We start from the raw sequence: 110890 nt of genomic DNA on the forward strand, positions 1-110890 counted from the left end.
ACTGGCCCCGCCGGCCTCACTCCTCGACGGGGAACGCGTCGTGAAGGTCGTGGTGGGTCTCTCCCAGCCCGTCGAGCAGGCCGTTGCCGAGAGTTGCGAGCCGGGCGAGGCTCCGCTCGGCGTCGCGGACGGCGACGAGCCGGCCGCGGACGTAGTCGGATTCGGGGTCGTCCGCGTCGAGCGCCGCCACCTCCTCCTCCAAGTCGACGAGCGCGGCGTCCAGGTGCCGGCGCAGTTCGTCGAGCGTTTCGGCGGTCGCGAGCCCCTCGATGGGGCCCTCGAGCTCGCCGTCCAGTTCCTTCTCGGCGTGTTCGCGCGCGGCGCGGTCGTCGGTGCCGAGGACGTTCATCAGGCCGAGTCGTAGGGCTTCGAGTTCGAGGCAGCTCATGTTATTGTAGCGTGTCGTGGACCAGATCGGAGACGATGCGCTCGCGGTCGAGATGCGAGGAGACGATGCGGTCCGCGTCGGCCTCGCCGACGCCGCCGTACCAGACGCCGTCGGGGTAGACGGCCACCATCGGGCCGTCGCCGCACTGGTCGAGACAGGAGGTCCGGGTGACGCGCGCGTCGCAGGCGTCGGAGTCCCGGACGGCCTGCCGGAGGCGCTCCAGTACCGCGGGCGACCCCGCGGCCGCGCAGGTCTGGTTCGTGCAGACCGCGACGTGGTGCGCGGGGGCGTCGTGGGCGTGCGGGTCGTCGTCGACGTTCTCGCGGTCGGCGTGGGCCGCGTCGTGGGTCAGCGCGCGGAGCATCGCCCGCGCGCCGCCCTCGTCGGCCTCGTAGCCGTCGAGCTCCACCTTGTACTTGCAGGTGTCACACGACATCTCGACGCTCCCGGTCCGGGCCTCCTGCCAGCGGTCCGAGAGCACGTCGAGCAGGCGCGGGTCGGTGCCGAGGGGCTCGCCCGGCGCCGCGGCGACGTAGGGGTACTCCTCGTCGAACGCCTCGGCGCCCTCCTTGATCCGGCCGGTGAGCACGCCGTCGCCGAGCATGTACGGGAGGACGACGACCGTGTCCGGCCGCTGCCGGGCGACCCGGTGGAGCGTCTCGTCCAGCGTCGGTTCGGTGACGCCGATGAACGTCGCGCGCACGTCCGCGAACTCTCGACCTTCGTACAGCAGCCGGGCGAGCTTGTGCACGTCCGCGTTGGCGTCCGGGTCCGAGGAGCCCCGGGCGCAGATCACGACCGCGACCTCGTCGTCCGCGCGGTCGACGCCCAGCTCGCGCTCGACGGCCGCGGCGCGGTCGTCGAGCAGGTCGAGCAGCGCCGGGTGAACCCCGAGGTGCGAGCCGTTCCGGATCTCCAGATCGGGGTGTTCGGCCCGGGCGCGCTTCACCGCGAGCGGCACGTCGTTTTTGACGTGACTCGCCGCGAACAGCGAGAGGTGGACGATCGACACGCGGGAGACGGTGCCCGCGAGGCCCGCGACCGCCTCGTCGATGGCCGGCGACGCGAGTTCGAGGAACGCGGCGTCGACGGGGACGCCAAGCCGCGACTCCAGGTCGGCCGCGAGCGACCGCACCTGCTCGTTCGACTTCTCGCGCCGGGAGCCGTGGCCGACGAGCAGCACCGCCTCGTCCGACAGCGACGAGGGGGTCGGGGCGGCGTCGCTGCTCACGACGGATCCCCCTCCTCGCGGTGTTCGACTTCGGTTCTGGTTCCGACTTCCTCGCGGACGCGCTCGATGCTCCGGAGGGTCTTCCGGCGTCGGAGAGGAGCGAACAGACCGGATTCCGCGCTCCCCTCGTACAGCCACTCGCCGAGCGCGGGGCCGGCGTCGTCGGCGACGCCGAACCAGTACCCGCCCGACGAGGACTCGTTCAGGTCCCCGTAGGGCGCGTCGACGGGCGCCGCGTCGAGGAACCCCCGAACCGTCGCGAGCAGCGCCTCGTCGTCGTGGACGATCGAGATACCCACCGCGTTCGGGTCCGACTTGTAACAGACCGTTCCGCAACCCTCGACGATCCCGCGGAGGAGCTGGCGGCGGTGGCCGGCGAGCGCCGAGAAGCGGTAGCCGCCGGAGGGATCACGGTCGGAATCGTCCCCGGCGGACTCGCCTCCGCCGGTCGGGAGCCCGAACGCGGCGGCCGCCCGACGGGCCGCGGGCGTCTCGGCCGCGACGACGAACTCGTCGCTCGTGCGAGTCACGTCTGTGTCGTGGGCGTAGGCCCGCTCCGTCACCTCGCGCTCGCGGTCGGCGTCGCGCGCGCCGAACAGCGCCGCGACCCGCTCGGCGGCCGGCGCGCCGCCGACCCGGACCCTGACCGCGTCGCCGTCGACCGCGCCGTCCGCGGCCACCCGTCCCCACAGGTACGCCGCCCCCGGCGACGCCGCGAGGAGGTCGTCCGGCGGCTCCGGCAGCGGGTCGTCCGTCCAGTCGTCGTCGGTCATTCGGTCTTCACCTCCCCTTCCTCTTCCCCGTCCCCCTCCGACAGTGCGACCGCGATCGCGTCGAGCGGGCACGCCGCGGCCGCCTGTCGAGCCTCCTCGATCCGGTCGTCCGCGAACGTCGCGGTCACACTTTCGTCGGTTCGCTCGACCGTCTCGGCGGCGTCGGGGTCGAACCCCGCGAGCCCGTCGTCGTCCTCCACGAACCGCGGGTCGCGGACGAGACACGCGAACACGCCGTCGCAGGCGTCGCGGTCGACCGTCACCGCGTAGCCGACCGGGTCGCTCGTCGCTGTGGTTGCGTCGCTCATCTCAGTAGTCGTACTTCGTCTCGTAGCCGCGCGGCGTGACCATCCGGTCGTCCCACACGTACGTCTCCTCGTTGCCGACGACGACGGTGGTCGTCATGTCCACGAGGTCGGTCTCGCCGTACGACTCCAGCTCGCCGAGCGTGGTGATCTCGACCTCCTCGTCGTCGCGGCCGGCGCCGTGGACGATGCCGACCGGGGTGTCGTCCGCGCGGTGCTCGCGGAGGATCTCGCAGGCCGTCTCCCAGTTCTCCCGGCGCTTGCGGCTCCACGGGTTGTAGATCGCGATCGTGAACCCCTCGCCGGCGACTGCGTGAAGGCGGGACTCGATCTCGTCCATGGGCGTCAGGTGATCGGAGAGCGACACCGACACGGAGTCGTTCACCAGCGGCGCGCCCAGCCGCGCGCCGCACGACTGCGCCGCGGGGACGCCGGGGACGACCTCGAAGTCGACCATCGAGGCGGTTCCGCCCTTCGACTCTAAGATCTCCAGTGCCAGTCCCGCCAGCGCGTACACGTTCGGGTCGCCGGAGCCGACGATCGCCACGTCGTTGCCGGCGAGCGCGCGGTCGATCGCCTCCTCCGTGCGGGACACCTCCCCGCACATCGGCGTGTCGTACAGCTCGTCCGCTGACTCGGTGATCTCGTCGGGGATGAGGTCGATGTAGGTGGTGTAGCCGACGATGTGCTCGGCGTCCGCCAGCGACGACTTCGCCCGCGCGGTCATGCCCTCCGCGTGGCCGGGGCCGAGCCCGACGGCGACCAGCCGGCCGGGGTCCGCGTCGAAGTCGTCGACGGTCGCCTCCACCTTCTCCTTCGTGTCGTCGGAGGCGCCGCCGCAGGCGCTCGAGGAGTCGCCGTCGGAGCCCCCCGACGCGGAGGCGCCGCACGCCGACGAGCCCGTGGAGCCCGCGTCGGCCTCAGCGGCCTCGGCGGCCGTTCCGCCGTCAGTCGTCGCCTCGTCGGCCGTCGCACCGCAGGCCGTCGTCCCCGTCTCAGTCTCCGAACTGTCCGTCTCGTCTGCCGTGCCGCCGCATGCGTCGCTCATTGGTGTGATATGTCTCAGAAGTCCTCCACGTCACGCCCGCCGCGCGGGGTGACGAGGTACGGTCGGTAGTCGTTGCGCCAGACCTCGGTCTCGTGGGTGCCGACGAGGATCGACGTGCCCATGCCGCCGACCTCCTCGTCGTGCTCGGTTGCCTCGCCGAGCGTCGTCAGGGTGTACGTCTCGCCGTCGACGTTGCGGCCGGCGTCGCCCCGGCCGGCGTCGTTGACGATGGCGACTGGCACGTCGTCGTGGCGCGCCTCGCGGATCGCGTCGATCGCGCGCTCGTAGTCGCGCCAGCAGTTGTACAGGACGATCACGAAGTCGGCGGCCGCCGCGGCGTGAAGCTTCTCCTCGATCTCCTCCCAGCCGCGCCACTTGTCCGACAGCGATATCGTACAGAAGTCGTTCGACAGCGGCGCGCCGAGCGTCGCCGCGAGGCTCAGCCCCGCCGTGACGCCGGGAACGATCTCGATCGGTACGTCCGTCGCTTCCTCCGCCTCGGCCATCGTGAACAGTAGGTCCGATTTGCCGTACACGTTCGGGTCGCCGCCCGAGACGTGGGCCACGTCCTGGCCGTCTCGGACGCGCTCGAACGCCTCGCGGGCCAGTTCGACCTGCTTACCCATCGACGACCGGACCAGCTCCTGGTCGGCCGCCTCCTGATCCGCCTCGGGCGGGAGCGTCCCGTTCTCGCGGAGGAACGCCTGATACAGGTTCGAGGCGATCACGCAGTCGGCCTCCTTGACGACGCGGCGGGCGCGCTCCGTCAACTCGTCCGGGAGCCCTGGACCGATGCCGACGACGTACAGCGTGCCGTACCCCTCGGGCGCCTCGCCGTCGGGGTCGCCGCCGGCGGCCGCGCGGGAGTCGGGGAGCGGCGCCCGGCCGGAGGTCGTCCCGTCGCCCGCCTCGCCGCTCATCGCCCCACCGCCACGGTGACGCTGTCCTCGTACCCGAGCTTCTCGACGACGAGTTCGTGGTCGCGGCCGCCGGCGATCGCCGACGCCTCGGAGACGCCGGGCCAGCCGATCAGCTCCTTCGAGCGCGACGGGGTCGGCCCCTCGTGCTCCTCCAGCGTCTCCTTCTCGAAGCTCACGACCCCGAGGCCCCGCTCCTCGGCCGCCGCCAGCAGGCCCGGCTCCTCCTCCTTGCGGGTGCCGGTGGCGACGAACTCCACGTCCTCCCAGTCGGCGTCGGCCTCGTCAAGCGCGCGCTCCCACGCGGCCTCGAACTGCTCGGCGTCGGCGCCCGAGACGCTGCCGGTTCCGAGCACGACGCCCTCGTCGGGCTCGCTGTTCCGTTTTAGTACCGTTACGTCGTCGCCGACGAGGACCGCCCGCGGGCCGTCGAGGCGCGCGACGGGGCCGAGCTCGTCGTCGAGGACGGCGAGGTTCGTCGCGACCGTCGAGTCGCCGTTGACGACGTGGGCGTCGAGCGCCTTCGCGCGCTCCTCGACGCCCTGCTTGCCCGCCGCCTCGCTGGCGGTCGTCATCGCCGGCACCGCGCCCAGCGAGGCGAGGTCCTCGGCCACCTGGTTCGCGCCGTGGTGGCCGCCCGTGAGCGGGATGGCCCACGTCAGCTCCTCGTCGACGACGACCACCGCCGGGTCGTCCCACTTGTCGTCGAGCAGCGGCGCGGTCTTGCGCATCGCGATGCCGCTGGCCATCAGCCCGCAGAACACGTCGTACTCACCCCAGTGCTCCGCGAACACGTCGCCGTGGTACTCCAGAAGGTCGATCCGGTCGTACCGGTCGGCGAGCCCCGCCTTGATCTCCTCGGCGGTCTCGCGCTTGCGCTCGAACGTGACGATCCCGAGCGTCTCGGCCACCTCGCCGTCGGAGTCGGCGGTGGAACAGTGTCCGCCGCCGGAGTCGGCGTCTCCGTCCGAGCCCGCGTCGCCGCTGGCGTCCGCGGCGTCGTCCCGTTGGTTCGCGTCGCTCGATGCTTCCGTTGCGTCGTCGTCCGTGCTCATTTCGTGGATCCCTCCGTGATCGCGTCGGTGTCGTCCGCGTCTGGCTCCTGCTCTCCTCCGCCCCCACTGCTAGCCCAGTCGCCGTAGAGGTAGGAGCGCTCGTAGCCGCCGCCGGTGACCGCCTCGCCGATGACGACGAGCGCGGAGGCGCGGTAGCCGGCCTCCTCGACCGCGTCGGCGATGTCGGCGACCGTCCCGCGTATCACGTCCTCGTCGGGCCACGAGGCGTGATACACCACCGCGACGGGGGTGTCGGGGTCGACGCCGTCGTCGAGCAGGCGGTCCATCGTCTCGCGGACCGCGTGGGTGCCGAGGTAGATGCAGGTCGTCACGTCGCCCATCCGCACGAACTCGGAGATGTGGTCCTCCTCCGGACTCAGAGTCTTCCCCTGCGGCCGGGTGAACGCGACGTGGTTCGCCACCTCGTTGAGCGTGAGCTGGGTGTCCAGCGTCGCGCTCGCGGCGAACGCCGAGGTGACGCCCGGGACGAAGTACGTCGGGACCCCCTCGGACTCCAGCGCGTCCATCTGCTCCAGCGCCGCGCCGTAGATCGAGGGGTCGCCCGAGTGGAGCCGAACGACGGTCCGGCCCGCCTCGTGGGCGTCCCGCATCAGCGGGACCAGTTCCTCGAGGTCCTTTCCGACGGAGTTCACCTGCTCGGCGTGATCGCAGAAGGCGTCGAGGAGTTCGCTGTTCACCAGCGACCCCGCGTGGACGACGAGGTCGGCGTCGGCCAGAAGCGCCCGCGCCCGCACCGTGAGCAGTCCGGGATCTCCGGGCCCGGCGCCGACGAACGGGACTCCCTCGCGGTCGTCGAGCACCTCGGTCGCGGGCTCCGGGAGCGCGTCGCTCACGCGCCGCCCACCTCGGACCCGTCGGCGCCCCGGTCGTCGGCAGCCGTCTCCGCCGCCTCCCCCGCCTCCGCGAACGCCGCGGTCGCCGGCTCCGCGCCGGCGTCGGGGCGCCGAGCGTACGCCAGCGTGTAGTAGTCGCGCTCGGCGATCGCCTCGGGGTCGTCGGTGACGACGGTCTCGCCCTGCTCCATGAACAGGCGGCGGCCGTACGTCACCTCGTAGCCGGCCTCGACGAGCCCCTCGTGGGTCGCCGGCGCGTCGGTCACCTTGAACAGGACCATCCGGTCCGGCCCGGTCGGCGACTTCCCGGCGTCGGCCTCCCGGAGCGCGAGTCCCGCGCCGGCCTCAACCTCGACGCCGAGGGCGGTCGCGAACGCCGTCGTCGCCGAGACGCCCGGCACCGTCTCGACGGTCACGTCCGGGTGGAACGCGTCGAGCGTCCGCCGGAGGTGCCCGAACGTCGAGTAGACGTTCGGGTCGCCGAGGGTGACGAACGCCGCGTCGCCGTCGCGGGCGACGGGCGCGACCGCGTCGGCGGCCTCCCGCCACGCGCGGCGGAGCTCGTCCGGGTCGCGCGTCATCGGGAAGTCGAGGTCACCCAGCCGGGACTCGGGGACGTGCTCGACCGCGACCGAGCGCGAGAGCCGCCCCGGCGTGTAGACGGTGTCGGCCGACTCCAGGACCCGCTTCCCGCGGAGCGTGATCAGGTCGGTCGCTCCGGGACCGAGGCCGACGCCGTACAGGGTCACGCGTCACCTCCCGCGGTCGCCGCGTCGGCCGCGTCCGTCTCCTCCGCGTTCTCTCCGGCTCCCCCGGTGATCACGTACACCGGGTTCTCGGAGTCGAAGCTCGTGGCACCGGCGAGCTCGTACCCGTGGCTCGCCTGGAACTGGACGACCTCGTCGAGGATGCCTCGGTCTCGGAACGCCTCGACGGCCCGCCCGGCGACCTCCAGCCGCGAGACGTTCATCACGACGCGGTCGGTATCCGTCTCGACCGCGTGGTCGAGCACCGCCTCGAAGTTGCGCGACCCGCCGAGAAACAGCGCGTCAGCGTCGTCCGGGAGCCCCTCGGGGGCCTCGGCCTCGACGAGTTCCACGGTCGCGTCGTCGACGTCGTTCGCCGCGAGGTTCTTCCGCGTCACCGCCAGCCGATCGGCCTTGCGTTCGAGCGCGGTGACGCGGCCCGCCCGCCGCGCCGCTTCGATCGTCACCGCGCCGGTACACGAGCCGACCTCTACGAAGTGGTCTTCGGGGGTGAGACCCAACTTAGAGACGGTCACGGCCCGTATTTCGGGCTTCGTCGGTCCCGCCTTCGCGTCGTGGGGGAGCCGTATCGACGGTGTTCGAGGCATCGGTTTCACGAGAGGAAGCCCGCGTAATAACAATTGGGATTGTTCTAAGCAAAGTTTTGTTGTGTTCGATCGACGGACTCGCCCGTATGCGCGGGTCGCGGAGTTGCGCGGGGGCACCGAACGCCGCGTTCGAACCCCGGCGTCGCTCAGTCCGCCTCCGACGCGGCCGCGTCCGGTCCGCGGCCGAGATCCGTCGCCTCGGGGCCGAACACGTCCGCCATGAGACCCGGCACGTCCGCGGGCGCCACGTCGGCGAACCACCGGCCGCGCGGGTGGACCGCAATCGCGGCGCCGTCGGCGCCACAGAGCCCGAGACAGCCGGTCTCGGCGACGTGAACGTGCGACCAGAACACGTCGCGCTCGCGGAGCCACGCCCGCACCGCGTCGAGGGTCTCGGAGGCGTCCCCCTCCGCGCAGGCGGCGTGCTCCGAGTCGCGGGCGTTCGTGCAGACCAGCACGTGGTCGGTGAAGCCGGCGTCCCAGATCGCCTCGCTCCGCTCGTTCACGGGCTCCCCGCGGGCGTCTCCTCCGCGAGACGGGAGTCGGTCGGTCCCGCGTTCCGGTTCGGACCGCTGCGCGCGTGGAACCGCGCGTGGGCGCCGGCCATGACCAGCCACGTGAGCGCCTGTCCGAAGACGACGAGCCCGGCCAGTCCGTGCGCCAGATCCGCCGGGAGCCCGGCCGGCACCGCGACGCTCGGAACGCCGACGAGGGCGACCGCGACCGCGACGAGCAGGGCCCACGGGAGGGCGCCAGCCGCCGCGGCGACCGGTCGGCCGTACCTCTCGCGGATCCGGTCGTACGCGTACATCCCGCTCACGGACGCGAGCGCGCCCGCCGCCACGAGCCCGACGTAGAGCAGCGCCGCCGCGTTCGGATCCAGCGCCCGCTCGACGCCGGGCGGCGCGGGCGGGAACGCGAGCCACGGCGCGACCGAGGCCGTCAGAAAGCCCGCGGCGCCGAACGCGTAGCTCCGGACGGCTCCGGATCCCGGGACGATCGGTTCGAGGACGTAGAAGGCGAGTCCGAACGCGACGACGCCGAGGAACACGCCCCAGAGGACGCCGGAGAGCACGCTCACGCCGTCGGTCAGGGAGGCCGGAAGCGCGCCCTCCGCGTGGGAGTGACCGGCGTGTTGGTGGTCGCCCGCGTGTTGGTGGTCGCCCGCCTCGCCGGCGTGTTCCACCTGCGCGCCTCCCTCGGCGAACGCCACGAGCGGGTTTGCCACGAGCGCCACGAGCAGCCCGAAGACGAGCCCGGCGACGAGCCCGGACTTGACGCCGTTCGCCACGTAGGCGGCGATCATCTCAGTGGCAGACGACGCCGGCCGCGTGCCGGAAGTTGTGCATCGCCTCGTGCGCCGTCGGGTCCTGAAACAGCACGAGCACGAAGCCGAGCGCCGCCACCGCGAGGAGGACGGACAGGACCTGCGTCGGAGTGAGCGTCGCCCGTGCGAGTCGCAGTCGATCGTGAACCGTGTTCGCCGTCATTGGCAATCTGATTTGTACGAATAAAACTACACTTGTAAATCTTTCCGAGTCGGCCGCGGGCGAGAGCGGGGCGCACATCCGATGTGCCTTTCCGCGTCGGCGGCGTAGCGGCTCCCATGAACGCAGTTTCGCCCGCGGTTTCCGCGGACGGCGCATCACGAGACGCGAGGAGAGACAGATGAGCGGCAAAGACGAGTACTACAACAAGTCGAAACAACAGGGGTACCGGAGCCGCGCCTCCTACAAGCTGAAACAGATCGACGAGGAGGCGAACCTGTTCGAGCGCGGCGACACCGTCGTCGACCTCGGCGCCGCGCCGGGCGGCTGGCTGCAGGTCGCCGCCGAGGAAGTGGGAGAGTCGGGGACCGTCGTCGGCGTCGACCTCCAGCGCATCGACGACCTCGAGGAGCACGACGTGGAGACGATCCGCGGGGACATGACCGAGGAGCGCACCCGCCACTACCTGCGGGAGGCGGTCGGCGGGCGCGGCGCGGACGCGGTGATCTCGGACATGGCGCCGAACATGACCGGCGAGTACGCCCTCGATCACGCTCGGTCGATCCACCTCGCGCGGCAGGCGTTCGACGTGGCCGAGGAGCTGCTCGCGCCCGGCGGCGACTTCGTGGTGAAGGCCTTCCAAGGCGAGGACCTCGACGCCTTCCGCGAGGACGTTCGCGAGGAGTTCCAGTACCTCCGGACCGTCTCGCCGCCGGCCTCGCGCGACTCCTCCTCGGAGGTGTACCTCGTCGCCAAGGGGCTGAACACGGCCCCCGTCGAAGCAGGCGACCGGATCGAGGTGACGGTCGAGGAACGCGGCGACGAGGGCGACGGGATCGCGTACGTCGAGGGGTACTCGATCTTCGTCTCCGACGCCGACGTGGGCGACACGGTGACCGTCGAGGTCGACGACGCCAAGCCGCGGTTCGGGTTCGCGACGCGCGTCGGCGGCAGCGAAGAGAGCCGCGGGGAGGAGTAGCCGGCGCGGGTCGACGCCTCGGTGACGGCGGCCGCGACCGCGGCGAGCGAACGCGGATCGATGTCCCCGGCCGCGCTCGACTAGTTTTATTAAACGAGATAATTCGCGTCGAGCCGTTATATGCCCTCGCTCGAAACGGGCGGCAAATGGATCGTAACGGCACGGGAGACCGAACGAATGAGGCGGGAGCGGACCGGGAAGCGGAAGCGCGGTCGAACGGCCACGGGTCGGACGAGAGGGCGACGCGGGCTGCGGACGAGGGGGCGACGCAGACCGCAGGCGACGACGCCCCGATCGGGGCGTTCCGCGAGGTCGCGGCGCGGCTCGCCGACGGCGACCTCGGTGCCCGCTTCCCGGAGGCGGAGGCGAGCGGGGAGGCGGCCGCGCTCGCGAGCGACCTCAACGCGTTCGTCGAGGGGGTCGCCGAGAGCCTGTCCGCGGCGGAGGGATTCGGCGACGAGGTCGCGGGCGCCTCCGAACACGTGCGGTCGAACGTGGCGCGAGCGAAGGCCCAGAGCGACGACGTGTACGAGGCGGTCGACGGGATCGAGACGGCGGCAACCCGCCAGCGCGACGACATCGCGGAGGCGACCCGAGAGCTGCAGAGCGTCTCGGCGGCGACGGAGGAGGTCGCGGCGTCGGCAGAGGAAGTGGCGACCACGGCCGCGAACGTCGCCGAGCGCGCCGACGAGGGGAACGACGCCGCGGCGGCGGCGATCGAGGAGCTACAGGTGGTCGACGAGCGGACCGAGACGGCGCTCGACCGGGTCGAAGAGCTTGAAACGGAGGTCGCGGCGATCGAAGACGTCACCGACCTCATTCGCGACATCGCCGACGAGACGAACATCCTCGCACTGAACGCCTCCATCGAGGCCGCCCGCGCCGGCGAGGCCGGCGCCGGGTTCGAAGTCGTCGCCGAGGAGGTCAAGAGCCTCGCCGAGGAGTCCCGCGACGCGACCGCCGAGATCGAGGCATCGATCGGCTCGGTGCGCGACGAGACCGACGCGACCGTCGCCGAGATCACGGAGATGCGCGAGCGCGTCGGCGAGGGAATCGACACCGCCGAGAGCGCGCTCGAAGCGTTCACGGACCTCACCGACGACATCGAGGAGACCACGAGCGGCGTCGAGGAGATCAGCGCCGCGAGCGACGACCAGGCGGCCGCGATCGAGGAGGCCGTCGACATGGTCGAATCGGTCGGCGGACTCGCGGACGACACCGCCGAGGACGCCGCCGAGGTGACGACGATCGCCCACACACAGAAGACGTCGCTGACGGAGGTGGCCGCCGGCGCGTCGACGCTGAACGACCGAACCGGGGCGCTCGACGACCGGCTCGACGCCTACGACCTCGTCGGGGGGGCCGCGGACGACGACGACACCGTCGTCGAGTTCTGGCACGCGCTCGGGGGGCGCAAGGCTCGACTGCTCGACGAGTTCGTCGACGAGTTCGAGGCGGCGACCGAGGGCGTCTCGATTCGGCTCTCCTCGAAGGGGAGCTACCGGGGCGTGTTCGACGCCACCCTCGCGGCGGCCGAGCGAGGCGATCCGCCGGCGATAGCGCACCTCTACGAGATCGGGACCAAACGCGCGCTCGATAGCGGAGCGTTCGCCCCGGTGGAGGACCTGCTCGCGGAGACGCAACTCTCTCCCGACGACCTCCTCGACCCCGTCGCGAACTACTACCGGACCGACGGTCGGCTCCACTCGCTGCCCTTCAACGCCTCGATGCCCGTGCTCTACTACGACCGGGCGGCGTTCGAGCGCGCCGGACTGAACCCGGACGACCCGCCGGCGACGTTCGCCGAGGTGCGGCACTGCGCCGAGCGCCTGGTCGAGCGCGGCGGCGTCGAGACCGGGATCACGTTCGCGAACTACTCGTGGTTCGTCGAGCAGTGGTTCGCCGAGGCCGGCCAGCCGCTCGTCGACGCCGAGAACGGGCGGGCGGGGACGCCGACCGAGGCGTACTTCGACGCCGAGGCGGGCGAACGGGTGTACGAGTGGATCGCCGACATGGCGGCCGACGACCTCTACCACGACCCCGGGATCGAGGCCCGCGGACAGGCGCGGGAGGCGTTCCACGCGGGGCGCGCCGGGATACTGATCGGGTCGACCTCGGCGATGGCAGACGTTCACGAAAACGCGTCGTTCCCGGTCGGAACGGGGTACTTTCCGGTGGCCGACGAGCGCCACGGGGTCGTCGTGGGCGGCGGCTCACTGTGGGTCGCCGATCGGGCGACCGCCGAGCAGCAGCGGGCGGCCGCCGCGTTCCTCGGCTGGCTCGCCGCGCCGGAACAGCAGGCGCGGTGGCACCGAGAGACGGGATACTTCCCGGTCCACGAGGGAGCCGTCGACCGACTCACCCGAGACGGCTGGTTCGACGAGAACCCCGGCTACCGCACGGCGATGGACCAGTTGCTGGACGCCGAGGAGTCGGTGGCCACGACCGGCGCCCGAATGGGACCGTTCGACACCGTCCGAACGCTGGTCGCCGAGGCCTCCGTCGATGCTCGGGAGTACGAGGTCGCGGAGGCCCTCGACAGGCTCACAGAGAGCGCGGAGCTACAGCTTCAGTCGTACGCCCAGGGGACCGACGACCGGTAGGCGGCGAAGGTCAGACGGAGCCTTCGCGCCGGACCCACTCTCGGAGCGTGAACCGGTCGAACTTGCTCTCGTCGGCGACGGTCCACTCCGCTTCGTCCCACTCCGGGTAGAACGTGTCCCCGTCGTAGCTCCCCGCGACGTGGCTGAGCACCATCCGACCGAGGTGTGGCTGGAACAGCTCGTAGATCGCCCCGCCGCCGAGGACGTAGACGGGGGCGTCGCCGTCGGTCCCGTCGGTGCGGGCGCCGCCACCGTGACCGCCCGCGATCTCTTCGGCCCGTTCAATCGCCGAATCGACCCCGTCGGCGACGACCGCGGTCGGAACGTCGACCGAGTCGACGCTCCGGCTCACGACGATCTGGCGGGCGCCGGGAAGGTCGTCGCGCATCGAGTCGAAGGTGCGGCGGCCCAAGATCACGAGCGAGCCCGCGACGCGCTCCCGGTACTGTCGGACGTCGGCCTCGATGTGGGGCCACGGAACTTCCCCGTCCCTGCCGATCGCGCGGTTCTCCGCGAGCGCCGCGACGCTGGCGAGTTGCACGGGCGTCATACGAGGGCAGGCGACAAAAAGCGGTCGGCGGGGCGCAACAAAAACGGAAGCGACCTACTCGGCGAGCCCGAGGAGGTCGAACGGGTAGCCGTTGTCGTTGTCGTCGGCCTGCTCGTAGACGACGCGGGCGGCCGCCACGTCCTGGATCGCGAGGCCGGTGGAGTCGAAGACGGTGACGCCGTCGACGCCGGCGTCCTCGCCGTCACCCGCACCGCCGCCGCTCCCGAATCCGGCCCCAGTCCGCCCCGGACGGTTGCCGACGACGATCTCGCCGATCTCGCCGTAGATGTCGGCGTCGGTCAGGATCCCCGCGGCGTAGGGGACGTTGATCTCGCCCGAGTGGGTGCACTGCTCGTGGTCGTCGATCACGATCGTCGCGTTCAACAGGAGGTCGTCGGCGAGCTCGTGTTTGCCGGCCGCGTCCGCGCCCATCGCGTTGACGTGCGTGTGCTCGCCCACGTCGTCGGGGCCGACGATGGGGTCCTCGACCGGGGTCACCGTCGAGAGCACGTCGCAGTGACCGGCCTCGGAGACCGAGCCCGCCCGCACGTCGAACCGGTCGTCGAAGGCGTCGATGAAGTCCGCGACGCGCTCCTCGTCGAGGTCGCTCACGACAACCTCCTCGATGTCGCGCACCTCAGCGATCGCCTCCAGCTGGGTGTACGACTGGACGCCGGCGCCGACGATCCCGAGCGAGGTCGCGTCCGGGACCGCCAGCTCGTGGGTGGCGACCGCGGCCGCCGCGCCCGTGCGCTTCATCGTGAGCGTCGTGCCGTCGAGGACCGCCAGCGGGAACGCCGTCTCGGGGTCGGAGTAGATCATCGTCCCCATCACGGTCGGGAGGTCGTGGTCGGCGGGGTTGTCGGTGTGAACGTTCACCCACTTGATCCCGGCGGCGTCCCAGCCCGCGTCCTCGTCGGTGTCCTCCGTGCGCACGTCGAGGTAGGCGGGCATCGAGCGGAAGTCGCCGTTGTACTCCGGGAGGTCGATGTACGACTTCGCGGGCATCTTGGCGTTCCCGCGCTCGTAGGCCGTGAACGCGCCCCGAACCGCGTCGATGACGCGGTCCATGCGGGCGTTCTCGTCGACGTCGTCGTCGTTCAAAAGCAGCGTCTGCATGTCGCAAAGTTTGCCTGAGGGGTACTTGAAGCCTATTGAATCGACGGCGGGCGGGAGGGCAGCCGTGAGGTAGGATCGGGAGCAGCGGCAACGATCGCTTATAAACAAACGGTGTGCAGTGGCGCGCGCCTCCGAGCGGCCGCCCTCGGCGGCCGCGAAGGAGCGTCGCGCCAGGGAGTCAGTCGCCCGGAGCAACGCGGAGGGCGACTGACGAGGCTGGGGAGGCGTGAGGTGCGGTTGCAGTGCGGGGCGGGTGGGACTCAAAGGGGCAGCCGTGAGAACGGCGCAGGCGACGTAAGCACCGCAGGAACGAGCGAAGCGAGTGACGAGGAGCGCAACGAGCGTGCGCCGTTCTCGCGGCTGGGGCTTTGGAGGAGTTCGCCGTCGATCCGGTGTCTCCTACTTATAAGCGAGCGGCTGGGGCTTTGGAGGTATTCACCGCCGATCCACGAACAGCCGCTTATAAGCGATCGACTGCGCCTTTGCAGGTGTTCGTCGCTGGATCGAGGTCAACCACTTATAAACGACCGACCAAGGCGCCGAACCCGTAACACTCCGAAACGCCGTACAGTCGGGAACACGATTATACCGACTCACACCTCACGTTCACCCATGAGTCTCTCGCTCGACGCCGACCAGCTCGACCGGTACTCCAGACACGTGATCATGGACGAGGTCGGCCCGGAGGGGCAAAAGCGCCTCCTCGACGCACGCGCGCTCGTGGTCGGGGCTGGCGGGCTCGGCGCACCCGTCATCCAGTACCTCGCGGCCGCCGGCGTCGGCACCCTCGGAATCGTCGACGACGACGTCGTCGAGCGCTCGAACCTCCAGCGACAGGTGATCCACGGCGACGCCGACGTGGGCGAGCCGAAAGTCGAGTCGGCGGCCCGGTACGTCGACCGGCTCAACCCCGACATCGACGTGGAGACCCACGAGACCCGGCTCGACGAGGGAAACGTCCGCGACCTGCTCGCCGGCTACGACCTCGTCGTCGACTGCGCGGACAACTTCCGCACCCGATACGTCGTCAACGACGCGGCCCGGATCGAGGGGCTTCCCGTGGTCCACGGCGCCATCTACAAGTTCGAGGGGCAGGCGACGACGCTCGTTCCCGACGGCCCCTGCTACCGGTGCCTGTTCCCGGAGGCGCCCGAGCCGGGGACGGTGCCCGACTGCGCGGCGACGGGCGTGCTCGGCGTCCTCCCCGGCACGGTCGGGTGCATTCAGGCGACCGAGGCGATCAAGCTCCTGCTCGACGCGGGCGAGACGCTCGAGGGGCGCGTGCTCTTCTACGACGCGATGGACATGACGTTCGAGTCCGTTCCGTACCGGCGCAATCCCGACTGCCCGGTCTGTGGCGACGACGGTATCGAGACGATCGAGGGGATCGACTACACGGGCGGGTGCCGCGTCGACGCGGACTGAGCGCGTCGCGGTGGAACCGCGACGGAACGACGACCCGCCGCGATAGCGGCGGACTCACAGCGACCGGTTCGGCATCGCCGCCCCCGCAGTCCCACCGGCCCCGTCGTCGACGAACCCGGAGCGGACGCACCACCGACAGAACTGGTAGCCGGTCCGGTTCTCCGCGCCGCAGTGCCGGCAGACGACGGTCTCCCCGTCGGCGTCGAGCGGCGGCGGATCGCCCGTTGGTCCCGATTCCCCCGATTCCCCCGCGTTCGCCGTGAATCCCGCCACCCCGTCGCCGGAGGGCTCTGAGTCGGCCTTCGCCTCCTCGGGAACCTCCCGCGCCGACCCGAGGAAGTCGGCCGGATCGCGGTCCCCGCGCGTGAACAGCCACGCGAACGCGAGGTTGATCAGGGCCACCGCGCCGAGGATCGCGACGAGCGGGGCGATTTCTGCTCCCGTCATATGTCGTATGTTAGCACGCGAGGGATATAGGCGCAACGGTGATTCCGGGCGCGCGGAGCCGCGGAGGAGCCTCGGGGGAGCGGCGTCACGGAAGGACGACGACACGGGGAAGGCCCGTTCCCCGGTCACTTTATGGACGCCCGTCGAAAGCCGACGCGTATGAAGGAGACAGTCCACACCGACGCGGCCCCCGCGGCGGTCGGCGCGTACAGTCAGGCGACGACGAACGGCGACCTCGTGTTCACGGCCGGGCAGATCGCGCTGACGCCGGACGGGGACCTCCTCGACGACGCCTCGATCGCCGAACAGACCGAGCAGGTCCTCGACAACCTCGTGGCCGTGCTCGACGAGGCGGGCGCTGAGCCGGGAGACGTGCTCAAAACGACGGTCTTCCTCGCCGACATCGACGACTTCGACGAGATGAACGAGACGTACGCGGGCTACTTCGAAGAGTCGCCGCCCGCCCGGTCGGCCGTGCAGGCCGGCGCGCTCCCGAAGGGCGCCGGCGTTGAGATCGAGGCCGTCGCCGTCGTCGAGTAGATGGCCGACGACTCCGTCGGGAGGGTCGGAAGCGGAGAAGACGGGAGCGAGGAGACCGCGAACCCGCCGGGCGCCCCGATGACCGCCCGGACGAGGGCGCGGTCCGCGGCCCTGTGGGGGCTCGTCGGCGGGTTCGCGTTTCTCGTGCTCGCGCAGGGGTACCTGCTCCTCGACGGCGACCTCCCCTTCGGGTACGTCGGACTGTTCGCGCTCGCGGGCGCGATCGCCGTCGCGTCCGGCGGGATCGCGTACGCAGTCGAGCACCGACTCCACGCGAAAAGAAGGACTTAACAGTCCCACCGGATTATCTCAGACCGAGCCAGGATGGCCGAGTGGTAAGGCGCACGCCTGGAAAGCGTGTTCCCTTCTGGGATCGGGGGTTCAAATCCCTCTCCTGGCGTTTTTGTCGACGCCGCCGCGAGTGAGGAGCGGAGCGACGAGCGAACCCGGCGTCGACGAACACAGACGAGAATTTGAACTAGAGAGTGAAGCGAGTGGAGCGGGCGGAACGACTGAGGTTCAAATCCCTCTCCTGGCGTTTTTGTCGACGATTTCGAACGCGTAGCCTCGCGTAGCGACGCTTTCTGTAGTCACGGACGTTCCCACACACCGACACAAGACTCATATGTATGGGTAATGTTGACACAGGTGACGATGCCAGACACGAAATCAGGTCGCGAGCGGAAAGGGAGGAACAAGCGCCGGCAGTTGGAGAGCCACCTCAACCGACGCGAGCTCGACGCCGCCGACGAACCGCCGGAACCGACGATCGACGAAGTCGACTCGGAGTACCTCACCGAGACCGACGAGCTCGATCGGTGACCGTTCGCGGCCGACCCCGCTTCTCCGTTCTCGTTCCGTAGCTCGTACGGCAGCCCCGAAGCGACGCCCACGGCAGCCCTCGATAGCGACACTTCAACGGTGGCTCTCGGCGGCAACAGCCTCGCGATCTCACACCCCGTGCGGGGACACCGTCGGAATAGACGATCGACGCAAAATTACATATAAACACAGCAGATGAGGGGCTTCGATCGCGACAGAGTCCCGTGCTAACTATACACACAAGAATCGCTCGATCGACGTGGAGTCCTGCGATTTTCGCGACGAACCCGTGGGGATCGACGATCGCGATCGAACGCCGTTCAACAACACATTTATATAGAATCACAAACAATCAAGCAGTGTATGAGCCAGCGAATGCAGCAGGGTCAGCCGATGATCATCATGGGCGACGACGCCCAGCGCGTCAAGGACAAAGACGCACAGGAGTACAACATCTCCGCGGCGCGCGGCGTCGCCGAGTCCGTACGCTCGACGCTCGGGCCGAAAGGGATGGACAAGATGCTCGTCGACTCGACGGGCGACGTGACCATCACGAACGACGGCGTCACCATCCTGCAGACGATGGACATCGACAACCCGACCGCCGAGATGATCGTCGAGGTCGCCGAGACGCAGGAGGACGAGGCCGGCGACGGCACGACGAGCGCGGTCGCGATCGCGGGCGAGCTCCTCAAGAACGCCGAGGATCTCCTCGAACAGGACATCCACCCGACGGCCGTCATCAAGGGCTTCAACCTCGCGAGCGAGTACGCCCGCGAGCAGGTCGACGAGGTCGCCACCGCGGTCGACCCCGACGACACCGAGACTCTGAAGAGCGTCGCCGAGACGTCGATGACCGGCAAGGGCGCGGAGCTCGACAAGGACACGCTCGCTGACCTCGTCGTCCGCGCGATCCAGGGCGTCACCGTCGAGGCCGACGACGGCTCACACGTCGTCGATCTGGCGAACCTCAACATCGAGACGCGCACCGGGCGCGCGGCCGGCGAGTCCCGCCTGCTCTCGGGCGCCGTCGTCGACAAGGACCCGGTCCACGAGGACATGCCGAGCGACTTCGACGCGGCCGACGTGCTCCTGCTCAACGACCCGATCGAGGTCGAGGAGGCCGACGTTGACACCGCCGTCAACGTCGAGTCCCCCGACCAGCTCCAGCGCTTCCTCGATCAGGAGGAAGAGCAGCTCCGCGACAAGGTCGACAAGATCGTCGAATCGGGCGCCGACGTGGTCTTCTGTCAGAAGGGGATCGACGACCTCGCCCAGCACTACCTCGCGAAGGAGGGCATCCTCGCGGTCCGCCGGACGAAGAAGTCCGACCTGAGCTTCCTCAAGAACGTGCTCGGCGCGCCCATTGTCAGCGACCTCGACTCGCTCACGGCCGACGACCTCGCGGTCGGCTCGGTCACCCGCGACGCCGAGGAGGAACTGTTCTACGTCGAGGGCGAGGACGCCCACGGCGTCACGCTCCTGCTGTACGGCACCACCGAGCACGTCGTCGACGAGCTCGAACGCGGCATTCAGGACGCGATCGACGTGGTCTCGACGACCGTCTCCGACGGGCGCACGCTCCCCGGCGGCGGCGCCATCGAGGTCGAGCTCGCTCGCCGGCTGCGCGACTACGCCGACTCCGTCGAAGGGCGCGAGCAGCTCGCCGTCGAGGCGTTCGCCGACTCGCTCGAACTGATCCCCCGTGTGCTCGCCGAGAACGCCGGGCTCGACGCCATCGACCTGCTCGTCGACCTCCGCGCGGCTCACGAGGCCGGCGACACCGAGGCCGGACTCAACGTCTTCTCCGGCGAGGTCGAGAACACCACCGAGGCCGGCGTCGTCGAGACGGCCCACGCGAAGGAGCAGGCGATCTCCTCCGCCGCCGAGGCCGCGAACCTCGTGCTGAAAATCGACGACATCATCTCCGCGGGCGACCTCTCGACCGGCGGCGACGGCGACGAGGGCGGCGCCCCCGCCGGCGGCATGGGTGGGATGGGCGGCATGGGCGGTGCGATGTAACCACTCGGTAGGTTACTCACACTCCCGAGACGCCTCTCCGGCCGCGTACCGCACCTCGAACATGCACGCTCGCGTTCCCCCGTTTTCGTTTTTTGCTCTGTAGAACTCCGTCGCAGTTGAGACAGCGATCCCGGCGGCCACGCTACGATTATTTAAAAGCCCGTGAGCGACAGTGACGATCACTTATAAAGAGCAATGCGGTGGCGCGTGCCGACGAGCGGCCATCGGCCGCGAAGTCGCACGCGCGAGGGACGCGGTGAGCGCTCGAAGAGCGCGAACCGCGAGGCTGGGGAGGCGTGAGGTGCGGTACGGTGCGGTTGTGGGTGGATGGGACTCAAAGGGGCAGCCGGCGAGGCGGCTGGGGCTTTGGCGGTGTTCACCGCAGCACCATCGATCGCTCTCACTTATTAGTACTATCCGGCCGAACCACCACGTAATGAGCCGCAACGACGAGGTCGCCGCTCTCTTAGAGGAGTTCGCCGACCGGCTCGAAGCGACCGGCGTCGAGTACAAGCCGACCGCCTACCGCCGCGCCGCGGAGAACGTCCGCGAGCACACCGCGCCCATCGAGAACCTCGCGGGGGAGGGTGAGGACGCGGTCGCCGAGATCGACCGCGTCGGCGACGCGATCGCGTCGAAGATCGTCGAATACTTCGAGACGGGATCGATCGAGGAGCTGGACGCGCTCCGCTCGGAGCTGCCCGCCGATATCGAGGCGCTGACCGCGGTCGAGGGCGTCGGGCCGAAGACGGTCGGGAGCCTCTACGAGGCGCTGGAGATTACCACGCTCGATGAACTGGAAGAGGCGGCCGAGGCTGGCGAGATACAGGAAGTCTCCGGCTTCGGCCCCACAACCGAACAGAACATCCTCGACAACATCCCGTTCGCGCGCGAGGCCCGGAAGCGAACCCGCCTCGGCGACGCTCGCCCGGTCGCGGACGCGGCGCTCGCCTATCTCGACGACCTCGACGCGGTCGCGTCGGTCGAGGTGTGCGGCTCGATCCGGCGCTGGAAGGACACGATCGGCGACGTCGATCTGCTCGTCGCCAGCGACGTACGCGAGCCGATCGTCGAGGCGTTCACCGACTGGCCCGAGGCTGACGCGACGATCGAGGCCGGAACCGGGAAGGCGAGCGTCCGCGCGAGCGGCACCCGGGTGGACCTCCGGATCGTCGACGGCGAGGAGTTCGGCGCCGCGCTTCAGTACTTCACCGGCTCGCGCGCGCACAACGTCGCGGTGCGCAACCGCGCGATCGACCGCGGCCTGAAGCTCAACGAGTACGGCCTGTTCGACATCTCCGACGTCGACGACCCGGACGCGGGCCAGCGCGTGGGCGAGCGCGTCGCGGGCGCGACCGAGGACGGCGTCTACGAGGCGCTCGACATGGAGCCCGTGCCGCCCGAACTCCGCGAGGACAACGGCGAGGTCGCGGCGGCCGCGGCGGGCGCGCTTCCCGACCTCGTGGAGACCGAGGAGCTCCGCGGCGACATCCACACCCACACCGACTGGTCGGACGGCGGGTTCTCGATCGCCGAGATGATCGAGGCGGCCGCGGAGCGCGGCTACGACGCCCACGCGGTCACCGACCACGCCGCCGGGCCGGGGATCTTCGGTAACACCGGCCTCGACGAGGCCGAGATCGCGGCACAGGCCGACGCGGTCGCGGAGGCGGCTGAGGAGGCGTCGGCCGACATCGAAGTGTTCCACGGCATCGAGGCCAACATCGACGCTGAGGGCGCGATCACCACCGACGACGAGACGCTCGCCGACCTCGATATCGTCGTCGCCTCGCCGCACTCCGCGCTGGGACAGGACTCAGACGCCGCCACGGACCGGCTGATCCGGGCGGTCGAACATCCGCACGTCGATATCCTCGGCCACCCAACCGGTCGGATCATCAACAGCCGCCCCGGAATCGCGCCCGACGTGGAGGCCGTGGTCGAGGCCGCCGCGGCCGCCGGCACCGCGATCGAGGTGAACGCGAACCCCGCCCGGCTCGACGCCGACGGCGACACCGTGCGGGCCGCGATCGACGCGGGCGCGACGATCGCCGTCGACACCGACGCGCACGCGCCCCGCGAACTCGACAACGCCCGGTACGGGGTCCACACCGCCCGGCGCGGCTGGGCCGAGACGGCGGACGTACTCAACGCGCGCTCGCCCGACGAGATCCGGGCGTTCCTCGACGGCTGACCCCTCTCCGGTCGCCTCCCTCCCTCCGCGACGCCCGCCCCTGAGCGAAACCGGTTTGCCCGCGACCCGCCTACGGGCTCGCAATGGACCGCGAGCAGGCCGTCGCCCGGCTGGAGACCCTCGTCGACCGCGTCGAACGCGAGACCATGCCGGTCCCCGTCCGTGAGGTGTGGGCCTTCGGCGACGTGGCGCTCGGGCTCGACCCGGTCGAGCGGCTCGACGTCTACATCACCAAGGACGTGATCATGGGCGGCGACACCGAGGCGGCCGCCGACTTCGCGGCCGAGTACGGCGTCAAGGGCGTCGGCACCTCCGTGCGCGCCGAGTGGGCGGAGGCGCACCCCGACCGCGTGCGCGCGAGCGACAACGGGTACGCCGCGCCCGAGAAATGCCTCGCGGCCGAACTCGTCGCAGACGACGAGCCGATCCACCTCGAAGTGTGTAACGCGAGCTTCGAGGATAACGTGCGGCAGCGCCTGAAGGGCGCCCTCGCCCGCGACGCCTACGAGGAGGTGCTCGACCCGCGCGGCGTCTGCCTGTGGGTCGACGGCACCCGCGACGAGGAGGCGTTCGACCGGCTGCGCGAGGCCTCGCTCGCGATGCCGACGCTCCCGGCCGCGCTCGGTATGCTCGGCGCCGACGAGGACGTGGCCAACGAGGCCGCGGACGTGCTCAAGCGACAGCGGGCCGAGCAGGAGGGGGCGTCGGTGCGCGGCGATATGGTCTGATTCGGATCGGGTGTGGCTAAATCAGATCGCTCTCGATGATCGCTTATAAACAAACGGTGCGGTGGCGTGCGCCTCCGAGCGGGCCATCGGCCCGCGAGGAGCACGCGCGAGGGAGTCGCTGGCGCCGGCGGCGCCAGCGACGAGGCTGGGGAGGCGTGAGGTGCGGTTGTAGGGCGGTTGCGGCTGGGACTCAAAGGGGCAGTCGCCGAGGGCGGCGGAGGCGACGTAAGCACTGCAGGGAGCGAGTGAAACGAGCGACCGAAGCGCGCAGCGAGCGTGCGCCGCCCTCGGCGACTGGGGCTTTGGAGGTGTTCACCGTCGATCTGCCGTGAGCAACCACCTATAAGCAAGCGGCTGAGGATTTGGAGGTGTTCGTCGCCGATCCACAGTCACCGATCACGTATTACCGGCCAACAGCGACACCCCAACTCGACTTATAAACGACCACTCAGCCAACCCGATACAGGTACTCCCGCCACCGATCACGCCATGCGTCCCACGGTCACGTCGAACGGGACGCGCTCGACGCGCTCGTACTCGCCCGCCTCGATCTCGCCGACCACTTCCCGCCCCATTTCCCGCCAGCGCCGCCGCAGATCGTCGTACTCCCGCTCCGAGGTCGCCGCGATCAGCTCCTCGCGGTGATCGGCCAGCCCCGCGCCCGAGGCCTTCCGCGCCGCGGCGGTCAGCGCCGGCTCCGCGTACGGCGCCGCGATCCGCTTCTCGTGGACGTACCGCCGGGTCCGGACTTCCTCCAATCCCGCCGCTGAGAACGCTTCCCGGACACGATCGCCGAGCGCCACGTCGGTGTCGACCCCCCGCAGGTACGCCTCCCGCGCCTCCCGCTCCAAGCGCTCCTCGCTCGCGACGCTCGACGAGACCGTCACGTCGGCGTTGTCGGGCTCGATCGCGGCCACCAACTCCGAGGAGACCCGTGCGAACTCCCGGACTGCGGCGGTCGGATCGGGGAGGTTGATGAGGAGCGCCTGACAGACTGCGAGGTCGACCGCGTCGTCCGGGAGGGGGAGCCGCGTCGCGTCGCCGGCGACGTACGGAAGGCCGGTCTCCTCGCGGGCGACGCGCAGGAGCTCCGGGTCGGCGTCGACGCCGATCACCGTCGCGTCGGGTGGCGTCTCCGCGTCGAGGACGCGAGTCAGCTCGCCGGTGCCGCAGCCGGCGTCGAGGACGCGGCGTCGACCCGGCAGATCGAGGTCCGCGAGGGCGTCCCGGCCGTCGGCCCACATCCCGCGGCGAGTGTGTTCGAGGTACTCTGCGGAGAAGCGTCGCACGTCCCCGCGTTGGACGCAGGGCGAATTAAACGTGAGGAAGACGGGCGGCGGCGATTCGATTCCTACTCTTCGTCGCCGTCGTCACCGCCACCGATCCCCGCCAGATCCGCGAGGAGCGCGGCGGTGACCCCGGCGCAGTAGCCGACGAACGCCCCGCTCAGCCCGACGAGCGCGAACGACCAGGTCACCCCGCCCAGCGGCGCGTCGCCGGCGCCCACGCCGGGAACGCCGAACACGGTGCCGACGACCACGAGCGCGGCGAACACGAGGGCGGGCACGACGCCCACCGTCAGGCACGCCGGCCCGCCGCAGCGCGCGTACGCGCCGGCCGCCGCGATCGGCGCGGGTGCGTAAAACACCAACAGCGGGACGAGCCGGTCCGTCACCGCCGCCACGGTCCGGATGTCTGCGAGGTCGGCGACGACCGCGATCACCAGCGCCAGCGCCACGAGCCCGGCGAACCCCCCGACCATCGTGAGGGCTAACCGACGCCGCTGCCCGATAAGCAGCGCTTTCGTGGTGGTCATGTCCGTGGATCGCGGCCCCGGATACATAAAGGCGCGTCGGACAGTTTTAAACGATTCAACGAATCCCTGCGGGTTCGCCCCCGTGACGCCCCAATCAGCGAGGTTCGTTCCGCCCGGGACTCACTCCGCCCGTAGCTCGCGGACGCGATCGATGTTCCACGCGAAGCTCTTCCCGTCCTCGGTCGGCGTCTCCAACGCGAGCGGTACGTCTGCCAGATCCGGGTGGTTGAGGAACCGCTCCATCCCGTCCTCGCCGATGAGCCCCTCGCCGATGTGCGCGTGCTCGTCCTTGTGGGTCCCGCAGGCGTGCTTCGAGTCGTTGAGGTGGACGTATTCGAGGTGCTCTAACCCCACCACGTCGTCGAACTCCGCGACCGTCTGGTCGACCGCCTCGGGCGTCGAGAGGTCGTACCCCGCCGCGAACGCGTGGGCGGTGTCGACGCAGACGTCGATCTCCGTCTCCGTGCGGTCGATGACCCCCGCCAGGTGCTCGAACTCGCCGCCGAGCTTCGTGCCCGCGCCCGCGTCGCTCTCGATCAGGATCGTGACGCCGTCAGGCACGTCGAGGTCGTCGATCACCGAGGCGGCGTTGTCGAGCCCGCCCTCGACGCCCGCCCCCGTGTGCGCGCCGAGATGAACGTTAACGTACGGGATCCCGAGCTTATCGGCCGCGTCGACCTCCTTCTGCATCGAGTCGAGCGACTTCTCGCGGAGCCCCTCCTTGGGCGTACAGAGGTTGACGAGGTAGGAGGTGTGGATCACCCACGGCCCCTCCATGTCGCGTTCGGTTCCCTCCCGGAACTGTTCGGCCTCCTCGTCGCCGATGTCCGGATCCTGCCACACCTGCGGGGAGTGCGTGAATATCTGTCCGCAGTTGCCGCCGAACTGCGTCTGCCTGAACACCGCGTTCGCGATGTTTCCGTACGGCGGCGTTTCGGGATCGTTGGACGCTCTCGAACTAGAGATCGAGACGTGTGCGCCGACCTTGAGACTCATACCGTCTCCAGGTAAGCACCGGAAAAAGCCCCTTCGAAAACCGCCCGACTTTTCACGTCCGGCGGTATCTCACCGTCTATGACCGACGATCCCGGCCTCGCCGTCGGGGAGCGCGCTCCGAACGTCTCCGGGGACCTCGTCACTCCCGACGGCGACGTCGAGTCCGTCGCTCTCGACGACCTGCTCGCAGACGGTCCCGTGCTGCTGTGTTTCTACACCGCCGACTTCAGTCCGGACTGCGTCGAGCAGTGGTGCGCGTTCCGCGACTTCGACTGGTTCGCCTCCGGCGACGCGGTGCAGGTCGTCGGCGTCAGCAAGTCGGGTGTCGGGCTCCACCGGAAGTTCATCGACCGGCTCAACCTCACCTTCCCGATGTTCTCGGACTCCGACCTCGAGATCGCCGCGGCCTTCGACGTGGTCTACCGCGCGCTCGGAGTCACGAAGCGATCGCGTCGGTCCTGTTTCCTCCTCGATCGGGATCGGGTCGTCCGGTACCGATGGCTCAGCCACCACTGGCTCGATCCGACGCGCGACGTGCCTCCCGTTAGCGAGATCTACGAAGCGGTCCGGGAGCGCCTCGACATCGAGGACCCAGACACGTTCGGGTTCTGAAGATCGGACCCCGAGCGACTACGACGAGTCGCGCCCGGGCCGCGTCCGGACCCACTCCTCGTCGCGGTACTTCGTCTCGACGAGTTCCTCCGCGCGCCGGAGCTCCGCGTCGGTCCACGAGCCGTCGCGATCGAGGTCGACGCCCTCGCGGTCGAGGGCGACACCGGCACGGTCGCCGCCCTCCCCCGCCACCCACGCGACGAGCGCTCCTTCAACCGCCGCGACTGCGTCCTCCCGATCGATGTCGGCCAGCTCGTCCATCCCGACGACCCGGTCGCCGAACTCGGCCGGTGTCACGGGCGGATCCGCGAACGTCCCCAAGTGGCGCTCCGCCTCGACCGAGAACGTCAGCGAACCGTGCTGGATCACGGCCTCTCGCTTCCGATACTGAGCGTTTCCGGCGATCTTCCGCCGGCGATCGTCGCCGCCGGAGTCCTCGTTGCCGGCGTCGCCCGCCACCACGTCGTGCGCCGGGTGCAGTTCTCGCAGGTAGCAGGCCGGGTGGTAGATCTCCGGCATCGACTCCTCGACGTAGTCCGCGTCGATCCCGAGCCGGTCGAACGCGTCGAGGACGGGCTCACACAGCAGGTGGTAGCAGTCGAGCAGTTCGCCGGGCACGTCGGCGGCGGGGACGGCGATCGAGTAGGCCACGTCGCCGCGCGCGTCGTGGTAGATCCCGCCGCCGCCGGTCTGCCGCCGAGTCACGTCGATCCCCTCGCGTTCGCAGAACGCCCAGTCGACGGTTTCTGGGGCCTGCCGGTAGCCGAGCGTGAGACAGCTCGGGTCCCACCGGTACGTCCGCACGGTGGCCGGCCCGCCGGCGGCCGCCGTCTCGGCCGCGACCTCGTCGAGCGCCATCTGCATCGGTCCCGGCCGCGACTCCTCTCGGATCAGCCGCCAGTCGCCCGCCGGCGCGGTCACCGTCTGCCACCTCCGCTTCGCGATCGGTTCCCGTCCGCGTGCATACGTCTCACGTCGGCGTCCCGTCCGAAAGCGGTTGCGTTCGACGATCCCACACGAACCGCGGTCGGCGCAAATTCTTTGCACTCGCCCGTGGAACGGCCACGTATGAGGTCCCCCCTCACAGAGTCCTTCCATCGTACGTGTACGCTACGGCCCGGACGACTGCCCGGCACGGATCGGTCAGATGTCGGCGCCGGCTCTGCGGCAGCAAGCGCGGTGCTCGCGGTCGGCGTCGGCGCCGATGAGCTCGACGGTCCGTCCCTCTCCGACTGATGCTGTACACCGTCGCCGGAACTGGTTTCGTCGCTCTCGGTCTCGCGATCGGCTGGTACGGGCTCCGCCCGCTCGCGGTCGTTCCCAGCCTCCTCCGTGCCACCGTACGGGACCCGAGCGAGGTGACGGAGGCTGGGTCCTTCGTCGCCTGCCGCGGCGTTGCAAACGAATCGAGTGAGACCCTTTCGGCTCCGTTCACGGGATCGCGGTGCCTCGGTTTCGAGTTCGAAGTTACCGAACGACAACCGTTCGGGGTCGGGATTCCGTGGTTTCAGGCTCATCTCGACGACGGCGTGGCGACGCGCCCGTTCACTCTCGACAGTCCGGATGGCACCCTCACCGCCGTCCCGTCCGCCAAACGATTCGCGCTCGACACGGAATCGACGACCATCACGGTCGGTGCCGGTGAAACGCCGCCAGAGCGTATTCAACGATTCGTCGACGTGCGAGACGAACTCGAACCGGTCGCGAGATGGGTACGGATGATTCCGGGGCTCGGCACGCGGCGCTACGTCGAACGCCGGATCGATCCCGGCGAGGAGTACCTCGTCGCGGGAGCCACGGAACGGCGGCAGAACGAGGTCGTCCTCGCGGGCGATCTCGTCGTCACCGATCGCTCGCCGAGGGGGTTCGCGATCGCGCGTTTCCGGAAGGCGCTGTTTCCGACGGTGATCGCGTTGGTTTTCGTCGGAGTCGGCGTCGGAGGTATCGTCCTATGACCGACCGCAGTACGAGACCGGCCATTCACTCCGTTCACCCCTTCCGATGACACGAGACACGCACGCCATCGAGACGCGAGAGCTGACGAAACGATTCGGAACCGAGACCGCCGTCGACGGGCTCGACCTCACCGTCGACCGCGGCACGGTGTACGGCTTTCTCGGACCGAACGGCGCCGGAAAGACGACGACGATGCGGATGCTGACGTCGCTGACGCGGCCGACGGACGGCGCGGCGTGGATCGACGGGAACCCCGTCTCGGACCGCGACGCGATCAGGGCGTCGATCGGTTACCTCCCCGAGGAACCGCCGGTCTTCGACGAGCTCACGGGACGCGAACAGCTCGAGTACTTCGGTCGGCTTCGCGACCTTCCCGCCGCCGAGACCGAGTCTCGGATCGCGGACTGGTTGGATCGATTCGATCTCACCGACGACGCCGACAAGCGGATCGACGATTACTCCAAGGGGATGCGCCAGAAGGTCGGGCTGATTCAAGCCTTATTACACGAGCCCGACGTGGTGTTCCTCGACGAGCCGACGAGCGGGCTGGACCCCCGGGCGGCTCGGACCGTCCTCGACGTCATCGCCGAACTGACCGACGACGGCCACACGGTGTTCCTCTCGACGCACATCCTCTCGGTCGTCGAGGAGCTCGCGGACGCCGTCGGCGTCCTCTACGAGGGCGACCTCGTCGCCGAGGGCTCGCCCGCGGAGCTGACCGCGCGGATGGAGGCCGAGGAGGGGACGACGCTGGAGGACGTGTTCCTCTCGGTCACCGCCGAACGCGGACCGGCCGCTCCCGAATCGGCTTCCGGGAACGCCGGCGGTGCCGATTCGACGACCTCGAACACACGGGCCGAGGACAGTACGCGGGCCGAGGACCGATGACGCGGGCGAAACGTCCGCGGCTCGTCGCCCGGACCGAACTCCGGCGTCGCTGGCGGACGATGAAGGGGAACACGACGCAGCTGTTGGCGCTGGGGTTCGCGTCCCTCATGCTGCTTCCGTTCTCGCTCGGCGGCGTGTTCGGGGCGTACCTCGCCGGGGGGTTCGTCGCCGGAAGCGAGACCGAACCGCTCATCGAATGGGCGCGGATGGCGTTCGTCTACGGGTGGATATTCGTGGTCGGGTTCGGCGGATATCGCGCGTACGCCGTCGCGCTCCGCCCCGACAACCTCGACGGCTTGCTGACGACGGTCTCACACCGGGACGTGATCGGCGGCCTCCTTCTCACCGAACTCGCGCTCTGGTCCGCGTTCTTCGTCACGGTCGGAAGCGCCGCCGCGGTCGCGTTCGCCGTCGGCGCCGGCTCGCCGCTCACGATCCCCGCCCTGTTGCTCACGTTGTGTCTCCTCCTCGCGACCGGGATCCCGGCCGGCTTCATCATCGCGCTGGGCGTGCGGAACGCCGGCGTTCGATCGCGGCTCCTCAGTCGCCTCCGAACGCTGTTTCTCGCGCTGCTCGGGATCGGATACGTCGCGCTGATCTTCACGAACGCGTTCGCGTCGGTCTTAGAGCCGCTCTATCGAGCCCTCGCGCCGACGCCGATCGACTGGTTCGGCGATCTCGCCGCGATGGGGCTCGGCATCGGGGCGTCGCCGCTCAGAGCGATCGGTGCGGTGGGGTTCGCGGGCGCCTTCGTCGTCGCAGCGATCGTGTCCCTGTCCCGACTCGCGGAGTGGCTCTGGTACGCCGACGGCGTTCACGTCACCCATGAGATCGAGCGGTCGGACGACGGATCTCCGTGGTTCGGCGGGCTCTCACGGGTCCTCCCTCAGCCGGTCTTCGGCGTCGTCGCGGTCGACTGGAAGCGCGCTCGCCGGTCCCCGGTGTCCCTCTCGTTCGCGTTGTACCCGCTGATCGTCCTCGCCAGTCCGGTCGTCACCGCTGTCCAGACGGGCGAGATCGGAACGAGTCTTCCGCTGTGGATCGTGATAAGCGGCACGTGGGTCGCCGGGTCGCTGTTCGCGCTCAACGTGGTGGGACAGGAGGGCGCGGCGCTCCCCGTCACGTTGCTCTCGGAGGCGCCCGAGCGCTCGTTGGTCGTCGGACACGTCGTTAGCGGTGCCCTCCTGATAGCGCCGGTGACCGTCGCGGCGACCGCTATCGCGGGGATCCTGAGCCCGCATTCGGTGCCGCTTGTCGCGAGCCTCTGCGTGTCGGCGCTCGTCCTGTCGATCGCGTCGGGTGCGATCGCGACCGGGATCGGCGTCGGGTTCCCGCGCTTCGAGGCGGTCAACGTCTCTCGAAGCACGAAAGCGATCGTTCCGAGCGTCTTCGCGTTCGCCGTCTACTCGGTCGCGGTGCTCGTCGTGGCGCTCCCGACCGCCATCGCTCACTCCGGCATCGCCGGCCACGCGCTCGCCTCGTTCGTCGGCATCGACCGTCTCGCGGTCGGTCTCGGCGGGACGGTCGTTTCGACCGTCCTCGCGTGTCTCGTCGGTGTCGGTTCGATGTACGTCGCACGGAACCGCGTTCGCGGCTACCGCCTCGGATGACTCGGCGTCACAGCGACCACGACACGTCCCGCATCACCGTCTCGTACCCGAGCGCGGCGAGCGCCTCCGGGTAGTACCGGCGGGCGACGAGTCCCTGAACGAGTTGGCGCACGTCGACTCGATGGTCGGTCGTCCACGCCACGTCGACGACTGTTCGTTCTTCACGTTCCCGAATCCGGACCGTGTAGGCCGCCCAGCGGTTCCCATCGACCGTGACGACGAGTTCCAGTTCGTCGACAGCACTCGATCTGTCGGAGCCCGATTCGTCCGGCAAGCGGTCGGTAGGTTCCACCCGCATCGTCACCGATCGAAGCCCGAACAGGTACGAGATATCGTACTCCACGGCCTCGTCGTCGACGGTCACGTCGTCGGTCTCGACGAGCCCCCACTGGAAGATGAGCACCGGCGGCCGTTTGCTCCCGAACTCGGCGCGAACCGTGTCGGGGTCGGCGTCGGTTTCGAGCCTCGCGTCCCCCCGTCGGCGAACGAGCGGCACTCGGACGAGCGCGAGGACGCCGAGTGCAGCGATGACGCCGACGTAGAACGGTAACGAGCGGATCGCGATCAGGGCGACGGCGACGACCGACAGCGCGAGCACCCAACTGACCGTGCGTTCGACGCGATGATACCGGCGAACGATCGGACGGACGGCCCACGGCGGATCCAGCCGGTCTACCGAAGCGCTCATGGAGGGCATACGCCTGCCGTGAGTTCGGTACGGGTTTAATTCCTTTCAAAGAACGCACAAATCCGTTGGGGCCTCCGTCTCCGAGCGTGAGGGAAGTCAATTCGACGCCGTCGTCTGCCACCGGATCACGTACACGACGGACGACACCCAGAACGCGGCGAGAAACGCGTACATCGCGTCACCCGGGGGATACACCGACTCGGTAAAGACCCGCGAGATCGCGTACCCGACAGTAGCGACGAGGACCGGGACGCCGACGTACGCGATCACGTGCGGCCGCCAGTCGGCGTCCGGCGATCGATCTCGCTCGCCGTGAATATACATCGCGACCGCCGTCAACGGGGTCAGGAACATGACCAGACCGAGCAGTCCGAATGCGAACAGGAAGAACGCGGCACCGTCTGTCGGGCCGACGAACACGCCCCAGAGGACGAACGGCAGCAGAACGACGTACGCGAGGACGACGAGGGGGCACCGATCGCGGAAGTCGACCCGGGGCCCGTACCGGTTGACGAGCGCCGGGGTCAACGGATAGCGCCACGCCGTACCGAAGATCGCTTTCCCCATCGCGACGAACCCGACGACGAACGTCCACAACCCGACGGCGAACCAGAGCGAGAGCAGCGCGGGAATCGCGAGGCCGGCGACCGCCGAAACGCCCGACGAGACAGACGAGGGAAGCGAGACGAGAGACGAGAGGGCGGCGACGTCGGTGGCGCCCTGTCCGGTGAGCTCCGCGTAGGTGAACAGCGAGCCGAAGGTGACGACCGTCAGTGCCAGCACGGTGAGATGCCAGTCGAGGGCGTTGCGAGCGTTTCGCTTCGTGAACTCGTTCGTGGCGAGGAGGTACACGATCCCCGCTCCGGCGACGCCGGTCGGAATCGCGAGGAAGTGGACGAGGATTCCGCCGAGCGAGCGTTCGTCGAGCAGTTCGGGTCCGGATGCAGCGGGTGTGGAGGTCATGAATGGGTGGGGATATGGTCCGCAGTTTCGGTCACGCCGACGGCAGGAGGTTCAGCGGGCCGTATCTGTCGCGAGCCCAGCGAACCGTTCGTTCGGCGGCGAGCAGCAGTACGCTCACGAACAGCAGGTCGAACGCGGTGTCCCAGAGCACGATGTCGCTCTGGGTGCCGCTTACGTCGGCACCGACTACCGTGAGGACGCCGCCGAGCGCGAGCAGCACGAGGCTCAACTGGAAGCCAGCGAGTACGAGGGTGCGGATTCCTGCCGTGTCCGAGAGCGTGAGGAATCCGCGGGTGGAGAGCCGATCCAGCGGGGTATCCGCATTGAGCGCGCGTTTGCCTTCGGGCGACAGCGGCCAGTCCGACTCCGGGTGGTTGAGGTAGTACAGGGTGATCGAGTCGGGATACGTCTCCGTCGCGACGACGTCGATCTCCTGTAGCTCCCGGAGCCGGTTCCGAACCGTGGCCCGACTGACGTCGGGCTTGATGCGCGCGTGGAGCTGGCGGATCGAGAAGAACGGCCGATCGGAGTCGACCATCGTCTCGACGACGTGCTCCTGCGTGAGCGTGTTGTCGAGGTTCCGATCGATCCGTTCGTCGATCCAAGGCGGAATCGGGGACACGGTATCGCTCCATAGTCGACGGGGGTGATTAAAACGAGGTGCGAATTTCGTCCCCGCCAACCGTCGTTTGACGGCCGTGAAACGAGTCTGTTCCGTGTTCACGATCTGGGAATCGTCGTACCGCGCCGGTTTGAAACACATTGACGGAGCGAGCCGATCGACTGCGGTTCGCGCCCGCGATCCGGTGGGTGGCGGCGATGGATCCCCTCTCGGCGGACGCTCGCGTCGAGACCGACTCGTCTTGGTTTCACGTCGACGGTCTCGCCGCTGTGTTCGCGGCGGTGTGCGCGGATGCCGTCGTACGTGTTCGCGGCGACAAGCACTACGAGAAGACTGACGTGGACGCCAACCGATCAATTTCCTATCGCGTTATCCGATTTATACCTCCGTTCGTCGAACGCGCGTCCCTTTTACGAATCCCCGGAGTAGGGGCACGCATGGTTCGAAACGTCGCCGGCGACATGGCCGAGCTCGATCCCGAGGACTTCTATCTCCTCTCGGGCGTCGAGCAGGGGATGCGCTTCTCCGAGTGGGTCCGCCGGGACAAGATCCCCGACTACGCCGACCTGACGCGCGAGGAAGTCGACTACCGGATCGACCGGTGTCTCGACCGCGAGCTGATCGAACGGAAGACGATCCAGTACGAGGGGTACCAGCTCACCTTCGAGGGGTACGACGCCCTGGCGCTCCGTACCTTCTCCGAGCGCGAGACCATCGACGGCGTGGGCTCACCCCTGGGGTTCGGCAAGGAGGGAGACGTTTATGAGGCGCAGTCGTTCAAGCCGCTCGCCTTGAAGTACCACCGCGAGGGGTACACCAATTTCCGCGAGGTGAACCGCGAGCGCGAGTACACCGCCGATCGGGACCACGTCTCGTGGCTGTACACCGCGCGCAAGGCGGCCGAACGGGAGTTCGAGGCGATGGAGGCGCTGTACCCCGACGTGTCGGTGCCGCGCCCGGTCGATCACAACCGCCACGCCATCGTGATGGACAAGTTCGAGGGCGTCGAACTCGCGCGCGCGAAACTCGAGCCCGAGCAGGCGATCGGCGTCCTCGACCTGGTCCTCCGTGAGCTGGTGACCGCCTACGATCTCGGGTGGATCCACGCGGACATGTCCGAGCACAACGTCGCGGTCGCGGAAAGCGGGATCACGATCTTCGACTGGCCGCAGGCAGTCCCCGTCGACCACGAGAACGCCCGGGAATTCCTCGAACGCGACGTGGAGAATCTCCTGCGGTACTTCGGGCGGAAGTACCCCCACGAGGTGCCGCGCGACGCCGATATCGAGGGAATTGCCGCCGCGATCGTCGACGACTCGTTTACCACGATCCGGGCGTTCGGAGTAGAATAAACCACACTCGGCTATATCGAATCGCACAGAATCATCGACACCGGGTGTGCTCCCGCCCGTTCTGCGACCTGTCGCGGCAGCGCTGCTCCGGATTCGTAACCATTTTATATTTTTAGGGCAGCCTAAAAATATGGCGCACGTCGGCGAACCGGGGCCCACGCGGACGGCCCGGTACCTCCTCGCGCTGTACATCGCGGAACACCGAGCGTCGCCGCCGGTCTCGCCCGGCCGGATCGCCGAGATGCTCGACCGCTCCCCGGCGGCGACGACGGAGATGCTCAAGCGCCTCGCGACCGACGGACTCGTGGCTCGCGAGCCGTACGAGGGGGCGACGCTCACCGACGCCGGCCGGGAGCGTGCGGCCGATCTCCACGAGACGTACGTCGCGCTCTCGTGGTTCTTCCGCGACGTGCTCGACCTCGACGCGTACGAGTGCGAGGCGATGGAGATGGCCGGACTGGTCAGCCCCGCGGTCGCTGAGCGGCTTACTCACCTGTTGTTCGAAGACGCTGAGATAGATACCGAGGCGCACCTCGACGACCTCGGCGCCTCACCGACGCGCGCGGAGTGACTCGCGGCGCCGACCGCATCCTTTTTACTTTAGGTTTGCCTAAAGGCTCTCAATGTCAGCAGGCGCCCGGTCCCGCACCGACTCCCGTCGCGAATCGGAATCCGAACAGACCCCGTCTGTCACCGTCTGTGAGGGATGTCCCGGACGATCCGTGTTCATGGAGTCCGAGAACACGGACGGGTGGATCGCGAGCGACCACGTCGTCGACGTGACTCGGTGAGATGACGGACGGATCCGCTCCGGGCGAGTCGGCGTCGTCGACCGGCGACGACCGGACGGTGATCGCCGGTCGGAACTTCGAACGGGAGTACCGCGTCGACGCGAGCGAGGCCGGCGAGTTCCTGATCGCGCTCGGGAAGCAACTCCGCGACGGCGACGACCTTCGGATCGAGACGGACGAGTGGGAGCTTCCCTTCGCGTTCGGCGAGCCGGTGGAACTCGAAGTCGACTACGAGGGCGTCGGCGAACCGGAGTTAGAGATCGAAGTGGCGCTGCCGGGTCGGACCGACCAGACGGCGCCGGACGTTCGCTGAGCTGTCCGCCGTTTCTGCTTCAGTTCGTCGCGGACTCGACGACGAGCGTGTCGTCTTCGAGGTAGTGCTCGATGTGGTGCGTGTGCTCTTCGATGCCCTCCAACTGCTCGCGGAGCATCTCCGCGGTCGCGTAGTCGCCGAGCCCCTCCGCGAGTTCGATGTGCTGCCGGTAGCTCTCGATGATGTCGCCCATCATCTCTAGGTCGTTCTCCAGCGACGTGCGGATGTCGTACACGTCCTCGTCTTCCGACTCGACGGTGGCGTTCTCCGCGAGCGTCGTCATGCTGGCGTGCGGGACGCCGCCGAGCGCCTGCAGTCGTTCGGCGAGTTCGTCGGCGGCCGCCTCGACGTCCTCGTACACCTCCTGGAGGAACACGTGCACGTCGCGGAACTCCGCGCCCTCGACGTTCCAGTGGTGTTTGTGAAGCTGGTGGTAGAGGACGTACGCGTCCGCGAGGTCGACGTTCAGCGCCTCGATGATCTGCTCCGCCTTCTCCGGTTCGAGCCTGAGTGCGTTCTCTTCGACGGTGCCGGCGCGCTGTCGGGTCTCCTTCTGCGTGCTCATAACACTACTTCGTACGCTCCCTACCCACTTATAACCCATCAATACGAAAACACTTTTTCGTATGGCCTAAAACTCCACTAAACCGGTGTTTAATGCCTTATAAGGGCGATATTCGGAGTTTATATCTAATATATTGAATTTAATCGACTGCTTGATAATTCGCCACACAGAAGGCATACCACTTTCCGATCCGCCGATTTAGGTCTGCCTAAGATTCGAAAGCAATTTAATGCTTTAGGGTGGCCTAAACCGTATGGGAACGCACGCGAACCGAAATGCGTCGACGCGCCGTGATCTAATCAGGTACGGCGGCGCGGTTGCGGGGGCGGGACTGCTCGCGGGATGTCTCGGAGCCGGATCGGGCGATCCCGGCTCGGACGGCGGCTCCGACGACGAAGAGTCGGGTGGCGACGACGGACCTGCGGGCTCGTACTCCGTCGAGATGGCGCCGGTCGGCGAACTGACGCTCGATTCGGTTCCCGAGAGCGTCATGGTCTACAGCCTCCTGTACGCGGACATGGCGGTCGCGTTCGGCCACGGCGACGCGGTAAACTCGCTCGGCTTCGACGCGGACGCCGGCGGGAACACGCTCGACGCCTACTACGCCGAGCTCGACGGCGTCGAGTTCGATCGGGAGGGGATCCGCCAGCTCAACTCGGGCTCCGGCGACGGGATCACTGTCGACCGGGAGCTGCTCTACGAGCTTGACGCCGACCTCCACCTGGCGGACCCCTGCCTGTTCGCCTCTTTCGAGGGATGGGACGAGGACGACGTGGCGGAGATCCGCGACAACGTCGGACCGTGGTTCGGCAACGTGTACAGCCGCCGGAACTCCGAGCCGCCGGAGTCGTGCCGCGACGACTACGAGTACTACGGACTCTGGGAGATCGCCGAGCGCGTCGCCGGCGCGTTTCGGGAGCCGGAGCGCTACGAGGCGCTCTCGGCGGTCCGCGACGACCTGATCGAGACGGTGCAGGCGGACCTCCCGCCGGAGGAGGAGCGCCCGACGGTCGGGACCCTCCTCTACATGGACGGAACCTACTACCCCTCGCGGCTCGACGAGCCCGGATTCGCCAACGCCCACGTGCGCCCCTTCGGCGTGCCCGACGCGTTCGGCGCCGACGACGTGACCTACGAGACCGCCTACGACCATGAGCAGCTGTTGGAGGTCGACCCCGACGTCATCCTCCACCAGTACGGGATGGAGTCCTACTACGACGTGGCGGGAACCCGCGAGGAGCTCGCCGACCACCCCGTCGCTGGCGAGCTCTCCGCGATCGAGAACGACCGGTTCTACCCCTCGGGCGACCCGGTTCAGGGGCCGATCATGAACCTCTTCCAGATCGAGATGACCGCAAAACAGCTATTCCCCGAGCGGTTCGGCGAGTGGCCGGCCTACGAGCTCGGCGACGGCTACCCGGAGATTCCCGAGTCCGAGCGGCTCTTCGATCGCGACCGGGTCGCGGCGATCGTCGCGGGTGATGCAGAATGACCGGCGAGAGAGTCCGCGCGGAGACCGACGAAACCGACCGCGAGGGGACCGCCAAGGCGGTCGACTACGACGCGGTCGTGGTCGGCGGCGGCCCCGCCGGCTGCTCGGCCGCCGTCTTCCTCGCCCGCGAGGGGGTTGACGTCGCCGTCTTCGACCGCGGCCGGTCGTCGATCGCGCGATGCGCCCACCTCGGCAACTACCTCGGCTTCCCGGCCGGGATCGACGTCGAGACGTTCTACGACCTCCTGCACGACCACGTCGAGCGGGCGGGCGCCGAACTCGTCGACGATCTGGTCGAATCGGTCGAATCGGTCGGAGGACGGGACGGCGACGCGGCGGAGCCGCGCTTCCGCGTCACCCCGCAGGAGGGCGAGCCGGTCACCGCCCGCCGCGTGATCGCGGCGACCCGGTACGACGGCGAGTACCTCCGGGGGCTCGACGACGACGCGGCGATGTTCGAGACGCACGAGCACGGCGGCGAGGTCCGCGAGCACTTCGACCGGGAGTACGCCGACCCCGACGGGACGACGCCGGTCGACGGGCTCTACGTCGTCTCCCCCTCCGAGGCCAGCCAGCAGGCGATCACGGCGGCCGGGCGCGGCGCCCGCGTCGCTCGGCAGCTTATCACGGACGCGCGGATCGCGGACGGCTGGTGGCCCGCGGCGGCCGAGGGCGTCGACTGGGTGCGCCGCGAGGCCGAGCGCGAGGACGAGTGGGGAGACCGCGAGCGGTGGATCGAGCGGTTCGACGAGCGCCACGCCGACGCCCGCGTCGACCCGGACTCGGAGCGGTTTGCCCGCGTCCGCGAGGCGGCGATCGACGAGGCGCTGTCCGCGTACGTCGACGCCGACGAGGCCGAGGCGCGGGCGACTGAGGGCCGGCGCGCGCTCGCCGGCCACCTCGACCCTGACGCCGTCGTCGACGCTCACGGCGCCGAGGCGTTGCTCGACGCGATGGACGACGAGGCGATCGCCGCGTACGCCGAGGGGGCGCGATGAGCGGCGGGCGGTCGGTCGCCGGCGAGAGCGCGGCGCGACGGGCGTCGGAGGGGCGGCTCGGATGGCTGTTCGACTCCAAGCTGGTCACGGTCGCGCTCGCCAGCGTCGCGGTCGTCGTCGCCGGCGGGCTCGTGCAGGTGAGTTTCGGCGCGTACTCGATGACGGTCGGGGAGGCGTGGCGCGCCGTCCTCGACCCTGCGGTCCTCCTTGACCCCCGCTGGCTGCTGAACTTCCTCGTCGGCGAGGGGTTGATGCGGTCGATCACGGGCTTTCAGGGAGAGCTGCCCGAGCTGGCACACGGGACGCTCATCGTCTGGAACATCCGGCTCCCGCGGGTGTTGGTCGCCGCCGTCGTCGGGATGAACCTCGGCGTCTCGGGGGCGATCTTCCAGGCAGTCACTCGAAACGAGTTAGCGAGCCCGTTCATCCTCGGCGTCTCCTCGGGCGCGGGGCTGATGATCCTGCTGACGCTCGTGGTGTTCGGGGGACTCTCGGCGTTCCTCCCGCTGATCGCGGCGCTCGGCGGCGCGGTCGCGTTCCTGATCGTCTACGTGATCGCGTGGAAGAACGGGACGAGCCCGGTTCGACTCGTGCTCGCGGGCGTGATCGTCGGGACCATCTTCAACAGCCTCCAGACGGGGCTGTTCTTCTTCGCGGACGACATCGGCGTCGTCCAGTCGGCGATCCAGTGGACGACGGGGTCGCTGACGGGGACCGACTGGGAGCAGGTCCGGATGGCGCTGCCGTGGACGATCGTGGCAATGGTGTTGTCGCTCGCGGGCTCGCGCCAGCTGAACCTCCTCCTCCTCGGCGAGCAGACGGCGAAGTCGCTGGGGATGTCGATCGAGAAGGTGCGGTTCGCGCTCTCCGGCGTCGCCGTGTTGGCGGCGGCCGCCAGCATCGCGGTAGCGGGCATCGTCAGCTTCGTGGGGCTGATCGTCCCCCACATGGTTCGAAACCTCGTCGGCAGCGACTACAAGCGGGTGATCGTCGGCTGCCTGTTCGTCGGCCCGGCGCTGATGGTCGCGGCCGACGTGGGCGCGCGGCTCGGGATGGGCGTCCTCACGGGCGCGGACTCGCAGATCCCGGTCGGTATCGTCACCGGGCTGATCGGCGGCCCGTACTTCCTGTACCTGATGCGGAAACAGCAGAGCATGGGTGATCTCTAAATGTCAACGGAACGCGCGAACGCGACGGAGACGGACGAACCGGGCGGAACGAACGAAGCGATCGGGGCTGGCGGCGCGGACGACGGGGGAGACGCGAGCGACCTCGACGGCGAGGACCTCGTGCTGGGGTATCCGAACGCCCCGGAGCCCGTCATCGACGGCGAGTCGCTCGCGGCCGAGCCCGGCGCGGTCACTGCCCTCGTCGGCCCGAACGGCTCGGGGAAGAGCACCCTGCTGAAGGGGTTGGCGAACCAGATCTCGCCGGACGGCGGCTCCGTGCTGGTCGACGGCCAGGACGTCCACTCGATGGACACGAAGGCGCTCGCGCGGAAGCTCGGGCTGCTCTCGCAGGAGAGCACGTCGCCGAGCAGCATCTCCGTCGACGAGCTGGTGTACCACGGTCGGTATCCACACCGCGGGTTCTTCGAGCAGACCACTGAGGAGGACGCCCGCGCCGTTGAGCAAGCGATCGAGCTGGCCGGCTGCGGCCACCTGCGCGACCGCGAGGTCGGGAGCCTCAGCGGCGGGCAGAAGCAGCTGGCGTGGATCGCGATGGTGCTCGCGCAGGACACGGACGTGCTCCTGCTGGACGAGCCGACGACGTTCCTCGATCTCCACCACCAGATGGAAGTGATGGAGATCATCGAGACGCTACGCGACGAGAGCGACGTGACCGTCGTCGTCGTGCTCCACGATATCGAGCAGGCCGCCCGGCTCGCCGACCGGATGGTCGCGCTCAAGGACGGCGAGATCCGAGCGTGCGGGGCGCCCGAAGCGATCGTCACCGAGGAGCTGCTCGCGGACGTGTTCCGGATCGACGCCGAGGTCGTCGACACCGAGCGCGGGCCGCAGGTGACCCCGATCCGCGCGCGACACGAAGACACAGAGTAGCCCGACACGCGGCCTGCGCGTCGAGGGCTCGGAGATCACCGCCGCTGACCGTGCTCCGGCTAGTAGACGATCTGTGTGGAACATTTTAGGCATGCCTAAAAACCGGAACGACTATATTGTTTTAGGCTAGCCTAAAAATATGCGTGGAGATGACGCGACACGCGGCGACCCGACCCGCAGAGCCTTCGCAAAGTACGGCGGCGCCGTCGCCCTCGGCGGTCTCCTCGCCGGCTGCACCGAGGGAAGCGCCGACGGTAACAGCGGTGACGGTACCGAGATCGGTGAGAGCGGCAACGACACGGACACCGCCTCGACGACCTCAACTGAACCGGACACCGAGGGCGAAGAGTCGGGCGGGGTCTCGTACACCGCCGCCATGGAGCCGGTTGGCGAGGTGACTTTCGAAGCGGTCCCGGAGCGGTGGGTCGCGTACGACGGCGGCTTCGCGGACATGGCCGTCGCACTGGGGAGAGGCGACGGGCTGGCCGGCGTCGGCAACGCCGACCGGTACTACACGTACGTCTACGACGAGCTCCCCGGAGTCGACGTCGATCGGAGCCCGATCGAGGCGCACCCGCAGGTCAGGACGAAAGAGGAGTTCTACGAGCTCGACGCCGACATCCACCTGTACGACCCCCAGATGCTCGTCAACTGGTTCGACTGGGGGGAAGACGATGTCGCGGAGATCCGCGACAACGTCGCCCCGTTCTTCGGAAATCTGATCTTCCGGCGATCCGACGGCTGGCACGACTACCGGTACTACACGCTGTACGAGGCGTTCGAGCGGGTGGCGACGGCGTTCGACGAGCGCGAGCGCTACGAGGCGTTCGCCGAGTTCCACGAGTCGTTCATCGCGGACGCACAAGCGCGTCTTCCGCCGACAGACGACCGACCGAGCGTGTTCCTGACGTTCGAGGGAACCGACGAGCCCGAGACCTTCTCGCCGTACCGACTGGTCGACAAGGGGACGAGCAAGAAGCAGTGGCTCGATCTGGGCGTGACCGACGCGCTCGCGGGAACGGACGTCGAAAACCTCAGCACCACTAACCGCGGCGAACTCGACTACGAGAACCTGCTTGAACTGGACCCGGACGTGATTCTCGTCCGCGGACACGAGCGCAAATCGCCGACGGAGTTCCGTGACACCGTCCTCGCGTACATGGAGGATCACCCCGTCGGGAGCGAACTCACGGCGGTCCAGAACGGCCGCGTGTACCGCGGTGGCTACCTCAATCAGGGGCCGATTCACAACCTGTTCTTGACCGAACGAGCCGCGAAGCAGCTCTACCCGGAAGAGTTCGGTCCTGTCACCGGCGACGCGGAGCTGTTTGACCGCCAGCGCGTTGCGGACATCATCAACGGAGCGTTCTGACGATGGATTCAAACGAGACAACCGATACTACCGGGACGATCGAACGCGAGACGCCGACGCGGAGGGAGACGATCACGTACGGCGGCGCCGTCGCCCTCGGCGGCCTCCTCGCCGGTTGCATCGGCGGCGGCGACGGCGACGAGGGCGATTCGTCCGCCGACGGCGCGACCGAGAACGGCTCGACCGACGACAGCTCGACCGACGACGACTCGGAGGAGTCACAGACCGAGGACGACGCCGAGGAGAGCTACACGGCGTCGATCTCGCCGACGGGAGCGGTCACCTTCGAGTCGCCGCCGGAGACGGTGTTCACGCGGCTCACCCACCACGCGGACATGGCGTTCGCGCTCGGTCGGGGAGACGATGTCACCGCGCTGCATGCGCCCGACTACTACGACGGGCTCTGGAACCAGTACGTCGAGCGCCTGCCGGGCGTCTCGCTCGACTGGTCCGGACTCTACTCCTCGTGGGAGCCGGACAAGGAGAAGCTGTACGACCTCGACAGCGACATTCACCTCGCGGACCCCGCGTGGGTGACGCAACTGGAGGGGTGGGGGCGCGAGGATATCGACGAGATCGCCGAGAACGTCTCGCCGTGGTTCGGCAACTCCCTCAGCGACCGCCACCAGGAGCCGACACCCGAGTGGGCCGACGGCTACGAGTACTACGGGCTCTGGGAGCAGTTCGAGATCGTCGCCCGGGCGTTCGACGAGAACGAGCGCTACGAGGCGCTCGCGGAGGTCCGCGAGGGCCTCCTGTCGACGATCGACGAGCGGCTCCCGCCGGAGGAGGAGCGTCCGACCGCGGTCATGATCGCCGCCGCCGACATCGAACAGATCTACGCGTACACCCTGAGCAACCCCGGCTTCCTCACGTCGCACACGCGCCCGCTCGGGCCGCGCGACGCGTTCGAGGGGAGCGTCGAGTCCGGGACCGTCGTCGACTTCGAGACGATCCTCGAGGCGGACCCCGACGTCATCCTCTACCTCGGCGGCATGGAGCCGGGAACGGACATGGCCGGGCGCCGGACCGCCTTCGAGGAGGACCCCGTCGGCTCGGAGGTCACGGCGGTTCGGAACGACCGCATCCACCCGCAGGGCGCCCGGTATCAGGGACCGATCCTGAATCTCTTCCAGATCGAGATGACGGCGAAACAGCTCTACCCCGACGAGTTCGGCGCGTGGCCGCGGTACGAGTCGGGACCGTACCCGGAGATTCCCGAGGGCGAACGGCTGTTCGACCGCCAGCGCGTCGCGGACGCCATCAACGGGGACCTGTAGATGCGCGCCCGCGAGTGGGCGGTCGCGGCCGCCTTCGGCGACCCGACGGAGTACGACGTGCCGGCCCTCCCGACGTGGCGGGTCGAGCGCGGCGCCGACGGCCACCTCGCGTTCGCGGCGGCCGATCGCGACGAGCCGTTCATCGCGGCGGAGCGACCGGTTCGGGTGCGGCGATGAGCGCCGGGCGCCCCCGCCCCGACGAGGCCGCGGATCCGGCCGGAGCCGACCCGGCTCGGGACCGAAGCGACTACGACGGCTCGCGCGCGCCGACGGGTATGGCGAACGGAAACGACGACTCGCGACTCGAACGGAGGATCGACCGATGAGCGGTGACGAGACGCCCGGGGACGACGAGGCCGACTCGCGCCGCTCCCGCGACGTGGTCGTCGTCGGCGGGGGCGTCGCGGGCCTCTCGGCGGCCGTGTTCACGGCCCGGCAGGGGCTCGACACGCTCGTGATTGATGACGGCGGGTCGCTCCTCCGACGGAACGCGCACTTGGAGAACTTCCCCGGGTTCCCGCTCGGCGTGGACGCCCGGCGCCTGCTCGACCTCCTCGCAGAGCAGGCCGCGACCGCGGGTGCCGACCGGCTCGACGGCCGGGCGACGCGCGTCGCGGCGGTCGATGAGGGCGAGGGCGCTCAGGCCGGGGGCGACGAAGCGCGCGACGACGCCCGATTCGTCGTCGAGGTCGACGCAGACGACCGCAACGACCGCAACGACCCCGGCGACCTCGGTGACCCGATCCGGACCCGGTACGTCGTCGCGGCGACGAAAAACGAGGTGGGCTACCTCGACGGCGTCGAGGGAGTCGGGATCCTCGACCGCGGGAAGTCGTACGTCGACACCGACGAGCGCGGGCGGACCGGCGTCGACGGGTTGTACGCGGCCGGGCGGCTCGCGGAGAAGCCGCACCAAGCGGCGGTGTGCGCGGGTCACGGCGCGGAGGTCGGCGTGACGCTCTTGGAGGAGGACGACCGCGGGTTTTACCACGACTGGGTCGCGCCCGACGGGTACTTCACCGACCGGGGTCGGCAGGTGCCGCCGGGCTGCGAAGAGATCGACGACGACGAGCGACGCGAGCGCGAGGAGGCATCGCGCGAGGCGATCCGGGAGCGGTTCGCGGCGCTGCACCCGGACCCGCAGGAGACGCATCCGAGCTTGGAGGAGTGAGCCGCACGCGGAGGTGACATCACGTGATCGGAACGACGCTACTCGAGATCAGCGACCACATCGAATCGCTCGCGAGCGACACGGGCGAGTACTCACTCGTCTGCGCGCGGTACGGCGACCGACCGGTCCCGGCGGCCGGGCTCCGGTTCGAGAGCCGCGCCGTCGCGCGTGCCGCGGCGCGCGCCACCGAGCAGTACCGCGACGCGCTCCGCCGGTACGACCCGCGGCTGCCGTACTACGACGTGATCGTTCGACAGGAGTTCTTGGACGACCATTCGGCGACCGAACCCGAGGCTGACGCCGGAGATCGGGACAAAGCACACGACGTGCGGCGGTTCTCGGCCGCGGAGGCGACCGATTGGACCCTTTCCGACCCGGCCGTAGCGGCAGTGGAGGAAGCCGGCGGTCGGGACGGCCGAGACGGGTCGGAAGCCCCGAGCGACGGGGACGACGACCGCGGGCGCGATCGCGTCGAGTTCTGCCACGAGGCGGCGGCCGCGGTGTTCGAGGCGTTGTCCGCGGGCGGTCACGACGACGCCGAGTCGGCGGTGATGGACGCCTACTTCGACCTCGCAGAGCGCGTGGGCGATCCGGATGACCTCTGTCTGTGCCTCCTCGAAGCGATGGCCGAGGCCCTCCATCGGCGGCTCACACCGGACGAACAGGCCTCGGTGCTCTCGGCCGCGGCGGCGGGGGTTTCGCCCGTTTCACCGGATACGCCTGTCCCTACGGACGACCCCGTTTCAGGCGCGTTCGACCGCCTCGCCGGGGCCGGCGTCGTCGACGGGTACTCCTGCGATCCCGACTCGGCGGCCGGGAGCGCGACCGTTCTGGTGTCAGAGTACGCGCTCACGGCTCGCGACGGTCGGTTCCCGACGCTGCCGCTGGTCCTCGAACTGTACCGCCGGACGGAACCCGGCCGCCGCCACGAGGCGGTCCGGATCGACTCCGTCGACGAGGGGTGGCGGGTCAGCCTCTCCACCGGCTCCAGCGACGGGCCGGTCGGACTCGCCAGCGCGGCGATCCGGTCGTAACTGGCAGTGGGATCGCCCCGTGCCGGCGCTACCGGAGGACTACGACGCTTTCGACCGCAACTCTCTCATCGACGGATCTCCCGGCCTCGCCCGCGAACAGGTCTGTCTCGAACTCCGGCGGAACCGTCACGATTGCCGGTGTGTCGGCGAAGTTAACGACGACGAGGAGTGGATCGGCCACCGCTCCATCGCCCTCCGAACCGTCAGTCGCGGGCGTCCGCTCGTACGCCGTCACGCGCTCGGGGTCGCCGTCGACGACCGACACGTCGGCGGCGCGGCCCGCGAAGTCGACGGCGCCGTCCCGGAGGAGCGGTTCGCGCTTCCGGAGCGCGGCGAGGTCGCGGTGGAAGTCGGTGAGGGCGTTGTCGCCGTCGTGCCAGCGTATCGGTCCGCGATACGTCTCGTTGCCGCGCTCCTGTCCGGCGTAGATCATCGGCGCGCCGGGAAGGGTGAAGACGGTCGCGGCGGCCGCCTGCAGCGCCTCTCGGCCGTACTCCGCGAGGTAGCGCTCCTCGTCGTGGTTCTCGACGTAGCGCATCTGGCGGCTCGGGTCGTCGAACCCGAGCCACTCGGCGCGGGCGAACGCGTCCGCGATCGCGTCCGCGGGCGCATCGCCCGCCCCGATCTTCCGGAGGGCGCGGTACAGCGAAGTGTCGTAGTGGACGTCGAACTCCCCCTCGCCGTAGAAGGGGTCGTGCGGGAGCGTCTCGTCGAGGAGGAGGAAATCGTCGGGCACGCGGTCGGCGACCTCCTTCCAGAAGCCGTGCGGGACGCCCCACGCCACGTCGGCGCGGAAGCCGTCGACGACCGCGCTCCACTCGTCGACCACGTCTAGCAGCCACGCGCGCACCGCCGGGCTGTCGAAGTTGAGGTTCGGGATCCGCCGCCAGTTGAAGTAGTACTCCGGCATGTCACCGTCGGCGAGCTCCGCCCAGTCCGTGTCGGTCACGTCGAAGGCGCCGTCGGTCCGGCGGTAGTGGTCGGCGTACTCGTCGACCCCTGCGGCGTGCATCTGGAAGGCGGGGTGATCGCGGGAGGTGTGGTTGATCACCAGATCGAAGATCACCCGGATCCCCGCCTCGTGGCAGGCCGCGACCAAGGATTCGAACGCCTCGCGCGAGCCGAGGTCGGCGGCGGTGTCGTGGTAGTCGGTGACGTGGTAGCCGTGGTCCGTCGGCGACGCGAGCACGGGCGTGAGCCAGAGCGCGTCGACGCCGAGACTCTCGACGTAAGGGACCCGGCGCTCGATCTCGCGGAACGTCGTCGGGAGCGTGTCCCCCGCGAACGACCGGACGAAGACCTCGTAGATCGCCGGCGAGTCGGCCCACTCGGGGGGCGCGTGGGGGTCAGCGATCGTCACTGATCCCCTCTCGTCCGACCCTGCGGTCCCGCTCCCGTCTCGCTCGATCCGCACCGTCTCAGCCGCGCCGTACCGGTCCGCGTGCGGGACGGCGTGGATCCGAACCCCGTCCGAGAGGTCGGCGGGAAGCTCCGAGACCGGGACCGAGAGTGTGTCGCCCGCCGCCAGCGACTCGATCCGCGCGACCGTCTCGGGGGACGCGTCGCGGTCGTCGACCAGGAAGTCGACGGTGACGGGCGACTCGCCGCCGTTCCGCCCGGTATCACCGCTGTCGTCGAGGTCGGGCGGCGCCGCGGCGTCGGCGGTGATTCGGACGGACGGGTCGTCGGCGTCGCCGCTCCCGTCACCCTCTCTCGCCTCCCCCTCGACCACCGCCGCCGACATCGAGACGCGCGGTCGACCCGGGCCCGAAACGGTCACCTCGTCGCGGTGCCCGTTTCCCGGGTCGTCGTTGGCGACGAAGCTGAACCCGTGGCGGCCGGGCGGGACGCGGACCTCACAGACCCAGTCGCCGCCGTCGCGCTCGGGGCGGTCGCGGGCGAGCAGGCGGTCGTTGTGGGGCCACATCAGCGAGACGCGGTCCACGTCGCCGTCGTCGACCGGGAGGTCCGCGGCGGGGACGCGGAGTTCCACCGACCGCCGCTCGTCGGGGTAGGCGCGCACGCGCTGGCGGTGCGTCCCGTCCGGGGCGTCGAGCGTTAGGACGTAGGTACCGGGGGCGTCGGGACGGAGGTGAACGACCGGCGCGTCCGGGCGACTCGTCTGGCCGGAATCGAGCGTTTCTCCCTCCCCACCGCTCTCGGCCGGCGCGTCGCGGAGCGTCCACTCGTAGGTGCCGTCGGGGTCGGGACTCCGCGGAGCCAGCTCGACGGATTCGCCGACGCTCGTCGCGCGCGGCGGCCCGGGTTCGTGCATACGGGGTCCCGATTGCGCCCCGGCTTGAGCGTTTCCGTTCTCCGAACGCATGAACAACTCTTACACTCAAACTTCATACGCGGAGGGGTCGTTCACCCGCGTAATGCAACTCCGCGACGCGCTCGACGACTACAAGCGGCACACCGGGCACGCCACCCGGTTCCCCGGCGAACGCCGGACCGTCACCGGGCGGTTTTCCGGGGGCGACGGGCGGCTCGTCCACGTCGACGCCGGCGGCGAGATCCGCGACTTCGGCTACCCGCTGACCGGGCTGACGGGGCTCGTCAGATCGCGCGTCGGCCTCGCGGTCGGCCGCGACGTCACGTGGCTCGACGAGGTCGCGACCGAGCAGCGCTACGTCGGCGACACGACCCTGATCGAGACCGTCCACGAGACGGATCACGGAACGGTGACCCGTCACGACGCGACGATCGGCGACGCTCACCTCACGCGCGCGACGATCGACGTGGGCGACGACGGGCACGCGAACGTCGACCCCGCCGACCTCTCGCTCGTCGTCTACGCCCGGTTCGCGCCCGACGGGCGCGACGACCGGGTGGGTCAGCTCCGGTACGACGACGCGGTCGAAGTGTATCACGACGACGAGCACGACTTCCTCGCGAGCGACACCGGCTTCACCGACCTGCGGGGCCAGCTCCCGGCGACGTTCCCCGAACTGCTCGACGACACGCCAACCGACCTCCCCCGCGACCGCGGCGGCGACCGCTACGAGGAGGAGCGGCTCTCCGGCGAGGTCGTCGTCGACGCCCCCTTCGAGGAGGGCGTGGCCACGGTCGGTACCCTGCTGACAGACCGCGAGGAGACGACGCGCGAGGCGGCCCGCGTCCGGCTCGACGAACTCTTCGCGGACCTCGACTCTCCCGACGCGCTCGCCGCGGCCGCGGGCGAGACGATCCCCTCGGTCCCCGAGTCGGTTCCGTCCCGCGAGTCGGTCGTCGCCGACCTCCGTGTGCTCTCGCTGCTCTCCGCGGAGTCCGGGCTCCGGATCGCCGGTCCCGACTTCGATCCCTTCTACGCGACCTCTGGCGGCTACGGCTACACGTGGTTCCGCGACGACGCAGAGATCTCGACGTTCCTCCTCGGCGCTGACGCCCGGCTTGGACTCGGGCTCGGCGACTGGCACGCGCGCTCGGCCGAGATGTACGTCGCCACGCAGCGCCCCGACGGATCGTGGCCTCATCGGGTGTGGCCCCGAAACGGCTCGCTCGCGCCGGGCTGGGCGAACGCGCGCATCGAGGACGGTCCCGACGTGGACTACCAGGCCGACCAGACCGGCAGCGTCATCGCCTACCTCGCGCAGGCGCGCGCCGCGGGCGTCGACGCCGAGGGGATCGACGAGAGCCTCGTCGCCGCGCTCGCCGGGCTCGACGAGACGCTCGAAGAAGACGGGCGCCCGGTCGTCTGTCAGAACGCGTGGGAGGACAGCGTCGGCCGGTTCGCGCACACGGCCGCGACGTTCCTGGAGGCGTACAGCGAGCTCGCGCTTCACGGCGACGGTCTGGACCCGGACGCGCTCGACGCGGAGGGAGACCTCGACCCCGCCGCGCTCCCCGAGGACCTCGCCGGCCACGCTCGGAATCAGGCGGCGCGGGTGTACGACGCGCTCGACGACCTGTGGGTCCCCGAACGCGGCTGCTACGCGCTCCGCGAGACGCCCGAGGGCGCGATCGACGACCGGCTCGACTCCTCGACGCTGGCGCTGGCGAGCGCGCACCGCTCGTTCGACGCGCTCGGAGGGGACGAGGTGGCCGGCGACGGTGCCGGCGATGGAGGGGAAGAGACCGGCGCCGTCGACGCCGAGCGCCTCGACCGACTCGTCTCGCACGTCGAGACGGTCGTCGACGGGCTCGCCCGCGAGAGCGACGAGATTTCCGGACTGGTCCGGTACGAGGGCGACGGCTGGCGGCGAGCCGGCCAGCTTTCGGAGAAGGTGTGGACCGTCTCGACCGCGTGGGGTGCGAACGCCTGCGCCGAGCTCGCCGTCCTGCTCGCCGACCGCGACGACCCGCGCGCGGCCGAGATGACCGAGCGCGCCAGAGAGCTGCTCGCTCACGTCTCGCCCGGCGGGACGCTCTGCGAGCCGACGAGCTACCTCCCCGAACAGTTCTTCGACGACGGGACGCCCGACAGCGCGACGCCGCTCGGGTGGCCCCACGCGATCCGGCTGGCGACCGTGGCGCTGCTCGACGACGAGCTCCCGCAGTTCGCCGACCGCGCCATCGCGGACGACTGACGAGACGCGCCACGCTTTCGCTGCGGTATCGCCGACGATCGCCGTCGACGAACGATACCCAACTGCTCCGAAGAATATGCGGTTTAGCGAACGTTACGCGTCGTTTTCGGGCGTCGCGAACCCGACGCCGCCGGCGAGGATCGCGGTTCCGGCGAGGACGGTCGCGCCGAGCACGACGAACACCGTGACGAACAGGCTCAGGACGGCGAACGCGAGCATGACGAACCCGGCGAGCAGTGCACTGGGTGAACTACCCTACCCTACTCGCTCACGGCTGACGCCGTTCGCTCCTTGAGGGTAGGGCTTCCTGCTTCCACGACGCGCTTTGCAGATACAGGCGTATCCACAGGGAGCGCAGTCTCCACAGGCGGTGATTCGGAGTGTCCCACTCCTACTTTGTCGAGGCCGCGAGAAAGGATGTTCCACGCCGCGTTGGCATCTCTGTCCGCCTCGAAACCACAGGCGGGACAGGAGTGTTCACGGACCCACAACGGCTTGTCGGTCGAAACGCCGCACGACGCGCACTCCTTGGTCGTCCCTCTCGGGTTGACCGCCACGAAGTGTGTTCCCTCTCGCTTGCACTTGTATTCGAGCAACGAGAGGAACGTTCGCCACGCGGCAGACGCCGTGTTACGGCTGTTCGACGGCGATTCCATCATTCCCTTCACGTTCAGGTCTTCGACCGCCACGAGATCGTACTCCTGTGCGTAGTACGCCGAGAGTTTGTGCAAGAAGTCGCGGCGTTTCCGTCGCAGGTCAGCGTGATACTCCGCGACGCGCCGTCGTTGCTTTTCGTAATTGTTCGACCCGTGTTGCTTGCGTGAGAGCGTCCGCTGCTCGCGCTCCAAGCGGTCACGTTCGTCGGAGAGATCGAGCGACCCCACGGCGGTTCCATCCGTGTCGTGGGCATACTTGAGAATTCCCACGTCGATTCCGACGCACTTCTCGGGATTCTCGGGAGGTTCTAAGATTTCACGGTCCATTTGGACGCCAAACGTGGCGAACCACTCGCCCGTCGGTTCCTTCTTGACCGTGACCTGCTTGAGTTCGGCGTCATCGGGGATGGCGCGGTGAAGCCGAATTGGTATGTCCGCGAGTTTCGAGAGCGATAGGACAGTCTGACCGCCCTTCTTGTCGAGCTTGAAGCCAGACTGACTGTACGTGAAACTGCGGAACTCCCGTGGCGGCTTCCATTTGAGTTGACCGACGCCGTATCCGTTCTCTTTGAGTTTGGAGAGTGCTTTGAGGTTGTCGAACAGACGCTCTACGACGGTTTGGAGAACCTTCGAGTACAGTCCGAGAGGCCGTCCCACCATTTCTTGAGCTCGGGGAGCTCCGACCGAAGCGTAGTCATGGACGGCAGTTCGCCGTGATCGTCTTGGTACTCGTTGAGGCGATAGAGCGTGTGGTTGTACAGTTGCCTACAGATGTCTCGGTGGCGGTCCAACTCCTCGCGGTGGGTGTCGGACGGCTTGAGACGGTATTTGTAGGCGTAGTACATCTGTTACTCGCGTTCCTCAATGAGTTCGTCCAACTGCTCACGGACGAACGACGAGAGGTTGAGGTGTTGATCCTCAATCCACTCGTCTTGGTCCTCCCGAATGGTGATTGTCTTCCGTTTCACCGTAATGCACATCATGCACGTCACACGTATAACGGCTTCGGTAAACGTGGGCCTGTGGGGCTGCAACAGACCAATGTGCGAACAGATGATGGCGGCGTTGACGAGACGCTCCGCGTCTCGTTCGCACACCAGAAACCTTTGATTTCTGGGGACGCTGTATCCCCACCCTACTTCGCTCCCTTCGGTCGCTCCGTTGAGGGTGGGGGCTTAGCGCCTATATACAGCTAAATCAGTCGAGTTTGGACATCCAAGATTATTTATCATTTCTAACGTATCTCAGTCTATGGCACCACGATCAGTACTCGCAATTGGTGGCAACCGCTTTCCGTTCCATCGCTTTGAGGCACGTGGCCCAGAGATTTCCGCCGTATTCGACGATCAGATCACCTTGAAGCTCACGACCGACAAGGATGATCTCGTCGACCTGTCGGGATACGACGTCATCGTCGATTACCTCACGGACAGTTCCCTGACCGACGAGCAACTCCAAGGACTCCTCTCGTTCGTCGAGGACGGAGGGGGCTACGTGGGCATCCATTGCGCTTCCGATCTGACCAGCACGGAACCTGACGATCCGGATGACGTTATCGATTCTCACGACAATCCCTTCCCGGAACTGCGAGAGCTAATTGGTGGCCACTTCATCACGCACCCGGAACAAGCTGCCCTAGACATCCATATCGTCGACCACCACCACCCCGTCACTGCTGCGATGGATCATCTCACGGTGTGGGATGAACCGTACGTGGTCGACGTCGACGACACCGTGCGAGTACTGGCGCGGATGGATCATCCCGAACACGCCGATACGCCAGTGGTGTGGACCAAGTCCTATGGTGACGGTCGAGTGTTCTATAGCTCGCTCGGCCATAGCACGCCGTCTCTGACCCATGAGGGTGTTCAACGGCTCATTAGAGAAGGGACCCGATGGGCCGCTGGCGATGACTGAGCGAAAAGCGGCTCGAGCGAAGATTTTCGATGAACCGAAAGCGTCTACAATTGTCACCGAGTTGCCGTAGCTCTCCACGCCAACGATAGTCCCGCGGCGGGCGAAGTATTAACAACGGGATAGCCCAAAATTGGGGCATGGATCCGATTACCCTCCAAGCCGGCCTCGGGTTCGGCCTCGTGAGCGTCGGGCTGCTCTTCCTGCTGCTCGTGGTCGTCACCCTCTGGCAGTCGTTCGAGATCGTCGACGCCTACGAGAAGAAGGCCCTCACGGTGTTCGGCGAATACCGGAAGCTGCTCGAGCCCGGAATCAACCTCATCCCGCCGTTCGTCTCCCGCACGTACGCGTTCGACATGCGGACCCAGACGTTGGACGTTCCCCGCCAAGAGGCGATCACGCGGGACAACTCGCCGGTGACCGCAGACGCGGTCGTCTACATCAAGGTGATGGACGCCAAGAAGGCCTTTCTCGAAGTGGACGACTACAAGAAGGCCGTCTCGAACCTCGCGCAGACCACCCTCCGCGCCGTCCTCGGCGACATGGAACTCGACGACACGCTGAACAAACGGCAGGAGATCAACGCGAAGATCCGCAAGGAGTTAGACGAGCCGACCGACGAGTGGGGGATCCGCGTCGAGAGCGTCGAAGTCCGCGAGGTCAACCCCTCGAAGGACGTTCAGCAGGCGATGGAGCAGCAGACCTCCGCCGAGCGTCGCCGGCGCGCGATGATCCTCGAAGCGCAGGGGGAACGCCGCTCCGCGGTCGAGCAGGCCGAGGGTGACAAGCAGTCGAACATCATCCGCGCGCAGGGTGAGAAGCAGAGCCAGATCCTCGAAGCGCAGGGGGACGCGATTTCGACCGTTCTCCGCGCGCGCTCCGCCGAGTCGATGGGCGAACGCGCCATCATCGAGCGCGGCATGGAGACCTTAGAGGAGATCGGCAAGGGCGAGTCGACGACGTTCGTCCTCCCGCAGGAGCTCACCAGCCTCGTCGGCCGCTACGGCAAGGCCCTCTCCGGCTCCGACGTGCAGGATATGGAAGGGCTCGACGGGAAAGAGTTCGACGACGACACCCGGAAGATGCTCGGGCTCGACGACATCGACGAGATCCTCGGCCAGATCGAGGAGTCCGCGGAGATGGACGTCGAGGAGCTAGAGAAGGAGGCAGAGGCGGTCAAGGCCGGCGACGCCGGCGCGGACATCAAGTCGGCCGACGAGGTCATCCAAGAGATGGACGAGGAGCCCGTCGAGGGCGACGTGGAGACCGAACGCGAGAGCTGACCGGCAGGCCCGGGATCGCCGTCGTCGGCAGCGAGAACCTCGTAATCGACGCCGATACCGCGGTCGGCGACCGCGATCTCACTGGCGGCACCCGCGACACGAAACGGTCCGATACCGCCCCGAACGAAGTGTTTTTGTCGGGGCGACGACTATTCAGGGTCGTGACCGACGGTATCGACGGACGGAAGCGCGAGACGCTCCGGCGGTTCGCCGCTATCGGAGCCGCCGCACCGTTCGTCGGGACCGCGAGCGCCGACTCCGGAGACGACGAAGCGGCCGACACGAACGAGACCCGCGAGGCGATCCGGGGATACGTGCCGACGACGCCCGGCGCGCACTTCTCCAAGCTCCGCGACGACCTCCGCCTCGGCACCGGCGAGGCGCAGTATCACCTCCGGAAGTTGGAGGAGGCCAGCGAGATCGAGTCGGCGAAGGACGCCGACTACCGCCGGTACTTCCCGGCCGGCAGGTTCGACGACCTCGACAAGCGTGCGCTCGGGTACCTCCGGCGCGACACGCCCCGCGGGATGGTCCTCACGCTGTTGCGCGATCCGGAGACGACCGGCGCGGAGCTGGCCGCCGAACTCGGTGTCTCCCGGCCGACCGTGAGCACTGCCGCAGCCGACCTCGAGGCGGCCGGGCTCCTCGATCGGACCGACGGCTACGCGCTGACGGAACCGGAGCGATTGCTCACGCTCGTGGTCCGGTACGCCGACTCCTTCGACGCCGACGCCGTCGCCTTCGCGGACGACGCGGCGTCGCTGGTCGCGTACGACCCTTAACCGGACGGTTCACTGCAGATAGAGACGAGTCCGGTCAGAGCGTGACCATCCACGTCGTCCCCGACGAGTAGCCCCACTTTTCGACGTCGATTTCGGTCGCCGCGTCGACGACCGCGCTCATGTTCGCGCCGACCTCCTTTGCCGAGAGATCGAGTTCGTCGGCGATCAGTCGCGACTTGAAGTACGTCTTCTCGGCCGCGTTCTCGCGGAGGTACCGCAGGATGCGCGCCTGTTTCGCGGAGAGACCGACTGATTCGACGGCGGCCGCGTCGGGTTGGACCGTGCTCATACCCGATACAGGTCGTCTCACCCCATAAGGCGGTTGGTAGACCGGATTAACACGCCGCAGTCGTGCGGTTTCTCTCGGTGAGTGGGGTCGCGGCGGGGGGACGAGTGCCCTGTTCAGGTACGATCCTCGAACCGCGAACGCGGTCGGTCGGACTCAGTACAGGCCGGAGACGAACGGCCCGAGCGCTCCCGCCACCGCCGTCGCCAGCGCGTCGGCGCGGTCGACGCGGCCGTTCGTGAGCGCGCCCGCGGCGCCGCCGCGCCTCGCGACCCCGTTCGTGTCGAGGACGTCGTCCATCACGGGGCCGAGCTCCTCCCCCTCGTCGATCCGCGTGGCGATGTCGGTCGGGAGTTCGAGGCTCGGACCCGCGCCGCGTCCGACTCGGGATCCGTCCGAGACCGCCGCCCACATGACGAGGAAAAGCCCGTCGGCGCCGTCGAATCCCGCGACGCCGCCCTCGATGCCGACACCGAGGTCGTACGGTCCCTGATCCGCGTCGAGGACACCCTCAGCCCGGTTCTCGGCGCCGGCGATCGTCTCGGCGTGGCCGGTCGGCTGCTCGCTGACGCCGGAAGAGACGGGGACCGACTCGACCGCGACGGTCCTCGGGTCCCCGCCGAGCTCGTCGACGAGGTCCGTCCCCCGCGACGACTCGAGCACCTGTTCGACCGCGCGCCGCTTCACCGGATTGCCGCTGCCGACGCCGACTCGCATGGCCGCGGTTCGTCGGCGGGCTACAAATAAACAAGGAGAGAGCCCACGGCTTTACAGTAGGTGCCGAAGTACTGGAGAGATTCAATTGATTTCCGTTCCTCGTGGTCGAGAAAGACCGATCAAGTCGATGTTTTTCCTCAGCGAACCACTGTCCGAGAGCGAAGAAAATGGCATCAGCGAGTGGTTTGACGGTCTTGTCAGTAGTCAGCGGCGTGCTGACCCGGAGGAATCCGGGTCAGCCACCGCATCTGTCGCTATCCGTCCGGAACTGACAGCACGAACAGCCGAAACAGTGCTGTCGAGACGGCTGGTCGATCAGTGAATTCTCGCTGATCAGCAAGGAACAGACACACCAGAATCCACAGGTTGTACATCGCCACTGCGAACAGAAACTCGAACAGCCGCACCGGAAATGTCGGTGACGACGTTCGCGGCAGAAACTCACCGATCTTCCGGTAGGAGGTTTCTATTCCCCACCGACGGCGGTATGCTTCTGCAAGCGGTTCAGCGGCATCTTCCGACACCGCACAGTTCGTCACAAGACAAAACGAGTCGTCGTCCCGTGTGCGGTGCGGAACGACGACAAGTGTTACTGGAACCCGGCCGGTCGGTGGATTCTTTCGCACCATCTCGTAATCTGTGACGAATGGAGAAGCGTCGTGGGCGTCAAGCGCGCGCTTGACGCCCACAGTCTGTGGCGCACGCACAACAAACTCGAAATCAAGCTCGACGAACGTCTCAACGAGTGGTACGCGGTAGAAGCCGCGATCACAGTAGACGCGGTTGATCTCGACGAATTGCCGAGCAGTGGTGACGAGCCGGCGAATTGACTCCCGCAGCGTGCGGGAGTCATTCGCCTCAACAGATTCTGCTGCGAGTGTAAATCGAACGGCGGGATCGACAATACAGAGTGTCACAAATGCGTACGCGAGGTTTGTTCCGCGGTCTGGATTGACCGCACAGACGTGCGGTGTGTCGTCAGATCCGTAGTAGAGCCATTCGTGAATGTCTAGGGCAACATCGACAGGACGAGTGAACGCCCGCCGACGGTGGGCGTGAGCGAACGTGGCTGTCCGGACGCCATCGAACTGAGCGTCGATGGCGTCCGGGCTCAGTCCACGAAGGTGGTAGAGCAGTGATTTGGCAAGCGGACTCCGTTGCTGGAGATCGATGTCTTCATTTCGAGCAAGCTGAAGCTCCTTCGCGGTTGTATGGACGAATTCGCCGTCGAAGGAACTCCGAGCGAGGACTCTCTGGAAGTCCTCGCTCGGATACTGTCCGTTCGGTTTCGTCGCAAAATCAAGATGCGTGAATAACAGCGTAGAAGCAGCACGAGATAGCTGCTTCGCCTCAGTTGCGTGGATCATACCGCAGATTGGTCACCAACAACGAAAACAACGACTCAGCTACTTCGGCACCTACTGTTCAGCCGTGGGAGGATGTCAAGAATAGCTCCCGATCCCGGGATGGAGCAGCCCCGTCAGCCGCTCGACGCCGTCGATCAGGGCGGGACTCGGCTGGTTCAGGAGAGAGTCGTCGATCACGTGAACGGGGGCGTCCACGGCCCAGTCGCGCCCCTCGACGGTCGCGGGGTCGATCCGGTCCCCGTGGCCGCAGACGTGGACGACGACGTGGTCGGGATCGGCCCGCTCGACCGTCGCGAGATCGACCTCGCGGGAGCGCTCGCCCGGGTCGACGAAGGGGTACCGACCGCCGGCGGCGCGCACGGCGTCGGGGACCCAGTTGCCGGCGGCCATCGGCGGGTCCGACCACTCCTCGCAGTAGATGGTCGGGCGCGGTCGGTCTGCGACCGCGTCGGCGACTCGGTCGAGGCGCTCTCGGGCGGCGGCGGCGAGACGCTCGCCGGCCTCGGGCCGCCCCACGTCCGCGCCGCGGGCGGCGAAGGTCGCGAGCGCCTCGTCGAGCGTCGCGGGCTCTCGGTGCCGAACGTCGAACCCGCGCTCGCGGCAGTCGGCTGCGAGGTCGCTTTGGAGCCCGTCGCTGGTGAGGACGACGTCGGGATCGAGGTCGGCGACGCGGTCGAGGTCGGGGTTCAGCCAGCCGCCGACGGCGGCGGGAGCGTCCGTTCCGTGGGCGCTGCCCGCGCCTTCAGGGGGATCGCAGTGAAGCGTGACGCCGACCAGTGTCTCGGCCGCATCGAGGGCGGCCACGGTCGCGGTCGCGCTCGGCGCCAGCGAGACGATGCGAGGGGAACTCATCGGGTATGGGTCCGCGCGCCACCCGCCCAAGCGTTTCGGTCGGTGCGGTTCGGTGATCGGGCCGATCGCCGAAAACGCGTGATAGATCGTGTCCTTTCTCCGGGTTTCTGGAGACGTGTTCCGGTCGTTTTAAGTTCGGTTCCGCCGTCTATCGGGTAAGATCGCTCTCGGGCCGTGTTCAGTTACCGAGAGGGGGTTTAGCCATGAGTGAACGATTACACACGCGGGGGAGTCGCTCCCGAACGGAGACGGACGAGGAGGAATCGGAACAGACCGACGAGACGCTGAACTGCCCGGAGTGCGGCGGTAACGTCATCAACGACGAGGAACACGGCGAGAGTGTCTGTGCGGACTGCGGGCTCGTCGTCGAGGCGGACTCGGTCGACCGCGGGCCGGAGTGGCGCGCGTTCGACTCCCGCGAGAAGGACGAGAAGAGCCGCGTCGGCGCCCCGACGACCAACACGATGCACGACAAGGGGCTCTCGACGAACATCGACTGGCGCGACAAGGACGCGTACGGTCGATCGCTCGGCGCGCGCCAGCGCCAGAAGATGCAGCGGCTCCGCAAGTGGAACGAGCGGTTCCGCACCCGCGACTCCAAGGAGCGCAACCTCAAGCAGGCGCTCGGCGAGATCGACCGGATGGCCTCGGCACAGGGCCTCCCGGACAACGTCCGCGAGACCGCCTCGGTCATCTACCGCCGCGCGCTCGACGAGGACCTCCTGCCCGGGCGCTCGATCGAGGGCGTCTCCACCTCCTGCGTGTACGCCGCCGCTCGGATGGCCGGCGTCCCGCGCAGCCTCGACGAGATCGCCGACGTCTCCCGCGTCGAGAAGGCCGAGATCGCCCGGACGTACCGCTACGTCGTCCGCGAGCTGAAGCTCGAAGTGAAGCCGGCGGACCCCGAGCAGTACGTCCCCCGGTTCGCCTCCGACCTCGAACTCAGCGAGGAGTCCGAGATGCGCGCGAAGAGCCTCCTGCGCAACGCCAAGGAGAAGGGCGTCCACTCGGGCAAGTCGCCGGTCGGCCTCGCGGCCGCCGCCGTTTACGCCGCCGCCCTGCTCACCAACGAGAAGACGACGCAGGCCGCCGTAAGCGAGGTCGCCGACATCAGCGAGGTCACCATCCGGAACCGGTACCACGAGCTTCTCGAAGCCGAAGACGGTCTCGTCGCGTAGTCACTCCGTACTCAAGCGATCGGTCTTCTTCTCGCCGAAACGGAAAACGTCCGGAACGCTACGGAAGCCGATTGAGGTCCATCAGCACCGCGCTCGCAGTTTCGGGACCGCCCGCGCCGCGGCCGGAGACCGTGAGAGTTCCGGCCGAGGCGGTCTCGATCCGGACGGCGTTCGTCGTTCCCGACACGGAGAGCGGTGAGTCCCGCTTTACCAGCCGCGGGGCGACCCGGGCCGAGTCGTCTCCGACTTCGCCGATGAGTCTGACCGTCAATCCGTCTTCGCTCGCGAGGTCGAGTGCGCTTCCGGCGACGTTTCGGATCCCTTCGATATCGGCGTCGTCAAGCGTGAATTCTCGGGCGTCGGCGGGGTCGTCGGCGGCGCCGAAGGATAGCACGTTCGCGAGGATGACGCACTTGAGCGCCGCGTCAGTGCCGTCCACGTCGAAGGAGGGATCGGCCTCGGCGACGCCGAGGTCCTGCGCCTCTGCGAGCACGTGTTCGTAGTCGAGTCCCTCGGCGGCCATCCGTGAGAGGATGAAGTTCGCCGTCCCGTTCAGCACGCCCCGGACTGCCGTGACGTGTGCGGGGCCGTGGTCTGCGATGGTCGAGAGGACCGGCATCGCGCCGCCGACGGTCGCCTCGAACCGGATCTCGCCGTCGCTGTCGTCGACGAGCGACCGCAGGTCGCCGAACCGCTCCGCGACCGGTCCCTTGTTCGCGAGGACGGCGTGCCGGTCGCGCTCCAGCGCGGTCCGGACGTGCGAGAAGCCGGGCTCGGCGTCGCCCAGCGTCGTCGGCGTCGCCTCCACCAGCGCGTCGTAGTCGGCCGCGAGCGCGTCCGCGGGCTCGTCGTTCCCGACGATCCCTCGTTTGGCCTTGCGGGCGACGACCGCATCAGGGTCAACGCCGGCGTCCCGGCCGTCCGTCCCGTCCGCGACGACCGCGCTCGACGAGTCCGCGACCGCGACGACCTCGTGGCCGCGGTCGACCGCGAGCTCTGCGACCGCACGACCGACGACGCCGGCGCCGACGATCGCGAGTCTCACAGTTCACCCCGCGTCAGCGGCTCGATGAGATGGAGATCCTTCGCGTCGGCGATTCCCCGGATGGTCTCGAGCGTCTCGCTTACCCCGCCCTCCTCGACGGCGAGCCGTAGTCGAGCGCTCGACGTGTTTCGGGTTCCCTGTGGCGCCGACAGCGAGAGGTCCGTGACCGTCGCGTTCGACCCGTCCTGAATCTGCGAGAGCGTGTCCGACAGGTCCGTGTCGACGATATGTCCCGAGAGGACACAGACGAGCGACTCGCTGTAACGCTCCTCGCCGGCCTGGATCACGTTGATCCCACCGTTCTGAAGATCCGCGACGATCGCCTCGTACTGCGACTCGGTCGCCTCGAGATCGACCTCCACCGGGATGTGACCGCGCGGAGTCACGCTTCCTCGCTCGTGGAAGATAGACAGCAGGTTCGCGCCGTTCTCGCTTATCGGACGCAGCGACCGGAGCAGTTCACCCGGTTCGTCGATGAGTTCGAGCCGGATCATGTAGGCGTTGACCGCGTTCTCGTCGTCTTTCATCGGCGATCGCCCCCGCTCTGGCTACTGGGCATACACATTGGTGGCGAGTGGCGCGGTACGATAATAAGGATCCCGAAACGGCTCGCCCCGTCTCTGTGCTCGTCTGTAGACGCTCGGATCGCCGAGCTTCTCCGCCGAGCCGCTCCGGCCGGTAAGATCAGTGTTTCGCCGGCTGTCGGTTCTCTGGGTGGTCCTCGGCGGCCGCGGCGGCGCTCTGGATCTCGCTTTCCGCGGTGAGATCGTCGATCAGCGTTCGGAGGCGTTCCAGGGGGATCTGTCCCGGTGCGTACTCGCTCTCATCGTCCGCGAGCGGCGCGTATCCGAGTCTGGAGCCGTATATCGGAGCGACCGCTCGAGAGTGACTCCCGATCCGCCCCATCGAGATTCCGGCCACGTCAATACCCTTCTTCGTTGCGACGTTGATCGAGCGAAGCAGGCGGAGCACATCGGTGTGCTTCCGCGGGAACGTGGCCACCTTGGCGATGTCTCCGTACTCTCCGCACTGACGGAAGATCGCGTCAAGCACCTCGCGTTCCGGAGTGTCCTCGAACGTGTGGTGGGAGACGATACAGTCGACGGCGTTGTCGCGGAGTTCATCGAGGATCCATTCCATCCCGCGGGCCGTCTCCAGTTCGACGTCGACGACCTCGACGTGGTCCGAACGCGACGCCGCCGAGAGTCGGTCGAGCCGGCCAGTGTCGGCCGCCTGTCCGCCGAACCAGCGGGTGCGGTTCGTCGCAATGAGCGGCAGCTCCCCGTCGTAGTCGTCGAGCTGTGCTAGCGGATCGTCCGCTTTATCCATCCGAAATTCGATAATATCGGCCAGCCCGCGCGCCGCCGGCTCCCGCGTCAGGTCGTTTGTTGTGGCCGCGAGTACGAACGCCTCGAAGTTCATGCGACATTCTAGCATCCGACGGGTAAAAACGTTCACTGTCGACGCAGCCCGTTTACGCGTCGAGAGCACGACGGTGTATCCAGATTTTTCATCTTTGTTGAAACTGACGCGCAGGTATTAGTACGGTCGCTCGCACAGATCGACTCATGACGAAGCCGAACGAGTCGGAACCGGAGAGCTCGGAGCCGCGTCAGATCAAGAGCGTACGCCACGCGTTCGATATCATCAGGTACCTCGACGAAGTCGGCGGGGCGACGCTCTCGGAGACGGCAGAACACCTCGACATGCCGGTGAGCACGGCTCACGTCCACCTCACGACGCTCGTCGAGACGGGATTCGTCGTCAAGAAGTCCGGGGAGTACCGTTGCGGCCTCGAGTTCCTTCAGGTCGGCGGCCGTCTCCGCGACGAAATGGCACTGTACCAGGCGGCGAAACCGGAGCTCGACGATCTCCGTGAGAAGACGGACGAGCACGCGAACGTCGTCGTCGAAGAGAACGGACATTCGGTCCAGCTGTACAAATCACAGAGTCCGAACTCCGTCGACGATCAAGCGCCACTCGGTGATCACTTCCACGCCCATTCGACGGCGACTGGCAAGGCCATTCTCGCGGAACTGTCCGCCGACGAAGTCGACCGAATTCTGGGCGAACGGGAGCTCATATCCGTGACCGACTCCACCATCACCGACGAGACGCGCCTCCGCGACGAACTCGACGAGATCCGTGAACGCGGCTACTCGATCAACCGCGAAGAGCATTTCAAGGGCGTCTGTGCCGTCGGGACGGCGATCGTCTCCGAGCCCGACGACGCCGTCGGTGCGATAAGCGTGAGCGGACCCCTCAGCCGCATGGACGACCACCGGATCGAGGCCGAGATTGCTCCCGAACTACTAAATAAAAAGAATATCATCGAGCTCAAGCTCAGACGCCGACAATAAAAGTTCGAACGCTGGTTTAAACATAAGAAATATGTCTATTTATGGTATTCATATTTGATCTGTAATTAGCGTTTGCGGTTCGGAACCTCACCGGAGAGATCACGATCTAGCCGTTCACGATCTAGCTGTATTTGCTCGGTCCCTCTCAAATTTGTTTTATAAGAATATACTGGCTATTAATAACGAGTGTAGTTTTTTAGCTCATTATTCAAAATAGGTTGAACGGTACAGTAATACTGTTCCCGATCGCAGATCTAAATATTTTCTTATTTATTATACATAAGGCGGGGACTATTTTGAATAACAAAACATACATTCGGCTTTTAGGTGAATGAGTAACTATCTCCGAATGTTCGAAGCGGAGATATATCTATGCCTTAGTTGGCCAATATTAAAAAAAAACATATTTTTTAGATAATATTAAGATATATGTTATGTGTGGCGAGGGACACCGGGCGTGTTCGTCCACCGCCACAGTGCTCCAACGGCGAGAACGAACGCGACAGCGATAGCGACCACTGTCCACTGAATCGCAGTCCGAATCCCGTATCGACCCGCGAGCACGCCAACGATCGCGGGTGCCGTCGCGAGCCCGACGTACGTCGATCCGTTCGTCACCGCGTTGAGCGGGCCACTGTACCCGGGCGCCGACTCGACGGCATACGCGGAGAGGACCGGAAATCCGGTCGAGATCGCCGCGCCGGCGACAAAGATCGTCGCAAAAAGAGCGGGACCGGTTACGCCCGAGAAGGCGACCGCGAGCGCCGGTATCGCGGGAGTGAGCGCGACTAACAGAAGCAGCAAGTGCGGGACTCGTTCGATCGCCGTCGCACAGCTGAGCCGTGCCGGGATGTACGCAAGGAGATAGACCGACAATAGCGCGTTCGCCGTCGTCGTCGGGTAGAACGTCTCGGCGTAGTAGACGATCCAAGTGAACAGGATACCTTCGAGCGCTCCGGTGAGAATCATCCCGAGACAGCTCCCGAGAACCGCTGGTCGTCGAAGCAGTGCCGCGAGCTCGGCTCGCGACACCGAGCGCTCCGTGTCTATCGAGGGGAGGTCGTACCGCGCGGCGAGTAGCGTTGCGGGGAGGAACGCGCAGGCGACGACGAGGAACAGTGTCCGCCACTCCGCAACCGCGAGGACGATACTGACGAGCTGGGGCGTGAGCACGGCGCCGACAGCCCATACAAGCGTGTAAACCGTGTACATCCGTGCGCGGTGCTCGGCGTAGAGGTGACTCAACACGACACGGTCAAGACCGCGAAACGCGCCGGCGGCCGTTCCCTGTCCAACCAGCGCGACCAGAAAGACCGCGTAGGTGGGAGCGGCGCTCATCGCGATCAGCGACCCGGCGGTACACGCTGCACCGACGAGAAGCACCGATCGCATCGAGAGCCGACCCGCGAGTGTCCCGGTGACGACGACTGCCACGAGAAACCCGGCGGTTCCCGCCGGTGCGACGAGTCCGAGCGTGGCCGCCGAAACGCTAAACTCCTCTCCGAGGGTTGCGAGAATCGGCCCGCGTGCCTGCACTGCGACGGCGTCGGCAAAGATAAACGAGAACACCGCTACTGTCCACGCACGTTTTTGGTCCATATTCCGAAGCCTTCACAAGCTGTCAAAAAAGGTCACCGATTCCGGTCCTACTTCGACTCCGCTAGCGGCGACAGGAAGACAAGTTGTCCCCACGCGAGCAACCCACAGTTTTCACAATGTTGGATACGGCCCATTTTGACTGCCGTGTGCTCCCATAAACAACGTCTCGGTCGTCTCAAAGCCGCGTCGAATTACAAACATACTACTGTAATTATAATGGTCTTTTGACAAAATAATTCCAGCGATAGTGAAATACAGTACAGAACTGACTCAGATCTCGCGACAGACCCGCGAAATCGCTCGAAGGCCAGTGAGAACCGGTCGGATGCAAAGTATTAAATAGAACAATGAACGACCGGCGTTTAGCGATGGCAGCTCAAAATGTCCTTGTGACTGGTCCGTTCGGCGAGGCTGGGGAGGCAATTCTCAACCACCTTGCGGACGACGATCAATACGAGTTCACGTACCTCAACCGGAGCGATCATCCAGACTACGAGACGCATGTCGCGGATATCGCCGACTACGAGGCGATTCGACCGGCGTTCGACGGGCAGGACGCCGTTATCCATCTCGCCGCGCAGTCTGACGCCGGTGCTGACTTTGAGGAGATAATCGATCCGAACATCCTCGGGACCTACAACGTGCTCAAGGCGATGGAGGATGCAGGCGTCGAGAAACTCATCTACGCGTCTTCACAGCGCGTGATGGGACTCTACGAAGAGGACCACGCTCCGGAACTCTACGAGGAGGACTACCCGAGTGAACACGACCCGCTCCGGCTCACTCACGAGACGCTCCCAAAGCCGGACGGGTACTACGGTGCCTCGAAGATGTTCGGCGAGCAGATCTGTCGGGTCCACGCGCGACGCGAGGGTGCACCGGAGCAGGTATACTCACTGCGCATTTCTAGTGTCCGGACTGCCGAGTACGACCATCCGTACGGCGACGCGGAGCGTGGAGTGGACCGCGGAGACGAGCACCGCGTGGACGAGGACGAAGTGTGGGACCAGTCACAGACCGGCTCCTGGGAGCGCGGGAGCAAAGAGTACGAGGAGATGGTGAAACGACTGAAAGCGTCTTGGACCTCCCAGCGCGATTTCGCACACATGCTGGAGTGTTGCCTCGAAGACGAGGACGTCACCTACGACGCGTTCTACGCCGTGAGCGGGAACGCCGCTCGCTGGTTCGACATCGAGCACGCACAGGCCGTGCTCGGCTACGAACCGCACGACGACGCCGGAGAGTGGGACGGGCCGCCGGAGTAAAGACAGGGATGCCGGTCACCGGATCAGGCGGTGTGAACGCGTTGCCTCCGATCGCCGCATCGAATCTCGGTCACCGGTACAACCTCCGTCACGTCCCAGATGGGTCCACGACGACGTGACCCGCACGAGCCGATAGCGTCGCTACTGGATCGAGTCCTCGGGACCGACGACCGTCAGATCGTCGAGCAGTTCGTCGTAGCCGTTGATCTCGAGTAGGTACTTACCGGACTGCACCTCTTCGCGCGTGGCGTCTTCGGCGTCCATCTTCTCGTGAGCGAGTTCGAGCACCCGCTCGGCGCCGTCGCCGGGGATGACTGCGATCCCGTCGTCGTCGCCAACGAGGATGTCGCCGGGATCGATGCTCACGCCCCCAACCGAGATCGTGACGTTGACCGACCCCGGATCCTGCTTGAGTGGCCCCTGTGGGTTTACGCCGCGGCCGTAGACCGGGAAGTCCATCTCGGCGAGTTCGCGGCTGTCTCGGTAGCCGCCGTCGATGACGAGCCCCGCGAGCCCATTCGCCTTACAGGACCCGCACATCAACTCACCCACGTGGCCGACATCGGTGTACCCGTCACAGTCGATGACGAGCACGTCGCCCGGTTCGGCCATCGTGATCGCCTTGTGGATGATGAGGTTGTCTCCCGGTGATGCGTTAACTGTGACCGCCGTCCCAGCCATCTCAACGCCGTCACCGACCGGCCGCATGCCGGCGTCCATGGTGAGCCCGATGTTCCCCGTCACGTCGGAAACGATCGTACTCGGAACCTCCTCGAACTCCTCGACGATACTCCGATCTGGTCGTTCGATATCGTGTTCGATCGTGTGCACATTCTCGGCGAGGGTTACCCGACTGATAAATTCATCGGTGATCCAATCTCTCCCGATATCGGAACGGCGATAGCCGGGACTGTCTGTTGTCTATTTAGGCAAAAAACGGAGACCGTTCCGGTTCGTGGGCCGACGGCCGTTACTGCTCCTCAATACCGAGTTCGTCGACGAGGTTCCCGTAGAAGTCGTACTGGTCGTCAAGGAAGGTGCGTAGCTCATCGCCGGTCCGGCGGGTTTGGATGAAGCCGTTATTGTCCATGAAATCGCCGAAGCCTTCGTCCTCGTACACCGACTGATACGTCTCAAGGAGGCTCTGCTGGACCTCGTCGGAGACGTCTGCAGGGGCGAAATGTGCCAGCCAAGATCCAATCTCGATGTCGAGCCCTTCGTCTGCCAGCGTCGGCACGTCGGGAAGCGCGTCGACCGGCTCGCTGAAGGCGACCCCGAGCGCTTCGAGTTGACCGTCCTGGACCTGCGGTGCGGCCTCCGCGGCTCCCACGGCAGTGGCGTCGACCTCCCCGTTCGCGACAGCAGTCATCGCCGGTGCGGCGCCGTCGTAGGAGATGTGCTCGACCTGCACGCCGGCCTCGCTGGCGATCCCGGCTGCGGCCATATGCCAGGAGGAGCCGAACCCGGAGTTCGCCATCTGGATCGTGTTGTCCTGACCGTAGCTGATCCAGTCGTCGACGGAGCTGAACTCGGCGTTCTCGTTGACGAGCAGCGTCGCCGGGAACTCCGTGTACTGCATGATCGGTGTGATGTCGTCGGGACTGAGATCGGCGATACCGAGGTGCTCGAACAGCGCGATCTCAGGCGCCGTACAGCCGATTGTGTGGCCGTCGGGGTCAGCGTTGGCGGCCGCGTTCATCCCGACCGATCCGGAACCGCCCGTCTGGTTGCTGACGTTCCAGGAGACGTCCGTGTAGTTCTCCGCTGCATCGGCGACCGCGCGGCTCGTCCGGTCGGCCCCGCCACCGGCCGCCCAGGGTGAAACGATCTCCACGGGTCGAGACGGCCACGACTGACCACCGCTGAGTTGATCAAGACAGCCTGCGGTTGCCGCGAGTCCGGTGACGCCGGCACTCTTCAAAAATGTGCGCCTGTTCGATGCAGTTCGGCCACTGGTATCTCTTGCCATACCATTCCTGCATATTCGACTATGTATAATAAGCGTTTGGATCGAGCGAGCAACGGAGTGTCCGATACCGAAACCTTATACGATACACCCGTTCAGAAAACAGTATGCGAGGGCTTGCAAAAACCCGCCGCGATTCCGGGAGCATGAAACTCGTCGACGTCGAACAGCCCGAACCAACCGAAGACGAGGTACTCATCGAAGTCGAGTATGCGGGACTCTGTGGAAGCGACGCCGGCATCTACCAGTTCAAGTCTGCCTTCGAGCGGATGTCGCTCCCGACGATAATCGGCCACGAATACGCGGGGACGGTCGTCGAGGTCGGCAACGGGGTCACGCGAATCGATCCCGGCCAGCGCGTCGTGGAACGACCGATTCGCGGATGTGGTGAGTGCTTTCAGTGCCAGATCGGAAGGGAAAACATCTGCCAGAACATCGAATTGACCGGTATCGATCGTGACGGTGCGTACGCCGGCTACATCACGGCCCCCGCCGACTCGTTACAGATCGTACCCCAAGGGGTCGATCCGCGACACGCAGCACTCGCGGAGCCGACCGCGGTCTGTACGCGCGCAGTCATCGAGAACTCCCGTGTCGGTGCCGGCGATCGGGTCCTCGTCGCGGGTCCGGGACCGATCGGCCTCCTCACCGCACAGGTTGCGGAGGCACAGGGCGCGACGGTCACGGTCGCCGGTGTGGGTCGAGATACAAACTACCGCCTCCCGCTTGCAGAGGAACTCGGATTCGCGACGGTCAACATCGAGGAGGAAGACCTGGAGACGTGTTGGACGGAAGATACGGACGGATTGGGGTACGATGTCGTCTTCGATACGACCGGTCACCCCTCCGGACTACCGATGGTGGCCGACGCGGTCCGGAAAGGTGGCCAGATCGTCCTGATCGGTCAGGCCGGTGAGACTTCGATTTCGACCACGTCACTGGTCCGCGCGGAGGTCGATCTGCAGTGTTCCTACAGCGCGCTGTACCGCGACTTCGACCGTGCCTTCCGACTGATCGCCACCGGTGACGTCGACCACGAGACATTCCTCGACGATCGGTTCAGCCTCACCGACGCGGAGACGGCGTTCGAGGCATTTCTGTCCGGTGAGACGTGCAAGCCGGTCTTCGACGTGTCGGTGCTGCGAGAGTAAGTATCGGTGTTGCGAGCGCCGGCCTCACTGCGGACGATTCTCTGTCAAAAACGGCGCTGGCTCCGAGTCCGTCAGTCCGTTCGAGGGTCCCAGTCGTTCCACTCGCGCTCGACGAGATAGTCGTCGAGCTTCCGCTTCGGATTCTCGAAGACGTGTGACCCGTGGAAGACGAGGAGCGTGTCAAACTCGTGTTCGAGCAACGCGTAGAGATTCAGCTCCGCGTCTCTGTGATTGTCGTTGAAAAGCGCCGGCGGCGGGAGGAGGTAGCCGGCCGGGAGTCCACCCCGGTCGGCGCCGTCAAGAACGTCACCAGAGATGAGGATATCCCGATCCTCGAGAAGCAGCGCCGACGTTGCCTCCGTATGGCCGGGCACCTGGATGACCCGAATATTGCCGGCGAGGACATCGCCGTCCTCGTAGGCGACATCCGGCTCGATGTCGAGGCCCGCTTCCTCGAGGTGATCGTAGAGCTTCGTCTCGTCGGCCGGCATCGCGATCTCTGGGTCGAACGCCTCCACGACGTGGCTGAGCCCGCCGTGGTGACCGTGGTCGCCATGCGTGAGGATCACGCGATCGACGCCCCCGTACTGTGACTCTAGCGTTTCGACGAGTTCCGCGCCGTTCTCGTCGAATGCAGTGTCAACGAGCGTGATAGATCCCGGTTCCGGAGTGTCTTCAAGCACGAACACGCGGACGTGTTCAAACTGTATCTGGTCGATACCGTCGACCACGTTACTTACGCTCATAGTCGTCTCAACATCTAGTTGTTTATGAATTAAATCTGCCGGATTTTCTCAGGTCCGAGCAGTCTCGCCTGGTTGACGTCGCGAGTGCGACCGGGACCCCCGCCGCCTTTCGGCGTGGCGCTCTCCCAACCAGTTCTTTTTGACCGTGTAGAGGGGTTCCAGTAGCTTTATACAAGCATATCTCTTGTGTGCCGAGTGAGAAGTACACATGGTAAAACAACGTATCGCAGACGCGGCCGACCGGGTTTCCGTGGGGACACTCTTGTCGCACCCGTTGTCAGTCGGGTTCATCCTCGTCTCGCTCGTAGTCATCTACGCTGCGAGCAACTTCCCCAACGATAGTCTATTCGGACCGAGTTTCTTCCCGATCCTCACTTCGGTCGGAATAATCGTCTTCGCTGTCGCCGACATGCTGAACGGAGCCGAAACCGAACTCGAAATGGGCGACATCGACGTTCGACCGCCAGCCGTCGTGTTGGGACTCCTGGTAGCGTACGTTCTCGTGATGCCGATTCTAGGGTTTTGGGTCGGATCGATGCTGTTCCTCGGCGTCCTACTGTACTACTCCGGCATTCGGTCTCTGCTACTCCTCGTCGGTCTTTCGCTTGGCGTGCCGACGCTGCTGTTTTACGTTTTCGGGCGGATATTCCTCGTCCGGCTCCCTGAGGCGATTGTCCCAGTCTCTCGATTGCTGCCGCAACTTCCGCTAGTGGTGGGACTCTAATGACCGTCGACTACATCGTCCAAGGAGCTCTCAACGCGACGGATCCGATCGCTATCGGGCTGATGGTCCTCGGTATCCTACTTGGTATCCTGATGGGGTCTATTCCGGGGATGACGGCGACGATGACCATCGCTGTGCTGCTGTCGTTCACCTTCACGATGGACCCGGCCAACGGGATGATGCTGCTCCTCGGAATTTACGGCGGGGCGGTGTACGCAGGGTCGATCCCAGCGATCCTCATTCGAACGCCGGGAACGCCATCGGCGGCGGCGACCATCTTCGACGGATACCCACTGTCACAGCAAGGGGAGGCCGGTCGGGCGATCCGTGTCGCTACGATCGCCTCCTTCATTGGCGGTTTTATCAGCGTCCTCGCGCTGATGTTCTTTTCGCCCGTGATTGCCAACGCCGCGCTCAATTTCCGGTCGCCGGAGTTCTTCGCGCTCGCCGTGTTCGGGTTGACGATCATCGCCAGCGTGAGCGGTGACTCAGTCACGAAGGGAATGGTCTCCGGACTCCTCGGTATGTTGGTCGCGACAGTCGGGATCGACCCGATTACGGGATACCATCGGTTCTCATTCGACATACCCGCCTTGCTCACCGGCGTTGAGTTCATCGCGGTGATGATCGGACTGTTCGGGATCGCAGAGGGGCTCCGGAAGTACGGTCAGGGAATCGAAACAGACAGAGAGCGAGTCGATCAAGACATCTCGGGCACGCTCCCGTCACTGTCGGACTTGCGGGCGATACTCCCCGTGAGCGCCGGCGGTGGCGTGCTCGGCTCGCTGATCGGATCGATTCCCGGTGCCGGCGGAGACATTGCCGCGTTCATCACGTACAACGAGGCCACTCGGTGGATCAAAGACGCGGTGCCGTCCTTCGGCGACGGAAATATCCGGGGTGTCGCTGCGGCGGAGTCGGGGAACAACGCGAGTACTGGCGGTGCCCTAATCCCCACGTTGACGCTCGGTATCCCCGGAGACTCCGTCTCCGCGATCCTCATCGGCGCGCTGCTGGTTCACGACGTCAACCCCGGCCCGGGTCTGTATCAGGACGAACCGGAGCTGTTGTACACCATATTCGTCGGATTCCTGCTCATCTACGTGTTTATCCTCATCTTTGGGCTGCTCGGTGCTAACTACTGGGCGCAGCTCATCAACATCCCCAAGCAGTTCCTCTGGCCGATCATCCTGCTGCTCTGCGTGATCGGCGCGATCGCGCTCCGTGGGAACCTCTTCGACGCGTGGATCATGCTCGGGTCTGGCGTGCTCGGCTACGCGATGCGCCTCCGCGGATATCCCCTCGCGCCGATGGTCCTCGGCCTGATTCTCGCTCCGATCGCCGAGGAGAACCTACGCCGGTCGCTGCAGCTGTCGAACGGATCACCCGAGATCTTCCTCACGAGTCCCATCGCACTCGTGATCCTCCTGTTGAGCGTGGGAACGATACTCCTCCCTGCGGTGCGAGCGCTTCGCGAGTAACGCCCGAAAACCGAGTTGCCAGCTCCTTTCTCGTCCCAATTATGGCAGACCGTTGCCGCCAGTTCGTTGTCTGTCACTCAGTCGACGACCGCTGTCCATTCGTCGCATGCCCGGGGCCCGTACTCCGTCTCGTGACGTGACCCGGTAGCGGTCGATGTCTCAGCGATCGATCTGACGACTCAGAGCGCATTGTGGAGCAATTTCTCAGAAGCGACCTTCGAGACTCGTCGTTTCAATCGTCGCCGGGAGTTTCAGACCCCGTTTTTCGCTATTGTTGAAAATGAGGCCTGATACGCGTTAGAATACTGTGAGTATTACAAGCGTACGATTGTATGTACAAGACTCTGATCCGCCACTAAGTTCAACATGACTGGAATCGAGTGTCACTGTCGACTGTTACCGTCAAATAGTGTCGTTCCGGTACCGGTCGGCAAAGATATATGATACCGGCAAGGAAAGGACAAACATGACGATTGTTGCAGCCGTTGATCGATCCGAGCGAGCGTCGAACGTCGTCGACGAGGCGGCCGCCTTAGCACGGGCGTTCGATGAGCCGGTCCACGTCGTCCACGCCCTCACGCGATCGGAGTTCCTCGATCTGGGGATCACCAGCGCGCAGGCCGAGGAGCCGAAAGACATGAACGAGATTCGCGAGGCGGCCAGCGAAATGGCGGCTGAGGCGGTCTCAGATATCGATGTTCCGTACGAAACGGTCGGCCTCGTCGGTGGGCCCGTCGAAGAAGTCGTGCGGTACGCCGACGAGAGGGACGCGAGGTACATCGTTGTGAGTCCGAGACGCCGGTCGAAAACCGGAAAAGTGTTGTTCGGTAGCGTTGCGCAGTCGATCCTGCTCAACGCGACTACTCCGGTGGTCTCCACGATCGAATAGCAACAGATACCTCAGAAGAACATATATATATATTTATCTTGAGGTTTAAATACAATCGTGAGTGCGGTGAAGTCTCTACACACATAATACTGTATAATTCTTAAAAATTTTTAAATTTAATATTGAAATAAAAGAATAGGATTAGATTATGTGAATTTATGTATCCTGATTACAGAAGATAGTCCAATGAGATCCGCAATATAATATACATATTTTGATATATCTATATAATAAGCATATTTCTGAAATGAATTTGAAGGTGGAATTACCAGAGACAAACCAGACTTTGGCGGTGAACTCCTGACCGTCTGAGTGCGATCTGAGAGCCAAACCGCTTTACGACCGCCCCCGTAAGTGACGCCAATGGCGACGTGCGACGTGTGTGGGGAGTACGAGAACCTCCCGTACCAGTGTAAACGGTGCGGCAAGACGTTCTGCGCCGAACACCGACTACCCGAGAACCACGACTGCCCGGGGCTCGCCGAGTGGGACGACCCCGGCGGCGTCTTCGACAGCGGGTTCGACGAGAGCGTCGAGAGCGGCGGGGCCGGAGGCTCGGGCGGTTCGGGCTCCGGCGCATCGGCCGGCGTCACGGGCCGGATCAAGCGACGGATCGACCGCGAGACGAGCACCGGCGGGCTCGTGAGCTACTTCCGCGGGAACGCGACGTACACGATCCTGTTGGCGATATGGGTCACGTTCCTCGCGCAGTGGGTCGCGCTGTTCGTCGGCGGCCAGTCCCTGCACAACACCCTGTTCGTGCTCCAGTCTGACGCGATCGGAAACGTCTGGACGTGGGTGACATCGGTGTTCTCGCACTCTCCGAGACTGCTGTACCACATCATCGGCAACAGCATCGTCATCCTGTTCTTCGGCCCCCTCGTCGAGCGCGCGGTAGGGTCGAAGCGGTTCGTCGGGTTCTTCCTCCTCTCGGGGATCCTCGCCGGCCTCGGCCACATCCTGTTCGCGATCGCGACCGGCGCGCCGCCGACCGGCGTGCTGGGCGCCAGCGGCGCCGGGTTCGCGATCCTCGGCGTCCTCACCGTCTGGCGGCCGAACATGCAGGTGCTCCTCTTCTTCGTCATCCCGATGAAGATCAAGTACCTCACCTGGGGGATCGCGCTCATCTCCGCGATCCTCGTGATCCAGAGCGTTCAGGCCGGCGGGGCCGGCAGCGCCGGCAACATCGCGCACCTCGCGCACCTGATCGGCTTCGCGATCGGGCTCGCGTTCGGCAAGCGCAACGAGAACCTCGCCCGGTCCGCGGGCGGTCCCGGCGGGATGCGGATGGGCGGCGCTGGCGGTCCGGGCGGACCCAGAGGACCAGGCGGGCCGGGAGGTCCCGGCGGGCGGTTCTGAATGGCTCCGACGCCGATCGATCCGAGCGGCGTGGCGTGTTCCGAGTTCCTCCCCGACCCCGAGCTCTCGCGCGCGGAGATGGAGTCGCTTCAGCGCAAGCTGGCGACGACGGCGACGTTCGCGGACGATCACGGGGTCGACCCGGCCGCGGTCGCGATCGACGAGCCCGCGGACCTGACCGACGGGCTACCCGGCGCGCGCCAAGAGACGCTTCCGGGGACCCACGCGGAGGGGGACGACGCGGGCGACTCCGACGCCCCGGTGGTCGTGGGGATCGATCAGGCGTTTCTGACGCCCGAAGACGGCGAGGACCGGGCGGTCTCCGCCGCGGTCGCGATCCGCGACGGCGACGTGATCGAGTACGCGAGCGCGACCACGCCGCTCTCGATCCCCTACGTCCCGGGCCTGCTCGCGTTTCGCGAGGGGGAGCCGATGCTGGCCGCGCTCGACGCGCTTTCGGTCGAGCCGGACCTGCTGGTCTGTGACGGCTCCGGCCGGATCCACTTCCGAGAGGCCGGCGTCGCGACTCACGTCGGCGTGCTGCTGGACGTGCCGAGCGTCGGCGTCGCGAAGAGCCTGCTGTGTGGCACGCCCGACGACTCCACCGACGAGCGGCCGGAAGGCTGGCGGACGCCGATCCGCGCGGACGAGTCGGTGGAGACGGCGGGTGTGGGCGGCTGCGCCGCCGACGGCGACACCGCCGCACCCGTCATCGGCCACGCCTACCAGTCTCGGCAGTATCCGAACAGCCGACGCGTGAACCCCCTGTACGTGAGCCCCGGCCACCGCGTGTCGCCGGCGACGACCGTCGAGTTCGTCGATGCGCTGTGTGCGGGCTACAAGCTCCCGGAGCCGACCCGGATCGCGGACGCGTACGCCGACGCCGCGAAGCGAGACGCCGCCTGAGACCGCGGCGAGTCATGCCATCGGCTGCCACAGTCAGGCGGTTTATATACTGTGGGCCGCGAACGCGAATGCATGGGAGACGAGGAGACCGAGGGTCCGATGTCTGCAGAGGAGTTCCGCTCACTGACGGACGGACTGGTGCGTCAGAGCTCCGGCGGCGGGACCACCGTGTACAAGAACGCCGCGGGGGTCGGTTGCCCGAACCCGGACTGCGACCGCGGCGTCTTTCAGACGCTGTTCGTCAGTGACCACGGCTGGCAGCAGATCGGCGCGACCCGCGACGGGATCGACCTGTGCCTCTGTAACACCGAGTCGAAGCGGCTCGTCTTCATCCACGACGAGTGAGTCGGCGGCGGCGGGCCGAGTCGTACACGGGGTCGTGGGCCGCGCGACGGCGAGTCACACGAGACGGTGAGAACCCTTTTCCGGAACCGCACACCAGCGGGCGTATGTCGCTCGCCCTCCCAGTCAGCGCCGAGGACATCATCGATGCGCTCTTCATGGCAGTCACGACCCTCGTCGGCTTCCTCGTCGGCGGGGTCGTCGGCCTCGCCGTCGGCCTGTTCGCCGGCTACGCGTACCTCGATCTCACGAGTCGCATCGCCGATCTGGAAGCGGCCGTCAACGGGCTCGCCCGAGAGCGAGACGAGCTCCGCGAGCGCGTGGCGGAGCTAGAAGACGACCGATCGGCCGGCGGTCACCCGTGATCGCTCCGGCTCCGGTCAGGCGGTCACGACGGTGACCGGGCCGTCGAACTCGAGGAGTACGCGCTGTGTGGGATCCCCGAACAGCGCCTTGCCCGTGGGAGACCGGTCGCGGCCCGCGAGAAACACGTGATCGCAGTCGTGTTCCTCGGCCGCGTCCAGCAACACCGCGCCCTTCTCGCCGACGTAGCCCGCCGTCTCGTACGCCACGTCGATGTCGGCGAGGGCGTCCTCGGCGAAGTCGTGGGCGAACTTGGCCGCCCCCTCGCTGGCGTCGTCCGTGGTGTACGTCTCACTCCCGCTCGACATCGACGACATCGCCTGTCGGCGTGCGGTGTACTCGTCTTCGGTCGTGACGTGGACGACGATCACCTCCGCGTCGACGCCCGCGGCGAGGGTTCCGGCCTCGCGGGCCAGCTCTTTCGTTCCGTCTGTCGGTTCGATCGCAACGAGTGCACGCTCCATGAGCGCCGGGAGCCGTTCCGTCGGTTTAGTGCCACCGGGTGGCGGTGATCCGATGCCCGATCGATCAGAATTAATCTGTCATGAATATTGTTGATTTTAATCAACTATCATATATAACTTTTTAACCCCGGAGTTAGCAAGTCCTGACTCGTATGGGACCGATACCGTTGCAGGCTGTCGAATTCTCGCATAGCCCGCTGCTGACGTTCGTCATTGGGTTGATCACGGTGATCGCGCTGCTCGTGTGGCTCGACTTCCCGGCGTTCATCGGCCTCGTCATCGCGGGGTTCACCGTCGGGCTCGTCAACGCCGTGTTCGTCCCCGACTTCACGTCGACGATGGCCGCCACCGAAGTCGCCGGCGCGTTCGGTGACAACATGACCGGGATCGGCATCCCGATCCTGATGGCGGCGGTCATCGGGAAGGCGATGCTCGAAAGCGGGGCCGCACAGCGCGTCGTCCGCGGCTTCCAGAACGTGCTCGGCGAGTCGAACTCCGACATCGCGCTGCTCGGGAGCAGTTCCGTGCTGGCGATCCCGGTCTTCTTCGACAGCGTGTTCTACCTGATGGCGCCGCTCGCCCGGTCGATGCGCGCCCGCGTCGGTCGCGATTACACCCTGTTCATCGTCACGGTCGGCACGGGCGCGGCCGCCGCGCACGTGTTCGTTCCGCCGACGCCTGGGCCGCTCGCCGTCGCCGCGGAGGTCGGCAGCGACCTCGGAATGACCATCCTCATCGGAATCATCACCGCCATCCCGGCGGTGCTCATTGCCGGCCTCGGTTACGGTCGCTGGATCAACGCGCGCCTCGACATCCCGCTGCGGGACACCATGTCGACGACGACGGAAGAGCTCGAAGCGGTCGCCGAACGGCCGACGAGCGAGCTTCCCGGCATCCTCGAATCGCTCGCGCCGATCATCGTCGCGGTCGCGCTCATCGCGTCGGCCACCGCGGTCGACACGTTCCAGCAGTGGTACCCCTCGATCGCGGCGCTGGAGCCGATCGTGGGCTTCCTCGGCGACAAGAACGTCGCGCTGATGTTCGCCGCCGTCGTCGCGTCAGTCTCTTTCTACCGCCACGACGATCTGATGCAAAGCGAGTGGAGCGACGAGCTCACCGAGGCGCTGAAAAGCGGTGGGAACATCGCCGCGATCACCGCCGCCGGTGGCGCGTTCGGCGCGCTGCTCGCGGCCTCCGGGATCGGCGATTACATCGCCGGCTCGCTCCAAGAGGTCGGGATCCCGCTGCTGGTGACGGCGTGGCTCATCGCGGCGGTCGTCCGCATCGCGCAGGGGTCCGCGACCGCTGCGATGTTGACCGCGGCGGGGATCATGGCCCCCCTCGTCGGCCAACTCTCCGTCCACCCCGCGTACCTCGTCATGGTCATTGGGGCGGGCGGGAACATCTTCTCGTGGTACAACGACTCCGGCTTCTGGCTCGTCAAGGAGATCGGCGGGCTCACGCAGGAGGAGACGCTGAAAACCTGGACCGTCCTGACCACCCTCATCGCGGTGTCGGGGCTGGTGACGACGCTCGTCTTCTCGTCGGTGTTCCCGTTCGCCTGATCGGCGCAGGTGAGTCGGGCACGCGTATTTTTCCGTGAGAACCGATCGCCGACCGACTGCCGGTGGCGGACCGAAATCGGTCGTGGGGATCGGCTTCAGTCGTCCGCCGTCGGTTCCGCCTCGGGGTCGGCGGCGCACCGGTTCGGACCGAGCTCCAACTCGATCGCCGCGGCCTCGTCGGGCAGCGACTCGACACCGCGATTGGCGGCGATGACCGACTCGTAGTTCGGCGGTTTCTCCGGGAGCGTCGCCGTGATCTTCTCCACGAACGCCTCGCGGTCGAGCCCGAGCACACCGAGCCCCCGGCGCGCCGCGCCCACCGTCGTCGTCACCGGTTCGCCGGGCACGACATCGCCCGTGGTCCCGTCGTTCGCGACCGCAAAGTGGCCGGGACAGACGACGAGGTCGTCGGGCTCCGCGAGCAGCGTTCCGTGGAGCGAGTCGTAGAGGCGCTCGGCGCCGGTCGCCGCGCCGGCGGTCTCGGCTCCTCCGTCGTCCGCCGCGTCACCGCCCGTCGCGAACTGCAGTTCCGTCCGGCCGACGCTGTCGGTGAAGAGCGTGTCCCCCGTGAGCACCGCCGACCGCCCGACGAGGTAGCTCGCTGCGTCGTCGGTGTGGCCGGGGGTCGCGAGCGCCTTCACGCCGACCCCGCCCACGTCGAGCGTCTCGTTGCGCGCGAGCGGCTCGAACGAGTAGGCGACGTCGCGCTCGGCGGCCGCCGCCGGCAGGTAGTAGGACACGCCGAGCTCGTCGGCGAGCGCCCGCCCGCCCGAGAGGTGATCGGCGTGGACGTGGGTGTCGAGGACCGCGGCGATTGACGCGCCGCGTTCGGCGGCCGCCTCCCGCCACTCGTCGCCGTGACGGGAGACGTCGACGGCGATGGCGACGCGGTTGGAGCCATCGGAATCGGCGATGGCGACGCGGTCGGACTCTCCCTCAGTGGCGTCGCACTCAGACGGCGGTCCCCCGATCACGAGGTACCCGAGACACCCCTTCGCGCGCCGCTGAATCTGGACGACGTCGAGCGGCTCGTCGCCCGCGTCGGGGAGCGAAACCGGGGTTCGGTCGTACACGCCAGACCAGCCGCGCATCCCGTCCGCGACGACGGCGACGTCGTCGTACCCCGCGGCCTCCAGCTCTTCGGCGAAGTCGAGCGAGGCCTTCCCCTTCGCGCAGGTCGTGACGACCGCGTCGACGGGACCGAGCCCGGTCTCGGCCTCGAAGTCGCCGGCGTCGAACTCGTGAGACGGCTTGTAGAAGTAGTGGACCGAGTCGGCGATCCGCCAGCCCTCGTAGCTCTCGCGGGGACGCGTGTCGACGACGGCGAAGGACCGCTCGCCGCGCCGCCGCTCGTCGATCCTGTCGCGGAACGCGTCTGCGTCGATGACGGTAGGCATGGTCAACCGTTGGTGCCGGTCGGCAAAACCCTGTCCGGTGGGATCGGTAGGGGCCGGATCGCGGGACCCGTTGCGCGGTGGCGGCTCCCGGCCCGCCGACGATAGACAAGTTTTAGCCCGGCGACCTGACAGATCGGCGCATGGTCGAGGCGTTCGCGGTCGCCAGCGGGAAGGGCGGCACGGGGAAGACGACGAGCACGCTCGCGCTGGGGATGGCGCTCGCCGAGGAGCACGACGTCACCGTCGTCGACGCCGACACGGGGATGGCGAATCTCCTCTTTCACGCCGGGCTCGACGACGCGGCGGTCACCCTCCACGACCTCTTGGTCGAGGGGACGGCGACGGCGGTCTCGGAGGCGACGTACGACCGATTCGGGCTCTCCGTCGTCCCCTGCGGCACGTCGCTCGCGGGCTTCGAGGCGGCCGAACCGGGGCGCCTCCGCGAGGTGGTCGCCGAACTCGCGAGCGACACCGACGTGCTGCTGCTCGACTCGCCGGCCGCGCTCGGCTCGAAGTCGGCGGTGCTGCCGGTCGTCCTCGCCGACCGCGTCGTGGTCGTCGTCGAGCCGACGATCCCCGCGCTCTCCGACGGGTTGAAAGTCCAGGAGTACGCGCGCTCGTACGGGACGGAGACGGCGGGCGTGCTGTTCAACAAGGTCCGCAACGACGCCGTCGACGTGGCCGAGCAGGCCGAGCGCCGCTTCGGCGGCCCCGTCCTCGCTAGCGTCCCCGACAGCGACGCGGTCAGGGCGGCGCGACGCGCCGGAGAGCCGCTGCTCGCGCACGCCCCCGAGAGCGAGCCGGCCGCCCGCTACCGGCGTGCCGCGGCCCGGCTCGACGTGCGCGACGGCGACGAGGGGGCCGTCGCCGACCGCTTTCGGAGCGCGGTCGTGCCCGACACGCCATGACGGGAACCGCGGAGTCCCCGGAGCTGCGGATCCCCCGCGGAGACCTACTGCGGTCTCGCGTCGTCTCCGACGTGGGCACGACGCTTTCCCGGGCACTCGACCGCGAACTGACCGGGTACGCGACCCTCGTACCACAGGAAACGCTCCTGTTGGAGGGTGACGCCCGCGGCGTCGTCACCTTCGCAGACGGCGTCCCCGTGCTCGCGTACAACACGGTGAGCGACAGCGGCGGCCCGGACGCGCTCGCCGAGCTCGCGGTCCCCGGCCCGTACCGCGTCGAGCTGTACGCGGTCGGCGCCGATGCGCTCGAAACCGCCCACGAGGAGGACGCGCTCCGCGTCGCGCCGGGCGCCGCGGCGACCGAGCTCGCGGACGACCAGGCGCTCGCCGACCGCATCCGTGAGGCGGCCCCCGAGGAACGGTTAGACGCCGGCGGCGACGACGACAGCGACGCGATCGCCGCCTTCCTCGAAGACGACGAGCGGATCGAGGCGATCCGAGAACAGGCGCGCTCGGAGGCGGCGGAGCGTGCCTCCGAGTGGGGGCTCGACGACGCGCTCGTGGAGGGGGACGAGGGCGAGTTCGATGGGTGAACGGCGGTGTTCAGATAAGGATTGAAAGGTGAGGCGGTACGTTTTCAAAGTGATTCATGCCCGAAAACGACCGCCTCAGCGGCTGTTTAGACGAGATAAACTTAGAGTTTGTGGAGCGAGAAGCAACACCGAAGCTGTTGATGAAGCTCAGTATTCAGCTACATTTGTCTGGACTATCGCTTTCGAATACTGTTTCGTTTCTTGAGGTATTCGGTGTTGATCGGGTTCGATCCACTGTACATAACTGGGTTCACAAGCCTGATCTACAGCCGGAATCTGGTCGGAGTCCGAATCACGTTGCGGTCGATGAAACGGTGATTCAGCTTGACGGTGAACAATATTGGCTGTACGCTGCCGTCGATCCCGACTCAAACGATTTACTCCATACAAAGCTTGAGCCGACAAGAACAAACGTGATCGCAGATCAGTTTTTCGCAGAGCTCCGCGAAAAACACGATGTAGATGACGCGATCTTTCTCGTTGATGGCGCGGTTCCACTTCATCGAGCTTGTGACAAACATGACCTTAAGTTCAGATATGAACGACATGGAGATCGGAACAGCGTCGAACGTGTCTTTCGTGAGGTAAAACGCAGAACTGACAGTTTCTCAAACTGTTTTAGCAACGCCGAAGCAGAAACCGCTAACGAGTGGTTGAGCTCGTTCGCCTTCGCATGGAATCAGCTTATCTGAACACTACCGGGTGAACCGCCACAGCAGTTAGGTCGGTCCGCCCCGTAGGTCAGACATCACCGTCCTCCGTCTCCTCCGCCTGACTGCGCCGACCGACTTCGCCGACTGGTACGCCGCGAGCCGCGCGTACACCCGCCACGTCGCCGAGGGGATGGGGTTCGAGGGAGCCGACGCGCTCGACGGGGCGCGGATCGCGGCCACCCTCCGCGAGGATCCGTCGGGACTGTCGCCCGCGGCGGCCCGCTCCGTCGCGGCGACGCTGCTCGCCGACGGTCGCTTCTCAGAGCCGTACTGCGAGTGGCTTCCGACGTGGTACGAGCTCGCCCTGATCGCGCCGGTTCGGTACGGCGAGTGGCGGCTGCGGCGGGTCGCCGACGCGATCGCCGACGCCGCGAACGTGACGGTAACGGCACCGCGGTTCTCTCGACCGCAAGACGTGACCGTGGACGGCGGGCCGGCCCTCGCCCGTGTCTCCGGCTTCCGCGAGCGGTTCCTGCTCGCCGACGCGCTGTTGCACTTAGAGTGGTTCGAACACGCCGCGGCCGCCGACGGCATCGAGGTCCCGACGGCGCTCGCCGAGCGGACCCGCGAGGAGTCGCTGTCGTACTACGGCGGCGACCGCGAGCGCCTCTCCGAACCGGTGCGGCGGTTCCAGCGGCTGCTGTTCGCCGACGACGCGTGGGTCCGACGGGTCGACGAGAGCTACGGGCTCGAAAGCGGCCTGTTCAGCCTCTGGGAGGGCCTCCTGCGCGCGGAGCGGGAGCGGCTCGCGTCGGCGTGACTGACCGCTCGGACGATCGGTCGCGACGGTGATGTTACAGCTCCTGTAACACGTGATCGGTCTTGTTGTTCGATCGAGAGGTAAGTATTCCAGTAGATAGAGCATACGGAGATGTACGAGCCGTCGACCGGTTCGTCGTTCCCCGAGGCATTTCGGCCCTCTATCACGTTTTCGCCCTCGCGTTCGTATCAGATCTATCGGAGACGCTTCTGTCGGACACCGACTGCGCCACTTCGATCACTCGCCCGCGAGTAATCTTTTATTCACGGTTGCTCTGTCCGGAAGCTTCATAGGTTGGCTCCCGGATCCTCCGATCACACGAATGGCAGTACTCTGGCTCGAGGACGTCGACGCCGACGACGTCGGGACCGTCGGCGGGAAGGCGGCTTCGCTCGGTGAACTCATCGGCGCGGGACTCCCGGTTCCACCGGGGTTCACCGTCACGGCGGGCACGTACCGCACCTTCATCGAGGAGGCAGGAATCGACGAGGAGCTGTTCACCGCGGTCGACGTCGATCCAGAGGACTCCGCCGCGCTCCGGAAGGCCGAGGAGACCGCGGCGGAGCTAATCTTAGAGACGCCGCTCCCCGACGACGTCCGCGAGGAGATCGTCGAGAGGTACCGGACGATGGGCGACGACGGCGACGAGGCGTTCGTCGCGGTGCGCTCCTCGGCGACCGCCGAGGACCTCCCGGACTCCTCGTTCGCCGGCCAACAGGAGACCTTCCTCAACGTCCGCGAGGAGGACCTGATCCGGCGGGTGAAAGAGTGCTGGGCGTCGCTTTTCACTCAGCGCGCGATCTACTACCGGCAGCAGCGGGGGTTCCCGCACGCCGAGGTCGACATCGCGGTCGTCGTCCAGCGGATGGTCGACGCCGAGAAGTCCGGCGTGATGTTTACCAGCCACCCCTCGACCGGCGACCCGCAGATCACGATCGAGGCCGCGTGGGGACTCGGCGAGGCGGTCGTGTCCGGCACGGTCTCGCCGGATAACTACGTGTACGACCGCGAGCGCGACACCGTCGACGAGGTGACCGTCGCGGACAAGAAGGTGGAGATGGTCAAGGACGCGGAGACGGGCGAGACCGTCACGCTGGACGTCGACGACGACCGGCGGAACAGCCGGGTGCTCTCGGACGCGGAGATCGAGAAGCTCGTCGCGCTCGGCGAGCGCGTCGAGGACCATTACGGGACGCCACAGGACGTGGAGTGGGCGATCTACGACGACGAGATCTACATGCTGCAGTCCCGTCCGATCACGACGATCCAAGAGGACGGCGACAGCGAGGGAGAGACCGATGGGCGCGAACCCTCAGGGAGCGCTAGCGGCGACGGCGGTACGGGTGACGACACCGCCGGCAACGACGAGGTTGACGCCGACGTGCTCGTCGACGGGCTCGGGGCCAGTCCGGGCGTCGTCTCCGGAACGGTCCGGATCGTTCACAAGCTCGACCATCTCGACCAGGTGCAGGAGGGCGACGTGATGGTGACCGAGATGACGATGCCGGACATGGTCCCCGCGATGAAGCGGGCCGCCGGGATCGTTACGGATGAGGGTGGCATGACGAGCCACGCCGCGATCATCTCGCGGGAGCTCGGCGTTCCGGCCGTCGTCGGTACCGGAAACGGGACGCGACTCCTAGACGACGGGCAGAACGTCACGCTCGACGGCGACAAGGGGACCGTCCGCGCGGGCGCCGACGAGGAGGCCGAGTCCGGCGAGGAGTTCGAGCCGGTCGAGGCCGCGCGGCCGGAGACCCCCGTCAAGCCGATGACGGCGACGGAGGTGAAGGTGAACGTCTCGATCCCGGAGGCGGCCGAGCGCGCCGCGGCGACCGGCGCTGACGGCGTCGGGCTGCTCCGGATCGAGCACATGGTGCTGTCGCTCGGGAAGACCCCCGAGAAGTACATCGCCGACCACGGCGCCCGCGCGTATCAGGACGAACTCATCGAGGGCGTTCGACGGGTCGCCGACGAGTTCTATCCTCGACCGGTCAGAGTCCGGACCATCGACGCCCCGACCGACGAGTTCCGGGAACTGGAGGGCGGAGAGGGAGAGCCGGCGGAACACAACCCGATGCTCGGCTGGCGCGGGATCCGCCGGAGCCTCGACAAGCCCGAGCCGTTCCGACAGGAGCTGGCCGCGTTCGCGCGCCTCCACGAGATGGGGTACGACAACCTAGAGGTGATGTTTCCCCTGGTCAACGACGCGAGCGACATCGAGGGGATCAAACGGCACATGCGTGAGACCGGGATCGACCCCGAGACGAACCGGTGGGGCGTGATGATCGAGACGCCCGCGAGCGCGCTGCAGATCGAGGAGCTCGCGGAGGCCGGAATCGACTTCGCCTCCTTCGGGACGAACGACCTCACGCAGTACACGCTGGCGGTCGACCGCAACAACGAGCACGTCGCGGACCGGTTCGACGAGCTCCACCCGGCGGTGTTACAGCTCATCGGTGACACCATCGAGACGTGCCGAGAGCTGGGCGTGGACACGAGCATCTGCGGGCAGGCGGGATCGAAGCCCGAGATGGTCGAGTTCCTCGTCGAGGCGGGCGTCTCCTCCATCTCGGCGAACATCGACGCGGTACGGGACGTGCAACACGAGGTGAAGCGGACCGAACAGCGGCTCCTCCTCGACTCGGTCCGCTGACGCGGTCGCAGCGGACGAGCCACACGAGCGAGAGCGCCCGGAACGGAACGGGTAAGACCCTCCGCGGCAACGTTGTGTCGAATGCAGCAGCCCGAGCCGCAGTCGTTCGACCGGGTGCTCTCCTCGATGTGCACCGAGCCGCATCCCGCGGCTCGGGAGGCGGCCGAGCGGTTCCTCGCGACGAACCCGGGCGATCCCGCCACGTACGAGGCGGTCGCGTCGCTGGAGGAGCGCGCGGTCGAACTGCTCGCGACGCTCGCGGACCACCCGACGCCGACCGACGCCGCGGGGTACGTCACCTCCGGCGGCACGGAGGCGAACGTGCAGGCAGTCCGGTCCGCGCGGAACCGCCACGACGCGGCCGACGTGAACGTCGTCGTCCCCGAGAGCGGTCACTTCTCGTTTCACAAGGCGGCGGAGCTGCTCGACGTGGAACTCCGGACGGTGCCGGTCGACGACGACTTTCGGGCCCGAACCGACGCCGTCGCGGCCGCCGTCGACGAGTCGACCGCGCTGGTCGTGGGCGTCGCCGGGAGCACGGAGTACGGTCGGGTCGATCCGATCCCGGAGCTCGCTCGAATCGCGCGCGAGGCGGGCGCCCTGATGCACGTCGACGCGGCGTGGGGCGGGTTCGTGCTCCCCTTCACCGACGCCGAGTGGTCGTTCGGCGACGCCGCCGTCGACACGTTGACGATCGACCCGCACAAGTTCGGGCAGGCGGCGGTGCCGGCCGGCGGGCTCCTCGCCCGTGACGACGCGGCGCTGGACGCGCTCGCGGTCGACACGCCGTACCTAGAGACGCGGTCGCAGGCCACGCTGACGGGCACGCGGAGCGGCGCGGGCGTCGCCGGGGCGGTGGCCGCGATGGAGGCGCTGTGGCCGGACGGCTACCGCGACGCGGTCGAGCGCGCGACCGGCAACGCCGAGTGGCTCGCGGGGGCGCTCGGGGAACGCGGGTACGACGTGGTCGATCCGGATCTCCCGCTCGTCGCCGCGGTGCTCCCCGAGTCCGAGTTCGACGCGCTGCGGGAGGCGGGCTGGAAGGTCTCGCGGACGAGCCGCGGCGAGCTGCGCGTCGTCTGCATGCCGCACGTGACTCGGGAGGCGCTCCGGGCGTTCGTGGGGGACCTCGACCGGATTCGAAAGTGATCGGCGAGGGCGTTGCGGTGGTTGACGGGGAACCTGCATAGCGAACCGATCGGAATGGCGAACGGGCGGCGCTCGTCGCTCCCGAGCGGCTCGCCGCGCGACCACCTCGACCGCGCCGGGACGGGCGTCAGGTCACGGAACGGGGTGGTTCCGGGATCCGGGATAAGGGATCGGGATCGCCGGTGGCGAGCGTCGTGAGGTTGCTGCGGCGACAGCAATATCCGCAGCGCCCCGGCCCTTTTCACCCGAACCGCGGCCACCCTCTCTGTGACTCCCTTCAGCGACCTCGCGCGCGCCGCCTACTGCCCGCGACAGCTCTACTACGCGCGCCGTGACGACGACCGAGACGTTCCCGGCGAGGCGCGCACCCGGATCGACCTCGCCTTCCGGTACCCGACGCTCGTCGACGCGCCGGACGCGATCCTCCGGCGACTGCCGATCCGTCGGTCGCCAGCGGCGTATCGCCGGAACCTCTCCCGACTCCGAGAGCGCGACGACTACGATCGGCTCGCCGATCCCGAACACGAGCGTGCTTTCCGGTCCGGAAAAGACTGTCACGGGACGGTTCACAAGGTGCTCGCGGGCGAATCGGACGCCGACCCGCCTATTCCCACGGTCGTCTCGTCGGGAGAGCCGCCGGAAAATGGCGTCTGGGAGCCGCAGGCGGTCAGAGCCGTCGCTGTCGCCAAGGCGGTCGCGTGGGAGCGCGAGCGCGAGGTGCCGCGCGCGCTGGTGGAGTACCCGAGCGTCGGGACCGTCCGCGAGGTCCGACTCACGACGCGGAAGAAGGCCGCCTATCGGCGAGCGCTGCGGGCCGCCCGCGCGATCGACGGCCCACCGTCGCGCGTCGACGACGACCGGTGTTCCGCCTGCGACTACCGGGACCGGTGCGGCACCGGGCGGCGGTCGTTCCGGTCGCTGTTGGGGTGAGACGGCTCCGCTCGGAAGAGCGCCGGCGAGCGCCCGCGCGTTGTCGGTCCGGCCAAAGCTGTCGGAACCCGACGACTTATCAGTGTGTGACCCATCAACACGGACACGAATGACACGAGACGATCGTGATCGTTCGGAGGATAGAGGAAGTCGCCTCACGGCGGCTGGCCGCGAAATTCTCCGACGATAACGACTCCGGGGCGCGACCGCCCCGCGGCGGTACCGGCCCCGAACCCACCGACGAGCCGACGGACTACCTTTTGACCCGAACACAACTCACCACGCTCGATGAGGTACAGCTGTTAGACACCACCCTGCGCGACGGCGAGCAGATGCCCGGCGTCTCGCTGACGCCGACCGAGAAGGTCGACATCGCTCGCGAGCTCGATGCCGCCGGGATGCACCTGATCGAGGCCGGCTCGGCGTGCACCTCCGAGGGCGAGCGCGAGGCGATCCGCCGGGTGGCCGACGAGGGGCTCGACGCGACCGTGACGAGCTTCGCCCGCGGCGTGAAGCGGGACGTCGACCACGCGCTCGACTGCGGCGTCGACGGGATCAACCTCGTCGTCCCTGCCTCGGACAAGCACGTCGAGACGAAGGTCGGCTCGACCCGCGACGACGTGGTCGATCGGACGGTCGAACTCGTCGAGTACGCGAAAGACCACGACCTCTGGGTCGAGGTGCTCGGCGAGGACGGCTCGCGCGCCGACCTCGACTACCTCGAGCGCCTGCTCGGCGCCGGCCTCGACGCCGGCGCAGACCGGATCTGCTACTGCGACACCGTCGGCGCGGCCGACCCGGAGCGCACCGCCGAGGTCGTCTCCCGCCTCGCCGACCGCGGCCCGACGAGCCTCCACACCCACGACGACCTCGGCTTCGGCGTGGCGAACGTCCACGCCGGGCTGAAGGCGGGCGCCGACACCGTCCACGGGACCGTGATGGGCGTCGGCGAGCGCGCCGGCAACGTCGCCCTAGAAGAGGTCGCCATCGCGCTCGACCGGTCGTACGATATCGACACCGTCGAGCTGGAGCGACTCTACCGCCTCTGCCGGACCGTCTCGGAGGCGACGGGTGTCGCGCTCCCGCCGAACAAGGCGGTCTGCGGCGCCAACGCCTTCGCCCACGAGTCGGGGATCCACACCGACGGGACGCTGAAGGACGGGACGATGTACGAGCCGTATCCGCCCGAGACGGTGGGGCGAGAGCGGCGGCTCGTCCTCGGCAAACACGCCGGGCGCGCCGGGGTCAAAGCGGCCCTCGCCGAGCACGACGTGGCAGTCGACGACGACGAGCTGAGCGAGGTCGTGAGCCGCGTGAAGGAGCTCGGCGACCGCGGGAAGCGCGTCACCGACGCCGACCTCCTCGCGATCACCGAAGACGTGCAGGGCCGCGAGCGCGACCGACACGTCGAGCTCGTCGACCTCTCGGCCACCTCCGGCGGGAACCTCCCGACGGCCTCGGTCCGGCTCCGCGTCGGCGACGACGAGCGCGTCGCCTCCGGGACCGGAGACGGTCCGGTCGACGCCGGGCTGGAGGCGGTGCGGGCCGCGTTGGCGGGAGACGGAAGCGAACAGGGCGCCGGAAGCGGGGTCGACTTCGAGCTCGACTCCTACCACGTCGACGCGATCACGGGCGGGACCGACGCCGTCGTCACCGTCGAGGTCGACCTCTCGCGCGGCGACCGGTCCGTGAGCGTCTCCTCGACGGACGCGGACATCACCCGTGCCAGCGTCGTCGCGATGGTCGACGGGCTCGACCGGCTCCTCTCCGCTGCCGCCAAGGACGGATCGGCGCCGGACGCGGCCTCGCTCGCTGACGACTGAGAGCGGGGCGACAGGGCTGACAAAGCGGACAGGCCGCCGTCGTCTGACGGGGTTTTTAAGCGATGCCGCCCGAACGGCGTCCGTGAGCGTCGTCGTCGCGGTGAAACCCTCCGCCCGCAAGCGCAACGCGAAGGTGGGCCGGCTCGTCTTCGAGGACGGCTCCCGCCACGCCTTCGAGAGCCGCGCGGCCGCCGAGCGCTGGGCCGATGACCTCTCGACGGGAGACGGCCACGTCTGGGTCGCGAGCGCGCACCCCCGCGACGGCGACGACGCCGACCTCTACCTCGTTTCGCGGGCGACGAACGCGAAGCTCGAGGCCGCCTACGACAAGCGCCGGCGGCGGCTCCGCGGCGACACCGCACCCGAACAGGAGTCGCTGGGCGGGGAGCCGTAGGACTCGCGGCGGCCGGCCGGCTATCCCTCTTCGACGATGTCGTCGCGGAACGCCTCCACGGCCTCCAGCACCGCCTCTCGGTCCGTGTCGTCCACATCGAACTCCCGAAGGGCGTTGTCGAGGTGGGTTGCGATCGCGTCGAACTCCGCGTCCGTGATCCCCAGCCCCTCGTGGGCCGTCTCCATGCCGTCGCCCTCGTACGCTCTCGGCCCGCCGGCGACCGCGCTCAGGAACGCCGTCTGGTGGGTGCGCTGCGCCGCCATGTCGACGTCGTCGAAGTGGTGGGCCACCTGCTCGTCGTCAAGGACGCGATCGTAGAACTCGTCGACGACCGCACCGATCGCCTGCTCGCCGTCGAGGCGGGCGTACAGCGTCGCATCGGACATACGATCCGGTCACGACCACGACGTATGGATTTTTTGCCGGGCGATCCGGGCGATCCGATTTCGGTCGCTACCGAGTCGGGCATTCGAGAGAAGCGCCGAGGCGGAGATTTGAACTCCGGTGTCCGAATGGACAGTAGATTTCGAATCTACCGCCTTGGCCAGGCTAGGCTACCTCGGCTCACTCGTCGGTTGGCCGGTTCCGCTGTTATGCGTTTCGATCGCCGACGGCGCTTTGCGATCGCAACGACCGATCGGCGGGGACCCCGACAACGCTTTTCGGCGCGGATCGCGTGGTGGCGGTATGGACGTCCCCAAAGCCGCGGCGGCCTGCTCCCGCGTCGTCGACGAGGTCGGCGGCGCGGTCGTGGCCGACCGCGAGTTCCTCGACCGCGTCACGCTCGGCATCCTCGCCCGCGGTCACGTCCTCCTGGAGGACGTGCCCGGCACCGGAAAGACCCTCTCGGCGCGCTCGTTCGCGGCCGCGCTCGGCCTGGAGTTCTCGCGGATCCAGTTCACCCCCGACCTCCTCCCCAGCGACGTGACGGGGACCAACGTGTTCGACGAGCGCGACGGCTCCTTCTCCTTTTCCCCCGGACCGATCTTCGCGAACGTCGTGCTCGCCGACGAGATCAACCGCGCGCCGCCGAAGACGCAGGCCGCCCTGCTGGAGGCGATGGAGGAGGGACAGGTGACCGTCGACGGAGAGACCCACGACCTCCCGGACCCCTTCTACGTCATCGCGACGCAGAACCCGGTCGAGAGCGAGGGCGCGTTCCCGCTCCCCGAGGCCCAGCTCGACCGCTTCGCGATCAAGACCGCCATCGGCTACCCCGACGACGAGGGGGAGATCGAACTGCTCCGTCGGCGTGCGGGGCGCGTCGCGCAGGCGCCGACCGTCGAGCGCGTGCTCGATCCGGACGCCGTCGCCGACCTCCGCGAGGTGCCGGAGACCGTCCGCGTCGACGACGACCTGCTGGAGTACATGGCGTCGATCGCCCGCGCGACCCGGACGGACCGCCGCGTCGACGTGGGCGTCTCCCCGCGAGGGACACAGCGGCTCTTCGAGACGGCACGGGCCGCCGCGGTCGTCGCCGGCCGCGAGTTCGTCACGCCCGACGACGTGAAACGCGTCGCGGAGCCGGCGCTGGCTCACCGACTCGTGTTGACCCCGGACGCCGCCGTCAACGATGCCGACAAGCGCGGCGTGATCGCCGACGTGCTCGATCGGGTCACGGTGCCGACGGTGGACGCAGCCGAGGCGTAATTCCGGGTGCGAAAAGCGGCTAACTCCGGCTGTCTTCTACTCCGCGTCCCGCTCCGCCAACAGCTCCGTCGCCGTGAGCAGCGACTCCAGCTCGATGTCGTGGTCTGCCAGCAGCTCCTCGGCGCCCTCCTCGCGGTCAACGACGACGAGCACGCGGTTCACCGTCGCGCCCGCCTCGCGGAGCGCCTCGACGGCGTCGACCGCGGACTGCCCGGTCGTGGCGATGTCCTCCAACACGACGACCTCCTCGCCCTCGTCGAGCCGCCCCTCGATGCGGTTACCCGTGCCGTACTCCTTCGTCTGCTTGCGCGCGATGACGTAGGGACGGCCCATCTCGGCGGCGGTGACGGCCACGAGCGGGACCGCGCCGAGCGCGACGCCCGCGAGCTTCGCGTCCGTGTCGGCGAGCCGGTCGGCGAACGCCTCGCTCACGAGCCGGAGCGCGTCGGGGTCGGTCTCGAAGAGGTACTTGTCGACGTAGTAATCGCTCGTTCCGCCGTGCGAGAGCTCGAACTCGCCGAACCGGACGGCGTCGGCCGCCCGCAGCGCGGCGATCAGGTCGCTCCGTCGCTCGTCGTCGGTCATACCGAGACAGCGCGCGGCGGCGACCATAAACGGGTCGGAACGCGGGCGATACGGAGAGTAGGTATTGCAGATCGGTGGTGGCGATGCAGTATTTAAATAACACTGAGCGATGACGCCGGTCACTTATAAAGAGATGTGCGGTGGCGCGCGCCTCCGAGCGCCCATCGGGCGCGAGGAGCGCCGCGCGAGGGAGTCGCGAGCAAAGAGGGACCGAAGGTCCCTCATGCAGCCGGCGCGCAGCGCCGGCGACGAAGCGAGCGACGAGGCTGGGGAGGCGTGAGGTGCGGTTGCGGGCGGGTGGGACTCAAAGGGGCAGTCGGCGAGGCGGGCGCAGGCGACGTAAGCACCGCAGCGAAGGAGCGGGAGCGACTGAGCGAGAAGCGCAGCGAGCGTGCGCCCGCCTCGCCGGCTGGGGCTTTGGAGGTCTTCAACGCAGCACCATCGATCACGTATAAACAGCCGACAGCACCACCACTCGATCACTTATAAACGATCTCACTCGCGACGTACTATACCCACTCCCGCAGTCGATCAGGGCGCTGATCGGAACCGTAGCCCACGCTCGGATCAACATATTCACTACAGACCGTCACAAACCGGGGTGTATGAGCACGGACGACGTCTCGCGGCGCAGGTTCATCCGGACCGCCGGCGGCGCGGCCGGCGTCGCGGGAGCGACGGCGGCGACGACGGGAACCGCGGCGGCACAGGAGGAACAGCCGGTCTGGCCGAGCGGGGCCGAGGGGAACGTCGGATCGTACCAGGACGCCCGCGGCGAGAGCGAGGTCACCGTGATGGTCGGCGCCGGTGACCAAGGGCTCGCGTTCGATCCGACCCTGCTGTGGGTCGACACCGGCACGACGATCACGTTCGAATGGACCGGGAACGGCGGCGCACACAACGTCCAGAACGTCGAGGGACCGGCCAGCCTCGACAGCGGCGACCCGGTCGGCGAGGAGGGAGCGACCTACGAGTACGAGACGAGCGAGGAGGACGTCGGGATCACGCACTACCACTGCGTGCCCCACACCGACGTCGGCATGCACGCCGGCCTCGCCGTCGGCGAGGACATCGAGACGGAGTCCACCGGCGGAGGGGGTGGGTCCGACGCCGTGTTCGTTCCGCAGGGCGCCCGCGCGCTCAGCGTCGCGACGTTCGTCGCGATGGTGAGCACGCTCGGGCTCGCGTTCCTCTTCATGAAGTACGGCGGCACGATCACGCAAGACGAGGAGTAGTCGGTCGGCGCGGTCCGCGGGAATTTCTTTTCGTCTGTAGTTCGTTTTCGTCAGTAGTTCGCCTTCGTCTGTAGTTCGCCTTCGGTAGTTGGTTCGCGTTCACTCCCCGTCCAGGAGCCCTCGGTACGCGTCGACGACCCGGTCGAGCACCGCGTCGTGGTCGTAGGACGCGAAGTCGCGCTCGACGGACTTCCTGTCGAGGTCGCCGACGGCGACGAACTCGTCGGCGAGCTCGGCCGGGCTCGTGACGAGCCGCCCGCGCTGGCGCCCCTCCACGAGCTCGTGGGCGCTCGAATCCGCCTGGTACTCGACGAGGGCGACGCAGCCGCACGCCAGCGCCCACAGCAGATCGGTCGCGAACGTCTCCCACGTCGCCGTCGCCACCGCGACGTGGGTCCCCTTGAACAGCGACACTCGCTCGCGGAGCGGGAGGTCGCCGAGGAACGACACCCGGTCGTCGATCCGGAGATCGCTCGCCATCGACTCGATCCGAGCGCGCTCGGGGCCGTCGCCGACGATCGCGGCGGTCCAGTCGCGGTCGCGGAGCTCCGCGAGCCCGAGCAGGAACGTCTCGACGTTGGCGTGGCGGTCCAGCCGGCGCGCGTACACCGCGTCGAACCGGTCGTCGACGCCCGCCGACTCGACGAGGTCGAAGTCGATGCTCTCGGGGATCACTCGCACGTCCTCGCCGGCGGCGCCGTGCTCGCGGACCCGCGTCTTGGTCGTCCGCGAGGGAGTCGCGACGGCGTCGGCCCGCCGGGCGAGCAGTCGGTATCGCCGACGGGAGTCGGCGGGGTGGTCGCGCCACCAGTCGACGATTACGGGGGTCCGCGACAGGGTACCCGCGATCGTCGCGGCGATCCCGGGCGTCGGCGGGGTGTTGACCGCGTGGACGACGTCCGGAGCGACTCGTCGGAGCGCGAGCGGGAGCCGGGCCGCGAACGCCGACGGCGACGGCTCGGCGGTCACCGACCGGTAGGCGATCCCGTCGTCCTCGAAGGCGTCGTGGTCGCCGCCCCACCAGCGGGCGCAGAGCCAGACCACGTCGTGGCCGCGCTCGGCGAGCCCGCGGGCGATCCGTCGCGTCCGCGACCGCGCCGGCGTGTCGCCGTGGCCGGGTGCGAAAAGCGAGACGAACGCGACGCGCATACGCCGACCGGACGGCTGGGGCGGATAAAAAGACACGGCATCCGGCGGGCCGGCGGCGGTCCGACGACGGGTCGGCAGCAGTTCGACGACGGGCCGGCGGCGGACCGACGGGAAGCCGACGCGATCGAGCCACCGGATCGCGGTCGTGCGACCGGTTCTCGCACCCGAAACGGTTTCACACCACGCGGAGAACCGGACCCTATGCACCGGTACGACATCGAGCGATACCTCAACGTACGGAACGCTGGCGGGGCGGACTTGGGCCCCAACGGGCGGCTCTCCTTCCTGTTGAACACGACCGGCACCGGACAGGTGTGGTCGCTGGAGGAGCCGCTGGGGTGGCCCGAACAGCACACGTTCTTCGAGGAGTCGGTCTCCTTCGTCGACTCCTCCCCGCAACGCGCGGAGGCCGTCTTCGGCATGGACGAGGGCGGCAACGAGCGCGCCCAGCTGTACCTGCTCAACTACGAGTCGGGCGAGATCAGCAACCTCACCGACCGCCCGGAGGCGAAACACCGCTGGGGCGGCTGGGACGGCGAGGGCGATCGCTTCGCGTTCGCCTCGAACCGCCGCGACGAGGCCGTCTTCGACGTGTACGTGCAGGACCGGGACGCGACCGGCGACGACGCCGAACTCGTCTACGAGGGCGACGGCTGGCTCTCCGTGGCCGGCTGGTCGCCGAGCGACGACCGCCTGATCGTCCACGAGGCGCACTCCTCGTTCGACCACGACGTGTACACGCTCGACGTCGCGAGCGGCGACCTGACCCACCACACGCCCCACGAGGGCGACGTGCGATACGGCAGCCCGGAGTGGGGGCCGGAGGGCGAGGGGCTCTACCTCGTCACCGACCGCGACAGCGACACGCTCCGTCTGGAGCGGCTGGACCTCGCGACCCGCGAGTTCTCCGTGGTCGCGTCCGGAGCGGGCTCGGCGCGCGAGGGCGGCGCGGACGAGGACGGCGACGAGAGCGCTCCCCCCGCGAAGCCCGGCGGCGACGACGGCTGGAACGTCGACGGCGTTGCGGTCCACGAGGAGTCCCGGCGCGTCGTCTACTCGCGCAACGTCGACGGCTACACCGAGATCACGGTCGGCGAGCTGGTCGAGCCCGACCGGATCGACCCCTTCCCGGCCCCCGACCTCCCCGAGGGCGTCGCCGGCGGCGTGAGCTTCGGCCCGGACGGGAACCGCTTCGCGATCACCGCGACCGGCAGCACCCACAACGCGAACGCCTACGTCGTCGAGGCGACGACCGGCGAGACGGAGCGCTGGACCGCGGCGTCGACCGCCGGCATCCCGCCGGACACGTTCGTCGAGCCCGAACTGGTCCACTACCCCACCTTCGACGGCCGGGAGATCCCCGCGTTCTTCTCGGTCCCGGCGGCAGAATCGCCCGAGGACGGCTACCCCGTCGTCGTCGACATCCACGGCGGCCCCGAGTCGCAGCGCCGGCCCTCCTTCGCCTCGGTCAAGCAGTACCTGCTGAACAACGGGTACGCCGTGTTCGAGCCGAACGTCCGCGGCTCGTCGGGATACGGCAAGGCGTACTCCGCCCTCGACGACGTGGAAAACCGGATGGACTCGGTCGCGGACGTTCGGGCCGGCGTGGAGTGGCTCCACGACCACCCCGAAGTCAACCCCGACCGCGTCGTCGCCATGGGCGGCTCCTACGGCGGCTTCATGGTGCTCGCTGCGCTCACCGAGTACCCCGATCTGTGGGCCGCCGGCGTCGACATCGTCGGCATCGCGAACTTCGTGACGTTCCTCGAGAACACCGGCGACTGGCGCCGCGAGCTCCGAGAGGCCGAGTACGGGTCTCTCGAAGAGAACCGGGAGTTCCTGGAGTCGATCTCGCCGATCAACAACATCGAGGCGATCGAGTCGCCGCTGTTCGTCCTCCACGGCGCGAACGACCCGCGGGTGCCCGTCGGCGAGGCCGAACAGATCGTCGAACAGGCGCGCGAGCAGGGCGTCCCCGTTCGAAAGCTGATCTTCGACGACGAGGGGCACGGCTTCGCGAAACTGGAGAACCGCATCGAGGCGTACCGCGAGGTCGTCGACTTCCTCGCGGCGCACGTCTGACACCGAACGGGCGTTCGCCGAGGGATTCGCGCCGGCTTCCCGACCGGAGCGGCCGGATACGGCCACCTATTTATGGGGGGGGGGGGCGGAGAATTACTGCACGTTATGGGAATTCTCGATGCCTTCGGCTCGTTAGCTAGCCATCTCGGTGCTTATCGACCCGGAAACGCCGGAGGAAGCGGCTCTGGTCGCTCGCAGTCGTTCTCGATCTGTACGTGTTTACCCTCGTCAGATGCAGCACGAATCCCCGAGAGCACAGTCAAGACGTGGTATGCGAGGTTAGCGCTCGTTCGCTGCTCCCAGTCACCGTTGATCGCGTACGCGAGGTCTGCGACACCTGCGCCACGACCCGCGGTATACTCGTGAGTGAGTTCGACTGCTTCGAAGTCGTCGCTATTACTGTCTCGAACACGGACAGGGCCCTCGAAATGGTTCGGATCAGGTAATTGGAGCGTCCCTTCGGTGCCGTAGATCTCGAATGTAGGCTCGGGTAGAGACGATCCGCCGTTTACGTCGAAACTCATCAGGAGGTTCGCGATGGTTCCGTTCTCGAACTCGATGATCCCCGTTTCGTGCGTCGGCACTTCGACGTCGAATTCCTCTCCATTGCGGGGTTCACTCGTGATTGTCCGTTTCGAGAACGTCTGTTTAACCGACCCGGTTACGCGTGATGCCGAACCGAGCAACGAGACGAGCGCAGTCACGTAGTACGGTCCCATGTCGAACAGTGGTCCACCGCCCTCGGCATAGTAAAAGTCTGGATTCGGGTGCCAACTCTCGTGACCGCTCGAGGTCCAGATGGCTGTCGCGCCGATTGGTTCACCAATACGCCCCGAATCGATGATCGACCGACAGGTCTGGAGACCTGCACCGAGAAACGTGTCCGGTGCGGAACCAACCAGCAGGTCGGACTCATCGGCCATTGAGACTATTTCTTTGGCGTCTTTGACCGTCGCAGCGAGAGGTTTTTCGACGTAGACGTGTTTCCCAGCGTCGAGAAGTTGTTCGCAGGTTTGGGCGTGGACCGAAGGTGGTGTGAGATTGACGACAGCTTCGACGTCAGACTCGAGCAATGATTCTGTATCGTAGGACGTGATCCGGTACTCGTCGGCTTTCGCTGCCGAGCGCTCCGAGTCAAGGTCCGCACAAGCGGTAATCTCGAAGCAGTCGAACTGGTCGTCCGAAGAGAAGTACGCGTCACTGATCGTCCCACAGCCGAGGACGCCGACCGAAAGTGGCTCCATATCACCCCAATTCCCGTGCCTCATTATAATCATGGCTCTGCGATCCGACCTGTCCCCTCCACAGATAACAAACCCTAAAACCCGCCTTGGCGACCGATCCCGTATGCATTTGCGGTTCATCGGGCGGCTCGGGCTCGCTGACGCGGTGACGGTGGCGAACGCGGCGGTCGGCTTCCTCGCGGTCGTCGCCGCTGCCGTCGATCCCCGGCTCGCGGCTCGCCTCATCCTGCTCGCCGCGGTCGCGGACGGGCTCGACGGCGTTGTCGCTCGGCATCGCGGGTCGACCGACGCCGGTCCGTATCTCGACTCGCTGGCCGACGTGGCCTCGTTCGGGGTCGCGCCCGCCGCGCTCGTGGCGTTCGTCGTCCTCGACGCGCGCTCGTTCGCGATCGACCCGATCTTCGTCGCCGCCGGCCTCGGCGCCGCGGCCCTGTTCGTCTCGCTGGCGGTCGCCCGCCTCGGAATGTACACGGCCTACGACGCCGACGAGCGCGAGACGGTGGGCGTGCCGACGACGCTGGCGGCCACGGTGCTCGCCGCGGCCGTCATCGCCGGCTACACCGCTCCCGCGCTGCTCGTCGGGGCGACCGCCGCGTTCGCCCTGCTGATGGGATCGACCGTTACGTACCCCGACCTCCACGCGCAGGACGCGCTCGTGATGGGTGTCGTGCAGGCGGCCGTAATCCTCACCCCGATCGGCCACATGGCCACGTCCCTCCTCCCGGCGTGGATCGGCGAGGGGTTCGCGTTCGCGCTGCTGTTCCTCTCCGTGGGCTACCTCGTCCTCGGCCCGCGGTTCTACTGGGGAGACGGGATCCGGTCGCCGAGGGACGTGGGGGACGCAAACGAGACGAACGACGCCGACGCCGTCGAAGATCGCGGCGCCTGAGTCGTCAGGCCCGAACTCCGGTTCGTCCGCCTCGGCGAGAGAAGCGAAACAACGGAAAGTGCCGACAGAAACGGAATCTGCGTCGACCGCGACCGCTACAGCAGGTCGTCGAAGTCCTTGTAGCGGGTGATGTCGACGCCATCGTCGGTGACGACGGCGACGTTGATCCCGTTGCCGGACGCGAGGTCGCGCTCGACCGCGGACTGGATCGCCTTCGCGGCGATCTCGGTTGCCTCGTCGACGGTCACGTCGTCGTGGTACTCCTGTTCGAGGACACCGAGGGCGTACTGGGAGCCGGAGCCCGTGACGGTGTACTCCTCCTCGGTCGTGCCGCCGAGGGCGTCGATGGAGTAGATGTGGGCGCCCTCGTCGTCGACGCCGCCGAGGATCGGCTGGACGATGTAGAACGCGCCGGAGCGGAGGAGGTTCCCGGTGAGCGTCGACAGCGCCTCCATGGACATGTCCTTGCCGCGGCGGGTCTCGTAGAGGCTCGTCTCCGCCTTCAGCGTCGAGATGAGGTTCTGGGCGGCGGAGACGGAGCCGGCGATGGTCAGTGCGCCGCGGGGGTGGACCTCCTCGACCTTCTGCACGTCCTTCGAGGAGACCATGCCGCCGAGGGAGGCGCGCATGTCGGTCGCCATCACGACGCCGTCGGCGGTCTTGATGCCGACCGTCGTGGTCCCGGTCTTCATCTCGCCCTCGCCGTCGGCCTGCGCCGCGCGGCGTTCACTGTGTTCGAACTCGCCGATCTCCGGTCCGAAGACGGGCTGGTCGCGGCCTAGCTCCTCGGCCGGTCCGTCGGAGAGGTCGCCAGTCGGTGTTCGCATTACGACTCCGTTGGCTCGGCGCGCTGATAAAGGCAACCCTTCGGGGACCGACCGCCGGTTCCGACGGGTCTATTCGTCGGCGACTACGCCCGGGCGACGGTTCCGGTGCTAACCGCTCAGAAACGGGAACGCACTCGAAACGGACATTCTCGAAAACGGGACAGCCACGACGGTACCGACGCGTTCACTCCTCGGTGGCCTCGTACACCTCGCCGGTGGTCTCGACGAGCCGGCCGATGGGGACGTTGATACCGAGTTGCTTACGGGCGAAGACGGCCATCGGGAACAGCGAGATCCCGACAGCGACGGTCGCCTGGTGCAGCCCGAAGAGGGCCGCCGTACGGATGCGGTCGAACATGGGTCTTCGAGCTACCCGAACGGAGACGTATATAAATACTTTCCGGGGTGCGAAGTTCGAAGGCCTCGTCGCAGTCATGCGGTTTCGGATCATAAATTAACGATTATGAAATATAATCGGAAGGCTGTCACGATCGGGATAGCCACGGCGGTGCGAACCTCGCTCGTTTCCATAAGTTATGCGTATCTTCTGCGCCTCGTGCGCCTCGCATCGGTGGGAGCGCGACAGGGTCAGATCGGCCCCTGACCGACTCCGGCCACGGACCGAACGCGATTTAACCGGTCCGTCGCCTATCACGCGGCGTGCAGAACGTCACGGACAGAACGCGGAACCCGTTCGGGATGCGCCCGGACTGCGAGTCGTTCGTCCCCGGCTACGGCGACGCCAACGCCGACTTCCACGTGATCGGCGACCACCCCGGGGTCCACGGCGGCGCCGACGCCGGCGTCCCGTTTACCGGCGAGCCATGGTCGACCGCGTTCCTCTCCGCGCTGGTCGACGGGGGCCTGATCGCGAGGTTCGACGACGACTCGGTGGACGACGCCGAACTCTCCGATCCGATCCAAGCCGACCGGACGTTCTTCTCGTACCTCCACATGTGCGTCGCCGACGGCGTCCCGGACGAAGCGTCGTACGACGATATGGAGCGGTTCTTCGACGCGGAGCTCCGAGCGATCGCCGCCCACGTCCTCCTCCCGGTCGGCGCCCGCGCGACCGACCACGTCCTCCGGCAGTACACCTCGCGGGCGCACAAGACGGAGATCGACATGGACGCGCTCCACGCCGAGGAGCTGCTCGGTTCCGGCTGGCTCGTCCTCCCGATCAAGGACCCCGCCGAGTGGACCGACGGCGACGGCGACCGGCTCGTCGCGGCGCTCCGCGAACTTCAATCGACGGACTTCCGCCGCGAGAGCGACCTCGGGCGCTTCATCGCCGGCAGCGACCCGTATCTCGTCAGGTGACGAACCGCTGAGCGCGGGCTCCGTCGCTCGCCGCAGCGGTCCGTGCCGCTCGCCTTTCCGTCTCGCTCCCTCGGCCGGATGCATGTGCGGTTCCGGCGGCTCTGTACGGTTCCGATCGGATCCTTCGGGCCGAATCCCCGCGATTAGTGTTCGAACGTCATTCATTCGCGGGATGACGGTGTCATATTTGTCACTACTACCTGAATTTTATACTGGTCCCCGTTATTCGTCAGTAGGCGCCCGACCGATCGGGCGTCGGCCGTAGGACTGGTACTCCATACGGCGGCTTGGTCAGCACCGGCCCCCACGGGCCGTTTTTCGCGCCGCGCGGCCCCGCTACGATTCCGACAGCAGCGCGTCGAGGTACTGTCCGACGTGGTCGTCCATGCGCCGTTTGAACCCCGCCCGCCGCGCGAGCCGGTCGAGTTCCCGAGAGACGTACGTCCCGTACTGGACCGCCTTCTTGTCGGCCGTCCGGACGGACTCGGGCACGTGCCCGGTCGCCGCCCGTCGGAGCGCGATCTTGCGCTCGCCGTCGCTCGCGAGCAGTTCGCCCGGCAGCGCGAGCGCGGCCGCGACGATCCGGTCGTCGAGCAGCGGCGCGACCGGCTCGACCCCGGCGGCGCGGAGCGCGAGCACGTCGCGTTCGAGCTGGTCCGGGAGCGAACGGACCGTCTCGGCCCGCGCGCCCCGCACCGTCTCCGCCGCGACGCGGTCGTCGCCGACGGGGTCGGCGACCTTGCTGTAGCCGCCGAACAGCTCGTCGGCGCCCTGCCCCACCGCGAGCCGGCGGACGCCGTCGGCCGCGGCGGCCTCCGCCGCGAGGTACAGCGGCACCGCGATCGCGACATCCATCGGGTTCTGCCGGCCGGTCGCCGCGGCGACGTCGCGGACCGCGCGCACGAGGTCGTCGTGGGTGATCTCGACCACACGGAGGTCCAGGTCCATCGCCGCGGCGGCCTCGCGGGCGGCCGCGACGTCGTGACACCCCTCGAAGCCGGCGACGTAACAGGGCGCGTCCGGGACCGCGGCGGCGACGACTCCGGAGTCGATGCCGCCGGAGAAGGCGACCGCGAGGTCGTTCCCGTCGCGTTCCGCTTCGAGATCGCCGACGTCGAGATCGCCGAGCGCGGCGTCGAGCGCCTCGTCGACCCCGGCCTGTCCGGGTTCCGGATCGACGGCCTCGCCGTCCGGAAGCGACCAGACGCGATCGGTCCCCGCGCTCGACAGGAGAGCTCCGGCCCGAAGGGGTTCCGGGTCGTCGAGGTCGGTTCGGTCGAAACTCCACGCGCCGGGGGTTGTGGGGCCGTCTTCGGTCATCGGATCCGCGACGCCGCGCTCGACGAACAGCGGCTGGCGGCCGAGCACGTCTCGGACGAGGACGGGCCCCTCGCGGTTCGGCGGGTCACGGAGGAGGCCGGCGAACCCGCGCCCGCCGGGGAGTGGATCGCCGTCGCGGAGGGCGTCGCGCACGCGCTCGGGCGGGACACCGCGCAGATCGGCGGTGGAGGGAGTCGTCATCGCGGTCAGCGAAGTTCGTTCAGCGCCCGGAGCGCGCGTCGCTTGGCGCCGCCGCCGAACTGGCGGAGCGAGACGCGCCACGGGGTCCGTTTCCCGACGACGCTGGTGTGGCCGTCGGCGATGCCGTCGAGGATCGCCTCGGCCGAGCGCTCGTCGGCGCCGACCTCGGTCACGGCCTGTCCGACCATCTCGGAGATGTGGGCGTCGCTGCCGGCGGTCATCGGCAGCCGGTTCCGGATCGCGAACTTCTCGGCCTGTCGGTTCGAGCGCCCGGTGAACAGCCGAGAGTTGTACACTTCGAGGGCGTCGGCGCTCGCCAGCTGCTCGTCGCTGATGTGGGCGGCGACGCCGTGGCGGGACTTCTGGAAGGGATGGGGGATGACCGCGATTCCGCCCTGATCGCGGATCCGATCGAGCGTCTCGTCGAAGGGGAGGCCGCTCTCGACGCGTTCGGTGATGCCGAACGCGAGGACGTGACCGGCGGCGCTCGTCACCTCCATGCCGACGATGCCGACGAGCCCGTAGTCGGGGGCCTTCTCGGCCGCCTCGATGCTGGCGTCGATCTCGTCGTGGTCGGTGACGGCGAGCGCGTCGAGCCCGACCGCGGCCGCCTGCTCCAAGAGCAGGTCGACCGGGTCGCGCCCGTCGTAAGACAGCGCGGAGTGCGTGTGGAGCTCGACCGATAGCACGCGCTCAGGTTCGAGCGTCGTCTTAAAAAGCGCCCCGGTCCGCAGGCGGTTCGCGTCGCTCGCGACGGACGGATCCCTGCTAGCGACGCAGTGTTTAAAAGTAAGTTGCGGTGGCGCGCGCCTCCGAGCGCCCGTCAGGGCGCGAGGAGCACGCGCGAGGCTGGGGAGGTGTGAGGCTGCGGTCCCGAGAGCGACCGCAGGGAGCGAGCGGGAGCACGGAAGTCGCAGCCCGCGCAGCGAACGGAGTGAGCGAGCAGGACCGTCTTCCGATGGTGCGGTTGCGGTCGGGGTGGGACTCAAAGGGGCGGCCGTGATCCCCGCGAGCAACGCGAGCGGGGGCACGGGAGACGGAGTCTCCCGGAGGGACGATACTTGGCGACGCAAGCAGCGTGGCGCTACGCGCCACGGGCAGCCGGCGGCTTCGCCGCCGGCGACACCGCAGGGAGCGAGTGGAACGAGCGACCGAGGAGCGTGGTTCGAGAGAGCAAAGCTCTCTCGTCATCGCCGGAAATCGGAGATTTCCGGCTAGCAGTCAGAATCCGTCGGATTCTGACGACATCACGAAAGGCGCTTCGCGCCTTTCGAACGACAGCGAGCCACGCGAGTCGTCGCGGCTGGGGCTTTGGAGGTGTTCTCCGTTGGATCGCTATCAGGCACTTATAAGCGAGCGGCTGAGACCTTGGAAGTCTTCCCCGCGCCGTCGACGCCAACGATATCTAAAAAGTAGTGAGCGAACCGATCAGAACGCGCTTTCGCCGACCGTCTCCCGGTACGTTCCGGTCCCGCGGTGGTCCGCTTCGTCCCACGTGTCGACCGCGACCAGCACGCGGGTGTTCACGGCGTCGGCAGGTGCGTCCTCGATCCGGAGCGTCGAGTCGCCGATGCGGGCGACTGCCGTACCGCTATCCTCGCCGGTGACCATCACCTCGATCACGTCGCCGGGCGCGTAGTCGGGCGTCGAGTCCCGGAACGAGAACCCGGCGAAGAACTTGTCGAAGCGGCTCATGCGCGCGACACCTCCTCGGAGGTGCGGTCGGGAATGTACTCACGCCCGAACCCGGTGATCGCGGCCAGTAGGAAGACGATCACGAGGAACCAGCCGTGGAACACGTACGGCACGACCTCGATGGGATTGACCACCATCTCGGGGCCGTACTCGGCGCCGAGCCCCTCGGGACCGACCATCACCTGATACCCGACGAGGACGCCGCCGGCCCAGGGGAAGATGTACCCGAGCGCGGAGGTGTTGGCGTCCAAGATGTTCGCGCGCCGGTAGCCGTTGATATTGAACTTCTCGCCGATCCGCGCGATATACGGGGCGATCGCGATCTCCGCGGCGGTGTTGATCGTGATCATCCCGTTGATGGTCGCCGTGCCGAGCACCATCGTCAGCTCGGCCCGCCGGACGTTTGTCGCGACCGAGTTCAACAGGAAGTCCTGGATCGCCGCGAAGCCGCCGCCGCGGATCATGATCTGCGCCATCGACACGATCAGCAGGGTCAACACGATGAGCGGGAAGAAGCCGATCGCGCCCGAGTAGAGGCTCCCGCCCACGCCCGCGGTCTCACCGACCACGACGAACGGGAGCGCCGTGAACGTCCCGGCCTCGGTCACGGTGAACGCGAGGATGTCGCTCACGGACGAGAGCCCGAACAGGAGGTTGAACGCGACGGCGACGAGGATACCCCACGAGATCGCCTCGACGATGTGGCGGCCCGCGACCGCCGTCGCGATCACGACGCCCATCGAGAGCAGGTGGACCAGACCGAGCGCGGTCGCCGTCTCCCGGAGCGCGGCCGACCCTTCGAGGCTCGCGCCCGACAGCACCGACCCCATGATCAGGTAGGCGATGAATGCGGGTACCGCGGCGAGGATCGCGTACTTGAACCGCGAGGCGACGACGCCACCGATGTCGGCGTCTTGCGTCACCGCGCTCACGATCGTCGTGTCGCTGACGGGCGCGAGGTTGTCGCCGAACACCGCGCCCGACAGGATCGCGGCGAACAGCAGCACGGGGTTCGCGCCGATCAACACGCCGGCCGGGAAAAAGAGGGTCACGAACGCGACGGTGGCGCCGTATCCCGTCCCGATCCCGGTCGCGAGCAGGCCGCAGAGGACGAACGCGGCCGCGGGGAAGGTGGCCGCGCCGACGTTCAGGGCGTCGGCGGCGAAGATGAGCCCCTCGACGAACCCGCCGACCTGCAGCGTCTCGGCGAACATCCCGGCCCACAGCCACGCGACGATCGCGGTCGCGGCGACGCGTTGGGTCATCCCCTCGAAGATGGTGTCGGCGTACGCCTTCCAGTCGCCGCGCACAAAGAACATCCCGAGGATCGTCCCGAGCAGCGCCCCGATCACCAGCCCGTTCGTGTCGCCGATGCCGAGGACGCCGCTCTGGAAGATAGCCCAGACGATGAAGAAGGCGAGCGGGACCGTGCTCGCCCACTTCCCGCCGTAAAAAGTGATCCGGGGCTCGGAGTCGGTCTCCGATCCCGTCCCGGCGCTGAGCCCCCCGTCGGTCGCGAGTTCGCCGTCGGACGCCCCGGGGTCTCCCCGGTCGCGCTGGCCGCCGCCGGGTGGAGCGCCGTCGGGTGGTTCGTCTCCGGTCAGATCGATCGGGTCGTCGTCGGATGGGTCGTTCATGTGTCTTTCCCACGCGCTCGGTGATCCACGACCCACGTAAACCCTCGTGTCCTGTCTCGGGCCGCGCTCCGTCTCGGTCCGTGCTCCGGCTCCGCCCGCGTTCCCCCTCTAGATGTCCCGCACTCGCCCGAGCGGACGACAAGAACACGCTTAACAACCCGGACGACGACGCCTCATACGGGAACAGCACAGCTGCAGATCCGACGCGCCGGGGTCTTTTCGCCCACGGCTTGGGAATGTAGCAGTGCGCCGACGCCTCCGGCGTCGCGGTCGGACCGTCCGCTTGCGCGGGCCGTCCGGTCGGACAGCTCGACCCGCGAGCCGTCCGTCAGCCGCGTCGCGCGGAGTCGCGGTCACGTTGCGGTTGTGCCGTTCCAACCAGATACACAATGGCACGAATGCACACGCGCCGTCGCGGTTCGTCCGGTTCGGACAAGCCGGCGACGGACGAGAACCCGGAGTGGAGCGACGTCGACGCCGAGGACATCGAGTCCCGCGTCGTCGAACTGGCGGAGCAGGGCCACGACCCCAGCGTCATCGGACTCAAGCTCCGTGACGAGGGCGTCAAGGGCGTTCCGGTGCCCGACGTGAAGCTGGCCACCGGCAAGAAGGTCACCGAGATCCTCGAGGAGAACGACGCGGAGCCGGAGTTCCCCGAGGACCTCTACAACCTGATGGCTCAGGCCGTCCGCCTGCGCGAGCACATGGGGGAGAACGGACAGGACCACCAGAACAAGCGCGCGCTCCAGAACACGGAGTCGAAGATCCGCCGCCTCGCGGACTACTACCGCGGCGACGAGATCGACGAGGAGTTCACGTACACCCACGAGTACGCCGCCGAACTCCTCGACGACGAGTAACGACGCCGAGAACGGCTCCGACGGGTAGCGACTCCGACGAGTAACTGACCCGACGCGACAACAGGTCGCGGCGAACCGACGCGACGCGTCGACTCACGACGCATCGACGCAGAACGCACCGATCCACGACCGCACCACACGACCCCACGATGACCGAAGCCACATCCGCCACGCCCGCCCCCGACGCCCTCGCCGGCGTCCTCGCGGACGCGCCGTTCGTTCGGCTCGTCGCGACCGACGACGGCGACGCGGTCGCAGCCGCGGGGCTGCTCGCGCGAGCGCTGCGAGCCGTCGGCACGCCGTTTCAGGTCCGCGTGTCCCGCGATCCGGTCCCCGACGCCGGCGACGACGCCGTCGCGGTGACCGTCGGCGCGGACCGCGGCCCGCACGCGATTCCCGGTACGGGGCGTCCGGCGAGCACGGACGCGTTCGCGATAGCGCGCGCGCTCTGCGACGACCCCGATCCGGTCGTCGCCCTCACGGGCGTCGTCGCGGCCGGCTCCGTGCCCGGCACGGACGGCTCCGGCGACGCGCTGGAAGCGGCCGAGCGCGCGGAGCTCGTCCGCCGACGCCCGGGCGTCGCGCTCCCGACCGCCGACGTGGCGGACGGGCTCGCGGCCTCAACGCTCGTCCGGACGCCGTACTCCGGCGACGCCGAGGCCGCGCGCGCCACGCTCGCGGATCTCGGACTTCCGGCCGACCTCGACGACGACGCGCATCGGCGACTCGCGTCGCTGGTCGCCGTCGACGTCGCGGACGCGGAGGGCGCGAGCGCGCGGGCCGCCTCGGCGGTCGAGCGCGCGCTCCGCCCCTACGAGACGGTCGGAGACGCGGCGCCGTTCGAGACGGTCGGCGGCTACGCCGACGTACTCGACGCGCTCGCCCGCGAGGCCCCCGGCACGGGGGTTGCGCTGGCGCTCGCCGCCGACCCGAGCGACGGGCTTCGGACCGCCGCGCTCGACGCGTGGCGGACCCACGGGATCGCGGCACACCGCGCGCTCGATACCGCGACGACCGGCCGGTACGACGGCTGTCTCGTCGCGCGCGTCGACCTCGCAGAAGAAGCGACCGCCGTCCTCCCGACGATCGCCCGGCTCGCCCGGGATTTCCGGTCGCCGGAGCCGGTCGCGATCGCGGTCGACGAGACCGCAGGTCGGCTGGCTGCCGCTTCGATCGAGCTCGCCGAGATCGGCGACGCCTGCCGGTCGGCGGCGGGCGAGGCCGGTGGCGACGGCTGGGGGACCGCCGACCGCGGCGGGATCGCGGTCGACGAGAGCGAAGACGGCGACATCACGAGCGCGCTCGCCGCGCTCAGGGAGGCGCTATGAGCGGAGAATCCGCTCGGAGCGAGGCGTCGAGCCGGACGGCGACCGTCCGGACGACCCACGCCGACGCCCCCCTCGTCGCCGCCGCGCTCGCCCCCGACGAGACCGACTCGATGACCACCCGCGTCGACGGCGACGCGATCGAGTGCGTCGTCGAGCGGCCCACCACCGGCGGACTGCGGTCGACCGTGGACGATCACGTCGTGAACCTACGCGTCGCGGACCGACTCGTCGAGCGCGCGAGGAGCCACCTCGCGGCCGACGACGGAGTGCGCCGCTCCGACACCAACGGCGACACTGACACCAACACATGAGCGAACGATCCGTATCCAAGAGCAGAGAACAGAAGCGCTGGTACTCCGTGCTGGCGCCCGAACAGTTCGACCGGCAGGAACTCGGCGAGACGCTCGCCGAGGAGCCCGACCAGGTCGTCGGCCGCACGATCACGACGACGCTGGGCGAACTGACCGGCGACTCCGGGGCGAACAACACGAAGCTCACGTTCAAGATCACCGACGTGGGCAGCGACACGGCCTACACCGAGTTTATCAAGTACGAGCTCACGCGGGACTACCTGCGCTCGCTCGTCCGCCGCGGCGCCTCGAAGGTCGAGGCGTCGATCACGGTGCTGACGACGGACGATTACCGCATCCGCGTCCAGCCCGTCGCGCTGACGACGAAGAAGGCCGACCGATCGCAGGAGAAGGCGATCCGCCGCGTCATGATCGACAAGGTCCACGCGGCCGCCGAGGACCGCACCTTCGAGTCGTTCGTCGACGCCATCGTCGATGGGAACCTCTCGTCGGCGATCTACGGCGAGGCGAAGCTCATCTACCCGCTTCGCCGCGTCGAGGTCCAGAAGCTCACCCTCGAAGCGCGCCCGTCCGAGGTCGCCGCCGAGGAGGAGACCGCCGTCGACGTCGACGCCGACGAAGTCGCGGTCGACGCCGACGAGTAACGCCGCTCCGAGCAGACCCGCAGTTTTCCCGTTTATCAGTCGCGTAGCGGCGACGCTGGCGTAGGAGGATGAGAGTAAGATCGGATGCGGTGGCGCGCCCCGGTGAGCGGCCCGGAGGGCCGCGAGCCGCGAGGGACCGAAGGTCCCTCTGGCAGCCGGCGGCGCAGCCGCCGGCGACGCCGGTGCGAGGGAGTCGCTGGCGGCAGCCGCCGCCAGCGACAGGGCGAGAGCGGAGCTCTCGCTTGCAACCGGACGTAGTCCGGTGACGAGGCTGGGGAGGTGTGAGGCTGCGGTCCCGAGAGCGACCGCAGGGAGCGAGCGGGAGCACGGAAGTCGCAGCCCGCGCAGCGAACGGAGTGAGCGAGCAGGACCGTCTTCCGATGGTGCTGTGCGGTGCGGGGTGGGACTCAAAGGGGCAGCCGCGATTTCCGCGAGCGAAGCGAGCGGAAAGACGGGAGACGGAGTCTCCCGGAAGGACGACGCTTGGCGACGTAAGCACCGCAAGAAGCGAACGGAGTGAGCGACTGAGGAGCACAGCGAGCCACGCGAGTCGTCGCGGCTGTGGCTTTGGAGGTGTTCGCCACAGCGTCATCAGCGACGGCTTATAAGCAAGCGGCTGTGGCTTTGGAGGCGTTCACCGTCGATCCACCGTCAACCACTCATAACCCGTCCACTTATCTCACCTCTCGCGTCATCTGCTTACGATACGGCTCGAACCCCTGTTTCTCGTAGAACGCCATCGCTCGGTCGTTATCGACGTCGACGTCGAGCCGGAGCGCGCCGCAGTCCTGCTCACGCGCGTCGACCGCGGCGCGCTCCATGAGCCGACCTCCGATCCCGGTCCCGCGGTACGGCTCCGCTACGTAGATGTCGCCGACTACGAGCCGGTCGGGCCGGTCGAACACCGCGGGACACTCGTCAACGCTCGTCGAGAGGAACGCGACGAGATCGCGGTCCGGGTCCGGGACGCCGACGGGCACGGGGTCCTCGGGGTCGAGGCTCGCGGGGTCGCCCTCGCCGGCGCCAACCCCAGCGTCGACCGCGACGACCCACGTCCGGTAGTCGTCGTTCTCCCGGAGTAAGTCGAGCCGGAACTCGGCCTCCGCGGCGATCAGCTCCTCGTCGGGTTGGTCCGCGAGCGCGTGCGCCGCCGCGCTCGCCGCGAGGTCGCGGTGGTACGGCAGCCACAGGTCCGCCGCGTAGCGCTCGGCGGCGGCCTCGGTGGCCGGCAGGCGTCGGATCTCCATACGGCGGGCACCGGAGCCGGCGGCATACGCTTTCGGGTCGCGTGCGGGCCAGTCGCATCCACCGATCCCCGGGAGACGAAAGCTTGAAACGCCGCTCGCTCGACCTGATACACATGGAACTGCGGGTCATCGAAAAAACCGACACGGAACTCCGTATCGAGATCGCCGGCGAGGACCACACGTTCATGAACGTGCTGAAGGGCGTCCTGCTGGAGACCGACGACGTCGCGGCCGCGACCTACGACATGAACCCCGAGCAGTCCGGCGGCCAGACGGAGCCGGTGTTGACGGTGAAAGCCGAATCCGGCGACCCGCTCGACGTCCTCGCCGACGGCGCGGCGTCGATCACCGACCGAACGAGCGCGCTGCGCGACGCCGTGAAGGCGGCCTGACCGGCCGCGAATCTTCTCTGGCTGTTTCCGCACTTCGCGAACGCCCGTCTCGACCGCGCGAAGTAGGGGCATACCTAAGTGTCGACTCCCGAAACGTGAGGGTATGCCGCCGAGCGTACTCATGCTGGGATGGGGGTATCCGCCGAACATCACCGGCGGGCTCGACGTCCACGTCGGTGAACTGTTCTCGGGGCTCCGCGACGACTTCGGGGTGGACGCCACACTCGTGTTGCCCGCGGAGTTCGCGCCGGACGACGAGCCCGGGATCGAGCCGGTCGAGACTGGAGCGGGTGACGTCGCCGCTCGGGTCGACCGGCTCAGCGATCGATTCGCCGAACTCGCCCCCGACCACGACATTATTCACACGCACGACTGGTTCGGCTACGGTCCCGGCCGGAAGGCCGCTCGCGCGTCGGACGCGACGTGGGTGTCGTCGTTCCACTCGCTCGCGAGTGACCGCAACATCGACCCGCCGACCCGCGAGGTCGAGACCGAGCGCCGCCTCGCGAACGCCGCGGACACCAACATCGCGGTCAGCGAGCTCGTCCGCGAGGATATCCGCGAGCTGTACGACGCCGACTCCCGCGTCGTGTACAACGGTTTCTCGACGCCGACGTTCTCCGGGAAGGACGTCCGCGAGGACCTCGGCATCGACGGCGAGATGCTGTTCTTCGTCGGCCGCCACACCGACCAGAAGGGGATCTCGCACCTGCTGTACGCGATGCGGAAGCTCCACCGCCCCGGCGTGACCCTCGTCGTCGGCGGGTCGGGCCACCAGACCGACCAGCTGAAGCGGTTCGCCGAGCTGCTCGGGATCGAGGACCGCGTCGAGTTCGTCGGCTACGTTCCGGAAGCGGAGCTCGGCGACTACTACGCCGCCGCCGACGCGTTCGTCTCGCCCTCGTACGCGGAGCCGTTCGGCATCACGATCACCGAGGCGCTGGAGTCCGGGACGCAGGTCGTCGCCACCCGATCGGGCGTCGCGGAGGTGCTTCCCGACGACTGCCTCGTCGAGGTCGAGGTCGATTCGGAGTCGATCGTCGACGGGATCACGACCGCGCTCGACCGGGAGGAGCCACCGGAGTACGAGCGCCGGGAGTGGTCGGACGTCACTGAGGACACGCTAGCCGTGTACGAAGACGTGGCGTAGGGCTCCAGTTCGCACATTCTCTCGCCCGCGCACGCGGCGGCTACTCGTCGCCGCGATACACGTCGAACTCGGTGGCCGTCTCCGGGTGCGTGATCCGGAACCCGTCTGCGGTCTCGGTCACGCCGCGAGTGCTCCCGGACCCGCCGCCGTACGGGCTCTCCTCGCCGTCGATCCCGCTCCCGCCCTGATACGGCGAGGAGTACGGCGAATCCGACACGGGCTCGTCGAAGCTCTCCGGCGGGAGGTAGATCCGCTCGCCGCTCGCGGAGCGAACGACGACCGCGACGTCGCGAGTCCCGGTCACGTCGATGACGGTCCGCTCCCCCGTGACGCGCGTGTCGATGTTGATCTCATCTTTGACCTCGTCCATACCCCATGTTGCGGACGGGGGCGGTTTATCGCTACCGGCCGTCGAGACGAGTTCTATCGCGATCGGTGCGTCGGCCCGCTGGTCGGGGTGGTGAACCCTTTTGTGCGGTCGCGTCGAACCTCGACCCGATGGACGTCAACAGCCATGCCGAGGAGCTCGCCTCCGACCTCGGCGTCGACAAAGAGGAGGTCAAAGCCGACCTGCAGAACCTGCTGGAGTACA

The 110890-nt window shown here is 67.7% G+C and carries 117 protein-coding genes, 2 tRNA genes and 1 pseudogene (2 of these 120 running past the window's edge); 67 read left to right on the forward strand and 53 right to left on the reverse strand.

Annotation, left to right across the window (positions count from 1 at the left end; all coding sequences use genetic code 11):
- Window position 1, forward strand: partial view of a VWA domain-containing protein gene (locus ACP96_RS07985; protein WP_050032930.1) — a 1-nt sliver only. 2222 nt of this gene lie to the left of the window's left edge; only 1 of the gene's 2223 nt is visible here; the start codon falls outside the window, past its left edge; only part of the stop codon is in view: it crosses the left edge, with 1 base visible at window position 1.
- 15 nt (window positions 2-16) lie between these two features.
- Here the strand turns inward: ACP96_RS07985 and ACP96_RS07990 are convergent, their stop codons facing one another.
- From ACP96_RS07990 to ACP96_RS08050, 13 genes are all read right to left on the reverse strand, one after another.
- Window positions 17-388, reverse strand: coding sequence for a DUF3209 family protein (locus tag ACP96_RS07990; protein ID WP_050027195.1), 372 nt, complete (start codon window positions 386-388; stop codon window positions 17-19).
- Between the two features lies 1 nt (window position 389).
- Window positions 390-1619: a CbiX/SirB N-terminal domain-containing protein gene (locus ACP96_RS07995; RefSeq protein WP_050032931.1), complete on the reverse strand. Its 1230-nt coding sequence runs from the start codon at window positions 1617-1619 to the stop codon at window positions 390-392.
- Entirely contained in the window at window positions 1616-2392 is a 777-nt protein-coding gene (locus ACP96_RS08000; RefSeq protein WP_050032932.1) for a hypothetical protein, read from the reverse strand. Before ACP96_RS08000 ends, ACP96_RS07995 begins: the two co-directional genes overlap by 4 nt.
- On the reverse strand, window positions 2389-2700 hold the full coding sequence (locus tag ACP96_RS08005) for a ferredoxin (protein ID WP_050032933.1): 312 nt from the start codon (window positions 2698-2700) through the stop codon (window positions 2389-2391). The genes ACP96_RS08000 and ACP96_RS08005 overlap by 4 nt, the downstream gene beginning before the upstream one ends.
- A gap of 1 nt (window position 2701) precedes the next feature.
- On the reverse strand, window positions 2702-3745 hold the full coding sequence (gene cobJ / locus ACP96_RS08010) for a precorrin-3B C(17)-methyltransferase (protein WP_050032934.1): 1044 nt from the start codon (window positions 3743-3745) through the stop codon (window positions 2702-2704).
- A 14-nt stretch (window positions 3746-3759) separates the two neighbouring features.
- Entirely contained in the window at window positions 3760-4665 is a 906-nt protein-coding gene (locus ACP96_RS08015; RefSeq protein WP_050032935.1) for a precorrin-3B C(17)-methyltransferase, read from the reverse strand.
- Complete coding sequence (gene cbiG, locus ACP96_RS08020; protein WP_082222487.1) at window positions 4662-5717, reverse strand: cobalt-precorrin 5A hydrolase; 1056 nt, start codon at window positions 5715-5717, stop codon at window positions 4662-4664. Before cbiG ends, ACP96_RS08015 begins: the two co-directional genes overlap by 4 nt.
- On the reverse strand, window positions 5714-6571 hold the full coding sequence (gene cobM / locus ACP96_RS08025; protein WP_050032936.1) for a precorrin-4 C(11)-methyltransferase: 858 nt from the start codon (window positions 6569-6571) through the stop codon (window positions 5714-5716). Before cobM ends, cbiG begins: the two co-directional genes overlap by 4 nt.
- A complete protein-coding gene (locus tag ACP96_RS08030) occupies window positions 6568-7320 on the reverse strand; it encodes a cobalt-factor II C(20)-methyltransferase (RefSeq protein ID WP_050032937.1) in 753 nt (250 codons plus the stop codon). Before ACP96_RS08030 ends, cobM begins: the two co-directional genes overlap by 4 nt.
- A complete protein-coding gene (cbiT, locus tag ACP96_RS08035) occupies window positions 7317-7925 on the reverse strand; it encodes a precorrin-6Y C5,15-methyltransferase (decarboxylating) subunit CbiT (RefSeq protein ID WP_050032938.1) in 609 nt (202 codons plus the stop codon). The genes ACP96_RS08030 and cbiT overlap by 4 nt, the downstream gene beginning before the upstream one ends.
- Window positions 7926-8071: 146 nt before the next feature.
- The gene (locus ACP96_RS08040) at window positions 8072-8431 is read right to left on the reverse strand and encodes a (2Fe-2S) ferredoxin domain-containing protein (RefSeq protein WP_050032939.1); all 360 of its coding nucleotides are present in this window, start codon (window positions 8429-8431) and stop codon (window positions 8072-8074) included.
- Window positions 8428-9231 carry a CbtA family protein gene (locus ACP96_RS08045; RefSeq protein ID WP_050032940.1) on the reverse strand — a complete coding sequence of 268 codons (804 nt, stop codon included), beginning with the start codon at window positions 9229-9231 and terminating at the stop codon, window positions 8428-8430. Before ACP96_RS08045 ends, ACP96_RS08040 begins: the two co-directional genes overlap by 4 nt.
- A 1-nt stretch (window position 9232) precedes the next feature.
- Window positions 9233-9415, reverse strand: coding sequence for a CbtB domain-containing protein (locus ACP96_RS08050; protein ID WP_050032941.1), 183 nt, complete (start codon window positions 9413-9415; stop codon window positions 9233-9235).
- A gap of 178 nt (window positions 9416-9593) precedes the next feature.
- On the opposite strand from ACP96_RS08050, the gene ACP96_RS08055 reads away from it, so the two are divergent.
- The gene (locus tag ACP96_RS08055) at window positions 9594-10391 is read left to right on the forward strand and encodes a 23S rRNA (uridine(2552)-2'-O)-methyltransferase (RefSeq protein ID WP_050032942.1); all 798 of its coding nucleotides are present in this window, start codon (window positions 9594-9596) and stop codon (window positions 10389-10391) included.
- A 146-nt stretch (window positions 10392-10537) separates the two neighbouring features.
- Complete coding sequence (locus ACP96_RS08060) at window positions 10538-12994, forward strand: extracellular solute-binding protein (RefSeq protein WP_050032943.1); 2457 nt, start codon at window positions 10538-10540, stop codon at window positions 12992-12994.
- Between the two features lie 10 nt (window positions 12995-13004).
- Here the strand turns inward: ACP96_RS08060 and ACP96_RS08065 are convergent, their stop codons facing one another.
- Both ACP96_RS08065 and ACP96_RS08070 read right to left on the reverse strand, forming a co-directional pair.
- Window positions 13005-13535 (reverse strand): dihydrofolate reductase, encoded by a 531-nt coding sequence (locus ACP96_RS08065; protein WP_050033086.1) that lies wholly within the window; start codon window positions 13533-13535, stop codon window positions 13005-13007.
- 63 nt (window positions 13536-13598) lie between these two features.
- Window positions 13599-14663, reverse strand: a complete 1065-nt coding sequence (locus tag ACP96_RS08070) for an ornithine cyclodeaminase family protein (RefSeq protein WP_050032944.1) — start codon at window positions 14661-14663, stop codon at window positions 13599-13601.
- Between the two features lie 612 nt (window positions 14664-15275).
- Here ACP96_RS08070 and ubaA point away from each other — a divergent pair.
- Window positions 15276-16088 carry an SAMP-activating enzyme E1 gene (gene ubaA, locus ACP96_RS08075; RefSeq protein ID WP_050032945.1) on the forward strand — a complete coding sequence of 271 codons (813 nt, stop codon included), beginning with the start codon at window positions 15276-15278 and terminating at the stop codon, window positions 16086-16088.
- 54 nt (window positions 16089-16142) lie between these two features.
- Here the strand turns inward: ubaA and ACP96_RS08080 are convergent, their stop codons facing one another.
- The gene (locus ACP96_RS08080) at window positions 16143-16535 is read right to left on the reverse strand and encodes a zinc ribbon domain-containing protein (RefSeq protein WP_050025023.1); all 393 of its coding nucleotides are present in this window, start codon (window positions 16533-16535) and stop codon (window positions 16143-16145) included.
- A gap of 159 nt (window positions 16536-16694) precedes the next feature.
- On the opposite strand from ACP96_RS08080, the gene ACP96_RS08085 reads away from it, so the two are divergent.
- The 7 genes from ACP96_RS08085 to ACP96_RS08115 all read left to right on the forward strand — a co-directional run bounded on the left by ACP96_RS08085 (window position 16695) and on the right by ACP96_RS08115 (window position 22841).
- The gene (locus ACP96_RS08085; RefSeq protein WP_050032946.1) at window positions 16695-17075 is read left to right on the forward strand and encodes a Rid family detoxifying hydrolase; all 381 of its coding nucleotides are present in this window, start codon (window positions 16695-16697) and stop codon (window positions 17073-17075) included.
- A complete protein-coding gene (locus ACP96_RS08090; protein WP_050025025.1) occupies window positions 17076-17366 on the forward strand; it encodes a hypothetical protein in 291 nt (96 codons plus the stop codon). It begins immediately after the preceding gene.
- 27 nt (window positions 17367-17393) lie between these two features.
- Window positions 17394-17475 (forward strand) — tRNA-Ser (locus tag ACP96_RS08095).
- Between the two features lie 254 nt (window positions 17476-17729).
- Entirely contained in the window at window positions 17730-17897 is a 168-nt protein-coding gene (locus ACP96_RS19175) for a hypothetical protein (RefSeq protein ID WP_164932734.1), read from the forward strand.
- 375 nt (window positions 17898-18272) lie between these two features.
- Window positions 18273-19919: a thermosome subunit beta gene (gene thsB / locus ACP96_RS08105; protein WP_050033087.1), complete on the forward strand. Its 1647-nt coding sequence runs from the start codon at window positions 18273-18275 to the stop codon at window positions 19917-19919.
- Window positions 19920-20355: 436 nt separating this feature from the next.
- On the forward strand, window positions 20356-22113 hold the full coding sequence (polX, locus tag ACP96_RS08110; protein WP_050032947.1) for a DNA polymerase/3'-5' exonuclease PolX: 1758 nt from the start codon (window positions 20356-20358) through the stop codon (window positions 22111-22113).
- 83 nt (window positions 22114-22196) lie between these two features.
- Entirely contained in the window at window positions 22197-22841 is a 645-nt protein-coding gene (locus tag ACP96_RS08115; RefSeq protein ID WP_050032948.1) for a DUF7095 family protein, read from the forward strand.
- A 482-nt stretch (window positions 22842-23323) separates the two neighbouring features.
- On the opposite strand, the gene ACP96_RS08120 is transcribed toward ACP96_RS08115, so the two are convergent.
- From ACP96_RS08120 to ACP96_RS08130, 3 genes are all read right to left on the reverse strand, one after another.
- Window positions 23324-24130: a class I SAM-dependent methyltransferase gene (locus ACP96_RS08120; RefSeq protein ID WP_050032949.1), complete on the reverse strand. Its 807-nt coding sequence runs from the start codon at window positions 24128-24130 to the stop codon at window positions 23324-23326.
- A gap of 62 nt (window positions 24131-24192) precedes the next feature.
- Window positions 24193-24657 (reverse strand): hypothetical protein, encoded by a 465-nt coding sequence (locus ACP96_RS08125; RefSeq protein ID WP_050032950.1) that lies wholly within the window; start codon window positions 24655-24657, stop codon window positions 24193-24195.
- 120 nt (window positions 24658-24777) lie between these two features.
- Window positions 24778-25653 carry a deoxyribonuclease IV gene (locus ACP96_RS08130; protein ID WP_050025038.1) on the reverse strand — a complete coding sequence of 292 codons (876 nt, stop codon included), beginning with the start codon at window positions 25651-25653 and terminating at the stop codon, window positions 24778-24780.
- A 78-nt stretch (window positions 25654-25731) separates the two neighbouring features.
- Here ACP96_RS08130 and ACP96_RS08135 point away from each other — a divergent pair, with 78 nt between their 5' ends.
- A complete protein-coding gene (locus tag ACP96_RS08135; protein ID WP_050032951.1) occupies window positions 25732-26265 on the forward strand; it encodes a redoxin domain-containing protein in 534 nt (177 codons plus the stop codon).
- Window positions 26266-26283: 18 nt separating this feature from the next.
- On the opposite strand, the gene ACP96_RS08140 is transcribed toward ACP96_RS08135, so the two are convergent.
- On the reverse strand, window positions 26284-27186 hold the full coding sequence (locus ACP96_RS08140) for a lipoate--protein ligase family protein (RefSeq protein WP_050032952.1): 903 nt from the start codon (window positions 27184-27186) through the stop codon (window positions 26284-26286).
- A gap of 147 nt (window positions 27187-27333) precedes the next feature.
- Here ACP96_RS08140 and ACP96_RS18595 point away from each other — a divergent pair, with 147 nt between their 5' ends.
- Genes ACP96_RS18595 through ACP96_RS08155 form a run of 4 tightly spaced genes read left to right on the forward strand, consistent with a single transcriptional unit; the run spans window position 27334 to window position 30719 of the window.
- The gene (locus ACP96_RS18595; RefSeq protein WP_154020435.1) at window positions 27334-27501 is read left to right on the forward strand and encodes a hypothetical protein; all 168 of its coding nucleotides are present in this window, start codon (window positions 27334-27336) and stop codon (window positions 27499-27501) included.
- Window positions 27501-28220, forward strand: coding sequence for a hypothetical protein (locus ACP96_RS08145; RefSeq protein ID WP_050025044.1), 720 nt, complete (start codon window positions 27501-27503; stop codon window positions 28218-28220). Before ACP96_RS18595 ends, ACP96_RS08145 begins: the two co-directional genes overlap by 1 nt.
- Window positions 28221-28266: 46 nt before the next feature.
- Window positions 28267-29109, forward strand: a complete 843-nt coding sequence (locus tag ACP96_RS08150; protein ID WP_050032953.1) for an ABC transporter ATP-binding protein — start codon at window positions 28267-28269, stop codon at window positions 29107-29109.
- Window positions 29106-30719, forward strand: coding sequence for a hypothetical protein (locus tag ACP96_RS08155; protein ID WP_050032954.1), 1614 nt, complete (start codon window positions 29106-29108; stop codon window positions 30717-30719). The genes ACP96_RS08150 and ACP96_RS08155 overlap by 4 nt, the downstream gene beginning before the upstream one ends.
- A gap of 7 nt (window positions 30720-30726) precedes the next feature.
- Here ACP96_RS08155 and ACP96_RS08160 read toward each other — a convergent pair whose 3' ends face one another.
- From ACP96_RS08160 to ACP96_RS08170, 3 genes are all read right to left on the reverse strand, one after another.
- Entirely contained in the window at window positions 30727-31407 is a 681-nt protein-coding gene (locus ACP96_RS08160) for a hypothetical protein (protein WP_050025048.1), read from the reverse strand.
- 96 nt (window positions 31408-31503) lie between these two features.
- Window positions 31504-32370 carry a DUF4870 domain-containing protein gene (locus ACP96_RS08165; RefSeq protein ID WP_050032955.1) on the reverse strand — a complete coding sequence of 289 codons (867 nt, stop codon included), beginning with the start codon at window positions 32368-32370 and terminating at the stop codon, window positions 31504-31506.
- Window positions 32371-32401: 31 nt separating this feature from the next.
- A complete protein-coding gene (locus ACP96_RS08170; RefSeq protein WP_050025054.1) occupies window positions 32402-32992 on the reverse strand; it encodes a hypothetical protein in 591 nt (196 codons plus the stop codon).
- 437 nt (window positions 32993-33429) lie between these two features.
- Here ACP96_RS08170 and ACP96_RS08175 point away from each other — a divergent pair, with 437 nt between their 5' ends.
- The 4 genes from ACP96_RS08175 to ACP96_RS08185 all read left to right on the forward strand — a co-directional run bounded on the left by ACP96_RS08175 (window position 33430) and on the right by ACP96_RS08185 (window position 35448).
- The gene (locus tag ACP96_RS08175) at window positions 33430-34344 is read left to right on the forward strand and encodes a serine/threonine-protein kinase RIO2 (protein WP_050032956.1); all 915 of its coding nucleotides are present in this window, start codon (window positions 33430-33432) and stop codon (window positions 34342-34344) included.
- 130 nt (window positions 34345-34474) lie between these two features.
- On the forward strand, window positions 34475-34915 hold the full coding sequence (locus ACP96_RS08180) for a metal-dependent transcriptional regulator (RefSeq protein WP_050032957.1): 441 nt from the start codon (window positions 34475-34477) through the stop codon (window positions 34913-34915).
- A 52-nt stretch (window positions 34916-34967) separates the two neighbouring features.
- Window positions 34968-35135: a hypothetical protein gene (locus ACP96_RS19180; RefSeq protein WP_200895688.1), complete on the forward strand. Its 168-nt coding sequence runs from the start codon at window positions 34968-34970 to the stop codon at window positions 35133-35135.
- A 1-nt stretch (window position 35136) separates the two neighbouring features.
- Window positions 35137-35448, forward strand: a complete 312-nt coding sequence (locus ACP96_RS08185; RefSeq protein WP_050025060.1) for an amphi-Trp domain-containing protein — start codon at window positions 35137-35139, stop codon at window positions 35446-35448.
- A 19-nt stretch (window positions 35449-35467) separates the two neighbouring features.
- Here the strand turns inward: ACP96_RS08185 and dpsA are convergent, their stop codons facing one another.
- Window positions 35468-36013, reverse strand: a complete 546-nt coding sequence (gene dpsA, locus ACP96_RS08190) for a DNA starvation/stationary phase protection protein DpsA (protein ID WP_050025063.1) — start codon at window positions 36011-36013, stop codon at window positions 35468-35470.
- A gap of 253 nt (window positions 36014-36266) precedes the next feature.
- Between dpsA and ACP96_RS08195 the strand changes: the two genes are divergently transcribed.
- The 10 genes from ACP96_RS08195 to ACP96_RS08230 all read left to right on the forward strand — a co-directional run bounded on the left by ACP96_RS08195 (window position 36267) and on the right by ACP96_RS08230 (window position 45420).
- Window positions 36267-37505, forward strand: coding sequence for an ABC transporter substrate-binding protein (locus ACP96_RS08195; protein ID WP_050032958.1), 1239 nt, complete (start codon window positions 36267-36269; stop codon window positions 37503-37505).
- Complete coding sequence (locus ACP96_RS08200; protein ID WP_050032959.1) at window positions 37502-38503, forward strand: NAD(P)/FAD-dependent oxidoreductase; 1002 nt, start codon at window positions 37502-37504, stop codon at window positions 38501-38503. Before ACP96_RS08195 ends, ACP96_RS08200 begins: the two co-directional genes overlap by 4 nt.
- Window positions 38500-39672 carry a FecCD family ABC transporter permease gene (locus ACP96_RS08205; RefSeq protein ID WP_050032960.1) on the forward strand — a complete coding sequence of 391 codons (1173 nt, stop codon included), beginning with the start codon at window positions 38500-38502 and terminating at the stop codon, window positions 39670-39672. The genes ACP96_RS08200 and ACP96_RS08205 overlap by 4 nt, the downstream gene beginning before the upstream one ends.
- Window positions 39673-40563 carry an ABC transporter ATP-binding protein gene (locus ACP96_RS08210; RefSeq protein ID WP_050026930.1) on the forward strand — a complete coding sequence of 297 codons (891 nt, stop codon included), beginning with the start codon at window positions 39673-39675 and terminating at the stop codon, window positions 40561-40563. It begins immediately after the preceding gene.
- 139 nt (window positions 40564-40702) lie between these two features.
- Window positions 40703-41935, forward strand: coding sequence for an ABC transporter substrate-binding protein (locus tag ACP96_RS08215; protein WP_050032961.1), 1233 nt, complete (start codon window positions 40703-40705; stop codon window positions 41933-41935).
- A 2-nt stretch (window positions 41936-41937) separates the two neighbouring features.
- Window positions 41938-43215 (forward strand): ABC transporter substrate-binding protein, encoded by a 1278-nt coding sequence (locus ACP96_RS08220; RefSeq protein WP_050032962.1) that lies wholly within the window; start codon window positions 41938-41940, stop codon window positions 43213-43215.
- On the forward strand, window positions 43216-43392 hold the full coding sequence (locus ACP96_RS19185; protein ID WP_202593927.1) for a hypothetical protein: 177 nt from the start codon (window positions 43216-43218) through the stop codon (window positions 43390-43392). It begins immediately after the preceding gene.
- Complete coding sequence (locus ACP96_RS18600; protein WP_154020436.1) at window positions 43389-43541, forward strand: hypothetical protein; 153 nt, start codon at window positions 43389-43391, stop codon at window positions 43539-43541. The genes ACP96_RS19185 and ACP96_RS18600 overlap by 4 nt, the downstream gene beginning before the upstream one ends.
- Window positions 43538-44386, forward strand: coding sequence for an FAD-dependent oxidoreductase (locus ACP96_RS08225; protein WP_050032963.1), 849 nt, complete (start codon window positions 43538-43540; stop codon window positions 44384-44386). Before ACP96_RS18600 ends, ACP96_RS08225 begins: the two co-directional genes overlap by 4 nt.
- Before the next feature lie 23 nt (window positions 44387-44409).
- On the forward strand, window positions 44410-45420 hold the full coding sequence (locus tag ACP96_RS08230) for a DUF7551 domain-containing protein (RefSeq protein WP_050032964.1): 1011 nt from the start codon (window positions 44410-44412) through the stop codon (window positions 45418-45420).
- Between the two features lie 28 nt (window positions 45421-45448).
- Here ACP96_RS08230 and ACP96_RS08235 read toward each other — a convergent pair whose 3' ends face one another.
- Window positions 45449-47695 carry an alpha-amylase family glycosyl hydrolase gene (locus tag ACP96_RS08235; RefSeq protein WP_050032965.1) on the reverse strand — a complete coding sequence of 749 codons (2247 nt, stop codon included), beginning with the start codon at window positions 47693-47695 and terminating at the stop codon, window positions 45449-45451.
- Between the two features lie 103 nt (window positions 47696-47798).
- Here ACP96_RS08235 and ACP96_RS08240 point away from each other — a divergent pair, with 103 nt between their 5' ends.
- Complete coding sequence (locus ACP96_RS08240; protein ID WP_050032966.1) at window positions 47799-49949, forward strand: hypothetical protein; 2151 nt, start codon at window positions 47799-47801, stop codon at window positions 49947-49949.
- Between the two features lie 93 nt (window positions 49950-50042).
- On the opposite strand, the gene ACP96_RS19725 is transcribed toward ACP96_RS08240, so the two are convergent.
- On the reverse strand, window positions 50043-50168 hold the full coding sequence (locus tag ACP96_RS19725) for a hypothetical protein (protein ID WP_268762316.1): 126 nt from the start codon (window positions 50166-50168) through the stop codon (window positions 50043-50045).
- Between the two features lie 41 nt (window positions 50169-50209).
- Window positions 50210-51450: pseudogene (locus ACP96_RS08245) on the reverse strand (RNA-guided endonuclease InsQ/TnpB family protein).
- Between the two features lie 406 nt (window positions 51451-51856).
- Here ACP96_RS08245 and ACP96_RS08250 point away from each other — a divergent pair.
- From ACP96_RS08250 to ACP96_RS08260, 3 genes are all read left to right on the forward strand, one after another.
- Window positions 51857-52522, forward strand: coding sequence for a ThuA domain-containing protein (locus tag ACP96_RS08250; protein ID WP_050027096.1), 666 nt, complete (start codon window positions 51857-51859; stop codon window positions 52520-52522).
- 137 nt (window positions 52523-52659) lie between these two features.
- Complete coding sequence (locus ACP96_RS08255; protein WP_050027094.1) at window positions 52660-53802, forward strand: SPFH domain-containing protein; 1143 nt, start codon at window positions 52660-52662, stop codon at window positions 53800-53802.
- A gap of 161 nt (window positions 53803-53963) precedes the next feature.
- Complete coding sequence (locus tag ACP96_RS08260; protein ID WP_050027092.1) at window positions 53964-54584, forward strand: winged helix-turn-helix transcriptional regulator; 621 nt, start codon at window positions 53964-53966, stop codon at window positions 54582-54584.
- Window positions 54585-54618: 34 nt separating this feature from the next.
- Here the strand turns inward: ACP96_RS08260 and ACP96_RS08265 are convergent, their stop codons facing one another.
- The 4 genes from ACP96_RS08265 to ACP96_RS08280 all read right to left on the reverse strand — a co-directional run bounded on the left by ACP96_RS08265 (window position 54619) and on the right by ACP96_RS08280 (window position 57806).
- Window positions 54619-54873: a DUF7123 family protein gene (locus ACP96_RS08265; protein ID WP_050027090.1), complete on the reverse strand. Its 255-nt coding sequence runs from the start codon at window positions 54871-54873 to the stop codon at window positions 54619-54621.
- Window positions 54874-55026: 153 nt separating this feature from the next.
- Window positions 55027-55587: a DUF84 family protein gene (locus tag ACP96_RS08270; RefSeq protein ID WP_050032967.1), complete on the reverse strand. Its 561-nt coding sequence runs from the start codon at window positions 55585-55587 to the stop codon at window positions 55027-55029.
- Window positions 55588-55841: 254 nt separating this feature from the next.
- Complete coding sequence (locus ACP96_RS08275; protein WP_050032968.1) at window positions 55842-56954, reverse strand: transposase; 1113 nt, start codon at window positions 56952-56954, stop codon at window positions 55842-55844.
- 75 nt (window positions 56955-57029) lie between these two features.
- Window positions 57030-57806 carry a cobalamin-binding protein gene (locus tag ACP96_RS08280; protein ID WP_050032969.1) on the reverse strand — a complete coding sequence of 259 codons (777 nt, stop codon included), beginning with the start codon at window positions 57804-57806 and terminating at the stop codon, window positions 57030-57032.
- A gap of 203 nt (window positions 57807-58009) precedes the next feature.
- Between ACP96_RS08280 and ACP96_RS08285 the strand changes: the two genes are divergently transcribed.
- Entirely contained in the window at window positions 58010-58984 is a 975-nt protein-coding gene (locus ACP96_RS08285) for a transcription initiation factor IIB (protein WP_050032970.1), read from the forward strand.
- A 58-nt stretch (window positions 58985-59042) separates the two neighbouring features.
- On the opposite strand, the gene ACP96_RS08290 is transcribed toward ACP96_RS08285, so the two are convergent.
- The 3 genes from ACP96_RS08290 to ACP96_RS08300 form a co-directional block, all read right to left on the reverse strand.
- The gene (locus tag ACP96_RS08290) at window positions 59043-60029 is read right to left on the reverse strand and encodes a homoserine dehydrogenase (RefSeq protein WP_050032971.1); all 987 of its coding nucleotides are present in this window, start codon (window positions 60027-60029) and stop codon (window positions 59043-59045) included.
- Window positions 60026-60556 carry an amino acid-binding protein gene (locus ACP96_RS08295; RefSeq protein WP_050032972.1) on the reverse strand — a complete coding sequence of 177 codons (531 nt, stop codon included), beginning with the start codon at window positions 60554-60556 and terminating at the stop codon, window positions 60026-60028. The genes ACP96_RS08290 and ACP96_RS08295 overlap by 4 nt, the downstream gene beginning before the upstream one ends.
- A gap of 157 nt (window positions 60557-60713) precedes the next feature.
- Window positions 60714-61382 (reverse strand): type I 3-dehydroquinate dehydratase, encoded by a 669-nt coding sequence (locus ACP96_RS08300; RefSeq protein ID WP_235271493.1) that lies wholly within the window; start codon window positions 61380-61382, stop codon window positions 60714-60716.
- A 215-nt stretch (window positions 61383-61597) separates the two neighbouring features.
- Here ACP96_RS08300 and ACP96_RS08305 point away from each other — a divergent pair, with 215 nt between their 5' ends.
- Entirely contained in the window at window positions 61598-62389 is a 792-nt protein-coding gene (locus ACP96_RS08305; RefSeq protein ID WP_050032973.1) for an IclR family transcriptional regulator, read from the forward strand.
- Window positions 62390-62821: 432 nt separating this feature from the next.
- Here the strand turns inward: ACP96_RS08305 and ACP96_RS08310 are convergent, their stop codons facing one another.
- Entirely contained in the window at window positions 62822-63988 is a 1167-nt protein-coding gene (locus ACP96_RS08310) for an MFS transporter (protein ID WP_050032974.1), read from the reverse strand.
- A 368-nt stretch (window positions 63989-64356) separates the two neighbouring features.
- On the opposite strand from ACP96_RS08310, the gene ACP96_RS08315 reads away from it, so the two are divergent.
- Window positions 64357-65253 (forward strand): NAD-dependent epimerase/dehydratase family protein, encoded by an 897-nt coding sequence (locus ACP96_RS08315; protein ID WP_050032975.1) that lies wholly within the window; start codon window positions 64357-64359, stop codon window positions 65251-65253.
- Between the two features lie 141 nt (window positions 65254-65394).
- Here ACP96_RS08315 and ACP96_RS08320 read toward each other — a convergent pair whose 3' ends face one another.
- Both ACP96_RS08320 and ACP96_RS08325 read right to left on the reverse strand, forming a co-directional pair.
- Window positions 65395-66084, reverse strand: coding sequence for a 4-carboxy-4-hydroxy-2-oxoadipate aldolase/oxaloacetate decarboxylase (locus ACP96_RS08320; RefSeq protein ID WP_050025550.1), 690 nt, complete (start codon window positions 66082-66084; stop codon window positions 65395-65397).
- Between the two features lie 139 nt (window positions 66085-66223).
- Window positions 66224-67222, reverse strand: a complete 999-nt coding sequence (locus ACP96_RS08325) for a Bug family tripartite tricarboxylate transporter substrate binding protein (protein ID WP_050032976.1) — start codon at window positions 67220-67222, stop codon at window positions 66224-66226.
- A 104-nt stretch (window positions 67223-67326) separates the two neighbouring features.
- Here ACP96_RS08325 and ACP96_RS08330 point away from each other — a divergent pair, with 104 nt between their 5' ends.
- Window positions 67327-68370 carry a zinc-dependent alcohol dehydrogenase gene (locus tag ACP96_RS08330; protein WP_050032977.1) on the forward strand — a complete coding sequence of 348 codons (1044 nt, stop codon included), beginning with the start codon at window positions 67327-67329 and terminating at the stop codon, window positions 68368-68370.
- 71 nt (window positions 68371-68441) lie between these two features.
- On the opposite strand, the gene ACP96_RS08335 is transcribed toward ACP96_RS08330, so the two are convergent.
- The gene (locus ACP96_RS08335; protein ID WP_050032978.1) at window positions 68442-69116 is read right to left on the reverse strand and encodes an MBL fold metallo-hydrolase; all 675 of its coding nucleotides are present in this window, start codon (window positions 69114-69116) and stop codon (window positions 68442-68444) included.
- Window positions 69117-69324: 208 nt separating this feature from the next.
- Between ACP96_RS08335 and ACP96_RS08340 the strand changes: the two genes are divergently transcribed.
- The 7 genes from ACP96_RS08340 (at window position 69325) to ACP96_RS08370 (ending at window position 75182) form a co-directional block, all read left to right on the forward strand.
- Window positions 69325-69840 carry a tripartite tricarboxylate transporter TctB family protein gene (locus ACP96_RS08340; protein ID WP_050025544.1) on the forward strand — a complete coding sequence of 172 codons (516 nt, stop codon included), beginning with the start codon at window positions 69325-69327 and terminating at the stop codon, window positions 69838-69840.
- Window positions 69840-71321, forward strand: a complete 1482-nt coding sequence (locus ACP96_RS08345) for a tripartite tricarboxylate transporter permease (RefSeq protein ID WP_050025542.1) — start codon at window positions 69840-69842, stop codon at window positions 71319-71321. Before ACP96_RS08340 ends, ACP96_RS08345 begins: the two co-directional genes overlap by 1 nt.
- A gap of 466 nt (window positions 71322-71787) precedes the next feature.
- The gene (locus tag ACP96_RS08350; protein WP_050032979.1) at window positions 71788-72210 is read left to right on the forward strand and encodes a universal stress protein; all 423 of its coding nucleotides are present in this window, start codon (window positions 71788-71790) and stop codon (window positions 72208-72210) included.
- Window positions 72211-72573: 363 nt separating this feature from the next.
- Window positions 72574-73569, forward strand: a complete 996-nt coding sequence (locus tag ACP96_RS08355; RefSeq protein ID WP_050032980.1) for a rhomboid family intramembrane serine protease — start codon at window positions 72574-72576, stop codon at window positions 73567-73569.
- Window positions 73570-74475 carry an endonuclease V gene (locus tag ACP96_RS08360; RefSeq protein ID WP_050032981.1) on the forward strand — a complete coding sequence of 302 codons (906 nt, stop codon included), beginning with the start codon at window positions 73570-73572 and terminating at the stop codon, window positions 74473-74475. It begins immediately after the preceding gene.
- A gap of 72 nt (window positions 74476-74547) precedes the next feature.
- Window positions 74548-74820: a DUF7385 family protein gene (locus ACP96_RS08365; RefSeq protein ID WP_012659832.1), complete on the forward strand. Its 273-nt coding sequence runs from the start codon at window positions 74548-74550 to the stop codon at window positions 74818-74820.
- Window positions 74821-74924: 104 nt separating this feature from the next.
- Window positions 74925-75182 (forward strand): hypothetical protein, encoded by a 258-nt coding sequence (locus ACP96_RS08370; RefSeq protein ID WP_050032982.1) that lies wholly within the window; start codon window positions 74925-74927, stop codon window positions 75180-75182.
- A 15-nt stretch (window positions 75183-75197) separates the two neighbouring features.
- Here ACP96_RS08370 and ACP96_RS08375 read toward each other — a convergent pair whose 3' ends face one another.
- Window positions 75198-75644 (reverse strand): universal stress protein, encoded by a 447-nt coding sequence (locus tag ACP96_RS08375; protein WP_050032983.1) that lies wholly within the window; start codon window positions 75642-75644, stop codon window positions 75198-75200.
- 152 nt (window positions 75645-75796) lie between these two features.
- Here ACP96_RS08375 and ACP96_RS08380 point away from each other — a divergent pair, with 152 nt between their 5' ends.
- Entirely contained in the window at window positions 75797-77209 is a 1413-nt protein-coding gene (locus ACP96_RS08380; RefSeq protein ID WP_050032984.1) for a GntP family permease, read from the forward strand.
- A gap of 95 nt (window positions 77210-77304) precedes the next feature.
- Here ACP96_RS08380 and ACP96_RS08385 read toward each other — a convergent pair whose 3' ends face one another.
- Complete coding sequence (locus ACP96_RS08385; RefSeq protein WP_050032985.1) at window positions 77305-78606, reverse strand: MBL fold metallo-hydrolase; 1302 nt, start codon at window positions 78604-78606, stop codon at window positions 77305-77307.
- 140 nt (window positions 78607-78746) lie between these two features.
- Between ACP96_RS08385 and ACP96_RS08390 the strand changes: the two genes are divergently transcribed.
- The 9 genes from ACP96_RS08390 to ACP96_RS08425 all read left to right on the forward strand — a co-directional run bounded on the left by ACP96_RS08390 (window position 78747) and on the right by ACP96_RS08425 (window position 88532).
- Window positions 78747-79514, forward strand: coding sequence for a nucleotide-binding protein (locus ACP96_RS08390; RefSeq protein ID WP_050032986.1), 768 nt, complete (start codon window positions 78747-78749; stop codon window positions 79512-79514).
- The gene (locus ACP96_RS08395; RefSeq protein WP_050032987.1) at window positions 79511-80107 is read left to right on the forward strand and encodes a hypothetical protein; all 597 of its coding nucleotides are present in this window, start codon (window positions 79511-79513) and stop codon (window positions 80105-80107) included. Before ACP96_RS08390 ends, ACP96_RS08395 begins: the two co-directional genes overlap by 4 nt.
- A gap of 56 nt (window positions 80108-80163) precedes the next feature.
- Window positions 80164-80799, forward strand: a complete 636-nt coding sequence (locus ACP96_RS17665) for an IS6 family transposase (protein ID WP_082222488.1) — start codon at window positions 80164-80166, stop codon at window positions 80797-80799.
- Between the two features lie 151 nt (window positions 80800-80950).
- The gene (locus ACP96_RS08400; protein ID WP_050026699.1) at window positions 80951-81580 is read left to right on the forward strand and encodes a hypothetical protein; all 630 of its coding nucleotides are present in this window, start codon (window positions 80951-80953) and stop codon (window positions 81578-81580) included.
- 322 nt (window positions 81581-81902) lie between these two features.
- Complete coding sequence (ppsA, locus tag ACP96_RS08405; RefSeq protein WP_050032988.1) at window positions 81903-84236, forward strand: phosphoenolpyruvate synthase; 2334 nt, start codon at window positions 81903-81905, stop codon at window positions 84234-84236.
- Between the two features lie 81 nt (window positions 84237-84317).
- The gene (gene mfnA / locus ACP96_RS08410; RefSeq protein WP_050032989.1) at window positions 84318-85385 is read left to right on the forward strand and encodes a tyrosine decarboxylase MfnA; all 1068 of its coding nucleotides are present in this window, start codon (window positions 84318-84320) and stop codon (window positions 85383-85385) included.
- Window positions 85386-85652: 267 nt separating this feature from the next.
- Window positions 85653-86315 carry a hypothetical protein gene (locus ACP96_RS08415; protein WP_050032990.1) on the forward strand — a complete coding sequence of 221 codons (663 nt, stop codon included), beginning with the start codon at window positions 85653-85655 and terminating at the stop codon, window positions 86313-86315.
- A gap of 260 nt (window positions 86316-86575) precedes the next feature.
- Entirely contained in the window at window positions 86576-88138 is a 1563-nt protein-coding gene (locus tag ACP96_RS08420; RefSeq protein WP_202593928.1) for a (R)-citramalate synthase, read from the forward strand.
- Window positions 88139-88220: 82 nt separating this feature from the next.
- Window positions 88221-88532, forward strand: coding sequence for a hypothetical protein (locus tag ACP96_RS08425; protein WP_050026694.1), 312 nt, complete (start codon window positions 88221-88223; stop codon window positions 88530-88532).
- A gap of 20 nt (window positions 88533-88552) precedes the next feature.
- Here the strand turns inward: ACP96_RS08425 and ACP96_RS08430 are convergent, their stop codons facing one another.
- Entirely contained in the window at window positions 88553-88918 is a 366-nt protein-coding gene (locus ACP96_RS08430; RefSeq protein WP_050026692.1) for a group I truncated hemoglobin, read from the reverse strand.
- A 93-nt stretch (window positions 88919-89011) separates the two neighbouring features.
- A tRNA-Ser gene (locus ACP96_RS08435) sits at window positions 89012-89096 on the reverse strand.
- A 123-nt stretch (window positions 89097-89219) separates the two neighbouring features.
- On the opposite strand from ACP96_RS08435, the gene ACP96_RS08440 reads away from it, so the two are divergent.
- Window positions 89220-90182 (forward strand): AAA family ATPase, encoded by a 963-nt coding sequence (locus ACP96_RS08440; protein ID WP_050032992.1) that lies wholly within the window; start codon window positions 89220-89222, stop codon window positions 90180-90182.
- A gap of 36 nt (window positions 90183-90218) precedes the next feature.
- Here ACP96_RS08440 and pyrE read toward each other — a convergent pair whose 3' ends face one another.
- Complete coding sequence (gene pyrE / locus ACP96_RS08445; protein WP_202593929.1) at window positions 90219-90767, reverse strand: orotate phosphoribosyltransferase; 549 nt, start codon at window positions 90765-90767, stop codon at window positions 90219-90221.
- 605 nt (window positions 90768-91372) lie between these two features.
- Here pyrE and ACP96_RS08450 point away from each other — a divergent pair.
- Entirely contained in the window at window positions 91373-92002 is a 630-nt protein-coding gene (locus ACP96_RS08450) for a plastocyanin/azurin family copper-binding protein (protein ID WP_050032994.1), read from the forward strand.
- Between the two features lie 99 nt (window positions 92003-92101).
- Here ACP96_RS08450 and ACP96_RS08455 read toward each other — a convergent pair whose 3' ends face one another.
- Window positions 92102-93151: a glycosyltransferase gene (locus ACP96_RS08455; protein ID WP_050032995.1), complete on the reverse strand. Its 1050-nt coding sequence runs from the start codon at window positions 93149-93151 to the stop codon at window positions 92102-92104.
- Between the two features lie 201 nt (window positions 93152-93352).
- On the opposite strand from ACP96_RS08455, the gene ACP96_RS08460 reads away from it, so the two are divergent.
- A complete protein-coding gene (locus ACP96_RS08460) occupies window positions 93353-95233 on the forward strand; it encodes a S9 family peptidase (protein ID WP_050027012.1) in 1881 nt (626 codons plus the stop codon).
- A 152-nt stretch (window positions 95234-95385) separates the two neighbouring features.
- On the opposite strand, the gene ACP96_RS08465 is transcribed toward ACP96_RS08460, so the two are convergent.
- Window positions 95386-96477, reverse strand: a complete 1092-nt coding sequence (locus tag ACP96_RS08465) for a Gfo/Idh/MocA family protein (RefSeq protein WP_050032996.1) — start codon at window positions 96475-96477, stop codon at window positions 95386-95388.
- 103 nt (window positions 96478-96580) lie between these two features.
- Between ACP96_RS08465 and ACP96_RS08470 the strand changes: the two genes are divergently transcribed.
- Window positions 96581-97366: a protein sorting system archaetidylserine synthase gene (locus ACP96_RS08470; RefSeq protein ID WP_050032997.1), complete on the forward strand. Its 786-nt coding sequence runs from the start codon at window positions 96581-96583 to the stop codon at window positions 97364-97366.
- A gap of 95 nt (window positions 97367-97461) precedes the next feature.
- Here ACP96_RS08470 and psmB read toward each other — a convergent pair whose 3' ends face one another.
- Entirely contained in the window at window positions 97462-98193 is a 732-nt protein-coding gene (psmB, locus tag ACP96_RS08475) for an archaeal proteasome endopeptidase complex subunit beta (RefSeq protein WP_050027024.1), read from the reverse strand.
- Window positions 98194-98377: 184 nt separating this feature from the next.
- A complete protein-coding gene (locus tag ACP96_RS19190) occupies window positions 98378-98551 on the reverse strand; it encodes a hypothetical protein (protein WP_200895736.1) in 174 nt (57 codons plus the stop codon).
- A 302-nt stretch (window positions 98552-98853) separates the two neighbouring features.
- Between ACP96_RS19190 and ACP96_RS08480 the strand changes: the two genes are divergently transcribed.
- Entirely contained in the window at window positions 98854-99513 is a 660-nt protein-coding gene (locus ACP96_RS08480) for a uracil-DNA glycosylase family protein (RefSeq protein WP_050032998.1), read from the forward strand.
- A 336-nt stretch (window positions 99514-99849) separates the two neighbouring features.
- On the opposite strand, the gene ACP96_RS08485 is transcribed toward ACP96_RS08480, so the two are convergent.
- From ACP96_RS08485 to ACP96_RS08500, 4 genes are all read right to left on the reverse strand, one after another.
- The gene (locus tag ACP96_RS08485) at window positions 99850-101034 is read right to left on the reverse strand and encodes an asparagine synthase C-terminal domain-containing protein (RefSeq protein WP_050032999.1); all 1185 of its coding nucleotides are present in this window, start codon (window positions 101032-101034) and stop codon (window positions 99850-99852) included.
- A 5-nt stretch (window positions 101035-101039) separates the two neighbouring features.
- Entirely contained in the window at window positions 101040-101723 is a 684-nt protein-coding gene (locus tag ACP96_RS08490; protein WP_050033000.1) for a PHP domain-containing protein, read from the reverse strand.
- A gap of 739 nt (window positions 101724-102462) precedes the next feature.
- Window positions 102463-102729, reverse strand: coding sequence for a DUF7513 family protein (locus ACP96_RS08495; RefSeq protein WP_050033001.1), 267 nt, complete (start codon window positions 102727-102729; stop codon window positions 102463-102465).
- On the reverse strand, window positions 102726-104366 hold the full coding sequence (locus ACP96_RS08500; RefSeq protein WP_050033002.1) for a Na+/H+ antiporter NhaC family protein: 1641 nt from the start codon (window positions 104364-104366) through the stop codon (window positions 102726-102728). The genes ACP96_RS08495 and ACP96_RS08500 overlap by 4 nt, the downstream gene beginning before the upstream one ends.
- Before the next feature lie 389 nt (window positions 104367-104755).
- Between ACP96_RS08500 and ACP96_RS08505 the strand changes: the two genes are divergently transcribed.
- The 4 genes from ACP96_RS08505 to ACP96_RS08520 all read left to right on the forward strand — a co-directional run bounded on the left by ACP96_RS08505 (window position 104756) and on the right by ACP96_RS08520 (window position 107509).
- On the forward strand, window positions 104756-105226 hold the full coding sequence (locus ACP96_RS08505) for a 30S ribosomal protein S15 (RefSeq protein ID WP_050027043.1): 471 nt from the start codon (window positions 104756-104758) through the stop codon (window positions 105224-105226).
- A gap of 149 nt (window positions 105227-105375) precedes the next feature.
- The gene (locus tag ACP96_RS08510) at window positions 105376-106554 is read left to right on the forward strand and encodes a hypothetical protein (protein ID WP_050033003.1); all 1179 of its coding nucleotides are present in this window, start codon (window positions 105376-105378) and stop codon (window positions 106552-106554) included.
- Window positions 106551-106865: a KEOPS complex subunit Pcc1 gene (locus ACP96_RS08515; RefSeq protein WP_050033004.1), complete on the forward strand. Its 315-nt coding sequence runs from the start codon at window positions 106551-106553 to the stop codon at window positions 106863-106865. Before ACP96_RS08510 ends, ACP96_RS08515 begins: the two co-directional genes overlap by 4 nt.
- A complete protein-coding gene (locus ACP96_RS08520; RefSeq protein WP_050033005.1) occupies window positions 106862-107509 on the forward strand; it encodes a 30S ribosomal protein S3ae in 648 nt (215 codons plus the stop codon). Before ACP96_RS08515 ends, ACP96_RS08520 begins: the two co-directional genes overlap by 4 nt.
- Before the next feature lie 674 nt (window positions 107510-108183).
- On the opposite strand, the gene ACP96_RS08525 is transcribed toward ACP96_RS08520, so the two are convergent.
- The gene (locus tag ACP96_RS08525) at window positions 108184-108756 is read right to left on the reverse strand and encodes a GNAT family N-acetyltransferase (protein ID WP_050033006.1); all 573 of its coding nucleotides are present in this window, start codon (window positions 108754-108756) and stop codon (window positions 108184-108186) included.
- A 113-nt stretch (window positions 108757-108869) separates the two neighbouring features.
- Between ACP96_RS08525 and ACP96_RS08530 the strand changes: the two genes are divergently transcribed.
- Window positions 108870-109148 carry a DNA-directed RNA polymerase subunit L gene (locus ACP96_RS08530; RefSeq protein ID WP_050026879.1) on the forward strand — a complete coding sequence of 93 codons (279 nt, stop codon included), beginning with the start codon at window positions 108870-108872 and terminating at the stop codon, window positions 109146-109148.
- A gap of 121 nt (window positions 109149-109269) precedes the next feature.
- Window positions 109270-110298 carry a glycosyltransferase family 4 protein gene (locus ACP96_RS08535; RefSeq protein WP_050033007.1) on the forward strand — a complete coding sequence of 343 codons (1029 nt, stop codon included), beginning with the start codon at window positions 109270-109272 and terminating at the stop codon, window positions 110296-110298.
- 40 nt (window positions 110299-110338) lie between these two features.
- On the opposite strand, the gene ACP96_RS08540 is transcribed toward ACP96_RS08535, so the two are convergent.
- The gene (locus tag ACP96_RS08540; protein ID WP_050026881.1) at window positions 110339-110668 is read right to left on the reverse strand and encodes a DUF7510 family protein; all 330 of its coding nucleotides are present in this window, start codon (window positions 110666-110668) and stop codon (window positions 110339-110341) included.
- Between the two features lie 128 nt (window positions 110669-110796).
- Between ACP96_RS08540 and ACP96_RS08545 the strand changes: the two genes are divergently transcribed.
- Window positions 110797-110890, forward strand: partial view of a Single-stranded DNA binding protein gene (locus ACP96_RS08545; protein ID WP_050033008.1) — the 5' end (the start) only. It continues 1181 nt past the right edge of the window; 94 of the gene's 1275 nt are visible here — the first part of the coding sequence; it begins with the start codon at window positions 110797-110799; its stop codon lies beyond the right edge, outside the window.

The organism is Halorubrum halophilum (genome assembly GCF_000739595.1).
Taxonomy (GTDB): domain Archaea; phylum Halobacteriota; class Halobacteria; order Halobacteriales; family Haloferacaceae; genus Halorubrum; species Halorubrum halophilum.

Coding starts and splice junctions, on each gene's coding strand:
- ACP96_RS08080 (WP_050025023.1), bottom strand. CDS start 16,535: ATGACGGGAGCAGAAATCGCCCCGCTCGTCGCGATCCTCGGCGCGGTG.
- ACP96_RS08005 (WP_050032933.1), bottom strand. CDS start 2,700: ATGAGCGACGCAACCACAGCGACGAGCGACCCGGTCGGCTACGCGGTG.
- ACP96_RS08070 (WP_050032944.1), bottom strand. CDS start 14,663: ATGCAGACGCTGCTTTTGAACGACGACGACGTCGACGAGAACGCCCGC.
- ACP96_RS08465 (WP_050032996.1), bottom strand. CDS start 96,477: ATGGAGCCACTTTCGGTCGGCGTCCTCGGCTGTGGGACGATCAGTGAC.
- ACP96_RS08280 (WP_050032969.1), bottom strand. CDS start 57,806: ATGAGTTCCCCTCGCATCGTCTCGCTGGCGCCGAGCGCGACCGCGACC.
- ACP96_RS08130 (WP_050025038.1), bottom strand. CDS start 25,653: ATGAGTCTCAAGGTCGGCGCACACGTCTCGATCTCTAGTTCGAGAGCG.
- ACP96_RS08540 (WP_050026881.1), bottom strand. CDS start 110,668: ATGGACGAGGTCAAAGATGAGATCAACATCGACACGCGCGTCACGGGG.
- cbiT (WP_050032938.1), bottom strand. CDS start 7,925: ATGCCTCGAACACCGTCGATACGGCTCCCCCACGACGCGAAGGCGGGA.
- polX (WP_050032947.1), top strand. CDS start 20,356: ATGAGCCGCAACGACGAGGTCGCCGCTCTCTTAGAGGAGTTCGCCGAC.
- ACP96_RS08145 (WP_050025044.1), top strand. CDS start 27,501: ATGCTGTACACCGTCGCCGGAACTGGTTTCGTCGCTCTCGGTCTCGCG.
- ACP96_RS17665 (WP_082222488.1), top strand. CDS start 80,164: ATGCCCGAAAACGACCGCCTCAGCGGCTGTTTAGACGAGATAAACTTA.
- ACP96_RS19190 (WP_200895736.1), bottom strand. CDS start 98,551: ATGTTCGACCGCATCCGTACGGCGGCCCTCTTCGGGCTGCACCAGGCG.
- ACP96_RS19180 (WP_200895688.1), top strand. CDS start 34,968: ATGTCAGCAGGCGCCCGGTCCCGCACCGACTCCCGTCGCGAATCGGAA.
- ACP96_RS08240 (WP_050032966.1), top strand. CDS start 47,799: ATGCAACTCCGCGACGCGCTCGACGACTACAAGCGGCACACCGGGCAC.
- ACP96_RS08310 (WP_050032974.1), bottom strand. CDS start 63,988: ATGGACCAAAAACGTGCGTGGACAGTAGCGGTGTTCTCGTTTATCTTT.
- ACP96_RS08090 (WP_050025025.1), top strand. CDS start 17,076: ATGGCCGACGACTCCGTCGGGAGGGTCGGAAGCGGAGAAGACGGGAGC.
- ACP96_RS08270 (WP_050032967.1), bottom strand. CDS start 55,587: ATGCGAGTCGGCGTCGGCAGCGGCAATCCGGTGAAGCGGCGCGCGGTC.
- ACP96_RS08255 (WP_050027094.1), top strand. CDS start 52,660: ATGGATCCGATTACCCTCCAAGCCGGCCTCGGGTTCGGCCTCGTGAGC.
- ACP96_RS08210 (WP_050026930.1), top strand. CDS start 39,673: ATGTCAACGGAACGCGCGAACGCGACGGAGACGGACGAACCGGGCGGA.
- ACP96_RS19725 (WP_268762316.1), bottom strand. CDS start 50,168: ATGCTCGCGTTCGCCGTCCTGAGCCTGTTCGTCACGGTGTTCGTCGTG.
- cbiG (WP_082222487.1), bottom strand. CDS start 5,717: ATGAGCACGGACGACGACGCAACGGAAGCATCGAGCGACGCGAACCAA.
- ACP96_RS08335 (WP_050032978.1), bottom strand. CDS start 69,116: ATGAGCGTAAGTAACGTGGTCGACGGTATCGACCAGATACAGTTTGAA.
- ACP96_RS08440 (WP_050032992.1), top strand. CDS start 89,220: ATGGACGTCCCCAAAGCCGCGGCGGCCTGCTCCCGCGTCGTCGACGAG.
- ACP96_RS08235 (WP_050032965.1), bottom strand. CDS start 47,695: ATGCACGAACCCGGGCCGCCGCGCGCGACGAGCGTCGGCGAATCCGTC.
- ACP96_RS08195 (WP_050032958.1), top strand. CDS start 36,267: ATGGGAACGCACGCGAACCGAAATGCGTCGACGCGCCGTGATCTAATC.
- ACP96_RS08360 (WP_050032981.1), top strand. CDS start 73,570: ATGGCTCCGACGCCGATCGATCCGAGCGGCGTGGCGTGTTCCGAGTTC.
- ACP96_RS08395 (WP_050032987.1), top strand. CDS start 79,511: ATGACGGGAACCGCGGAGTCCCCGGAGCTGCGGATCCCCCGCGGAGAC.
- ACP96_RS08505 (WP_050027043.1), top strand. CDS start 104,756: ATGGCACGAATGCACACGCGCCGTCGCGGTTCGTCCGGTTCGGACAAG.
- pyrE (WP_202593929.1), bottom strand. CDS start 90,767: ATGACCGACGACGAGCGACGGAGCGACCTGATCGCCGCGCTGCGGGCG.
- ACP96_RS18595 (WP_154020435.1), top strand. CDS start 27,334: ATGAGGTCCCCCCTCACAGAGTCCTTCCATCGTACGTGTACGCTACGG.
- ACP96_RS08330 (WP_050032977.1), top strand. CDS start 67,327: ATGCGAGGGCTTGCAAAAACCCGCCGCGATTCCGGGAGCATGAAACTC.
- ACP96_RS08345 (WP_050025542.1), top strand. CDS start 69,840: ATGACCGTCGACTACATCGTCCAAGGAGCTCTCAACGCGACGGATCCG.
- ACP96_RS08200 (WP_050032959.1), top strand. CDS start 37,502: ATGACCGGCGAGAGAGTCCGCGCGGAGACCGACGAAACCGACCGCGAG.
- ACP96_RS07990 (WP_050027195.1), bottom strand. CDS start 388: ATGAGCTGCCTCGAACTCGAAGCCCTACGACTCGGCCTGATGAACGTC.
- ACP96_RS08250 (WP_050027096.1), top strand. CDS start 51,857: ATGGCACCACGATCAGTACTCGCAATTGGTGGCAACCGCTTTCCGTTC.
- ACP96_RS08495 (WP_050033001.1), bottom strand. CDS start 102,729: ATGAGCCGCTTCGACAAGTTCTTCGCCGGGTTCTCGTTCCGGGACTCG.
- ACP96_RS08150 (WP_050032953.1), top strand. CDS start 28,267: ATGACACGAGACACGCACGCCATCGAGACGCGAGAGCTGACGAAACGA.
- ACP96_RS08525 (WP_050033006.1), bottom strand. CDS start 108,756: ATGGAGATCCGACGCCTGCCGGCCACCGAGGCCGCCGCCGAGCGCTAC.
- ACP96_RS08340 (WP_050025544.1), top strand. CDS start 69,325: ATGGTAAAACAACGTATCGCAGACGCGGCCGACCGGGTTTCCGTGGGG.
- ACP96_RS08350 (WP_050032979.1), top strand. CDS start 71,788: ATGACGATTGTTGCAGCCGTTGATCGATCCGAGCGAGCGTCGAACGTC.
- ACP96_RS08500 (WP_050033002.1), bottom strand. CDS start 104,366: ATGAACGACCCATCCGACGACGACCCGATCGATCTGACCGGAGACGAA.
- ACP96_RS08365 (WP_012659832.1), top strand. CDS start 74,548: ATGGGAGACGAGGAGACCGAGGGTCCGATGTCTGCAGAGGAGTTCCGC.
- ACP96_RS08015 (WP_050032935.1), bottom strand. CDS start 4,665: ATGAGCGGCGAGGCGGGCGACGGGACGACCTCCGGCCGGGCGCCGCTC.
- psmB (WP_050027024.1), bottom strand. CDS start 98,193: ATGCGAACACCGACTGGCGACCTCTCCGACGGACCGGCCGAGGAGCTA.
- ACP96_RS08160 (WP_050025048.1), bottom strand. CDS start 31,407: ATGAGCGCTTCGGTAGACCGGCTGGATCCGCCGTGGGCCGTCCGTCCG.
- ACP96_RS08125 (WP_050032950.1), bottom strand. CDS start 24,657: ATGACCACCACGAAAGCGCTGCTTATCGGGCAGCGGCGTCGGTTAGCC.
- ACP96_RS08000 (WP_050032932.1), bottom strand. CDS start 2,392: ATGACCGACGACGACTGGACGGACGACCCGCTGCCGGAGCCGCCGGAC.
- ACP96_RS08485 (WP_050032999.1), bottom strand. CDS start 101,034: ATGACGACTCCCTCCACCGCCGATCTGCGCGGTGTCCCGCCCGAGCGC.
- ACP96_RS08060 (WP_050032943.1), top strand. CDS start 10,538: ATGGATCGTAACGGCACGGGAGACCGAACGAATGAGGCGGGAGCGGAC.
- ACP96_RS08285 (WP_050032970.1), top strand. CDS start 58,010: ATGAGTGAACGATTACACACGCGGGGGAGTCGCTCCCGAACGGAGACG.
- ACP96_RS08450 (WP_050032994.1), top strand. CDS start 91,373: ATGAGCACGGACGACGTCTCGCGGCGCAGGTTCATCCGGACCGCCGGC.
- ACP96_RS08390 (WP_050032986.1), top strand. CDS start 78,747: ATGGTCGAGGCGTTCGCGGTCGCCAGCGGGAAGGGCGGCACGGGGAAG.
- ACP96_RS08530 (WP_050026879.1), top strand. CDS start 108,870: ATGGAACTGCGGGTCATCGAAAAAACCGACACGGAACTCCGTATCGAG.
- ACP96_RS08295 (WP_050032972.1), bottom strand. CDS start 60,556: ATGAAAGACGACGAGAACGCGGTCAACGCCTACATGATCCGGCTCGAA.
- ACP96_RS08315 (WP_050032975.1), top strand. CDS start 64,357: ATGGCAGCTCAAAATGTCCTTGTGACTGGTCCGTTCGGCGAGGCTGGG.
- ACP96_RS08305 (WP_050032973.1), top strand. CDS start 61,598: ATGACGAAGCCGAACGAGTCGGAACCGGAGAGCTCGGAGCCGCGTCAG.
- ACP96_RS08515 (WP_050033004.1), top strand. CDS start 106,551: ATGAGCGGAGAATCCGCTCGGAGCGAGGCGTCGAGCCGGACGGCGACC.
- ACP96_RS08370 (WP_050032982.1), top strand. CDS start 74,925: ATGTCGCTCGCCCTCCCAGTCAGCGCCGAGGACATCATCGATGCGCTC.
- ACP96_RS08220 (WP_050032962.1), top strand. CDS start 41,938: ATGGATTCAAACGAGACAACCGATACTACCGGGACGATCGAACGCGAG.
- ACP96_RS08380 (WP_050032984.1), top strand. CDS start 75,797: ATGGGACCGATACCGTTGCAGGCTGTCGAATTCTCGCATAGCCCGCTG.
- mfnA (WP_050032989.1), top strand. CDS start 84,318: ATGCAGCAGCCCGAGCCGCAGTCGTTCGACCGGGTGCTCTCCTCGATG.
- ACP96_RS08275 (WP_050032968.1), bottom strand. CDS start 56,954: ATGATCCACGCAACTGAGGCGAAGCAGCTATCTCGTGCTGCTTCTACG.
- ACP96_RS08400 (WP_050026699.1), top strand. CDS start 80,951: ATGGGGTTCGAGGGAGCCGACGCGCTCGACGGGGCGCGGATCGCGGCC.
- ACP96_RS18600 (WP_154020436.1), top strand. CDS start 43,389: ATGAGCGCCGGGCGCCCCCGCCCCGACGAGGCCGCGGATCCGGCCGGA.
- ACP96_RS08135 (WP_050032951.1), top strand. CDS start 25,732: ATGACCGACGATCCCGGCCTCGCCGTCGGGGAGCGCGCTCCGAACGTC.
- ACP96_RS08185 (WP_050025060.1), top strand. CDS start 35,137: ATGACGGACGGATCCGCTCCGGGCGAGTCGGCGTCGTCGACCGGCGAC.
- ACP96_RS08050 (WP_050032941.1), bottom strand. CDS start 9,415: ATGACGGCGAACACGGTTCACGATCGACTGCGACTCGCACGGGCGACG.
- ACP96_RS08180 (WP_050032957.1), top strand. CDS start 34,475: ATGGCGCACGTCGGCGAACCGGGGCCCACGCGGACGGCCCGGTACCTC.
- ACP96_RS08470 (WP_050032997.1), top strand. CDS start 96,581: ATGCATTTGCGGTTCATCGGGCGGCTCGGGCTCGCTGACGCGGTGACG.
- dpsA (WP_050025063.1), bottom strand. CDS start 36,013: ATGAGCACGCAGAAGGAGACCCGACAGCGCGCCGGCACCGTCGAAGAG.
- ACP96_RS08215 (WP_050032961.1), top strand. CDS start 40,703: ATGCGTGGAGATGACGCGACACGCGGCGACCCGACCCGCAGAGCCTTC.
- ACP96_RS08460 (WP_050027012.1), top strand. CDS start 93,353: ATGCACCGGTACGACATCGAGCGATACCTCAACGTACGGAACGCTGGC.
- ACP96_RS08115 (WP_050032948.1), top strand. CDS start 22,197: ATGGACCGCGAGCAGGCCGTCGCCCGGCTGGAGACCCTCGTCGACCGC.
- ACP96_RS08355 (WP_050032980.1), top strand. CDS start 72,574: ATGGCGACGTGCGACGTGTGTGGGGAGTACGAGAACCTCCCGTACCAG.
- ACP96_RS08510 (WP_050033003.1), top strand. CDS start 105,376: ATGACCGAAGCCACATCCGCCACGCCCGCCCCCGACGCCCTCGCCGGC.
- thsB (WP_050033087.1), top strand. CDS start 18,273: ATGCAGCAGGGTCAGCCGATGATCATCATGGGCGACGACGCCCAGCGC.
- ACP96_RS08325 (WP_050032976.1), bottom strand. CDS start 67,222: ATGGCAAGAGATACCAGTGGCCGAACTGCATCGAACAGGCGCACATTT.
- ACP96_RS08225 (WP_050032963.1), top strand. CDS start 43,538: ATGAGCGGTGACGAGACGCCCGGGGACGACGAGGCCGACTCGCGCCGC.
- ACP96_RS19185 (WP_202593927.1), top strand. CDS start 43,216: ATGCGCGCCCGCGAGTGGGCGGTCGCGGCCGCCTTCGGCGACCCGACG.
- cobJ (WP_050032934.1), bottom strand. CDS start 3,745: ATGAGCGACGCATGCGGCGGCACGGCAGACGAGACGGACAGTTCGGAG.
- ACP96_RS08155 (WP_050032954.1), top strand. CDS start 29,106: ATGACGCGGGCGAAACGTCCGCGGCTCGTCGCCCGGACCGAACTCCGG.
- ACP96_RS08265 (WP_050027090.1), bottom strand. CDS start 54,873: ATGAGCACGGTCCAACCCGACGCGGCCGCCGTCGAATCAGTCGGTCTC.
- ACP96_RS08205 (WP_050032960.1), top strand. CDS start 38,500: ATGAGCGGCGGGCGGTCGGTCGCCGGCGAGAGCGCGGCGCGACGGGCG.
- ACP96_RS08175 (WP_050032956.1), top strand. CDS start 33,430: ATGGTTCGAAACGTCGCCGGCGACATGGCCGAGCTCGATCCCGAGGAC.
- ubaA (WP_050032945.1), top strand. CDS start 15,276: ATGAGTCTCTCGCTCGACGCCGACCAGCTCGACCGGTACTCCAGACAC.
- ACP96_RS08455 (WP_050032995.1), bottom strand. CDS start 93,151: ATGCGCGTCGCGTTCGTCTCGCTTTTCGCACCCGGCCACGGCGACACG.
- ACP96_RS08385 (WP_050032985.1), bottom strand. CDS start 78,606: ATGCCTACCGTCATCGACGCAGACGCGTTCCGCGACAGGATCGACGAG.
- ACP96_RS08165 (WP_050032955.1), bottom strand. CDS start 32,370: ATGACCTCCACACCCGCTGCATCCGGACCCGAACTGCTCGACGAACGC.
- ACP96_RS08520 (WP_050033005.1), top strand. CDS start 106,862: ATGAGCGAACGATCCGTATCCAAGAGCAGAGAACAGAAGCGCTGGTAC.
- ACP96_RS08430 (WP_050026692.1), bottom strand. CDS start 88,918: ATGTCCGATGCGACGCTGTACGCCCGCCTCGACGGCGAGCAGGCGATC.
- ACP96_RS08085 (WP_050032946.1), top strand. CDS start 16,695: ATGAAGGAGACAGTCCACACCGACGCGGCCCCCGCGGCGGTCGGCGCG.
- ACP96_RS08375 (WP_050032983.1), bottom strand. CDS start 75,644: ATGGAGCGTGCACTCGTTGCGATCGAACCGACAGACGGAACGAAAGAG.
- ACP96_RS08045 (WP_050032940.1), bottom strand. CDS start 9,231: ATGATCGCCGCCTACGTGGCGAACGGCGTCAAGTCCGGGCTCGTCGCC.
- ACP96_RS19175 (WP_164932734.1), top strand. CDS start 17,730: ATGCCAGACACGAAATCAGGTCGCGAGCGGAAAGGGAGGAACAAGCGC.
- ACP96_RS08055 (WP_050032942.1), top strand. CDS start 9,594: ATGAGCGGCAAAGACGAGTACTACAACAAGTCGAAACAACAGGGGTAC.
- ppsA (WP_050032988.1), top strand. CDS start 81,903: ATGGCAGTACTCTGGCTCGAGGACGTCGACGCCGACGACGTCGGGACC.
- ACP96_RS08535 (WP_050033007.1), top strand. CDS start 109,270: ATGCTGGGATGGGGGTATCCGCCGAACATCACCGGCGGGCTCGACGTC.